The 113,244-nt window shown below is 58.5% G+C and carries 113 protein-coding genes, 2 rRNA genes and 1 pseudogene (1 of these 116 only partly in view); 47 read left to right on the top strand and 69 right to left on the bottom strand.

The annotated features are described in order from the left end of the window. The 15 genes from WG29040_RS12645 to WG29040_RS12575 form a co-directional block, all read right to left on the bottom strand. Window positions 1-1,016, bottom strand: the 5' portion of a protein-coding gene (locus WG29040_RS12645) for a sigma-54 dependent transcriptional regulator (protein WP_003441828.1). It extends 460 nt beyond the left edge of the window; 1,016 of the gene's 1,476 nt are visible here — the first part of the coding sequence; it begins with the start codon at window positions 1,014-1,016; its stop codon lies beyond the left edge, outside the window. A 177-nt stretch (window positions 1,017-1,193) separates the two neighbouring features. Beyond that, entirely contained in the window at window positions 1,194-1,487 is a 294-nt protein-coding gene (locus WG29040_RS12640; RefSeq protein WP_127196232.1) for a flagellar protein FliT, read from the bottom strand. Window positions 1,488-1,511: 24 nt separating this feature from the next. Next, entirely contained in the window at window positions 1,512-1,901 is a 390-nt protein-coding gene (gene fliS, locus WG29040_RS12635; RefSeq protein ID WP_010656441.1) for a flagellar export chaperone FliS, read from the bottom strand. Window positions 1,902-1,997: 96 nt separating this feature from the next. Next, on the bottom strand, window positions 1,998-3,359 hold the full coding sequence (gene fliD / locus WG29040_RS12630; protein ID WP_003441819.1) for a flagellar filament capping protein FliD: 1,362 nt from the start codon (window positions 3,357-3,359) through the stop codon (window positions 1,998-2,000). 95 nt (window positions 3,360-3,454) lie between these two features. After that, on the bottom strand, window positions 3,455-3,805 hold the full coding sequence (locus tag WG29040_RS12625) for a flagellar protein FlaG (RefSeq protein ID WP_003441816.1): 351 nt from the start codon (window positions 3,803-3,805) through the stop codon (window positions 3,455-3,457). Window positions 3,806-3,878: 73 nt separating this feature from the next. After that, entirely contained in the window at window positions 3,879-5,600 is a 1,722-nt protein-coding gene (locus WG29040_RS12620) for a flagellin (protein WP_127196231.1), read from the bottom strand. Window positions 5,601-5,887: 287 nt separating this feature from the next. Further along, entirely contained in the window at window positions 5,888-6,817 is a 930-nt protein-coding gene (locus WG29040_RS12615) for a ketoacyl-ACP synthase III (protein WP_003441810.1), read from the bottom strand. Window positions 6,818-7,171: 354 nt separating this feature from the next. Beyond that, the gene (locus WG29040_RS12610) at window positions 7,172-8,761 is read right to left on the bottom strand and encodes a flagellar hook-associated protein 3 (protein ID WP_003441807.1); all 1,590 of its coding nucleotides are present in this window, start codon (window positions 8,759-8,761) and stop codon (window positions 7,172-7,174) included. Window positions 8,762-8,775: 14 nt separating this feature from the next. Continuing rightward, window positions 8,776-10,824: a flagellar hook-associated protein FlgK gene (flgK, locus tag WG29040_RS12605; RefSeq protein ID WP_003441804.1), complete on the bottom strand. Its 2,049-nt coding sequence runs from the start codon at window positions 10,822-10,824 to the stop codon at window positions 8,776-8,778. 10 nt (window positions 10,825-10,834) lie between these two features. After that, window positions 10,835-12,088 (bottom strand): flagellar assembly peptidoglycan hydrolase FlgJ, encoded by a 1,254-nt coding sequence (gene flgJ, locus WG29040_RS12600; protein WP_127196230.1) that lies wholly within the window; start codon window positions 12,086-12,088, stop codon window positions 10,835-10,837. A 10-nt stretch (window positions 12,089-12,098) separates the two neighbouring features. After that, a complete protein-coding gene (locus WG29040_RS12595; protein WP_010656445.1) occupies window positions 12,099-13,211 on the bottom strand; it encodes a flagellar basal body P-ring protein FlgI in 1,113 nt (370 codons plus the stop codon). 18 nt (window positions 13,212-13,229) lie between these two features. Beyond that, the gene (flgH, locus tag WG29040_RS12590) at window positions 13,230-13,925 is read right to left on the bottom strand and encodes a flagellar basal body L-ring protein FlgH (RefSeq protein ID WP_003441795.1); all 696 of its coding nucleotides are present in this window, start codon (window positions 13,923-13,925) and stop codon (window positions 13,230-13,232) included. Window positions 13,926-13,941: 16 nt separating this feature from the next. Further along, a complete protein-coding gene (flgG, locus tag WG29040_RS12585) occupies window positions 13,942-14,727 on the bottom strand; it encodes a flagellar basal-body rod protein FlgG (protein WP_003441792.1) in 786 nt (261 codons plus the stop codon). A 52-nt stretch (window positions 14,728-14,779) separates the two neighbouring features. Continuing rightward, window positions 14,780-15,520 (bottom strand): flagellar basal body rod protein FlgF, encoded by a 741-nt coding sequence (locus tag WG29040_RS12580; protein ID WP_003441790.1) that lies wholly within the window; start codon window positions 15,518-15,520, stop codon window positions 14,780-14,782. A 287-nt stretch (window positions 15,521-15,807) separates the two neighbouring features. Continuing rightward, the gene (locus tag WG29040_RS12575) at window positions 15,808-17,364 is read right to left on the bottom strand and encodes a sigma-54-dependent phenylalanine hydroxylase transcriptional regulator PhhR (protein ID WP_003441784.1); all 1,557 of its coding nucleotides are present in this window, start codon (window positions 17,362-17,364) and stop codon (window positions 15,808-15,810) included. Between the two features lie 305 nt (window positions 17,365-17,669). Between WG29040_RS12575 and phhA the strand changes: the two genes are divergently transcribed. The 6 genes from phhA to WG29040_RS12555 all read left to right on the top strand — a co-directional run bounded on the left by phhA (window position 17,670) and on the right by WG29040_RS12555 (window position 21,863). Continuing rightward, window positions 17,670-18,461 (top strand): phenylalanine 4-monooxygenase, encoded by a 792-nt coding sequence (gene phhA, locus WG29040_RS12570; RefSeq protein ID WP_127196229.1) that lies wholly within the window; start codon window positions 17,670-17,672, stop codon window positions 18,459-18,461. 57 nt (window positions 18,462-18,518) lie between these two features. Beyond that, complete coding sequence (locus WG29040_RS12565; RefSeq protein WP_003441779.1) at window positions 18,519-18,875, top strand: 4a-hydroxytetrahydrobiopterin dehydratase; 357 nt, start codon at window positions 18,519-18,521, stop codon at window positions 18,873-18,875. Next, window positions 18,875-20,071, top strand: coding sequence for an amino acid aminotransferase (locus WG29040_RS12560; protein ID WP_003441778.1), 1,197 nt, complete (start codon window positions 18,875-18,877; stop codon window positions 20,069-20,071). The genes WG29040_RS12565 and WG29040_RS12560 overlap by 1 nt, the downstream gene beginning before the upstream one ends. Window positions 20,072-20,242: 171 nt before the next feature. Then, the gene (locus WG29040_RS24535) at window positions 20,243-20,374 is read left to right on the top strand and encodes a hypothetical protein (protein ID WP_255401987.1); all 132 of its coding nucleotides are present in this window, start codon (window positions 20,243-20,245) and stop codon (window positions 20,372-20,374) included. 84 nt (window positions 20,375-20,458) lie between these two features. Then, complete coding sequence (locus WG29040_RS24325) at window positions 20,459-20,635, top strand: hypothetical protein (protein WP_003441776.1); 177 nt, start codon at window positions 20,459-20,461, stop codon at window positions 20,633-20,635. Window positions 20,636-20,675: 40 nt separating this feature from the next. Further along, complete coding sequence (locus WG29040_RS12555) at window positions 20,676-21,863, top strand: MFS transporter (RefSeq protein WP_010656449.1); 1,188 nt, start codon at window positions 20,676-20,678, stop codon at window positions 21,861-21,863. Window positions 21,864-21,898: 35 nt separating this feature from the next. On the opposite strand, the gene arfB is transcribed toward WG29040_RS12555, so the two are convergent. From arfB to WG29040_RS12515, 8 genes are all read right to left on the bottom strand, one after another. Then, on the bottom strand, window positions 21,899-22,312 hold the full coding sequence (gene arfB / locus WG29040_RS12550; protein WP_003441766.1) for an alternative ribosome rescue aminoacyl-tRNA hydrolase ArfB: 414 nt from the start codon (window positions 22,310-22,312) through the stop codon (window positions 21,899-21,901). 87 nt (window positions 22,313-22,399) lie between these two features. Then, window positions 22,400-23,821 (bottom strand): amino acid permease, encoded by a 1,422-nt coding sequence (locus tag WG29040_RS12545; protein ID WP_127196228.1) that lies wholly within the window; start codon window positions 23,819-23,821, stop codon window positions 22,400-22,402. Window positions 23,822-24,481: 660 nt separating this feature from the next. Next, window positions 24,482-25,678: a 23S rRNA pseudouridine(2605) synthase RluB gene (gene rluB, locus WG29040_RS12540; protein ID WP_003441763.1), complete on the bottom strand. Its 1,197-nt coding sequence runs from the start codon at window positions 25,676-25,678 to the stop codon at window positions 24,482-24,484. Window positions 25,679-25,823: 145 nt separating this feature from the next. Then, the gene (locus WG29040_RS12535) at window positions 25,824-26,015 is read right to left on the bottom strand and encodes a DUF1289 domain-containing protein (protein WP_003441761.1); all 192 of its coding nucleotides are present in this window, start codon (window positions 26,013-26,015) and stop codon (window positions 25,824-25,826) included. Window positions 26,016-26,114: 99 nt separating this feature from the next. Continuing rightward, window positions 26,115-27,089: an SMC-Scp complex subunit ScpB gene (gene scpB, locus WG29040_RS12530; RefSeq protein WP_127196227.1), complete on the bottom strand. Its 975-nt coding sequence runs from the start codon at window positions 27,087-27,089 to the stop codon at window positions 26,115-26,117. A 12-nt stretch (window positions 27,090-27,101) separates the two neighbouring features. Beyond that, window positions 27,102-27,800, bottom strand: coding sequence for a ScpA family protein (locus tag WG29040_RS12525; protein ID WP_165878363.1), 699 nt, complete (start codon window positions 27,798-27,800; stop codon window positions 27,102-27,104). Window positions 27,801-27,928: 128 nt separating this feature from the next. After that, window positions 27,929-28,558, bottom strand: a complete 630-nt coding sequence (locus tag WG29040_RS12520; RefSeq protein WP_003441755.1) for an L-threonylcarbamoyladenylate synthase — start codon at window positions 28,556-28,558, stop codon at window positions 27,929-27,931. Between the two features lie 13 nt (window positions 28,559-28,571). Beyond that, a complete protein-coding gene (locus tag WG29040_RS12515) occupies window positions 28,572-29,435 on the bottom strand; it encodes a PHP domain-containing protein (protein ID WP_003441754.1) in 864 nt (287 codons plus the stop codon). An 84-nt stretch (window positions 29,436-29,519) separates the two neighbouring features. Between WG29040_RS12515 and WG29040_RS12510 the strand changes: the two genes are divergently transcribed. From WG29040_RS12510 to WG29040_RS12490, 5 genes are all read left to right on the top strand, one after another. Then, window positions 29,520-30,122 (top strand): septation protein A, encoded by a 603-nt coding sequence (locus WG29040_RS12510; RefSeq protein WP_003441752.1) that lies wholly within the window; start codon window positions 29,520-29,522, stop codon window positions 30,120-30,122. A gap of 1 nt (window position 30,123) precedes the next feature. Further along, on the top strand, window positions 30,124-30,423 hold the full coding sequence (locus tag WG29040_RS12505) for a YciI family protein (RefSeq protein ID WP_003441750.1): 300 nt from the start codon (window positions 30,124-30,126) through the stop codon (window positions 30,421-30,423). 81 nt (window positions 30,424-30,504) lie between these two features. Next, window positions 30,505-31,182 carry a response regulator transcription factor gene (locus WG29040_RS12500; RefSeq protein WP_003441747.1) on the top strand — a complete coding sequence of 226 codons (678 nt, stop codon included), beginning with the start codon at window positions 30,505-30,507 and terminating at the stop codon, window positions 31,180-31,182. 167 nt (window positions 31,183-31,349) lie between these two features. After that, the gene (locus tag WG29040_RS12495) at window positions 31,350-31,778 is read left to right on the top strand and encodes a Spy/CpxP family protein refolding chaperone (protein WP_003441736.1); all 429 of its coding nucleotides are present in this window, start codon (window positions 31,350-31,352) and stop codon (window positions 31,776-31,778) included. A gap of 78 nt (window positions 31,779-31,856) precedes the next feature. Next, window positions 31,857-33,191 (top strand): HAMP domain-containing sensor histidine kinase, encoded by a 1,335-nt coding sequence (locus WG29040_RS12490; protein ID WP_127196225.1) that lies wholly within the window; start codon window positions 31,857-31,859, stop codon window positions 33,189-33,191. A 112-nt stretch (window positions 33,192-33,303) separates the two neighbouring features. Here the strand turns inward: WG29040_RS12490 and WG29040_RS12485 are convergent, their stop codons facing one another. Next, complete coding sequence (locus tag WG29040_RS12485) at window positions 33,304-33,864, bottom strand: nitroreductase family protein (protein WP_010656453.1); 561 nt, start codon at window positions 33,862-33,864, stop codon at window positions 33,304-33,306. Between the two features lie 118 nt (window positions 33,865-33,982). Between WG29040_RS12485 and WG29040_RS12480 the strand changes: the two genes are divergently transcribed. The 3 genes from WG29040_RS12480 to WG29040_RS12470 all read left to right on the top strand — a co-directional run bounded on the left by WG29040_RS12480 (window position 33,983) and on the right by WG29040_RS12470 (window position 37,253). After that, window positions 33,983-35,437, top strand: a complete 1,455-nt coding sequence (locus tag WG29040_RS12480; protein ID WP_003441731.1) for a TrkH family potassium uptake protein — start codon at window positions 33,983-33,985, stop codon at window positions 35,435-35,437. Between the two features lie 83 nt (window positions 35,438-35,520). Beyond that, complete coding sequence (locus WG29040_RS12475) at window positions 35,521-36,282, top strand: AraC family transcriptional regulator (RefSeq protein WP_127196224.1); 762 nt, start codon at window positions 35,521-35,523, stop codon at window positions 36,280-36,282. A 77-nt stretch (window positions 36,283-36,359) separates the two neighbouring features. Further along, window positions 36,360-37,253: a DMT family transporter gene (locus tag WG29040_RS12470; protein ID WP_003441727.1), complete on the top strand. Its 894-nt coding sequence runs from the start codon at window positions 36,360-36,362 to the stop codon at window positions 37,251-37,253. Here WG29040_RS12470 and WG29040_RS12465 read toward each other — a convergent pair. Then, window positions 37,247-37,534 (bottom strand): SelT/SelW/SelH family protein, encoded by a 288-nt coding sequence (locus WG29040_RS12465; RefSeq protein WP_010656454.1) that lies wholly within the window; start codon window positions 37,532-37,534, stop codon window positions 37,247-37,249. The genes WG29040_RS12470 and WG29040_RS12465 overlap by 7 nt on opposite strands. A 70-nt stretch (window positions 37,535-37,604) precedes the next feature. Here WG29040_RS12465 and WG29040_RS12460 point away from each other — a divergent pair, with 70 nt between their 5' ends. Then, window positions 37,605-39,788 carry a patatin-like phospholipase family protein gene (locus WG29040_RS12460; protein ID WP_127196360.1) on the top strand — a complete coding sequence of 728 codons (2,184 nt, stop codon included), beginning with the start codon at window positions 37,605-37,607 and terminating at the stop codon, window positions 39,786-39,788. Between the two features lie 62 nt (window positions 39,789-39,850). Here the strand turns inward: WG29040_RS12460 and WG29040_RS12455 are convergent, their stop codons facing one another. Further along, complete coding sequence (locus WG29040_RS12455; protein WP_003441722.1) at window positions 39,851-40,285, bottom strand: MarR family transcriptional regulator; 435 nt, start codon at window positions 40,283-40,285, stop codon at window positions 39,851-39,853. A 119-nt stretch (window positions 40,286-40,404) separates the two neighbouring features. Then, the gene (gene recQ / locus WG29040_RS12450) at window positions 40,405-42,534 is read right to left on the bottom strand and encodes a DNA helicase RecQ (RefSeq protein ID WP_127196223.1); all 2,130 of its coding nucleotides are present in this window, start codon (window positions 42,532-42,534) and stop codon (window positions 40,405-40,407) included. 272 nt (window positions 42,535-42,806) lie between these two features. Here recQ and WG29040_RS12445 point away from each other — a divergent pair, with 272 nt between their 5' ends. Both WG29040_RS12445 and WG29040_RS12440 read left to right on the top strand, forming a co-directional pair. Then, a complete protein-coding gene (locus tag WG29040_RS12445; RefSeq protein ID WP_003441718.1) occupies window positions 42,807-43,397 on the top strand; it encodes a YecA family protein in 591 nt (196 codons plus the stop codon). Window positions 43,398-43,401: 4 nt separating this feature from the next. After that, window positions 43,402-43,800, top strand: coding sequence for a YbaN family protein (locus WG29040_RS12440; protein WP_177412973.1), 399 nt, complete (start codon window positions 43,402-43,404; stop codon window positions 43,798-43,800). A 66-nt stretch (window positions 43,801-43,866) separates the two neighbouring features. On the opposite strand, the gene WG29040_RS12435 is transcribed toward WG29040_RS12440, so the two are convergent. Then, window positions 43,867-44,475, bottom strand: coding sequence for a tRNA-uridine aminocarboxypropyltransferase (locus tag WG29040_RS12435; RefSeq protein ID WP_010656457.1), 609 nt, complete (start codon window positions 44,473-44,475; stop codon window positions 43,867-43,869). Between the two features lie 16 nt (window positions 44,476-44,491). Next, window positions 44,492-45,385 (bottom strand): LysR family transcriptional regulator, encoded by an 894-nt coding sequence (locus tag WG29040_RS12430; protein WP_003441713.1) that lies wholly within the window; start codon window positions 45,383-45,385, stop codon window positions 44,492-44,494. 282 nt (window positions 45,386-45,667) lie between these two features. Here WG29040_RS12430 and speB point away from each other — a divergent pair, with 282 nt between their 5' ends. The 4 genes from speB to WG29040_RS12410 are packed head-to-tail and all read left to right on the top strand — an operon-like array spanning window position 45,668 to window position 50,002. Next, the gene (speB, locus tag WG29040_RS12425) at window positions 45,668-46,618 is read left to right on the top strand and encodes an agmatinase (protein WP_003441711.1); all 951 of its coding nucleotides are present in this window, start codon (window positions 45,668-45,670) and stop codon (window positions 46,616-46,618) included. 9 nt (window positions 46,619-46,627) lie between these two features. After that, on the top strand, window positions 46,628-47,053 hold the full coding sequence (locus WG29040_RS12420; protein ID WP_003441709.1) for a nuclear transport factor 2 family protein: 426 nt from the start codon (window positions 46,628-46,630) through the stop codon (window positions 47,051-47,053). 21 nt (window positions 47,054-47,074) lie between these two features. After that, window positions 47,075-48,586 (top strand): cytosine permease, encoded by a 1,512-nt coding sequence (locus WG29040_RS12415; protein ID WP_003441707.1) that lies wholly within the window; start codon window positions 47,075-47,077, stop codon window positions 48,584-48,586. 36 nt (window positions 48,587-48,622) lie between these two features. Continuing rightward, window positions 48,623-50,002 carry a sodium:solute symporter gene (locus tag WG29040_RS12410; protein WP_003441705.1) on the top strand — a complete coding sequence of 460 codons (1,380 nt, stop codon included), beginning with the start codon at window positions 48,623-48,625 and terminating at the stop codon, window positions 50,000-50,002. A gap of 122 nt (window positions 50,003-50,124) precedes the next feature. On the opposite strand, the gene WG29040_RS24530 is transcribed toward WG29040_RS12410, so the two are convergent. Further along, a complete protein-coding gene (locus WG29040_RS24530) occupies window positions 50,125-50,250 on the bottom strand; it encodes a PA1414 family protein (RefSeq protein WP_003441703.1) in 126 nt (41 codons plus the stop codon). 127 nt (window positions 50,251-50,377) lie between these two features. Next, on the bottom strand, window positions 50,378-51,280 hold the full coding sequence (locus WG29040_RS12405) for a LysR family transcriptional regulator (protein WP_003441701.1): 903 nt from the start codon (window positions 51,278-51,280) through the stop codon (window positions 50,378-50,380). A 104-nt stretch (window positions 51,281-51,384) separates the two neighbouring features. Between WG29040_RS12405 and WG29040_RS12400 the strand changes: the two genes are divergently transcribed. Further along, the gene (locus WG29040_RS12400; RefSeq protein WP_003441699.1) at window positions 51,385-52,566 is read left to right on the top strand and encodes an MFS transporter; all 1,182 of its coding nucleotides are present in this window, start codon (window positions 51,385-51,387) and stop codon (window positions 52,564-52,566) included. On the opposite strand, the gene WG29040_RS12395 is transcribed toward WG29040_RS12400, so the two are convergent. From WG29040_RS12395 to WG29040_RS12385, 3 genes are all read right to left on the bottom strand, one after another. Further along, on the bottom strand, window positions 52,514-53,443 hold the full coding sequence (locus WG29040_RS12395) for a DMT family transporter (RefSeq protein WP_003441696.1): 930 nt from the start codon (window positions 53,441-53,443) through the stop codon (window positions 52,514-52,516). The two genes, WG29040_RS12400 and WG29040_RS12395, sit on opposite strands and share 53 nt — an antisense overlap. Window positions 53,444-53,512: 69 nt before the next feature. Further along, window positions 53,513-53,917 (bottom strand): DUF2177 family protein, encoded by a 405-nt coding sequence (locus tag WG29040_RS12390; RefSeq protein ID WP_003441694.1) that lies wholly within the window; start codon window positions 53,915-53,917, stop codon window positions 53,513-53,515. 21 nt (window positions 53,918-53,938) lie between these two features. Further along, window positions 53,939-54,775: a S1 RNA-binding domain-containing protein gene (locus tag WG29040_RS12385; RefSeq protein ID WP_003441692.1), complete on the bottom strand. Its 837-nt coding sequence runs from the start codon at window positions 54,773-54,775 to the stop codon at window positions 53,939-53,941. A 356-nt stretch (window positions 54,776-55,131) separates the two neighbouring features. Between WG29040_RS12385 and WG29040_RS12380 the strand changes: the two genes are divergently transcribed. Further along, complete coding sequence (locus WG29040_RS12380; RefSeq protein WP_003441690.1) at window positions 55,132-55,311, top strand: hypothetical protein; 180 nt, start codon at window positions 55,132-55,134, stop codon at window positions 55,309-55,311. Between the two features lie 189 nt (window positions 55,312-55,500). Further along, a complete protein-coding gene (locus WG29040_RS12375; RefSeq protein ID WP_003441688.1) occupies window positions 55,501-56,223 on the top strand; it encodes a TorF family putative porin in 723 nt (240 codons plus the stop codon). 22 nt (window positions 56,224-56,245) lie between these two features. Here WG29040_RS12375 and WG29040_RS12370 read toward each other — a convergent pair whose 3' ends face one another. Both WG29040_RS12370 and WG29040_RS12365 read right to left on the bottom strand, forming a co-directional pair. Next, window positions 56,246-56,638 (bottom strand): hypothetical protein, encoded by a 393-nt coding sequence (locus WG29040_RS12370; RefSeq protein WP_003441686.1) that lies wholly within the window; start codon window positions 56,636-56,638, stop codon window positions 56,246-56,248. Window positions 56,639-56,839: 201 nt separating this feature from the next. Next, window positions 56,840-58,186, bottom strand: coding sequence for a DEAD/DEAH box helicase (locus WG29040_RS12365; RefSeq protein WP_003441684.1), 1,347 nt, complete (start codon window positions 58,184-58,186; stop codon window positions 56,840-56,842). A 192-nt stretch (window positions 58,187-58,378) separates the two neighbouring features. Between WG29040_RS12365 and WG29040_RS12360 the strand changes: the two genes are divergently transcribed. From WG29040_RS12360 to WG29040_RS12345, 4 genes are all read left to right on the top strand, one after another. Further along, the gene (locus tag WG29040_RS12360; protein WP_010656461.1) at window positions 58,379-59,647 is read left to right on the top strand and encodes a mechanosensitive ion channel family protein; all 1,269 of its coding nucleotides are present in this window, start codon (window positions 58,379-58,381) and stop codon (window positions 59,645-59,647) included. Between the two features lie 150 nt (window positions 59,648-59,797). Beyond that, complete coding sequence (locus tag WG29040_RS12355; protein WP_127196222.1) at window positions 59,798-60,631, top strand: DNA-binding protein; 834 nt, start codon at window positions 59,798-59,800, stop codon at window positions 60,629-60,631. Further along, window positions 60,595-61,086 (top strand): hypothetical protein, encoded by a 492-nt coding sequence (locus tag WG29040_RS12350; protein WP_003441679.1) that lies wholly within the window; start codon window positions 60,595-60,597, stop codon window positions 61,084-61,086. The genes WG29040_RS12355 and WG29040_RS12350 overlap by 37 nt, the downstream gene beginning before the upstream one ends. Window positions 61,087-61,654: 568 nt before the next feature. Further along, on the top strand, window positions 61,655-61,951 hold the full coding sequence (locus tag WG29040_RS12345; protein ID WP_127196221.1) for a hypothetical protein: 297 nt from the start codon (window positions 61,655-61,657) through the stop codon (window positions 61,949-61,951). A 14-nt stretch (window positions 61,952-61,965) separates the two neighbouring features. Here the strand turns inward: WG29040_RS12345 and WG29040_RS12340 are convergent, their stop codons facing one another. The 3 genes from WG29040_RS12340 to WG29040_RS12330 all read right to left on the bottom strand — a co-directional run bounded on the left by WG29040_RS12340 (window position 61,966) and on the right by WG29040_RS12330 (window position 64,275). Then, window positions 61,966-62,526, bottom strand: coding sequence for an alpha/beta hydrolase (locus tag WG29040_RS12340; RefSeq protein ID WP_127196220.1), 561 nt, complete (start codon window positions 62,524-62,526; stop codon window positions 61,966-61,968). A gap of 37 nt (window positions 62,527-62,563) precedes the next feature. Next, window positions 62,564-63,424, bottom strand: coding sequence for a carboxylate/amino acid/amine transporter (locus tag WG29040_RS12335; protein WP_127196219.1), 861 nt, complete (start codon window positions 63,422-63,424; stop codon window positions 62,564-62,566). Window positions 63,425-63,675: 251 nt separating this feature from the next. Continuing rightward, complete coding sequence (locus tag WG29040_RS12330) at window positions 63,676-64,275, bottom strand: FMN-dependent NADH-azoreductase (RefSeq protein ID WP_003441673.1); 600 nt, start codon at window positions 64,273-64,275, stop codon at window positions 63,676-63,678. Window positions 64,276-64,453: 178 nt separating this feature from the next. Here WG29040_RS12330 and WG29040_RS12325 point away from each other — a divergent pair, with 178 nt between their 5' ends. The 3 genes from WG29040_RS12325 to WG29040_RS12315 all read left to right on the top strand — a co-directional run bounded on the left by WG29040_RS12325 (window position 64,454) and on the right by WG29040_RS12315 (window position 68,084). Next, the gene (locus tag WG29040_RS12325; RefSeq protein WP_003441671.1) at window positions 64,454-65,377 is read left to right on the top strand and encodes a LysR family transcriptional regulator; all 924 of its coding nucleotides are present in this window, start codon (window positions 64,454-64,456) and stop codon (window positions 65,375-65,377) included. 162 nt (window positions 65,378-65,539) lie between these two features. Then, window positions 65,540-66,109, top strand: coding sequence for a peptidylprolyl isomerase (locus WG29040_RS12320; protein ID WP_003441669.1), 570 nt, complete (start codon window positions 65,540-65,542; stop codon window positions 66,107-66,109). A 142-nt stretch (window positions 66,110-66,251) separates the two neighbouring features. Beyond that, the gene (locus WG29040_RS12315; protein WP_003441666.1) at window positions 66,252-68,084 is read left to right on the top strand and encodes an ABC transporter ATP-binding protein; all 1,833 of its coding nucleotides are present in this window, start codon (window positions 66,252-66,254) and stop codon (window positions 68,082-68,084) included. A 174-nt stretch (window positions 68,085-68,258) separates the two neighbouring features. Here the strand turns inward: WG29040_RS12315 and WG29040_RS12310 are convergent, their stop codons facing one another. Next, a complete protein-coding gene (locus WG29040_RS12310) occupies window positions 68,259-69,383 on the bottom strand; it encodes a GNAT family N-acetyltransferase (RefSeq protein WP_127196218.1) in 1,125 nt (374 codons plus the stop codon). 264 nt (window positions 69,384-69,647) lie between these two features. On the opposite strand from WG29040_RS12310, the gene WG29040_RS12305 reads away from it, so the two are divergent. Next, window positions 69,648-70,940, top strand: coding sequence for a putative porin (locus WG29040_RS12305; protein WP_029612602.1), 1,293 nt, complete (start codon window positions 69,648-69,650; stop codon window positions 70,938-70,940). 68 nt (window positions 70,941-71,008) lie between these two features. On the opposite strand, the gene WG29040_RS12300 is transcribed toward WG29040_RS12305, so the two are convergent. From WG29040_RS12300 to hrpA, 4 genes are all read right to left on the bottom strand, one after another. Next, window positions 71,009-71,242, bottom strand: a complete 234-nt coding sequence (locus WG29040_RS12300) for an anti-sigma factor (protein ID WP_010656465.1) — start codon at window positions 71,240-71,242, stop codon at window positions 71,009-71,011. Then, window positions 71,236-71,844: an RNA polymerase sigma factor gene (locus WG29040_RS12295; protein ID WP_003441656.1), complete on the bottom strand. Its 609-nt coding sequence runs from the start codon at window positions 71,842-71,844 to the stop codon at window positions 71,236-71,238. Before WG29040_RS12295 ends, WG29040_RS12300 begins: the two co-directional genes overlap by 7 nt. Window positions 71,845-71,936: 92 nt before the next feature. Then, window positions 71,937-73,058 carry a beta-ketoacyl-ACP synthase III gene (locus WG29040_RS12290; protein WP_127196217.1) on the bottom strand — a complete coding sequence of 374 codons (1,122 nt, stop codon included), beginning with the start codon at window positions 73,056-73,058 and terminating at the stop codon, window positions 71,937-71,939. Between the two features lie 176 nt (window positions 73,059-73,234). Continuing rightward, a complete protein-coding gene (hrpA, locus tag WG29040_RS12285; protein ID WP_127196216.1) occupies window positions 73,235-77,149 on the bottom strand; it encodes an ATP-dependent RNA helicase HrpA in 3,915 nt (1,304 codons plus the stop codon). 349 nt (window positions 77,150-77,498) lie between these two features. On the opposite strand from hrpA, the gene WG29040_RS12280 reads away from it, so the two are divergent. Further along, entirely contained in the window at window positions 77,499-78,401 is a 903-nt protein-coding gene (locus WG29040_RS12280) for a DMT family transporter (protein WP_003441650.1), read from the top strand. 67 nt (window positions 78,402-78,468) lie between these two features. Here WG29040_RS12280 and WG29040_RS12275 read toward each other — a convergent pair whose 3' ends face one another. The 3 genes from WG29040_RS12275 to cysK form a co-directional block, all read right to left on the bottom strand. After that, window positions 78,469-79,332, bottom strand: a complete 864-nt coding sequence (locus WG29040_RS12275; RefSeq protein ID WP_127196215.1) for a DMT family transporter — start codon at window positions 79,330-79,332, stop codon at window positions 78,469-78,471. 336 nt (window positions 79,333-79,668) lie between these two features. Further along, complete coding sequence (locus WG29040_RS12265; protein ID WP_003441646.1) at window positions 79,669-80,607, bottom strand: aspartyl/asparaginyl beta-hydroxylase domain-containing protein; 939 nt, start codon at window positions 80,605-80,607, stop codon at window positions 79,669-79,671. Between the two features lie 266 nt (window positions 80,608-80,873). Continuing rightward, entirely contained in the window at window positions 80,874-81,848 is a 975-nt protein-coding gene (gene cysK, locus WG29040_RS12260; protein WP_010656467.1) for a cysteine synthase A, read from the bottom strand. Window positions 81,849-82,054: 206 nt separating this feature from the next. On the opposite strand from cysK, the gene WG29040_RS12255 reads away from it, so the two are divergent. Together WG29040_RS12255 and WG29040_RS12250 are read left to right on the top strand one after the other, a co-directional pair. Further along, window positions 82,055-82,900, top strand: a complete 846-nt coding sequence (locus WG29040_RS12255; RefSeq protein ID WP_003441642.1) for a MoxR family ATPase — start codon at window positions 82,055-82,057, stop codon at window positions 82,898-82,900. A 21-nt stretch (window positions 82,901-82,921) separates the two neighbouring features. Continuing rightward, on the top strand, window positions 82,922-84,100 hold the full coding sequence (locus WG29040_RS12250; protein WP_003441640.1) for a VWA domain-containing protein: 1,179 nt from the start codon (window positions 82,922-82,924) through the stop codon (window positions 84,098-84,100). A 48-nt stretch (window positions 84,101-84,148) separates the two neighbouring features. Here the strand turns inward: WG29040_RS12250 and WG29040_RS12245 are convergent, their stop codons facing one another. The 6 genes from WG29040_RS12245 to WG29040_RS12220 all read right to left on the bottom strand — a co-directional run bounded on the left by WG29040_RS12245 (window position 84,149) and on the right by WG29040_RS12220 (window position 88,532). Beyond that, the gene (locus tag WG29040_RS12245) at window positions 84,149-85,069 is read right to left on the bottom strand and encodes a biotin-dependent carboxyltransferase family protein (protein WP_003441639.1); all 921 of its coding nucleotides are present in this window, start codon (window positions 85,067-85,069) and stop codon (window positions 84,149-84,151) included. Beyond that, window positions 85,066-85,770 carry an allophanate hydrolase subunit 1 gene (locus WG29040_RS12240; protein WP_127196213.1) on the bottom strand — a complete coding sequence of 235 codons (705 nt, stop codon included), beginning with the start codon at window positions 85,768-85,770 and terminating at the stop codon, window positions 85,066-85,068. Before WG29040_RS12240 ends, WG29040_RS12245 begins: the two co-directional genes overlap by 4 nt. Further along, on the bottom strand, window positions 85,767-86,519 hold the full coding sequence (locus tag WG29040_RS12235; RefSeq protein WP_003441635.1) for a 5-oxoprolinase subunit PxpA: 753 nt from the start codon (window positions 86,517-86,519) through the stop codon (window positions 85,767-85,769). Before WG29040_RS12235 ends, WG29040_RS12240 begins: the two co-directional genes overlap by 4 nt. A gap of 159 nt (window positions 86,520-86,678) precedes the next feature. Further along, window positions 86,679-87,212 (bottom strand): DUF2937 family protein, encoded by a 534-nt coding sequence (locus WG29040_RS12230; protein ID WP_003441633.1) that lies wholly within the window; start codon window positions 87,210-87,212, stop codon window positions 86,679-86,681. 12 nt (window positions 87,213-87,224) lie between these two features. Next, entirely contained in the window at window positions 87,225-88,001 is a 777-nt protein-coding gene (locus tag WG29040_RS12225) for a class II glutamine amidotransferase (RefSeq protein ID WP_003441631.1), read from the bottom strand. Window positions 88,002-88,037: 36 nt separating this feature from the next. Beyond that, window positions 88,038-88,532, bottom strand: a complete 495-nt coding sequence (locus WG29040_RS12220; protein WP_029612604.1) for a hypothetical protein — start codon at window positions 88,530-88,532, stop codon at window positions 88,038-88,040. 100 nt (window positions 88,533-88,632) lie between these two features. Between WG29040_RS12220 and WG29040_RS12215 the strand changes: the two genes are divergently transcribed. Continuing rightward, entirely contained in the window at window positions 88,633-90,678 is a 2,046-nt protein-coding gene (locus WG29040_RS12215; RefSeq protein ID WP_127196212.1) for a S9 family peptidase, read from the top strand. Window positions 90,679-90,725: 47 nt separating this feature from the next. Here the strand turns inward: WG29040_RS12215 and WG29040_RS12210 are convergent, their stop codons facing one another. Beyond that, a complete protein-coding gene (locus WG29040_RS12210; protein ID WP_003441625.1) occupies window positions 90,726-91,022 on the bottom strand; it encodes a hypothetical protein in 297 nt (98 codons plus the stop codon). Between the two features lie 82 nt (window positions 91,023-91,104). Here WG29040_RS12210 and WG29040_RS12205 point away from each other — a divergent pair, with 82 nt between their 5' ends. The 3 genes from WG29040_RS12205 (at window position 91,105) to WG29040_RS12190 (ending at window position 92,854) form a co-directional block, all read left to right on the top strand. Next, window positions 91,105-91,791, top strand: coding sequence for a spermidine synthase (locus tag WG29040_RS12205; protein WP_010656469.1), 687 nt, complete (start codon window positions 91,105-91,107; stop codon window positions 91,789-91,791). A gap of 52 nt (window positions 91,792-91,843) precedes the next feature. Continuing rightward, on the top strand, window positions 91,844-92,218 hold the full coding sequence (locus WG29040_RS12200) for a YajD family HNH nuclease (RefSeq protein ID WP_003441620.1): 375 nt from the start codon (window positions 91,844-91,846) through the stop codon (window positions 92,216-92,218). A gap of 165 nt (window positions 92,219-92,383) precedes the next feature. Continuing rightward, window positions 92,384-92,854 carry an RNA methyltransferase gene (locus tag WG29040_RS12190; RefSeq protein WP_003441617.1) on the top strand — a complete coding sequence of 157 codons (471 nt, stop codon included), beginning with the start codon at window positions 92,384-92,386 and terminating at the stop codon, window positions 92,852-92,854. Window position 92,855: 1 nt separating this feature from the next. On the opposite strand, the gene WG29040_RS12185 is transcribed toward WG29040_RS12190, so the two are convergent. The 8 genes from WG29040_RS12185 to WG29040_RS12150 form a co-directional block, all read right to left on the bottom strand. Further along, window positions 92,856-93,905 (bottom strand): AI-2E family transporter, encoded by a 1,050-nt coding sequence (locus WG29040_RS12185; RefSeq protein WP_003441615.1) that lies wholly within the window; start codon window positions 93,903-93,905, stop codon window positions 92,856-92,858. Between the two features lie 73 nt (window positions 93,906-93,978). Then, on the bottom strand, window positions 93,979-94,797 hold the full coding sequence (locus WG29040_RS12180) for a DUF4892 domain-containing protein (protein WP_003441613.1): 819 nt from the start codon (window positions 94,795-94,797) through the stop codon (window positions 93,979-93,981). A 144-nt stretch (window positions 94,798-94,941) separates the two neighbouring features. Then, window positions 94,942-95,796, bottom strand: coding sequence for an alpha/beta hydrolase (locus WG29040_RS12175; RefSeq protein WP_003441611.1), 855 nt, complete (start codon window positions 95,794-95,796; stop codon window positions 94,942-94,944). A gap of 66 nt (window positions 95,797-95,862) precedes the next feature. Next, complete coding sequence (locus WG29040_RS12170) at window positions 95,863-96,666, bottom strand: alpha/beta fold hydrolase (protein ID WP_127196210.1); 804 nt, start codon at window positions 96,664-96,666, stop codon at window positions 95,863-95,865. A gap of 112 nt (window positions 96,667-96,778) precedes the next feature. After that, the gene (locus WG29040_RS12165; RefSeq protein ID WP_003441605.1) at window positions 96,779-97,222 is read right to left on the bottom strand and encodes a hotdog fold thioesterase; all 444 of its coding nucleotides are present in this window, start codon (window positions 97,220-97,222) and stop codon (window positions 96,779-96,781) included. 77 nt (window positions 97,223-97,299) lie between these two features. Next, complete coding sequence (sixA, locus tag WG29040_RS12160; RefSeq protein ID WP_003441601.1) at window positions 97,300-97,749, bottom strand: phosphohistidine phosphatase SixA; 450 nt, start codon at window positions 97,747-97,749, stop codon at window positions 97,300-97,302. After that, window positions 97,746-98,078 carry a DUF4389 domain-containing protein gene (locus tag WG29040_RS12155; protein WP_003441597.1) on the bottom strand — a complete coding sequence of 111 codons (333 nt, stop codon included), beginning with the start codon at window positions 98,076-98,078 and terminating at the stop codon, window positions 97,746-97,748. Before WG29040_RS12155 ends, sixA begins: the two co-directional genes overlap by 4 nt. Before the next feature lie 18 nt (window positions 98,079-98,096). Then, window positions 98,097-99,122: an NAD(P)H-dependent glycerol-3-phosphate dehydrogenase gene (locus WG29040_RS12150; protein ID WP_003441594.1), complete on the bottom strand. Its 1,026-nt coding sequence runs from the start codon at window positions 99,120-99,122 to the stop codon at window positions 98,097-98,099. A 265-nt stretch (window positions 99,123-99,387) separates the two neighbouring features. Here WG29040_RS12150 and WG29040_RS12145 point away from each other — a divergent pair, with 265 nt between their 5' ends. From WG29040_RS12145 to fabB, 3 genes are all read left to right on the top strand, one after another. Beyond that, window positions 99,388-101,286 (top strand): response regulator, encoded by a 1,899-nt coding sequence (locus WG29040_RS12145; protein ID WP_127196209.1) that lies wholly within the window; start codon window positions 99,388-99,390, stop codon window positions 101,284-101,286. A 358-nt stretch (window positions 101,287-101,644) separates the two neighbouring features. After that, entirely contained in the window at window positions 101,645-102,160 is a 516-nt protein-coding gene (gene fabA / locus WG29040_RS12140; RefSeq protein ID WP_003441588.1) for a 3-hydroxyacyl-[acyl-carrier-protein] dehydratase FabA, read from the top strand. A gap of 11 nt (window positions 102,161-102,171) precedes the next feature. Further along, on the top strand, window positions 102,172-103,392 hold the full coding sequence (gene fabB, locus WG29040_RS12135) for a beta-ketoacyl-ACP synthase I (protein WP_127196208.1): 1,221 nt from the start codon (window positions 102,172-102,174) through the stop codon (window positions 103,390-103,392). A 116-nt stretch (window positions 103,393-103,508) separates the two neighbouring features. Here fabB and WG29040_RS12130 read toward each other — a convergent pair whose 3' ends face one another. Then, window positions 103,509-104,465 (bottom strand): amidohydrolase family protein, encoded by a 957-nt coding sequence (locus WG29040_RS12130; RefSeq protein WP_165439789.1) that lies wholly within the window; start codon window positions 104,463-104,465, stop codon window positions 103,509-103,511. Window positions 104,466-104,650: 185 nt separating this feature from the next. On the opposite strand from WG29040_RS12130, the gene WG29040_RS12125 reads away from it, so the two are divergent. Continuing rightward, window positions 104,651-105,067: an OsmC family protein gene (locus WG29040_RS12125; RefSeq protein WP_003441577.1), complete on the top strand. Its 417-nt coding sequence runs from the start codon at window positions 104,651-104,653 to the stop codon at window positions 105,065-105,067. Between the two features lie 72 nt (window positions 105,068-105,139). Beyond that, the gene (locus WG29040_RS12120; RefSeq protein ID WP_127196207.1) at window positions 105,140-106,000 is read left to right on the top strand and encodes a pirin family protein; all 861 of its coding nucleotides are present in this window, start codon (window positions 105,140-105,142) and stop codon (window positions 105,998-106,000) included. A gap of 15 nt (window positions 106,001-106,015) precedes the next feature. On the opposite strand, the gene WG29040_RS12115 is transcribed toward WG29040_RS12120, so the two are convergent. Beyond that, entirely contained in the window at window positions 106,016-107,335 is a 1,320-nt protein-coding gene (locus WG29040_RS12115) for a Na+/H+ antiporter family protein (protein WP_003441573.1), read from the bottom strand. A 313-nt stretch (window positions 107,336-107,648) separates the two neighbouring features. Between WG29040_RS12115 and WG29040_RS24725 the strand changes: the two are divergent. Both WG29040_RS24725 and WG29040_RS24720 read left to right on the top strand, forming a co-directional pair. Then, window positions 107,649-108,938: pseudogene (locus tag WG29040_RS24725) on the top strand (HAMP domain-containing protein); the annotation flags it as partial. A 102-nt stretch (window positions 108,939-109,040) separates the two neighbouring features. Beyond that, window positions 109,041-109,796 carry a methyl-accepting chemotaxis protein gene (locus WG29040_RS24720; RefSeq protein ID WP_369826391.1) on the top strand — a complete coding sequence of 252 codons (756 nt, stop codon included), beginning with the start codon at window positions 109,041-109,043 and terminating at the stop codon, window positions 109,794-109,796. A gap of 45 nt (window positions 109,797-109,841) precedes the next feature. Here the strand turns inward: WG29040_RS24720 and WG29040_RS12105 are convergent, their stop codons facing one another. From WG29040_RS12105 to WG29040_RS12095, 3 genes are read right to left on the bottom strand one after another with little or no spacing between them, the layout of a single operon-like run. Beyond that, entirely contained in the window at window positions 109,842-111,161 is a 1,320-nt protein-coding gene (locus WG29040_RS12105; RefSeq protein WP_003441570.1) for an ATP-binding protein, read from the bottom strand. Continuing rightward, complete coding sequence (locus WG29040_RS12100; RefSeq protein ID WP_003441568.1) at window positions 111,158-111,826, bottom strand: response regulator transcription factor; 669 nt, start codon at window positions 111,824-111,826, stop codon at window positions 111,158-111,160. Before WG29040_RS12100 ends, WG29040_RS12105 begins: the two co-directional genes overlap by 4 nt. Continuing rightward, a complete protein-coding gene (locus WG29040_RS12095; protein ID WP_003441566.1) occupies window positions 111,826-112,140 on the bottom strand; it encodes a PepSY domain-containing protein in 315 nt (104 codons plus the stop codon). The genes WG29040_RS12100 and WG29040_RS12095 overlap by 1 nt, the downstream gene beginning before the upstream one ends. Before the next feature lie 209 nt (window positions 112,141-112,349). Between WG29040_RS12095 and queD the strand changes: the two genes are divergently transcribed. Beyond that, entirely contained in the window at window positions 112,350-112,706 is a 357-nt protein-coding gene (queD, locus tag WG29040_RS12090) for a 6-carboxytetrahydropterin synthase QueD (RefSeq protein WP_003441563.1), read from the top strand. A gap of 166 nt (window positions 112,707-112,872) precedes the next feature. On the opposite strand, the gene rrf is transcribed toward queD, so the two are convergent. Both rrf and WG29040_RS12080 read right to left on the bottom strand, forming a co-directional pair. Further along, window positions 112,873-112,988 (bottom strand): 5S ribosomal RNA (rrf, locus tag WG29040_RS12085). A 156-nt stretch (window positions 112,989-113,144) separates the two neighbouring features. Continuing rightward, a 23S ribosomal RNA gene (locus WG29040_RS12080) occupies window positions 113,145-113,244 on the bottom strand; the annotation flags it as partial.

The following is a 113,244-nucleotide window of genomic DNA, read 5'->3' as shown; positions in this document are numbered from 1 at the left end:
TTTTCGTGCTCCATGCGCGAAATCAGCTCGTTCATCAGCAACGGGATATCTTCGACCCGCTCGCGCAGGGGCGCCATTTCGATCGGGAAGACGTTGAGGCGGTAGTACAGGTCTTCGCGAAAAGCGCCGACTTCAATCATGCTTTCGAGGTTTTTATGGGTGGCGGCGATGATCCGCACATCAGCGCTTTGGGTCTTGTTGCTGCCCACACGCTCAAAGGTTCTTTCCTGCAGGACGCGTAGCAGTTTGACCTGCATCGGCAACGGCATATCGCCGATTTCATCGAGGAACAGCGTGCCGCCATTGGCCAGTTCAAAACGCCCGGCGCGGCTGGTGATTGCGCCGGTGAAGGCGCCCTTCTCATGGCCGAACAACTCGCTTTCAAGCAACTCTGCGGGAATCGCCCCGCAGTTAACCGGCACAAATGGCGCATCGCGGCGTTTGGAGTGGTAATGCAGATTGCGTGCGACCACTTCCTTGCCGGTTCCGGACTCGCCGAGGATCAACACGCTGGCGTCGGTATCGGCCACTTGCTGCATCATTTGCCGCACATGCTGAATCGCCCGGCTGGTGCCCACCAGGCTGCGGAACAAGTTGGGTTCGCGATGACGGCCGCGCTCGCGGGCCTGGTCATACATCTCGCGATAGACCTGGGCACGGTGCAGGGAATCGAGGAGTTTGCTGTAGCTGGGGGGCATTTCGAGGCTGGATAAAACGCGGCGGCGCTGGTCTTCCGGCAGGTCGACCGCAGAAATTTCACCTAAAAGCATGATCGGCAGGAACTCATCCCACCCGGCCAGGGTCTTAAGCAGGCTGGAAACACCGCCAGCGATGCTGACAGTACCTACCAGCACGCAGAGCACTTCGCGACTGGACGACAAACAGCTGACAGCCTGCTCCCACTCAAGGCTGGAGCTGGCCAAATTTTCTTCACCCAGAAAATTCAGAATCACCGCTAAATCGCGGCGGCGGACGCTATCGTCATCGATCAGCAGAATTTTGGTTTCACGCCACATGCAATAGCAACTTCCCTAGTCAACTCAATGCCCCGAAACGCAGGGCATATTTAGTCGCCCCAACCTGTTGGATATCTAAGACGACTGAAAAAAGAATACAGCACTAGTTAAGTCAAAAGACATACATAGTCAAATTTATGGCGCGCATGTGTCAATTAACCACATATTCCTTATGCCTTAACGGAACAGATGGTAAACCTTTGATGCGCTTTTTGCTTGATTGATCTGTGACATTTGCTCGACCAGCAGTTGGCGCTCGTCGGTGGCCGCCTCCAGCAGCATGCGATAGACCACCAGCAACCCTTCCAGATTCTCGCGCAACACCGCCTCATCCACAGGCGCCTCATCCAGCACACTCTCGACACTCACCCGGCAGGCTGAATCCAGCTGGCCGATGGCATCCCAGTTGCGTTCAGCCAGGGCATCGATCAGTGCTTCACGGGTTTCTTGAATTCGTTGCAGTTGGCTCATGACGCACTCCTCGGGCCTTCAATTTTATTGTGGTGCAATCTCGTCCCAACCACTTTTGACCGTGATCAGCAGGCGGGCCACTTCGTCGATGATTTCGGGATCGTTCTGCGCATTGGCCTGGGTCAAACGGATGGTCATGTACTCGTACAGGCTGTCCTGGCGCTGGAAGGCGACCTTGTCTTCAGCCTTTGATTCATCCATGCCCTGGCGCAAGCCAGTGATGATGTCGATAGCCTTGGTGATCAACACCACCTTCTGCGGGATATCACCACGGCTCATCGCGCCCTTGGCCTGGGCCATGCGATCCAGACCGCCTTCCATCAGCATTTGAATCAGGCGGTGGGGGCTGGCCTCAGAGATCTGGGCGTGGGAATTGACCTTCTGATACTGACGAAGGGCGCGCATCGGGTTCATGTTGCTACCTCATTACGGTGACAGGCAAAAATGGCCAGGACTTGATCTTTATGTCGACTGTCACGGCTAAAACTTTAGTGATCCGGCTGCGGGAAATCAGCTGGATTTAGGGTTATTCAGCGAGTTCAGAGTGGTCATGATGCTGGAGCTGCTGGCGTTGATCTGGGCGATAAGGGTGTCCATTGCGGTGTACTTGGACGTCAGGGAAGTCTTCATGCTCTCCATCCGTCGATCCAGATCCGCCTGCTGCGTTGTCAGATCCGTCAGCTTGGTATTCAAGTCAGTGACTCGACTCGCCAGCAGCCCGGTGGTACCGACATAGCTGTCTGTGGCCTTTGTCATACGCGCAACCAGACCGGTGTCACCGGTAAACACCTTGCTGATTTCCAGCGCACCGTTGGGGGTTGCCACTGCGGCATCCCACTTCTTGTCATCCAGGGTCAGAAGCCCGGTTTTCTGATCGGTACTGATACCCATCTGGGACAGACTGCCCATGCTCGACGAACTGCTGTTCTGCAGCAGCTCGTTACGAATACCGTTAACCAGTTGCCGCATCGAGGCATCACCGGTAAGGGCGCCCGAGGTGGTGGTTGCGGCATCACCGGTGGCGGTGACTTTGGTTTGCGTGTTGATACTGGTCAGCAGCGCGTTGTAAGCACTGACAAAGGACTGGACCGAGGTTTTCAGGGTTGCCGTATTGGAGGCCACGGTAATGGTCGACGCCTTGGTATCAATCAACTCCAGCGTCACGCCGCTGATGGCCGAAGTGATCTTGTTGCTCGAGGACTCCATGGCGATGCCATCAATGGTGTAAATGGCATTCTCTGGAGCTTTACCGGCGTCATAGCCGGTCGACAACTCTGAGTCACCACTGATGGTGATGTCAGTACCCTTGCCCGTGGTTTGCGAACCGATGACCAGGCGCGACCCGTTGGCATCGGTCAAAACGTTGGCACTGATGCCCTTGGATTGCAGCTGGGTGTTAATCGCTTCACGGGTTTGCTGCAGGGTAGCGCCAGCCGGGACCGATACATTGTAATCATTGCCGGACTGCGAAATGGTAAGGGTCGTGGGCTCGGTACCCGAGTTGACCACTGACGAGGTCCCCCCCTCAAATACCTTGCTGGTAACTTTCGAGGCGGTCGCCAGCTTGGTCACATCCAGCGCGTAGGTACCGCTGGAGGCCTTGTCATCAATGGTGACCTTGGAAATTTTTTCGTCTGACGAGGTAGCCGCCAGGCCGTTGAAGCTGGAGACACTATTGAGTTTGGCAATGGCTGCGCGATAGGTTTCAAGCGCGCCTTTTACCGTGCCCACAGCGGACAACTGAATCGTGGTGTCTTTTTGTTGCGCAGTAATCTGGGTTTGCTTGGGCGCTTTTTCAGCATCCACCAACGCTTTAACAATACCGATGGTATCGAAACCCGAACCAACACCCGTAATCGTAGAACTTGCCATCTGTATTCTCCTTATCCGGGCTGCCGCTTTATGGGCTTACGCTTTTTTGACGAGCAAGGCCGAGGAAGCAGACAGCATCACAATTCATGCCACCTTCAGGCTTTGCCCTGAAAAAGCAGGCTGTGGGGATCAGCCAGGTTTTGCGCCAGCTTGAGGGCCATCTCTGAAGGTAACTGGCGAATCACCTCTCCGCTGTCGGAGGCAATCACCTTGACCACCATCACGCCGGTGGTGTCATCAATCGAAAAGTCCAGCTTGCGCTGGTTCGACTGTGCGAATGCTTGTATGTCACTAACAGCCTTTTCCAGCTCCGCACGCTCAGGCGGCTTGCCTGTCACCGGGGTAGAAACCGCTCCTGCCTGAGTGGTTGCGACCGGTGCCGGCGCGGGGTTCGGCACCGCTGCAGGGCTCGGGTAAGCGGTGTTCAGCTTGATGCTCATGTCCATGCCATCACCTCAAAACTGAAAAAAACGAAAGGGCACGTAAACGCGCCCTTCCGTTGTCAACCGAGGGCTGAAATTACTGAAGCAGTTTCATCACAGCGGACGGCAGCTGGTTCGCCTGGGACAGGATCGCGGTAGCGGCCTGTTGCAGGGTTTGTTGCTTGGTCAGCTCTGCGGCTTCGGATGCGAAGTCGGTGTCCTGAACGCGACCACGGGCAGCAGTCGAGTTCTCGGAGATGCTTTGCAGGTTGGACACAGTGCTGTCGAAACGGTTTTGCACGGCACCCAGCTCGGAACGCTGAGTATCGATCTGCTGGATTGCGCCAGTCAGGGCCTGGATCGATTGTTGAGCGCCTTCGGCGGACAAAATGCTCAGGCTGGCTACGCTGGTTTCAACAGTGTTGGAACTTGTGGTTTTCGCAGTCAGACCCAGGGAGTCCAAGCCAGTACCGGCGCTACCGTCACCAACAGTGATGTCCTTGGTGGAGAACAGCTTCAGCGTGTTATCAGCATTTTTGCTGGCGGTTACGCCGGTGCTTGCACTGTTGATCGAAGAAACGATGGAGTCCATCGAGTCGCCCTTTTTGAACTTCACTTCAACGCCGTTCATGGTGACTGAAGTATCAGCTGTCAGCTTAGCCTCGGTCTTGCCTGCGGCCAGACCCAACTGCGCCAAAGCACCTTTACCTTCAGGCGTATCTGCCTGGTCGGTCAGGCTCACAGCCTTGCCGTCCTGGGAGGTCAACACCAAACGACCATCCTGAGCGCTTGCCGTGACACCCGTTTTACCGGCGGCAGTCGTCTGAGCATTGATTGTCTCAATGACTCCGCCAGTGCCTTCTAGCTTCATGCCGGCAGTCAGCGAAATTTTCGTACCGTTAACATTGATATCAGCGTCTTTGGCCAACCCGGTAACAGGTGTACCAGCAGCTGAAGCAGTAGCTGCAGTTGCGAAGTTGCCGGCAATACTGCTGGACACAGTAAATGCTGCAGTGGAGCTCAGCTCCAGCTTGCCCGCATTTTCTTTTGCAGTAATGCCCGTGGTACCTGACGACAGGTTGATTTTATCGGCAGCTTTCGCAGCGGTATCTTCTGCAGAAGTCAGCGTTACGCTACCTGTGCTCGCACCACCAAATGTGAGGACCTGATCAGCGGTTGGCGTAGCATAGGCCGCAGCAGTGGCAAGTGTGTTCGGGGTTGTTGTACCGCTCAGATCGATCGCGCCACCAGTAACCTTGGCAGCCAGTTGCGTGATCCCGCCAGTAGCATTCGCCTCACCGAAAGAACCTTTCAAACCGGTAGCACTGATATCGGTCATGCCGAACGAGATGGTCTGGTTGGCATCGGCACCGACCTGGAAGGACTGGTTCTGGAACGAGCCGTCCAGCAGGTTACGGCCACCGAAGGTGGTGGTCGACGAAATACGGGTCAGCTCACCGACTTTGGCGGTGAATTCTTGCTGCAGGGATGCACGGTCATCAGCGCTTTTATCACCGTTCGCGGACTGCAGGGCCAGTTCACGCAGACGTTGCAGAATGTTGGTCGATTCTTGCATCGCGCCTTCAGCTGTCTGGGCAATCGACGAGCCGTTGTTGGCGTTGGCGATGGCGACAGTCATGCCTTTAACCTGGGAGGTCAGACGGTTGGCGATCTGCATGCCGGCAGCGTCATCTTTGGCGCTGTTGATTTTCAGGCCGGAAGACAGACGGGTCATCGAGGTGCTCAACGAGTCGCCGGCTTTGTTCAGGTTCTTCTGAACGGTCTGGGACGTGACGTTAGTGTTTACTGATAAAGCCATGACGAAATCCTCATTGGATGAATACTGCGGCTTCCGGCCCTGGCAACCGCCGGGTGTGGCCTAGAGAACCTTCGTAATAGTTATCGTCGTGAATGCAGGTTGCTTGAGGGGTTTTTTAATTTTTTTTACTGGCAGGGGGCCAGCCCTTGTGTTTCAAGGGGTTACACAGCCCCGGAGCTGATCTGTTTGCCTGTAGGAGCTGGCTTGCCAGCTCCTACAGTGGGGACGCCACAACGCAAAACGCCCATGGCTTCTGGCCATGGGCGTTTTGTGGTTCAAGCCTCAGCTCAAGGGCGATAGATGATCGCCGAGCCCCATGACAGGCCTACGCCGAAGCCGCTCAGGGCCACGCGCTTCCAGTCAGGGGTGTCCATCACGTGCTTTTCCAGCAGCAACGGAATGCTCGAGGACACGGTGTTGCCGGTCTCGACCATGTCCTTGATGAACTTCTCCGGCTCGCCTTCGAAGCGCCGAGCAACCGCATCAACGATCGCCGCGCTGCCCTGGTGGATGCAGAAGGCGTCGATGTCCTGGGAGGTCAGTTGCGACTCGTCCATCAACTCGTGCAAGTGTGCAGGCACTTTAAGCAACGCGAAGTTGAATACCTGGCGGCCATTCATAAAGAACACGCCGTCGCTGACTTTCAAATGCGGGGCACCCGAACCGTCGGTGCCGAACTTGGCCTTGCCCAGCTGCCAGGGTGCGTCTTCGCCCATCCAGGTGGCGGTAGCGGCGTCGCCGAAGAGCATGGTGGTGTTGCGGTCTTCGGGGTCGACGATTTTCGAATACGGGTCGGCGGTGATCAGCAGGCCGTTTTTCAGGCCCGTGGCTTCCATGAAGCCTTTCATCGCGTAGATGCCGTAGACATAGCCCGAGCACCCCAGGGAAATATCAAAGGCGGCCACGTGGGTCGGCAGGCCCAGCTTGTCCTGGACGATGGCAGCGGTGTGGGGCAAACCTTCTGCGTCACCGTTTTGGGTCACGACGATCAGCGCGTCGATGGATTCGCGCTTGAGCTGCGGATTGTTGGCAAACAGTGCGTTGACGGCCTCGACACACAGGTCCGAGGTTTCCTGGTCAGCATCTTTGCGCGGCAGAAACGCCGAGCCAATCTTGCCCAGAATGAAGTCTTCGTCCTTGGAGAACTTCGCGCCCTGGGCATAGTTGTCTACACCGTTTGCAGGCACGTAACTGGCGATGCTTTTAATGCCAATCATTGTGGCTTCCCAATACTAATAGCTGGAGATCACCCGCTCGAACAATCAAGGGGCGCTGACAATAAAAGGGCTTAGTCGCGCAAAAAGCGGCGAATATGGGTGCATGAAAATAGACAAAACAGCCTGGAAAAGGCCCGGCACCCGCCCGTACGTTTCACACGATACAGTGAAGATGCGCGTTATGACTCATAGGTCACTCGATTTGGTGCGGTTTTTTACAAAACGTTTCGGGTAAACCGAGGATCAAGTGGGAGTCGTCTTGCCGGCGATAGCATCACCCTGCCCCTTCAGACAGGCCGGTTTTGCCGGTATCGCTGGCAAGCCAGCTCCCACAGGTATGCTGCAAATTCTGCATTACAGCTGATTGAACAGGCTCAGCTGGGAGATCTTGACGAAGGCCAGTTGCGAGGCTTCAAGCATGGCTTTCTGGAATGCCAGGTCGATCGAAGCACCGGCCATGTCTGTGTTGCCAATGGCGGCAGTGGTGGAATCGTTGGCCAGGCCCATGCTGATGTTTTCGTCGGTCTGGATATCCACCGCCTTCAAGCGCGCACCAATCGAACCCCGGGCACTGTCGACCCCGGCACTGGCGTTTTTCAGATTGCCTATGGCCGAGTTGATGGCGTCTTTCTGGATCTGCTGGGCCGCCGGATCTTTGTCGCTGGGGATCACCAGCGCTTTACGCAGCTGGCTGATGGTGTCCAGCGCACTTTGACTCTGGTGGTTGTTGCTGTTGACCACAAACTGGTCGCCAGCCGCGCGCGCGCCGGTGAAATCGAAGGTAACCCCCATGGCGCTGAGCGTGTCGCCGGTCATGCTGCCGGTGGCAATCGACTTGCTGCTGGCAGTCACTGGCTGGGCGTAGATTTCGTATTCGGTGTCACTGGTGAATTTGATCACCGCACCATTGCCCGGAAAGCTGTCGCTGTAGGCCTTGGCATCCGCCACGCCAGTCCCGGTGATCTGTGCCGTCGAGGTATTGCTCGGGGTACGGGAGGTGTTGAAGGTGTCGGGTTTGGCCTCGAGGGTGAAAGAGTGCCCCGCCACCGCCGCATCCTGATCGGCTGCCGGGATGTCCTTGAGATTCAGGTTGATGTCGAACGATGCGCCGCGCAGGCTGATGCTGTGAGCACCCTCCTTGGTGGAATCGAAGACACCATTGCCTGGCACTTCAGAGGTCACGTCCTTGCCCTGGGCGTCAGTCAGCTTGTACTGGGTGCTGCTGGTGAATTCCAGGGTGTAGGGCTGACCCTCGGCAAAGCCTTTATTGAACACCGGGCTTGAGGTGATCAAACCGGCGGACAGCGAAACCTTGCCATTGTCCGGGATAACCGCACCGGTTGCGTCTACCACCGGCAGTGCAGTGACCTGTGTACGCCCGGTATTGACCGAGTTTTCCATAAAGCTTTTGGCCGTGTCGCTGCCGGCCAGGCTCAGGGTGTCCGAGACCTTGAGATTGAGCTGGGTATCGTCGCCCTGATAGCTGTAAGTGCCATCGTTGTTGCGGGTATAGGGCGGCGTATCGGTCTTGGAGCCCGAGAACATATAGTTGCCCGCGGCATCCTTGCTGTTGAGCAGGCTGAACACCTGGTCTTCGATACTCCCCAGTTCGCTGGCAATCGTCGCGCGATCGGCATCGCTTTTCCCGCTGCCAGCCCCCAGAGCCAGCTCACTGGCCTTTTGCAGGGCGGTGTTGATGCTGTCGAGGATGGTTTCCTGACTGCCCAGCGACGCCTTGATACCGTTCATGTTGGTGGTGTACTGACCCAACATGTCTTTTTGCTGCTGCAATTGCAGCAGGCGCGCGGCACCCACCGGATCATCGCCAGCGGTCTGAATGCGCACGCCGGAGTCGATCTGGCTCTGGGTCTTGATCACCGACGAGAAGTTGTTCTGGTAGGTGGCACTGGTCGACTCAAAAAACTGGGAAGTAGAGATACGCATCGTCGAGGACTCCCTTAAAGACTGTTGATCAGCGTGCTGAAGGTTTCTTGCGCCGCTTTGATGATCTGCGACGATGCGGTGTAGTACTGCTGAAACTTGACCAGGTTGGAGGCCTCTTCATCCAGGTTGACCTGGGACACCGAGCTGCGGGTCTGCGTGGCATACGCCAGCGCTGCGGTGTTGGCCGTGCCGTCGACGGCGGCCTGACTGGCCTGGCCACCGACTTTCGCCACCAGCTGGCTGTAGGAAGAACCCATGCTGACGCCGCCGGTGCCGTCCTTGCCGACGCCGACCGTGGCTTTGGTTTGCAGGCCCAGCAACAGGTTGGCGTTGGTGTTGTCCGCCTTGCCGTCTTTGTTGAACTTGATGTCGAAGCTGTCGCCCTTGGCCGGCGACCCGCTGATGGTGGTGTCAAAGCCAATGGTTTTCGGCGTGCCGTCGGCGTTTGTGACCGGCAAGCCCGCAGCGTCCAGCACCGGCAGGTTGATCGTGACCTTGTTGTCCTGGCCCGGCACTAGGGTGCCTTTACCGATTTCCTCGCCTTTTTCGTTCAGCACGCGGTAGCCCTGGGCGCCGTTTGCAGCTTCGTCAAAAGCAATCCGTACCGGCATTGCGCCTTCAATCTGCGACTGCGCCAGGCCGAGGTCGGCACCCGCGTAAATATCCAGCGCCGAGGACAAGCTCGGCGTGCTCAAGGCCCCTGTACCGCTGTTGGAGCCGCCCTTGCCTGCCACCAAAGGGCCGGCGAACGCCAATTTACTGGCATCGCTCATCTGTACGCCGATGTTGCTGGCGCCGTTGCGGGTCGGGCTGACCTTGAATTGATCACCTTTGCTCAACGCACCACCGTTAAGGTCCATGGTGAAGCCGTCGATGACCGCAGCAGGCTTTTGATCCAGATTGAAGGCCCCCATGCTGGTGCCGTCCGAGCGTCTGACCGTGTAGTCCTTGTCGCTGGTGAACGTCACCTGATAGTCGTAGGCAGTCAATGCGCCACTGTCGGTGATGCTGACGTTCAGGTTGCCCGAACCCGGGCTGTTACCGGTCGCGGCAAGGCTGCGCTGGCTGATGGCCTGCGCGCTGTTGATGCTGTTGAACATCGACGAGCCAAACTCGCCATTGGCATCCAGGCCCTGCCCCAACTGCTTGTTGATCGCGTCGGCGACCACAATCGCAGTGCGCCCCAGATCGTTCATGGCCGGTGCCAGCACGTCATCGCGATAGCGCAACAGGCCGCCGATCTTGCCGCCGGAGATGACCGAGGTCACGTCGGAGCTGGACTGCGCGTAGTTGATCTGAATGCTGAACTGGCTTTTATCGACCTTGCCCGGCACCGCCGACAGGGTATTGGAGGTATTGCCCTGCACCAGCGCCTGCCCCGTCCCCAGGGTCACGTCATAGACGTTGTCGTGTTCCTGGACCGTTACACCGACCAGTTCATTCAGGGTACGCACGGCCTCGTTGCGGGCATCCAGCAAGTTGTTCGGCGTATTGCCGGCGGTGGTGGCCTGGGCGATCTGCTTGTTCAGCGAGGCAATGGTGGCCGTGTGCTGGTTGACCATCGAGGTCAGGGTGTCCAGCTGGCTGTTGATGCCTTCGTTTTGCTGGTTGAGCTGGGTCGAGATCGAGTTGAAGCGGTTGCTCAAGGCTTGTGCATTGGTCAGCAGCAACTGGCGGGCGGACGCGTCGCCGGGGGCGCCGGCCGCCGTTTGCAAGGACGAGAAGAAGCTGTTGAGTACGGCCGAGACACCGGTACTTTTATCTGACAGCAGCTTGTCCACCGAACCTATCTGGTCGAGGTAAGCCTGGGCATCGCCGTTCAACGAAGTGGTGGTTTGCAACTGCGCATCGAGGTAGGAGTTGTACACCCGGCGTACGTCAGCCAGGGTGGTGCCGGTGCCGATAAACACCCCGCCCACTTGCTGCGAGCCGGCACTGCCCTGCACGATCTGCTGGCGCGAGTAGCCCGAGGTGTTGGCGTTGGCAATGTTATTGCCGACCGTGGCCAAAGCCCCCTGGCTGGCGTTCAGCCCCGACATCCCGATGTTGATCAAACTCGCCATGGTTCAAACCTTATAAATGCGTGAAAGAACCCGTCGAGACGTAGCTCTGGTAGGTCTTCATTTGCTTGGCAATCTGCGAAATCTTGCTCGCGTACTCAGGGTCGGTTGCATAACCGGCCTTCTGCAACTCGCGAACAAACTGCTCTGGTTTATCGGCTGCGTTCAGCACTTCTTTATAACGATTGTTGCTTTGCAACAGCGTGACCAAATCGTGGAAGCTGTCCTGATAGGAGTCGTAGGAACGGAAGTCCGCCGTCTCCTTGACCATCTGCCCGCCCTTGAACTCGCTGGTAATTGCCCGAGCCTGCGGCCCCTGCCAACTGCCAGTGGCCTTGATGCCGAACAGGTTGTGACTGCTGCTGCCGTCCTGCTGGCGCATCACCGACTTGCCCCAGCCGGTTTCCAGTGCCGCTTGCGCCACCAGATACAGCGGATCGACACCGATACGGTCGGCGGCCTGCTGCGCCATCGGCAACATAGTGGCCACAAAGGCGTCCGGCGACTCGAATGCCTGTTTGGCCGGAGCCAATGGCGGTTGCGCCACGGCACGCCCGTAAATCTGCATCCGCCCTTGCACACCGCCGGCGCTGAGCATGGGGTGACGGCTGCCTTTGATCACCGCATCCAGCGACGGGCTGGTGCGCCCGGGCACCGTACCGGTATTGAGGGTTGAGTGGGCCGCATCGGCCGAAGGCACGATCCCGGCCAGCAAGCGATCGGTCAGCTTGCTCGGCAAGGCCAGACGACGCTGATTGAGCATCGCCACATCGTTTGTATGGCCGCTTTCCACGGCGCTGGTGGCCACCCGCGAAGCCCACAGCGGACGCTGGCCGCTGGAGCGCACAAACGGGCTGTCGATCGCAGGGGCGACCGGGGCAGGTGTTTTCACCTCAGGGTTCAAGGCAACCGTGGCGGCCTCCCCCGGCACTGCGGACTTGTTCTTCGACATCTGGCGCATCAGCACATCGGCCAGACCGATACCGCCACCCTGACGGGACAAGGTCACCGACAGTTGCTGGTCGTACATCTCCTGATACTGCTTGGCCGCCGGGGTGTTGAGCGGGTTGTCCTTGCCCAGCACTTCGTTCGCCGAGCGCATGGACTTGAGCATCTCGTTGAGGAACAGCGACTCGAATTCCTGCGCCACCTTGCGCATGTTGCTGTCGCTTTCGCGGTCGCCGACCTTCAGCTTGTTCAGACGATTGAGGTCGGTAAAGGCGCCCGAATCGCTGCCACTGACCGCACCGCTCTTACGCATATCCATGATGACGGCCTCAGATCACTATCAGGTCGGCTTGCAGGGCGCCGGCCTGTTTCAACGCTTCGAGAATCGCCATCAAGTCCCCAGGCGCCGCGCCAACCTGATTCACCGCCCGGACAATTTCGTCCAGCGTGGTGCCCGGGCCAAATTTGAACATCGGCTTGGCTTCCTGCTGTGCATTGAGCCGCGAACGCGGCACGACAGCGGTCTGGCCGTTGGACAACGGGCCCGGCTGGCTGACGATCGGGTCTTCGGTGATGGTGACGGTCAGGCTGCCGTGGGTCACGGCCGCAGGCGAAACCTTGACGTTCTGGCCGATCACTATGGTGCCGGTGCGCGAGTTGATGATGACTTTGGCCACTGCCTGCCCCGGATCGACTTCGAGGTTTTCCAGGATCGACAGGTAGTCGACCCGCTGGCTCGGGTCCAGTGGCGCAGTGACACGCACCGAGCCGCCATCAATCGCCTGGGCGACACCGGGGCCGAGCAAGTCGTTGATCTTGTCGACCACGCGCTTGGCCGTGGTGAAGTCCGAACGGTTGAGGTTCAGGGTCAGGCTGTTGCCCTGGTTGAAACCGCTCGGCACCGCACGCTCTACCGAAGCTCCGCCGGGAATGCGCCCGGCCGAAGGCACGTTGACGGTGATTTTCGAACCGTCGCGACCTTCGGCATCAAAACCGCCCACCACCAGATTGCCCTGGGCGACCGCATAGACATTGCCATCGATACCCTTGAGCGGTGTGAGCAACAGCGTGCCGCCGCGCAGGCTTTTGGAGTTGCCGATGGAGGAAACGGTGATATCGATCACCTGCCCCGGCTTGGCGAACGCCGGTAAATCGGCACTGATGGACACCGCGGCGACGTTTTTCAGCTGCACGTTACCCGAGCCAGGCGGCACCTTGATCCCGAACTGCGAGAGCATATTGTTGAACGTCTGCAGGGTGAACGGGGTTTGTGTGGTCTGGTCGCCCGTACCGTTAAGTCCGACCACCAGGCCATAACCAATCAATTGGTTGGAGCGCACGCCAGAAATGCTGGCGATGTCCTTCAACCGCTCGGCGTGAACGCCCAGGGCGGTCGACATCAGCAGTACGGCTGCCAGCAAGTGCTTGAGATGGGCGGTCATCACTAAATGGACTCTTTATTAGAAAGGAAACAGCGGGCTAAGGAAGAAGCGGTCAAACCAGCCCGGCTGACTGGCATCGGCAAACGAGCCGGTGCCCGAGTAGGTAATGCGCGCATCAGCCACCCGGGTCGAGGACACGGTGTTATCGGTGCTGATGTCATCGGCGCGGACCAGGCCGGCAATCCGTACCAGTTCGTCACCGGTGTTCAGCGTCATCCATTTCTCGCCACGTACCGCGATGATGCCGTTGGGCAATACATCGGCCACGGTCACGGTGATCGAGCCGGTGAGGCTGTTGCCCTGCCCGGCCTTGCTGTCACCCTTGGTCGCGCGGCTGCCGCTGTAGCCGGCATCGAGGCTCAGATCGCCACCGCCCAGCGGGTTGTTGGTGGTCAGGCCGCCGCCAAACAACGAGGTCAGGCCGATGCTGGTATTGCTGTTTTTACCGATCGCCGAGTTGGCGTTTTTGCTCGCCTGAGTTTTTTCGTTCAGGGTGATGGTGATGATGTCACCAATGCGAAACGCCTTGCGGTCGCTGTACAGGTTCTGTTCAAAGCCAGCCTGGTAAATCGAGCCGTTATTGGCCGCTGCCGGCAGCGGTGTACGCGGCAGGACAGGTGCGTAATAGGGGTCGTTGGGCCGTGGTGGCGGGCTGACGCACCCCGCCAGAAAGGTGACGCCGGCCAAGGCCAGAACAGAACAAAAAGGTTTCATGACGGCTCCTGCGTACTTACAGATTTTGCGTGACAAACGACAGCATCTGGTCGGCGGTGGAAATCACTTTGGAGTTCATCTCGTAAGCGCGCTGGGTGGTGATCATGTTGACCATTTCTTCCACGGTGCTGACGTTCGAGGTTTCCAGGGTGCTTTGCATCGTGGTGCCAAAACCGTTGAGGCCCGGGGTACCGATCTGCGGTGCGCCGCTGGACGCGGTTTCCAGGAACAGGTTGCCGCCCTGGGACTGCAAACCGGCCGGGTTGATGAAGTCGGCGGTCTGCACGTTACCTATCACTTGTGCGGCCGGGTTGCCGGCAATCGTTACTGACACGGTGCCATCCTGCCCGACCGTAAAAGTCTGGGCATCGGCCGGCACCACAATTGCCGGTTCCAGGGCAAAACCGCTGGCGGTGACGATCTGGCCGTTGGAATCCAGGTGAAAGGTACCGTCGCGGCTGTAGGCCGTGGTGCCGTCCGGCTGCATGATCTGGAAAAAGCCGCGGCCATTGATCGCCATGTCCAGCGGCTGGTCGGTGGTTTGCAAGCTGCCGGCCGAGAAGTTCTTTTGCGTGCCGACAATGCGCACCCCGGTGCCGACCTGCAGGCCCGACGGCAGTTCGCTGTCCTGGGTCGACTGGGCGCCGGGCTGGCGTTTGATCTGGTACAGCAAGTCCTGAAACTCGGCACGATCACGCTTGAAACCGGTGGTCGAGACGTTGGCCAGGTTGTTGGAAATGGTGGTCAGGTTGGTGTCTTGTGCAGCCAAACCTGTTTTTGCAACCCACAGTGCCGGAAGCATGGTGCTCTCCTCGCGCGCCGGTCAGGGCGACACGTTTAAGTAATAGGCCGAGTTAGCTCATCGCCAGGACGCGAGTCATGGCCTGGTCGTCTTCTTTGGCGGTGTTCATCATTTTGATATGCAGTTCGAACTGCTTGGACAGCGCCAGCACCGAGGTCATCTCGTCGACGGCATTGACGTTGCTCGCCTCCAGAAACCCCGAGACCACGCGCACGTTGGCGTCGGCCTGGGCCGGCTGGCCGTCGTTGGTGTGGATCATGCCGTCCAGCCCCTTGCTCATGGTTTTCAGGTCCGGCTGAACCAGCTTGATGCGGTCCACTTGCGCCATCACCCGCGGGCCTTCGCCCATGGCGCGGATGGAGATGGTGCCGTCTTCACCGACTTCGATTTTTTGCTCGGGCGGCACGGCAATCGGCCCGCCGTTGCCCATCACCGGCATACCATTGCCAGCACGCAGAATGCCCAGGGCATCCACATTCATGCTCGCGGTACGCACATAGGCTTCACTGCCGTCGGGAGACTGCACGGCCATCCAGCCATCACCGGCCACGGCCACATCCAGATCGCGCCCGGTTTCAATCATGGCCCCGGGGGTGAAGTCAGTGGCCGGGCGCTCGGTCAAGGCAAAGGCACGTGCTGGAAAGCTGTCACCGAACACCGGCATCGAGCGGGCCTGTTCCAGGTCTCGCTGAAAGCCGTTGGTCGAGATGTTCGCCAGATTGTTGGCATGAGCCTTTTGCGCCAGTGCGTTCTGGCTGGCGCCGGTCATTGCCACATAAAGGTACTTGTCCACAGTCTTTCCTCTGTCTGACGGACGCTTGCCGCCCACCGCTGTACTGCAGAGCATCTAGCAATTTGCGCACCAACTTTTTTTTGACGGTGCCAATGGCCGCGCTGCGGGGCCTGAAGACGGGTCGGGGGGAGATGCAAGCACAGGTTGAAGACGTAAAAACGGCGCTATTGTGCCGGTAGCGGCAAGGCATGGCCTGTGCCATCGGACGCGGCAATCAAGAGCTCGCGCCTGCAGGGCGAGTGAAATACACACTCACCCTGCGGCAGCCGGCTTGCCGGCGATTGGGCCTAGGCCGGCTTGATAATGTCGTGCTCACGCAGCTTGTTGGCGATGGTGGTGTGGGAAACCCCCAGGCGCTTGCCCAGCAACCTGCTGCTTGGATATTCGGAATACAGCTGCTCCAGCACTGACTTCTCGAAACGTCCGACAATCTGTTCCAACCCGCCTTCCAGGGAAAACTCCCCCAACGGCTGGCGCACGCCGTAGTCCGGCAGGCGGATATGCTCGGCCTTGACCATGCCGCCATCGCACAACGAAACCGCCTGAAACAGCACGTTTTCCAGCTGCCGGACGTTACCCGGCCAGTGGTAGTGGCTCAACCGCGCCATGGCCGCAGGTGCCAGGCGCGGCAACGGGCAACCGATTTGCCGGCTGGCCTGATCCAGGAAATGCTCGACCAAAGGCTCCAGACCGTCCAGGCAATCACGCAACGGGGGGATATGCAGCGACAACACATTGAGCCGGTGATAAAGGTCCTGGCGGAACTCGCCCCGGGCACACAGCTCGGACAAGTCGACCTGGGTGGCGCACATCACCCGCACATCGAGGTACACCTCTTCATCACTGCCGACACGCCGAAAGCAGCCATCCTGCAAGAAACGCAGTAATTTGACCTGCAGGCGCGGGCTCATTTCCCCTACGCCATCGAGAAACAACGTACCGCCCGAGGTCAGTTCCAGCAGACCGAGCTTGCCTTCCGCCCGCGCGCCCTCAAAGGCCCCGGGGCCGTAACCGAACAATTCGGTTTCGGCCATCGATTCGGGCAGACCGGCACAGTTGAGTGCCATCAGCGGCGACTGTCCCCGCGGGCTGGCCAGGTGACAGGCACGGGCCAGCAGCTCCTTGCCGGTGCCGGTTTCACCTTCTATTAATAGAGGAGCGTCGAGGGGTGCCATGCGCCGGGCCTCGCGGACTACCGCAGCCATGACTTTCGAGCTTTGGAAGATGCTGTCGAAGCCACGCAGCTCCTGTTTGCGCACGTTGTAGATCTGCTCGCCCACCCGGTCCGCGCGATGCAGGGTCAGAACCGCCCCGGCCATGGCCTCGCTTTCATCGTGCTCCAGTTGCAACGGGGCGATGTCGGCCAGAAACACGTCGCCCTTGATCTTGACCCGCAGGCCGTTGATCCGCGACTTGTTGGCGCGTACCAGCTCGGGCAAGTCAAAGTCTTCGGCATAGCGCGACAGGGCAATCCCCGGAACTTCATCCACCCGGACCCCGAGCAACTGCGCGGCGGCACGGTTGGCCGCCACAATGCAGCCCCCCATGTCGATGGACAGCACCGGAAACTCCAGGGCCCCGAGCAAGGCGTTGAGTTCCATATGCCGACGCTCGCTGGGCATCAAACCCACCCGCTTGACCCCGAAGACCCCGGCAATGGTTTCAAACTTAGGACGCAGGGCCTGGAACTGCAGATTGATCAAGTTCGGACAGTACAAATAGATCGCGTTGCCCTGATCGCCACCGACCTCCCCGCGCTTGACGTTAATGCCGTAGGCAACCAGCAGGTTAAGAATGTCGCGAAGGATGCCAATCCGGTTTTGGCAGTGGACTTTGATACGCATGGGGCAGGCTCGGGAAAAATAGCGTGGCTGGGACAATAAACAAGGGTGGGAGCCGATAACCCGGCTGCCACAGGTGCAGAAATTTGAAAATCGGGCATTTCAGCGTCACGATTATTTGACAGTTTAGCCGTCACACACTCAAGAGTGACGGCCCAACCATACAAGCGTAACGAAAACTTTACGAATAAGCCGCATCATCCCAGTAATACTGGCTCAAGGCTAGGGGCATGACGCACTCAATTGGGGTATCACTAAGGCATCGCAACAACCCGAATAATAAAAACGATTTCATTGCGGAGAGCCCCATGAAGCAAACGAAATACGTCGCCCGCGAGCCGGATGCCAACGGCTTTATCGACTACACACCCGAAGAACACGGGGTGTGGAATACCTTGATTACCCGCCAGCTGAAACTGCTGGAAGGCCGCGCCTGCCCCGAATACATGGAAGGCATCGAAAAACTCGGCCTGCCCCACGATCGCATCCCGCAATTAAGCGAAATCAATCAGGTATTGGGCGCCACCACTGGCTGGCAAGTTGCCCGCGTTCCCGCGCTGATTCCGTTCCAGACCTTCTTTGAATTGCTCGCCAACAAGCAATTCCCGGTAGCGACCTTTATTCGCACCCCGGAAGAGCTGGATTACCTGCAAGAACCCGATATTTTCCACGAGATTTTTGGTCACTGCCCGCTGCTGACCAACCCCTGGTTCGCCGAATTCACCCACACCTACGGCAAACTCGGCCTGCAGGCATCCAAGGAGCAGCGCGTGTATCTGGCCCGCCTGTACTGGATGACCATCGAGTTCGGGCTGGTCGACACCCCGCAAGGCAAGCGCATTTACGGCGGCGGGATTCTCTCGTCACCCAAAGAAACGGTTTACAGCCTGTCGGCAGAGCCTGAACATCAGGCCTTCGACCCGCTGGAAGCCATGCGCACGCCGTATCGCATCGACATTCTGCAGCCGCTGTATTTTGTCCTGCCGGACTTGAAGCGGCTGTTTGATCTGGCCCACGAGGACATCATGGGCATGGTCGAAAAAGGCATGACCATGGGCCTGCACGCGCCCAAGTTCGCGCCCAAGCCGAAAGCGGCTTGACCGGTCTTTTTGAACATTTTTTTCCACAAGAAGAACAACTGACTTCAGGAATACACCATGAACACACTGAACCAAGCCCACTGCGAAGCCTGCCGCGCCGATGCTCCACAGGTCAGCGATGAAGAGTTGCCGATCCTGATCAAACAGATCCCGGACTGGAACATCGAAGTTCGCGACGGCGTCATGCAACTGGAAAAGGTTTTCCTGTTCAAAAACTTCAAGTTCGCCCTGGCCTTTACCAATGCCGTCGGTGAAATCTCCGAAGCTGAAGGCCATCACCCGGGCCTGCTCACCGAGTGGGGCAAAGTGACCGTGACCTGGTGGAGCCACTCGATCAAAGGCCTGCACCGCAACGACTTCATCATGGCCGCACGCACCGACGAAGTGGCGAAAACCGCTGAGGGTCGCAAGTAATGCACTTCGCAGCCATTGGACGGGTCCCTGGCGACCCGATTCTCGGGTTGATGGACGCTTACAACCAGGACCCCAACCCGAACAAGTTCGACCTGGGCGTGGGGGTCTATAAAGACGCCAATGGCCTGACGCCGATCTTGCAGTCGGTGAAGAAGGCGGAACAGCGCCTGGTGGATCAGCAGCAGACCAAAACCTATATCGGCGGCCACGGTGACAGCCGTTTTGGCCAATTGATCAGTGAGCTGGTGCTGGGTGCCGACTCCTCCTTGCTGGCAGCCAGCCGTGCCGGTGCAACCCAGACCCCAGGTGGCACCGGTGCCCTGCGCCTGAGCGCAGACTTTATCGCGCAGTGCCTGCCGGGCCGCGGAATCTGGCTGAGCGATCCGACCTGGCCGATTCACGAAACCATCTTCGCCGCCGCGGGCCTGAAAATCAGCCACTACCCCTATGTGGGCAGTGACAACACACTCGATGTTGGCGCCATGCTTGCCGCTCTTGAGCAGGCGCCCAAGGGCGACGTGGTGCTGCTGCACGCCTGCTGCCACAACCCGACCGGTTTTGACCTGTCCCGGGCTGACTGGCTGCAAGTGCTGGAGGTCGTGCGCCGCCGCGAACTGCTGCCACTGATCGACTTTGCCTATCAGGGCTTCGGCGACGGACTGGAAGAGGATGCATGGTCCACCCGCCTGTTCGCCCGGGAGCTGCCGGAAGTGCTGATCACCAGCTCCTGCTCGAAGAACTTCGGCCTGTATCGCGAACGGGTAGGTGCCTTGATCGTATGCGCCAACGACGCCGAAAAGCTGACTGACATCCGCAGCCAGCTGGCTTACCTGGCGCGTAATCTTTGGTCCAACCCGCCGGATCATGGCGCGGCCGTAGTCGCGACCATTCTCGGTGATTCCCAGCTCAAACAAGAGTGGGCCGGGGAAGTTGAGGCCATGCGCAGCCGTATCGCGCAGTTGCGCAGCGGGCTGGTTGAGGCGTTGACACCGTTCGGGCTGGCCGAGCACTTTGCCCATATCAACCAGCAACGCGGGATGTTCTCTTACACCGGCCTGACTGCCGGGCAAGTGCAGTTGCTGCGTGAAAAGCACAGCGTGTACATGGTCGGCTCCGGGCGGGCCAATATGGCCGGGGTCGATGGCACACGCCTGAGCCTGCTGGCCAAGGCCATCGCGCAGGTGTGTACCCGCTAGTCCCGCCACAACCTGCAGGAGCAAGCTCGCTCCTGCAGGCTCTGGTTGCGACAACGAAAACATGAAAAGTTCGACATAATCCCCGCCAGACCCAAGAAAAAGACAAATTGTCACACTCCCTCCTGTATCCTTAGCAAGCTACTTAAAACACACCTTGCGAGGAGCGCGACGATGCACGAAATCCCAAACCTCCCCTTCCCAAGCCTGCAAGAAGCTCAGCAGCCAATCCCGGAACACACCAGTGGCGAAAACCCCGCACTGGAAGAGGCCCCTGAAAGCCTCATGGCCGACAGCGAAGACTGACGGCTTCATCAGGCGGTGTGAAAAAGCATTGGTTTTTTCACAGCGCCTGACACAATCGCTTCACCCCCCTCCCAGGATTACAGCGTGACCGATACCTTCAGCGAAACCCAAGCCAGCGTTTTGATCGGCACCGCCGAGAAAATGATCGTCCTTTGGGAGCGCCTCACACCAGAGAAGCAAGCCACCTTGCTCAAACGTTTTGGCACCAAGGAAAACGCCCTGGCCGCCCTGATCGCGACACAACTGGTTGCGCCGCTATAATCAATCTGCACCCAACCGCACCCCGCAGGACCCCTACCCCATGCCTGAAACACAGCGTCCAATGGCGATCACGCTACAAGTGGTTTCCATCGTTCTGTTTACCTTTATCGGCTATATGAATATCGGCATTCCGCTGGCTGTATTGCCCGGATACGTACACAACCACCTGGGCTACGGCACAGTCATCGCCGGACTGGTGATCAGCGTGCAATATCTGGCCACGCTGCTGAGCCGTCCTTATGCCAGCCGCATCATCGATAATCGCGGCAGTAAACGCGCCGTCATGTATGGCCTGGCCGGCTGCGGCCTGAGCGGTGTATTGATGCTGGCATCCACGTGGACGGCGGCCATGCCGGCCCTGAGCCTGACCTGCCTGCTGATCGGCCGGCTGGTGCTGGGCAGTGCTGAAAGCCTGGTCGGCTCAGGGGCCATCGGCTGGGGCATTGGCCGGGTCGGCGCACAAAACACGGCCAAGGTGATTTCCTGGAATGGCATCGCCAGTTATGGCGCCATTGCCATAGGTGCACCGCTGGGCGTGCTGATGGTCAGCCATTGGGGTATGTGGAGCATGGGCGCGAGCATTATTGCCCTGGCCATAGTTGGCCTGCTGCTGGCCTGGCCGAAACGCGCCGCGCCCATTGTCAGCGGCGTGCGCCTGCCGTTCCTGCATGTCCTGGGCCGGGTACTGCCCCACGGCGCAGGCCTGGCGCTGGGTTCGATAGGATTCGGCACCATCGCCACCTTTATCACCCTGTACTACGCCACCAACCAGTGGGAAAACGCCGTACTGTGCCTGAGTCTGTTCGGGGCCAGCTTTATCGGCGCCCGACTGCTGTTCGGCAACCTGATCAACCGTATCGGCGGCTTTCGGGTGGCAATTGCCTGCTTGAGCGTCGAAACCCTGGGCCTATTGCTGCTGTGGCTGGCACCCAGCCCCGAGCTGGCACTGGCCGGCGCGGCACTCAGCGGTTTCGGCTTCTCGCTGGTATTCCCGGCACTGGGGGTTGAAGCCGTGAATCTGGTGCCAGCCTCCAGCCGCGGGGCGGCGGTGGGTGCTTACTCACTGTTTATTGACCTGTCACTGGGCATTACCGGGCCACTGGTCGGCGCTGTAGCCGCAGGCTTTGGCTTTGCCTCGATCTTTCTGTTCGCGGCAATGGCGGCGTTTGGCGGGCTGTTACTGAGTGTTTACTTGTACCGTCAGGCCAAGCGCTTAAGGCCTGCGTAAAGGTTGCAGCAGCTCAAGCGATAGAAGTGACGGGTTCAGAAATCCACCTTGCCCCGCCCGGCCTTGATGCTGCCACGCTTGGTCTTGGACTCCAGCCGCCGCTTTTTCGAGCCTAAGGTCGGCTTGGTCGGGCGGCGTTTTTTCTCGACCTTGGTGGCGCTGATGATCAATTCTGCCAAGCGCTCCAGGGCATCCGCCCGGTTCTGCTCCTGAGTGCGATATTGCTGTGCCTTGAGGATCAGCACGCCATCGCTGGTAATGCGGCTGTCACGCAGCGCCAGCAGCCGTTCTTTATAAAACGGCGGCAAGGACGAGTTGGCTATGTCGAAGCGCAAGTGCATCGCGCTTGAGACTTTATTGACGTTCTGCCCGCCTGCGCCTTGAGCACGAATGGCTGTCAGCTCGATCTCGTTATCGGGAATATGAACGTTGTTGGAAATCACCAGCATCAAAAATGGGTCCGTCTTCAGGGCTTGCAGGATACCCCACAAACCAAAAACCCGGCGCAATGGCCGGGTTTGGGTTTATCACTCAGCTTACTTGGCAGCCGGGCTGCAAGCTGCTGCCGATGCCTGCAGCGCGCGCTTGTTCTTGATCAGGTAACACAGCCACATGAAGGCTACCCACACCGGAATCGCATACACCGACACGCGAATGCCGGGGATCAGCAACATGATCACCAGAATGAACGCCACGAATGCCAGGCAGAGGTAGTTGCCGTATGGATACCACAGCGCCTTGAACAGCGGCGTTTGCGCGGTATTGTCCATGTGCTGGCGGAACTTGAAGTGCGAGAAGCTGATCATCGCCCAGTTGATCACCAGCGTGGCCACTACCAGCGACATCAGCAGTTCCAGCGCATCGTGGGGCATCAGGTAGTTGAGCAGAACCGCAATTACCGTCACCGCAGCCGAAGCCAGAATCGAGTTGACCGGCACGCCGCGCTTGTCGATTTTTGACAGCACTTTAGGTGCATCACCCTGCTGCGCCATACCCAGCAACATCCGGCTGTTGCAGTAGGTGCCGCTGTTGTACACCGACAATGCAGCGGTCAGGACCACGAAGTTGAGGATGTGTGCAGCGGTGTTGCTGCCCAGCATCGAGAACACCTGCACGAACGGGCTGCTGCTGTAGCTGTCGCCACCGGCATTCAGGGTTTCCAGCAACGAATCCCACGGGGTCAGGGACAACAGAACCACCAGAGCACCGATGTAGAAAATCAGGATGCGGTAGATCACCTGATTGATCGCCTTGGGGATTACGGTACGCGGTTTGTCGGCTTCTGCTGCGGTAAAGCCGAGCATTTCCAGGCCGCCGAAGGAGAACATGATAAAGGCCATGGCCATTACCAGACCGGTGATGCCATGGGGGAAGAACCCGCCGTGCTCCCACAGGTTGTTCACCGATGCCTGGGGGCCACCGCTGCCGCTGACCAGCAAATAGCTGCCCAGGGCGATCATGCCGACAATGGCCACCACCTTGATGATTGCGAACCAGAACTCGGCCTCGCCAAATACTTTGACGTTGGTCAGGTTGATCGCGTTGATCAGGACAAAGAAGGCTGCTGCCGAAGCCCAGGTCGGGATCTCGGGCCACCAGTAGTGCACGTATTTACCGACAGCTGTCAGCTCCGACATGCCCACCAGGATATACAGCACCCAGCAGTTCCAGCCCGACATGAAGCCGGCAAAGCCGCCCCAGTATTTATGGGCAAAGTGGCTGAAAGAGCCGGCTACCGGTTCTTCGACGATCATTTCGCCCAGCTGGCGCATGATCATAAAGGCAATAAAGCCGCAGATCGCATAACCCAGAATCATTGACGGGCCGGCCGATTTCAGTACCCCGGCAGAACCGAGAAACAGGCCGGTACCAATCGCGCCACCAAGGGCAATCAGCTGGATATGACGATTTTTCAGGCCGCGTTTAAGCTCGCCCGAATGCGAGGTTTGTCCACTCATTGAAAGGGTCCCACACAAGGTTTGATGTGATTCAGTGCGTTGTAACTTGAGCACCAGAGGCAGTGATCGAAAGGTCTACAACACAAATCAAACCCCAGCGCAGACGCCAGGAATCCAAGGTTGTTTCACGAGTCATGCGTCACCTGTTTGTTTTTATCTGTGACGGAATCGAACCCGCAACGCTTGTGGCATTGCGGAGTTAACAAGGCGGGTTAGCCTCGAAGTTTTGGCCCATCGGCATATCGTCGATGTGGCGCAAAATGCGCGGGTACGCAATTGGGTCACAGTTAAAACGCGGCGCATTGTACACCCGCACGTAGGCAAGATCCCATCACACCGCTGTTGGCAACACTAAACAAGCTGGTTTTTTGCCGGAAATGCGGCGAACGGTGCTTTTTACGGAAAATTTTCGTTACACCAAGCCATTTTCAGAAGTAATTCGCCCATAAGCCATTGATTTCGTAGCATTCACTTTACGACCCGTAACGAAATCTTTCCATTTTAAAACCATTATCTGCAGGAGCATCCTGCCTCGCGATTGCAAAAATCAAAAGATTGCTCGACAAGCTCGCTGCTGCAGCATCCGCGGTTAATTGCAGGCATAAAAAAACGCCACCCCCGAAGGGTTGGCGTTTTTTGTACCGCGTTACAGGTTAACGCTTATTGCGGCTTGCGACGACCGAAGCCCGGGCGCTGACCCGAACCTGCCGGTGCGCCACGGCGCTTGCCCGACGGTGCATCGTCGACCAGCTTGGGGCCCGAACGGGTTGGCTTGGGCGAACGCTTGTTCACTTCGCTCGGACGCTCTGCAACCGGCGCGCCGCGACCCGCAGGTACACGATCGGTACGACCGGCCGGCTTGCGGGCCGGACGGGCTGCTTCATCACGGGCCGGACGCGCCGGGCGCTCGCCTTCGATGTGCGGCTGGCGTGCTGGACGCGGAGCCAGTGGCGCACCTTCGGCCGGACGCAGGGTACGGGCAACGCGATCGGTACGGGCCACAGGGCGCGACGATTTACGCTGCATACGCTCAAGTTTGTCTTTGCTCTTGGCGTTCATCTGCGGCATGGCAACCGGCGTGAGGCCGACTTCAGCACTGAGGATATCAACCTCGAACTGGCTCATTTCGCGCCAGCGACCCATCGGCAGGTCGGAGTTGAGAAACACCGGACCGAAACGCACGCGCTTCAGGCGGCTGACCACCAGACCCTGGGATTCCCACAGACGACGCACTTCACGGTTACGACCTTCCATCACTACGCAGTGGTACCAATGGTTGAAGCCTTCGCCGCCCGGAGCCTGCTTGATGTCGGTGAAACGCGCCGGGCCGTCTTCCAGCACAACGCCGGCCTTGAGGCGCTCGATCATCTCGTCATCCACTTCGCCACGTACACGTACCGCGTATTCACGGTCCATCTCGTAGGAAGGGTGCATCAGGCGGTTAGCCAGCTCACCGTCGGTGGTGAACATCAGCAAGCCGGTGGTGTTGATGTCCAGTCGACCGATGTTGATCCAGCGGCCTTCTTTTGGACGCGGCAGTTTGTCAAACACGGTCGGACGGCCTTCAGGGTCGTCACGGGTGCAGATTTCGCCGTCGGGTTTGTTGTACATGATCACGCGGCGAACCGATTCGGCTGCCTCTTCACGCTTGATCACTTTGCCATCAATGGAAATGGCGTCATGCAGGTCTACGCGCAGACCCAGGGTTGCATCCTTGCCATTGACCTTGATCCGGCCCTGGCTGATCCAACTCTCTACGTCGCGACGCGAACCCACGCCAATACGGGCGAGAACTTTTTGCAGTTTTTCGCCTGCTGGGCCAATTTCCTGGCTGTCTTTAGGGTCTAGATCACTCATCTGGGCACCTCCCGGTGTGTCAACTCAGGCATATAGCTGAGGTGTTGAAAATGGGGTCTCTCAGCTCGAGCGAGCGTTTGAGGGTCGCGAATCATACGCTGATGTGGCGCATAACGCATCAAAGCCTAGTCATGAACTGCAAGACTTACTTCTTTTTCCGCCGACCGGTGGCGTCCAGGGCCAGCAATCGCAAGGCCGACTCGGCCAGCACGATGCGCTTGTCTTCCTTGTCGAGCTTCTTCCAGGCCCTGATTTCACGCTTGGTGCGACCGCAGCCGATACAGATATCGTCGTTGAACTTACAAATATCGATGCAGGGGTCTTTGGTTGAACTCATGCAAAGTCCTCGTGATTGGCCCTGCAAGAGCGAGCTTGCCTCGCGATCTTTTAAAAGCTCGAAAGATCGCGAGGCAAGCTCGCTCCTGCAGAGGGGGCGTCAGTCTTCCTGTTCGCGGCGTTCTTGTTCGATGGCTTCGGCCAAGGCCCGGGCCTCGAGCTCTTCCTCGCTCAGGGTTGACCGCGCTTCCAGTGCCGCCACGGCTGCGCGCAACCGTTCACGCGCCAACTCGGCAGCGCTAAGTCTTGGCTCTGGCTCTAGCTCTGGCTCTGGCTCCGGCTCCGGCTCCGGCTCCGGCTCCGGCTCCGGACTTGATTCAAACACTTCAACTGCAACCAGGGCTTCTTCGACAGGAGCGCCATCGCGAAGCAGGTCATCAAAGTCGGTTTTAAGACCCTCCTCCATGGTGTCCAGTTCCACCAGCAAGGTACGGAAGCTGGTCTCATCCTTGGGCTCTTCGGGCTCGGCACTTTCATCGGCCAGGGCCTGCAGGTGGGCCGGCACCGGGGCGTCATCGAAGTCGAGGATCGGGTCCGGTTCCAGCTCGCGCAACTCGGCCAGGGGCGGCAAGTCGTCGAGGTTGCGCAGGTTAAAGTGATCGAGAAAGCCTTTGGTGGTGGCGAACATGGCAGGTTTACCCGGCACGTCCCGGTAGCCCACTACACGGATCCATTCACGCTCAAGCAAGGTTTTGACGATATGGCTGTTAACCGCCACGCCACGCACATCTTCGATTTCGCCGCGGGTGATCGGCTGACGATAGGCAATCAGCGCCATGGTTTCGAGCATGGCCCGCGAATAGCGCTGCGGACGCTCTTCCCACAGGCGCCCGACCCAGGGTGAAAACTTCTCGCGTATCTGCAGGCGGTAGCCCGACGCTACTTCCTTGAGTTCAAAAGCCCGTCCGTCGCAGGACTTGCGCAACAATTCCAGGGCTTTTTTGAACACGGGCGGCTCGGGACGCTCACCCTCTTCAAACAGTTCAAACAACCGCTCAAGGCTTTGCGGTTTTCCCGAGGCCAACAAAAAGGCCTCGAGCAAGGGCGCCAGCTCGCGGGGTTCAGTCAAATTCATGGTTTCAGCTCTTTATTCGGCTCTCGCCCGCACATGGATTGCCGCAAAGGGTTCATTCTGTACCAACTCGACCAGCGACTCTTTGACCAGTTCAAGAATGGCCATAAAGGTTACAACCACACCCAGACGGCCCTCTTCGGCGGTGAAGAGTTCGACAAAGGGTACAAAGCCGCCGCCTTTGAGGCGTTCCAGCACATCGCTCATCCGCTCCCGGGTCGACAGGGCTTCGCGGCTGACCTGGTGATTTTCAAACATGTCAGTACGGCGCAAAACTTCGGCCATCGACATCAGCAACTCTTCCAGCGCTACATCGGGCACCAGCTTGCGCGCCCGGGCTTCGGGCGCATCGAGCCTGGGCACAATCACATCGCGCCCTACCCGGCTCAACCCATCCAGCCCCTCAGCCGCCGCCTTGAACCGCTCGTACTGCTGCAAACGACGGATCAATTCGGCCCGGGGATCGCCCTCGTCCTCCTCGATCTCGGCCGAGCGCGGCAGGAGCATGCGCGACTTGATCTCGGCCAGCATGGCAGCCATGACCAGGTATTCGGCAGCCAGCTCCAGGCGCACGGTTTTCATCAGCTCGACATAGCCCATGTACTGGCGGGTAATTTCCGCCACCGGGATATCGAGAATGTTGATGTTCTGCTTGCGGATCAGGTACAGCAGCAAGTCGAGAGGGCCTTCAAAGGCGTCGAGAAACACCTCCAGGGCATCCGGCGGAATGTACAGGTCCAGCGGCATTTCGATGACGGCCTGGCCATATACCATGGCAAACGGCAATTCCTGCTGGGCACCGGCCTGGGCATCAACGCCTTCTATGGTTTCGACGTCAGACATCAGGCCTCGACCATAAACGGCGTCGGATCGCCGCAACCCACGCGTACCACTTCAGGTTCGAGGTCGATCAGGCTGATCACGGTCGAGGCTTTATTGCCGCCGAATCCGCCATCGATGATCAGGTCGACCTGCTTCTCCAGGGCATCGCGAATTTCGTACGGATCTTCCATTGGCTCTTTTTCACCCGGCAGGATCAGGGTCACGCTCATTAGCGGCTCCCGCAGCTCCTCAAGCAGCGCCAGGGCAATCGGATGACTGGGCACCCGCACGCCAATAGTCCGGCGCTTGGGGTGCAGCAGCAGCCGCGGAACGTCACGGGTGGCGTTCAGAATAAAGGTGTAGGGCCCCGGTGTATGGGCCTTGAGCAGCCGAAACACACCGGTTTCAACCTTGGCAAACAAACCCAGTTGCGACAGATCGCAGCACATCAGGGTGAAGTTGTGTTTGTCGTCCAGATTACGCAGGCGCTTGATGCGCTCGATGGCGTGCTTGTCGCCCATCTGACAGCCCAGGGCATAGGATGAATCGGTGGGATAAATCACCACCCCGCCCTTTTTGATAATCTCAACGGCCTGTTTGATCAGCCGCGGTTGCGGGTTTTCCGGATGAATCTGGAAAAATTGGCTCACAGAGTTTCCCTGTTCAGACGTTGGCAGCGGGCTGGTCATATTTGAATCGACGCCAAAGTGGCGGCAAATCTTCGGGGATCGGGCGATATTCGCCGATCTCGGACCAACCTCCAGGGCCATGAAAATCACTGCCGGCACTGACCAGCAGACCGAACTCACGCGCCAGGATCGCCAGGCTGCCGACCTGCTCGGCCGGCTGATGCCCGTTGACCACTTCAATCGCGTGACCCCCGGCTTGAATATAGTCGCCAATCAGCCGGCGGCGCTTGCTGCGGGTGAAATCGTAATGCGAAGGATGCGCCAGGCTGACCCAGGCCCCGGCGGCGCGCAAGGTGGCGACCGTGTCTTCAAGGGTCGGCCAGTGCAGTTTGACGTCACCCAGCTTGCCGGCCCCCAGCCATTTGCGAAACGCCTCGGCGCGATCCTTGACGAAGCCGGCCTGAACCAGGAAATCGGCAAAGTGCGGGCGGGCCGGAGCATTGCCGCTGTCGCCCAGGGTCTGCTGTATGGCTCGCGCACCTTCAAGCGCTCCGGGCATGCCTTTGAGCTCAAGCTTGCGGCTGATCTCCTGCGCCCGAAGCCAGCGCCCATCGTGGAGCCTGGCTATGGCCTCAACCAGCGCCGGAGCATTGACATCGAAGCCGTAGCCCAGCACATGAATCGTCGCTCCACCCCAGGTGCACGACAATTCAACGCCATTGATCAACGTCATGTTCAACGCCAGCGCCGCTTCGCGGGCTTCGTCGAGACCTTCAAGTGTATCGTGATCGGTCAGGGCCAGGACTCGCACACCTTTCTCGAACGCACGCGCAACCAGTACCGCCGGCGCCAGGGCGCCATCAGAAGCTGTGCTATGGCAATGCAAGTCAATTTCCACGGGAATTTAATAACCTCTAGCTGACGCTTTCGCTGTCATTGATGTTTGTTATTATGCCGCCACATCCTGCTTCTGGCTGCCACTGTGAAACAATTCATCGACTTCATCCCGCTGTTACTGTTTTTCATCGTCTATAAAATCGAACCTCGCATCGTCGAAATCGCCGGACACAGCTTGTCTGTGGGCGGTATCTACAGCGCTACGGCGATGCTGATCATCAGTTCACTGGTGGTTTACGGCATTTTGTTCATCAAGCAGCGCAAGCTCGAAAAGAGCCAATGGCTGACCCTGATTGCCTGCCTGGTGTTCGGTAGCCTGACCCTGGCTTTCCACAGCGAAACCTTCCTCAAGTGGAAAGCGCCAGTCGTAAACTGGCTGTTTGCACTGGCATTTGCCGGTAGCCACTTTATCGGCGACAAACTGTTGATCAAACGCATCATGGGCCATGCACTGACCCTCCCCGATGCGGTGTGGACCCGCCTGAACCTGGCCTGGATCGTATTCTTCCTGTTCTGTGGCGCTGCCAACCTGTTCGTTGCCTTCACCTATCAAAGCATCTGGGTCGACTTCAAGGTGTTCGGCAGCCTGGGCATGACCGTGCTGTTCCTGATAGCCCAGGGTGTTTATCTGTCGCGTCACCTGCATGACACCGAACCTGCACCGACCAACTCAAAAACCGAGGACTGACATGCTCTACGCAATTATTGCTACCGACGTCGCCAACTCGCTCGATGCCCGCCTGGCTGCACGTCCGGCCCACCTTGAACGCCTGAATCAACTCAAGGATGCAGGCCGCATCGTGCTGGCAGGTCCGCACCCGGCCATCGACAACAATGACCCTGGCGCAGCCGGCTTCAGCGGCAGCCTGGTCGTGGCCCAGTTCGACTCCCTGAGCGCTGCCCAGGCCTGGGCCGACGCGGATCCTTACGTCGCAGCCGGCGTATATGCCAATGTGATCGTCAAGCCGTTCAAGCAAGTACTGCCGTAACCCCTACGGCACAGTGTGATTGCAGTATCTTTGCCAGTGACCGACCTGTACCCCGTCGGCACTGGCTAAATCGAGTAAGCCATGAGCGACCTGTTACTGATAGATGATGACCAGGAGCTGTGCGAGCTTCTGAGCAGCTGGTTGAGCCAGGAAGGCTTTCAGGTCCGCGCTTGCCACGACGGTCAGAGTGCCCGCAAGGCGTTGAGCGAATCCAGCCCCGATGCCGTGGTGCTGGATGTGATGCTGCCTGACGGCAGCGGTCTGGAACTGCTCAAGCAACTACGCCAGGATCACCCCGAATTGCCGGTGCTGATGCTGTCAGCCCGCGGCGAACCCCTGGACCGTATTCTCGGGCTCGAACTGGGCGCCGATGACTATCTGGCCAAACCCTGCGACCCCCGCGAACTGACCGCCCGTCTGCGGGCTGTATTGCGCCGCAGCCACCCGACCGCGGTATCCAGCCAGATAGAACTGGGAGACCTGTGCTTTAGCCCGATGCGCGGCGTGGCCACTATCGACCAGCACGACATCACCCTGACCGTTTCCGAAAGCCGTTTGCTCGAGGCCTTGCTGCGCCAGCCGGGAGAGCCGCTGGACAAGCAGGAGCTGGCACAGATCGCCCTGGGCCGCAAATTGACCCTGTACGACCGCAGCCTGGACATGCATGTCAGTAACCTGCGCAGAAAGATTGGCCCCCACCCCGATGGCCGCCCGCGCATCGTCGCATTGCGCAGCCGGGGTTACTTCTATAGCGCCTGAAGCACCACGTTTCTCTGTGGGAGCCGGCTCCCACATAAGCCTGTTATGTAAATCCGCAGCAATACCCTCTTTACCCAAGCTTTACCCTCGGCTGACAGCGGTTGACCTTGATCTCCCTACACTGAGCACATCCGGATTCACCGGAACTGTCATGAAGGAGACACACCATGCGTAAGACTCTAATTGCTTTGATGTTTGCTGCTGCCCTGCCAACCGTCGCAATGGCCATGCCTGGTGGCGACGGCCCGATGGGTCCACGACACGGCGGTGAGCACGGTCGCGGCGACGCCCCTTACAGCCAACTGGACCTGAGCCGCGAACAGCGCCAGCAAATCGGCAAATTGATGGGCCAGCAAATGCATGATCGCAAGCAACTGGTCGAAAAATATCTGGAAAAACTGCCGGCTGCCGACCAGCAAGCCTTGAAAGACGAGATCAAGGCCAAGCAGGACAAAACCCAAAGCGAGATCCGGGCCGTGCTCAAGCCTGATCAGCAGAAGACCTTCGACGAGATGCAAAAGAAACGTGCCGAGCGTCAGGCAGAGTGGAAACAGTTCAAAGAGTGGAAAGCACAACAGGCTCCAAAAGCGCAATAATTCGCGCAACCCTCAAGCCCAACGACCCCTGGCCGTTGGGCTTTACGCGTTCTGATCAATTAACTGCGAGGAATTACCGTGCGATCACTGTTTTGGCGCATTCTCGCCAGCTTCTGGCTGGCGATTGCCCTGGTCGCAGGGCTGTCGCTCCTGCTGGGGCACATGCTCAATCAGGACGCCTGGATCCTCAGCCGGCATCCCGGTATCGCCAATCTGGCGCAGCAGTGGACTGAACGCTACGAAACCCAGGGCGCCGATGCCGCACAAGAATTCCTCGAGAAGCGTAAACGCCGCTATCACATTGACGTACAGGTCCTTAACGAAAGTGGCGACCCTGTGGTACGCGGTACGTTTCCACGTCGGGCTGCCGCATGGGAGGCACGCCAGCATCCCGGTGAAGAACAACTGCCGTGGCGCCGCCTGACCGTCGAGTACACCAGCCCGAAAACCGCTGAAACCTATTTGCTGATTTATCGCATCCCGCACCCGGAACTGGATGCCTGGCATCGCCAAAGCCTGATCTGGCCGCTCAGCGCGCTGGGAATTGCACTGGTGGTGCTGACCCTGTTCAGCTTGCTGGTCACCCTGTCGATCACCCGCCCGCTGAGTCGCCTGCGCGTAGCTGTACATGACCTGGGCCAAACCACCTACCAGCAAAACAGCCTGGCGCGACTGGCTTCACGGCGCGATGAGTTCGGGGTGCTGGCCACCGACTTCAACCGCATGGGCGCACGCCTGCAAAGCCTGATTGGCAGCCAGCGCCAATTGCTGCGTGATGTGTCCCATGAACTGCGCTCGCCACTGGCCCGGCTGCGTATCGCCCTGGCACTGGCAGAACGCGCCGGGCCCGAAGAGCGCGAGAAACTCTGGCCGCGCCTGACCCGCGAGTGCGACCGCCTGGAGTCATTGATCAGCGAAATTCTGGCCCTGGCACGGGTTGATGCCGACCAGGCCAGTGCCGAGCCCATCGAGCTCAACGGGCTGCTCCAGGCGGTACAAAAAGATGCCTCGCTGGCGGCTCCCGAGCAATCGGTACACCTCACGGCAGAACCTGGCTTGAGCCTTAGCGGGTGGCCGACAATGATCGAGCGCGCGGTGGATAATCTGCTGCGCAATGCGCAACGTTTCAGCCCGCCCGGACGCCCGATTGAATTAAAGGCCTGCCGTGAAGGCGAGCGCATCAGCATCAGCGTGCGGGATTACGGGCCCGGAGTGCCCGGGGAATATCTGGCGCAATTGGGCGAGCCGTTCTTCCGTGCGCCCGGCCAGACGGCGGCCGGACATGGCCTGGGACTGGCCATAGCCCGTCGCGCTGCAGAACGCCATGGCGGCAGACTGGTGCTGAACAATCATCCGGACGGAGGATTTGTTGCCACGCTGGAGTTGCCACTGGAGCCGAACGGCACTCTTTAGACCCGCGAATCAATAAACCCTTGAAGCGTGCTTGCTCGCGATTGCATCACCTTGGTGTCTCAGAAAAACCGAAGTGTCTGCAGCGCGAGACAAGCTCACTCCTGCAAGGAATTCACGCCGACCACTGCTGCACAAACTCAGCCGTATCCACCTTCGGCGCGGCACGCAGTTCATTCTGCGCAGTTCCCAGGTACAGAAACGCAACCACCTGCTCGCCCTCTGTCAGCCCAAGCCCTTTGGCCACTTGCGGTGCATATGACAGCTCGCCCGTGCGCCATACCGCACCAATGCCCTGGGCGTAGGCCGCCAGTTCAATGGCGTGAGCCGCGCAACCTGCGGTGATCAACTGCTCGGCCCTGGGCACTTTGAAGTGGTCCTGCAGGCGGGCCACCACCACAACCACCAATGGCGCGCGCAACGGCATGGCCCGGGCTTTGTCCAATGCTGCCGGGGTCACCTCTCCACCCTGGGCCTGTACGGCTCCGGCGAGGATTTCACCCAGCTGATGCCGCGCATCGCCTTCCACCGTCAAAAACCGGTAAGGGCGCAACTGGCCGTGGTCCGGCGCACGCAAAGCAGCCGCAAACAGTACTTCACGTTGCTCAGCCGTTGGCGCCGGATCGAGCAGGCGCGGGGCAGAAACACGGTTGAGCAAAGCGTCGAGAGCCTCCATTGGCCACCTCCTGAAGAAAATGTGCGGCTATTCTAACGGTATCTAGCCAAGGGCTGGCGGTTTACATACCCCGCCCCACAGGTAGAATGGCGCCCCTCTTTCATCCCGAGCTGACTTCATGGCGTTGCCGACCTTACGCATCATCGGTTTCATTATCGGCATCTTCCTGATTACGCTCGCGATCAGCATGGCCGTACCTATGCTGACACTGGTGATTTTTGACCACATGGGCGATCTGCCGTCCTTTCTGTGGGCCAGCCTGATCACCTTTCTGGCCGGATTGGCACTGGTCATTCCCGGACGCCCCGAGCAAGTACACCTGCGCCCCCGGGACATGTATCTGCTGACCGTCTCCAGCTGGGTAGTGGTGTGTGTATTTGCCGCCCTGCCGTTTTTGCTGACACAGCACATCAGCTACACCGACTCGTTTTTCGAAAGCATGTCCGGCATCACCGCTACCGGCTCAACGGTACTCAGCGGTCTGGACACCATGTCGCCCGGCATATTGATGTGGCGCTCGATGCTGCACTGGCTCGGCGGTATCGGCTTTATCGGCATGGCGGTAGCGATTTTGCCGCTGTTGCGAATCGGCGGCATGCGCCTGTTCCAGACCGAGTCGTCAGACCGTTCCGAAAAAGTCATGCCGCGCTCGCATATGGTGGCCCGCCTGATTGTGGCCACTTATGTCGGCATCACCATTCTTGGCAGCCTGGCCTTCTGGTGGGCCGGAATGAGCGTGTTTGATGCGATCAACCATGCCATGTCGGCAATTTCCACCGGCGGCTTTTCAACCTCGGACAAGTCCCTGGCCAAGTGGTCACAGCCTGCGGTGCACTGGGTCGCTATCGTAGTCATGATCATGGGCAGCCTGCCCTTTACCCTGTACGTCGCCACCCTGCGCGGCCATCGCAAGGCGCTGATCAAGGATCAGCAGGTACAAGGCTTGCTCGGCCTGTTGCTGGTCACCTGGCTGGTGCTCAGCGCCTGGCTCTGGTGGACCACCAACATGCCGTGGGGGGACGCCTTTCGTCATGTGGCGCTGAACGTAACTTCGGTGGTGACGACGACAGGCTTTGCACTGGGCGACTACAGCTTGTGGGGCAATTTCTCGCTGATGCTGTTTTTCTACCTCGGTTTTATTGGTGGCTGCTCGGGCTCCACCGCAGGCGGGATCAAGATTTTCCGCTTTCAGGTTGCCTACATTCTGCTCAAGGCCAACCTCAACCAACTGATTCACCCGCGGGCAGTGATCAAGCAGAAGTACAATGGCCACCGCCTCGACGAAGAAATCGTGCGCTCGATCCTGACCTTTTCGTTCTTCTTTGCCATCACCATTTGCGTGATTGCCCTGGCCCTGTCGTTGTTGGGGCTGGACTGGATGACCGCCCTCACTGGCGCTGCCAGCACGGTGTCCGGTGTAGGCCCCGGGCTGGGCGAAACCATCGGGCCTTCCGGCAACTTCGCCAGCCTGCCGGACGCGGCCAAGTGGATCCTGTCACTGGGCATGTTGCTCGGGCGCCTGGAGATCATTACCGTGTTTGTACTGTGCATCCCGGCGTTCTGGCGGCACTAAAAGATGAATCGGCATACCCTGCAGGAGCGAGCTGTTCTGATAAAAGCTCGCTCCTGCAGACCACTTACAGAGACCAGATCACCATGGGCCAGATCCTGTCACTGCGTAATTACCGCCAAGAGGTGATCGCCCATAGCCATGAGCACCCGCAGGTGGTGATCAGCCTCTCAGGCAAGCTCGATTTCGAGGTGGATGGCCGCGCCAGCAGACTGCATCGGCAACATCTGATGGTGGTTCCGGCAGGCGCCCATCACACCTGTGAAAGCGAACAAGGCAGCCAATGCCTGGTACTCGATGTACCCGGCGAAGAAGACTGGCTAGGCCAATCGCTGGGCCAGCACGCCGACGCCAGCCGCCGGTTGCTCGACAGCGCCGCACAGCTGTCTCTGGACCCCATGCAGCATCAATTGGTCAACTGGCTGGCCAGCAGTGCGGTCAGCGACCCGCTGATCTCCCGTCAGGGGGCAATCCTGTTGCTGGCCAGTTTAAACACGCTCGCCCCTGACTCGCCGCCCCCCAAACGCCTGCCCCTGGCAGCTCTGGATGCCTATATCGACCAAAACGCCGCCTACCCGCTGCAGGTGGCTGATCTGGCACGTATCGCAGGGTTATCCAGCACGCGCCTGCACAGCCGCTTTATCAGTGAATGCGGGCAAACGCCGATGGATTACATTCGCCAACGCCGCCTGCACAGTGCCCTAAGCCTGCTGCGCCGTAGCATGCTGCCCATAGGGGAAGTCGCCTGCCGCGTCGGCTATACCTCGCAAAGCGCCTTTGCTGCCGCCATGCTCCGCGAGTTCGGGGCCTCGCCTTCGGCACTGCGGCGCGAGTCTGGCGACAACTGACGCGAGTCTGGCGACAGACGGGCCTGCCCCCCGCACCTTAGACTGCAGGCCTTGCCCGTATTGATTCAAGGACTGCAATGACTCCGCGTACTGCCCTGGGCGCCCTGCATATTGGCGCATTGATGTTCGGCCTGACCGGCGTGTTCGGCAAACTGGCCGCCGCATCGGCCTCGATTATCGTGTTCGGCCGGGCAGGTTTTGCAGTGCTTGCCCTCGCCTGCTTTGCCGGGCTGGCCAGACACACGGTGTGGTGCAAGCCGACATTGCGCGACGTGCGCGGTCTGCTGCTCAGCGGCTTGCTGCTGGCCGGGCACTGGGTGAGTTTTTTCATCTCGGTAAAGATTGCCGGGGTGGCCATTGCAACCCTGGGCTTTGCCAGCTTTCCGGCGTTTACCGTGATCCTTGAAGGGCTGATTTTTCGCGAACGGATCCGGCTCAACGAAATCATCCTGGTGATACTGGTCAGCGTCGGGCTGATCCTGGTCACCCCGACCTTTGATCTGGCCAGCCAGGCCACCGAAGGCTTGCTCTGGGCGATTGCCTCGGGCCTGCTGTTTTCGTTGCTGTCCCTCAATAACCGGGCCTGCTCGGGACGGCTGCCTGCGGTGCAGGCGGCGATGTGGCAGAACGCCGTGGTTGCCCTGTGCCTGCTACCCTTCGCCGCGCCTGGCCTGGGTCAAGTGCGGCCATTGGACTGGCTGTGGATCGGCCTGTTGGGGGTGTTCTGCACGGGCGTGGCCCATAGTTTGTTTGTCGCCAGCCTGGCGGTGATCAAAGCCCGCACCGCCGCCGTAGTCTTCGCCCTGGAGCCGGTGTACGGCATCACCCTGGCCTGGCTGTTGTTTCACGAGACGCCGACCTTGCCCATGCTGCTGGGCGGGGTGCTGATCATCGTCGCGATTGTCGTGTCGAGCCGCATGGCCAGCGGACCTGCACCGGGCAAGCCCGTATTGGCGACCAACCCTCACTGAACCCGGTCGTTGTGCCCCAGATCACGTTGCGGATCAATTTGGTCGCGCACCCGTTGCTTGAGCACTTTAGCTTCGGGAAAGCCGCCATCCGCCTTGCGCTCCCAGATCTGCACGCCATCGCAGGTAATACGAAACACCCCGCCGGTGCCCGGCTGCAACGCCACCTGCGCCAGGTCATCGGAAAATGTGCTGAGCAACTCCTGGGCCAGCCATGCCGCACGGAGTAACCACTGACACTGCGTGCAATAGGTGATAACAATTTCCGGTTTGCTGACTGCCATGTTTCTCGGGCTCCTGAAGTGAAAGGCGCCGCTATAATAGCCACCTTTATCGCTTGCCCAGAGATTCATGATGCGCCGCCTGCTGATTTGCCTGCTTTTGTGTTTATCCCCGCTGGTACTGTTTGCCGCCGAAAATCCACATCCCAGGATCGGCCTGGTGCTTTCCGGTGGCGCGGCCCGTGGCCTGGCCCACGTCGGCGTGCTCAAGGCACTTGAAGAACAGGGCATTCACGTCGATGCCATCGCCGGCACCAGCATGGGCGCAGTGATCGGCGGCCTGTATGCCTCGGGCTACAAGATCGACGAACTGGAAAAGCTCGCACTGGGGATCGACTGGCAAGAAGCCCTGTCCGATGCTCCGGCCCGGGCAGACATCCCGTTCAGGCGCAAGCAGGATGACCGCGACTTCCTGGTCAAACAGAAACTCAGCTTTCGCGACGATGGCAGCCTTGGGCTGCCATTGGGAGTGATTCAGGGGCAAAACCTGTCGCTGCTACTCGAAAGCCTGCTGGCCCACAGCAGCGACATCCGTGATTTCGACAAACTGCCGATCCCCTTCCGGGCTGTGGCTACCGACATCGTCAATGGCGAGAAAGTGGTATTTCGTAAAGGCCACTTGCCTCAGGTGATCCGCGCCAGCATGTCGATTCCGGCGGTGTTTGCCCCCGTAGAAATCAACGGTCAACTGCTGGTCGACGGCGGCATGGTCGACAACATCCCGGTGGACGTAGCCCGCGAAATGGGGGTGGACCTGGTCATTGTGGTGGATATCGGCACGCCGTTGCGCGGGCGCAAACAGCTCAACACCGTGTTCGACATCCTCAACCAGTCCATCACATTGATGACCCGCAGCAACTCCGAGGTGCAGCTTGCGTCCCTGAAGCCGGAAGACATACTGATCCAGCCTGCGCTGGCCAGTTTTGGGGTCACCGATTTTGGTCGTTCGCAAGACATTATCAACGCTGGCTATCGCGCCACCCAGGCCCTTGAAAAACGCCTGGTCAGCCTGCGCCAGCCCGGGGACAAGCAACTCGATGCCGCCCGCTCACCTGAGGAGCGCACCCCGGTAATCACCGCGGTCAAGATCGAGAATGATTCGAAAATAGACGACTCGGTGATCCGCTATTACATTCGCCAACCGGTGGGTGAACCGCTGGACCTGGGCCGTCTGCATCGGGATATGGGCACGCTGTACGGGCTGGACTATTTCGAACAGGTGCAATACCGCGTGGTGCACAAAGGTCAGGACCGCACTCTGGTGATCAGCGCCCGGGGCAAGCGCAGCGGCACTGACTACCTGCGGCTGGGGCTCAACCTTTCAGACGATATGCGCGGCGACAGTGCGTTCAACATCGGTGCCAGCTATCGGGTCAACGGCATCAACCGGCTGGGTGCCGAGTGGCTGACGCGGGTACAAATCGGCGATCAGCAAGAGTTGTACAGCGAGTTCTATCAGCCACTGGATGCCGGCTCGCGGTATTTTGTTGCGCCCTATATCAACGCCCATTCGCAGAACGTGGAGTCAATCCTCGATAACGATCCAATCGCCGAATACCGCCTGGAACGCTATGGTTTTGGCTTGAATTTTGGTCGTCAGATCGGCAACAGCGGTGAAATCCGCCTTGGCGTTGGCGAGGCCTGGGGCGAAGCCAATGTGCGAATTGGCGAACGCGACTTGCCGAGCACCAGCTTCAATGAAGGCTTTTATGACCTGAAATACTCGTTCGATTCGCTGGATAACGTGTACTTCCCCCATGAGGGTGAGGACATCAGCCTGAGCGTGCGCCAATTTGAGCCGGGGATTGGCTCTGATGAGCGTTATCGCCAGTGGGAGTTTCATCTGGACAAGGCGTTGAGTTACGGGCCGAACACCTGGATTCTGGGCGGGCGCTACGGGCGCACGCTGGACAAGGCCAACGTGGTGACATCGAGCTTCTTGCTGGGTGGTGCACGACAGTTGTCGGGCTTCAGGGAAGATGCGATTTCCGGGCAAAACGTCAGTTTGATGCGCGCGGTTTACTACCGCCGCCTCACTCCACGTTCGTACTTGCCGTTTGATTTCCCGCTGTATGCCGGCGCGTCACTGGAGCGCGGGCGGGCCTGGAACAACGACAATGAATTCGACAGCGGCTACATCAATGCCGCGAGCATTTTCATCGGCTTCGACACACCGCTGGGCCCGCTCAACTTCAGCTATGGCTTTAACGATGATGATCAAACAGCGCTGTACCTGAATCTGGGCCAGACGTTCTAAGGAGTTCTAACCCTGCAGGAGCGAGCTTGCTCGCGAGCAAGCTCGCTCCTGCAGGGTTGTGATCAGTGTTTTTCGAGGTTATCCAGGATGCGCTGGTGAACGCGCATGCAGATGCGCTGCTCTTCTTCGTCTACGCCCACAAACAGTTCCTGGCGCAACGCAGTGGCAATGGCTTCGATCTGGGCGATCAATGGCCGGGCGGTATCGCTCAATACAATTTTCTTGGCGCGCCGGTCTTCGGCCACAGCATGACGCTGCACCAGCCCCTGAGCTTCAAGACTGTCAAGCAAGCGGGCCAGGGTCGGCCCTTCAACCCCGACACTCTGGGCCAGTTCGCGCTGGGTAGGCACATTTTCAAAACGCGCCAGGTGCAACAGCACCAGCCAACGTGCTTGCGACAAACCAAGACCAGCAAGACGACGATCCAGCTCGGCACGCCAGCCACGGGACATTTGGGCCAACTGCATGCCAAAGCGGTGTTGATCGGTTAAAGGCATAAAAAACTCAATGGTTAGACTGAAAAAGAGTGAACCTAATTGTTAGCCAGCTAAGCATGGAGCTTGCACATAGGCAAGACCTATAAGTCAATCAATTCGTTACATATCAATAACCAGCACTACATTTCGAACTCGGCCTGCAGTGCCGCACGCACGCAATACAGCACGCCTTCAGGTACCCGGCCTTTGAACTGCTCGGCAATGCTGGCCACACTTGGCAGCTCGCCCTCACCATCCAGGAACGCGTCCTGCACTTCGCCCATCAGCTCCTCGGGCAAGTCCAAAGCCTGCTCAAGGGACAATTCCTGACGGCCGATTGCTTCAGCCAGCATCGTATAAACGTTCTTTTCAGAACATTGCAGCTGCCCGGAAATCTGCAATGGCGTCATGCCGGCGCGGGCCAGGCTGATCAGCTCGTGACGGATGTCGGCCACCACTTTCGGGGTTTCGGCCTGCCCGCCCAGAACCTCGAGGAAGGCCTCGCCGTAGCGCTCCAGCTTGCGTGCACCTACGCCGCTGACTGCAGCCATCTCGGACAACGAGGTGGGCTGGCTGCGCAACATTTCCAGCAGGGTCGAGTCGGGGAAGATGACGTAAGGCGGCACCCCGTGCTCTTCGGCCAGTTTGCGCCGCAAGGCCCGCAGGGCCTCCCACTGCTCGCGCTCTTCGCCACGCACCAGTTGGCTGGCCGGGCTGGCGGAACTACTCTTGACCGTGGTTTGCGGCTTGAGCTCGCGGCGCAGTTCCAAAGTCACTTCGCCACGCAACAACGGCCGGCAGCTGTCGCTTAATCGCAAACCGCCGTAGCCTTCGATATCAATATCGGCCAGACCACGGGCCACCAATTGCCGGAACAGTGTGCGCCACTCGCCTTCAGCACGGGCTTTGCCGACACCGAACACCGACAAATGCTGATGACCCATGCTGCGGATTTTTTCGTTTTCGCGGCCCAGCAACACATCGATCAAATGACCTGTGCCATAGCGCTGACCCGTGCGATAAATCGCCGACAGCGCCTGGCGCGCAGGCTCGGTGGCATCCCAGGTTTGCACGCCATCCACACAGTTGTCGCAGTGCCCGCAGGGTTGCGGCATGTCTTCGTCGAAATAGGCGAGCAAGGTCTGCCGGCGGCAGCGAGTTTCTTCACACAAAGACAGCATGGCATCGAGCTTGTGATGCTCCAGACGCTTGTGCCGCTCATCTCCCTCGGAGTTTTGCAGCATTTGCTTGAGCATCACCACGTCTTGCAGGCCGTAGGCCATCCAGGCGTCGGCGGGCAAGCCATCGCGCCCGGCCCGGCCGGTTTCCTGGTAATACGCCTCAAGGGACTTGGGCAAATCCAGATGCGCGACAAAGCGCACGTTGGATTTGTCGATCCCCATACCGAACGCAATGGTGGCCACCATGATCAGCCCCTCCTCATTGAGAAAGCGCTTCTGGTTGGCTGCACGCGTCTCGCTGGGCAGGCCGGCGTGATACGGCAGTGCCGGGAAACCCTGATCACACAGGAACTGCGCCACTTCATCGACTTTTTTGCGCGACAGGCAATAGACGATGCCCGCATCGCTGCGGCGTTCGGAAAGGAAAGCCAGCAACTGCTTGCGCGGCTGCTCTTTAGGCACGATGCGGTAAAAAATGTTGGGGCGGTCGAAACTCGACAAAAACCGCTCGGCGTTCTGCAAGTGCAGACGGGTAACGATTTCTTTGCGGGTGCGCTTGTCCGCCGTGGCAGTCAGGGCAATCCGCGGCACATTGGGAAACACTTCGGCCAGTTGGCCCAGCTGCAGGTATTCGGGACGGAAGTCGTGGCCCCACTGGGACACGCAATGCGCTTCGTCGATGGCAAACAGGGCGATGTCCAGGCTCTGCAAAAACGCCATCATGCGCGGCTGTACCAGGCGTTCAGGTGCCAGGTAGAGCATTTTTATTTCACCGCGCTTGATCCGGTTCGCCAGGTCACGCTGTTGCTCGGCATTCAGCGTCGAGTTCAAGGCCGCTGCCGCCACCCCGAGCTCTTCAAGGGTTGCCACCTGATCGTCCATCAATGCGATCAATGGCGACACCACCACCGCCAGGCCATCGCGCAGGAGCGCCGGAACCTGGAAACACAAGGATTTGCCGCCGCCGGTAGGCATCAGCACCAAAGCGTCGCCACCACTGGCCACGCGCTCAATAATGTCACCCTGACGGCCACGGAAACTGTCGTAGCCGAAGATGTCCTTGAGTACGCGTTGAGCCTGTTCGAGCATAAAAACTCCAGAAATCGCCGAAACACCCCTGCACAAGCGGCATCCGGCGCGGCCTCAAGCTGATTCGAAAGCTCGGGCGCAGGGCGCGGGATCCGCTGCATTCACTGCAGGGCATCACAAAACGCGGCAGTATACCCGAGCACTCCCCCCCGCAGGGCGCTGTGATTGCACTACCGATCACCGGGAAGTGAGGCCAAATGTGCCCTGCGACTGGCCTGTACGCTCAAGAAAGCCTAGAATTCGTTATTGTTTATTTTCTAGGTAGTCCTTCAATGTCCTTCGCTGAGCAACTAACCCGCCTGCAAGTCTTCCTCGACGCCGACGAGCTGCATGACGAGGCGCTGGACTACGTGGCCACCCACGGTTTTCTGACAGCCCTTTCCATCTGCTCCGAAGCAGTACCTGAGCGCGAATGGATTGACGCCATCTTCTCTGAAGAAGCGCCGCACTACAAAGACGACGCCCAGCGTGCCGAGATCGAAGCCACCCTGATTCAACTCAAGGCCCACATCGCGCGCCAGCTGGCTTCCGACGAAGAATTCGAACTGCCTTGCGATCTGGATCTGGGCGACGAGCCTGATGATTCCGACCTGCGCGGCTGGTGCATCGGTTTTATGGAAGGCGTGTTTACCCGTGAAGCGGCCTGGTTCGAAACCGCCGAAGAAGAAGTCAGCGAAATGCTGCTGCCAATCATGGTGGGTTCCGGCCTGTTCGATGATCAGCCGGAGTTTGCAGACATCGCCCAGGATGCCAACCTGATGGACGACATGATCGTGCAGATTCCCGAAGCGCTGACTGCTTTGTACCTGCTGTGCAATGCACCAGACGAAAAACCGGCGATCCTCAAGCCTCGCCACCACTGATTCAGTGATTCAGCCCCCTGTCGGCAACCGTTCGCGGTTGCTGCGCTACGCACTGTTTGCCATCGGCTGGCTGAGCGTAGCGCTGGGGGTTATCGGTATCTTCCTGCCGGTATTACCCACCACCCCCTTCCTGCTGTTGGCTGCTGCCTGTTTCGCCCGCAGTTCGCCGCGCTTTTATCAATGGCTGGTCGAGCACCCACGGCTCGGGCCATGGATCCGCGACTATCTTGATGGCAACGGCATCCCCCTCAAGGGCAAGGTCTACGCCATTGGCCTGATGTGGCTGAGTATTGGCTTGTCCTGCTATCTGGTGCCTTTACCCTGGGCCCGGGGCTTTATGCTGACCAGTGCCGTGCTGGTGAGCATTTACATCCTGCGCCAGAAAACCCTCGAAAAACCCTGAGACACATCCAACACCTGTAGGAGCGAGCTATTGCCGTTTTGACAGAACAGATCGCGCCTACGGTTTTTATACGGTTTTATCGCCGTGGTTACGCTGATAGGTGTCCGCGCCCATCGCCTCGATCTGGCCCTCAATCAGCGCTTCAAACGGGCGCAATAAAGGCGCAAACGAGGTTGGCGCCTCCAGGATCTCCAGGGCCTGCACTATCGCTTCCAGGGTCGACAACGCCCCCGGCCCGGGAGCCTTGCGCAATCGGTAGCGCGATACCGCGCCTTCAGGCAGCGTGACCCTGGGCAGTTGCGCCAGCAACGGGTTCAGATGCAGTAGTTTGCGCGCCTTGCGCCACGTACCGTCCGGAACCACCAGCAGCCATGGCAGGCTTGCATCAGACGGCCTGGCAGTGCCGATCAGTTGCGCATCCTCTCCCGGGAACAACAACCGCGCCTGATATCCCGGAGGATTGAGCAAAGTGGCCAGATCCTCAAAGACCTCCCCTACCCGCAGCTCAGCGTTAAGCAGACCAAGATCCGCCAAGCGCGCCGTATTGAGCGCATGGCCGACCTCGCTCGGATGCTGTAACAGCAACACCCGGGTACGGCTGTCCAGCTGCGGGATCAAGGCGCACAGGCAATGGGTTTGCGGGCGCAAGCAGCGAGGGCATTGGGCTCGGGACATGACAATAAAATCTCGTTCAGGGTTGATTAAGCTGCGCTTTGAGCAGGTCGCGGAATGTTTGAATCAACGGCTCGCGGCTGCGACCACGGCGCACGATCATCGAAAACGGAGCCTGATAACCAAAGGTCGCCGGCAACAACACACGCAAATCCCCCTTCTCCACCCAGGGCTCGGCGTAGTGTTCCGGCAAATAGCCGATATAGGCGCCCGACAACACCAGAATCAGCTGCGCTTCCATGCTGTCGACTGTCGCCGCGCTGTGCTTGAAGCCGTGGCGCGCCAACTCGGCCTGACTCCAGTAACCGCGACCGACCATGCGTTGCTGAGTAATGACCGGCTCAGGAATACGTCGCTCAGCGAACAAAGGATGCCGCGTGCTGCAATACAGCCAGTGCTGCTCGCGATACAACGGCTGATAGACCAGACCGCTCATGCGCGTCGAGAACGCCCCGATGGCCAGATCCAGGCGGTTGTCCTGTACCCCGAGCTGTAATTCATACGGGCTCATCACTGACAGGTGCAGGTGCACCGCCGGGTGCTCCTGGCTGTAGTCGCCAATGGCCTGGGCAAAAGGCAGCGCTTTATCGCTGACCGTGGAGTCGATCACCCCCAGATTCAGGGTGCCGCGCAACTCACCCTTGAGCGCTGCGGCATATTGCTCAAACCCCTCCAGCTCGCCCAGCAGGCGCAATGTTTCCTGATGGAACAACTCGCCCTTGCTGGTGAGGCTGAACCCGCCGCGGCCGCGATGACACAGCACCAACCCCAGATTGGATTCGAGCTGGCTCATGTAGGTACTGATGGCCGAGGTAGACAGGTTGAGTGCCTGCTGGGCATTGGCAAACCCCTGGTGTCTGACCACGCTGGTAAAGATTCGCAATAGTTTTAGATCAGGTAAAGCGTTGGCCATGAAAAACTCACATGATTAGGCGGAACAAAAATCGCACTCAACCTGCAACAACCGGCTTGCCGGCGACAGCATTACCTCACACCTCTAAAAACCGGTTGTCTGCATCGCCGGCAAGCCGGCTCCCACATCAGTCCCCCATGTTTGACGAAGCAAATTCTACCCCGAGCCCCGGCATTAGTTTAGAAAAACATGAACTAAGTATTTGCCCATAGGGATTCTTCCCGCCTGCCTCCTTTCGCAGAATCCCTCGCCATACCCATAACAAACAACGAGGCCTCTGCCGTGGACAAAATTCTTCATCAACCATTGGGCGGCAACGACATGCCGCGCTTTGGCGGCATAGCCACCATGTTGCGCCTGCCCCACCTGCAATCGGCCAAAGGCCTGGACGTCGCATTTATCGGCGTCCCCCTGGACATCGGTACCTCGCTGCGCCCCGGCACCCGTTTCGGACCTCGCGAAATCCGTGCCGAATCGGTGATGATCCGCCCTTACAACATGGCCACCGGCGCCGCACCGTTCGACTCGCTATCGGTGGCCGATATCGGTGACGTGGCAATCAACACCTTCAATCTGCTGGATTCGGTGCGCATCATCGAAGAAGCCTACGACGAGATTCTTGAACACGACGTCATCCCGCTGACCATGGGCGGAGATCACACCATCACCCTGCCCATTCTGCGGGCGATTCATAAAAAGCACGGCAAGGTCGGACTGGTCCACATCGATGCCCACGCCGATGTTAACGACCACATGTTCGGCGAGAAAATCGCCCACGGCACCACCTTCCGCCGCGCCGTGGAAGAAGGCCTGCTGGACTGTGACCGCGTGGTGCAGATCGGTCTGCGCGCCCAGGGTTACACCGCAGAAGACTTCAACTGGTGCCGCACCCAGGGCTTTCGTGTAGTACAGGCCGAAGAGTGCTGGCACAAATCCCTGGCACCACTGATGGCCGAAGTCCGCGAAAAAGTCGGCAACGGTCCGGTGTACCTGAGCTTTGACATCGACGGTATCGATCCTGCCTGGGCACCCGGCACCGGCACCCCGGAAATCGGCGGCCTGACCACCATTCAGGCGATGGAGATCATTCGTGGTTGCCAGGGTCTCGACCTGGTGGGCGGAGATCTGGTAGAAGTCTCGCCGCCTTACGATACAACCGGTAATACCTCATTGCTGGGGGCTAACCTGCTCTACGAAATGCTCTGCGTAATGCCCGGCGTCGTGCACCGCTGAGGGTTGACCATGAGCCAACGCGATGAGGTTTTGCGTGCCGCAGCCGACCTGGTTTCGGCTTTTGCGCGCAATGATCGCGAAGCCTATTTCGGGGCGTTCAGCGCCGATGCCAGCTTCGTTTTTTATACCCTGGCCCAACCACTTCTGAGTCGCGATGCCTATCAGGCGTTGTGGGACAGCTGGCGCCTGGAGGAAGGATTCGAGGTGCTTTCATGCATCTCGAGCAATGCCTTTGTCAGCCTGCAAGGTGACGTGGCGGTCTTTGTGCATGACGTGGCCACCGAGCTGCGCATGCAAGGGGAGCAATTTTTTAGCCAGGAACGCGAGACCATTGTCTTCAAGAGGCAAGGATCCCGCACACAAGAACAACAAGGCCTGTGGCTGGCCTGTCACGAACATTTATCCGCTATGCCGGAAGGGCTGCCGCCCCCTTAGCCAATGTGACCGGAGCTGATCATGAATAATAAAAACAAGCAAAATAATGTGCGTCAAATAGAAACCCACGGCGTCGAGCAGATTCCGGACCATGAACGCAGCGCCAGACCCGGCGATTTGTTTCGCCTGATCTTCGGCGGCGCCAACACCTTTGCCACCGCCGTACTGGGCAGTTTTCCCGTACTGTTCGGCTTGTCGTTTCAGGCCGGGGCCTGGGCGATTGTGCTCGGCGTGTTGCTGGGCTCGCTGATTCTGGCGCCCATGGGCTTGTTCGGCCCGCTCAATGGCACCAGCAACGCCGTGTCTTCCGGTGCGCATTTCGGTGTGCACGGGCGGATTGTCGGCTCGTTCCTGTCGCTGCTGACCGCCATCGCCTTCTTCTCATTGTCAGTCTGGAGCTCCGGCGATGCGTTGATCGGCGGCGCCAAGCGCATGATCGGGGTTCCGGAAACCGACCTCAGCCTGGGCCTGGCCTACGGCGTGTTCGCGATTCTGGTGCTGACGGTTTGCATCTACGGCTTCCGCTTCATGTTGTGGGTCAACCGCATTGCAGTGTGGGCCGCCAGCCTGTTGTTCCTGCTGGGGGTCTTCGCTTTTGCCCCGGCATTCGACAGCCAGTTCGCCGGCAGCGTCGCACTCGGTCAGACCGGGTTCTGGGCGGCCTTTATCGGCGCTGCGCTGGTGGCAATGAGCAATCCGATTTCCTTTGGCGCATTCCTCGGCGACTGGTCGCGCTACATCCCCCGCGCCACCCCCAAACGCCGGATCATGCTGGCGGTGATTGCCGCTCAGATTGCAACCCTGATCCCGTTTCTGTTCGGCCTGGCCACTGCAACCATAGTGGCGAGCAAAGCACCGGACTATATCGCGGCCAACAACTATGTCGGCGGCCTGCTGGCCGTTTCCCCGAGCTGGTTTTTCCTGCCGGTGTGCCTGATTGCGCTGATCGGCGGCATGTCCACCGGGACTACTTCGCTGTATGGCACCGGCCTGGACCTGTCCAGCGTGTTCCCACGCGTGTTGTCACGGGTAAAGGCGACATTGCTGATAGGGGTCATGTCGATCGCCTTCATCTTTATCGGACGTTTCGCGGCAAATCTGGTGCAAAGCGTCTCGACCTTCGCCGTCCTCATCATCACCTGTACCACCCCGTGGATGGTGATCATGATCATTGGCCTGATCAAACGTCGCGGTTTCTATTGCCCGGATGACTTGCAAGTGTTCACCCGTGGCGAAAGCGGCGGCCGCTACTGGTTCACCCGCGGCTGGAACTGGCGCGGTCTGGGTGCCTGGATTCCCAGTGCGCTGGTGGGCTTGTGCTTCGTCAACCTGCCGGGCCAGTTCGTGGGGCCGCTGGGCAATCTGGCCGAAGGCATTGATATCAGCCTGCCGGTCACCCTGGGACTTGCGTCGCTGGTGTATCTGGCCCTGCTCAGCCTGTTCCCGGAGCCGGCTTCAGTGTTCGGCCCCCTCGACCCACGCAGCAAGCCCAAGACCGCAGCCGTTAACACCGCATTACCTCAAACCGCCTGACCGCCCCATAAAAAAAATAATTGGAGACTCGCCATCATGGCTTTAGATCTACTGGTCGTCCTGATCTACGCAGCAGCAATGCTGGTGCTGGGTTACTACGGCATGCGCAAGGCAAAAACCCACGAAGATTACCTGGTGGCCGGCCGTAACCTGGGCCCGACCCTGTATATGGGCACCATGGCTGCAACCGTACTCGGCGGTGCCTCCACCGTCGGCACCGTGCGCCTGGGCTATGTACACGGCATTTCCGGTTTCTGGCTGTGCGCCGCACTGGGCTGCGGGATCATCGCGCTCAACCTGTTCCTGGCCAAGCCGCTGCTCAAGCTGAAAATCTTCACCGTGACCCAGGTGCTGGAAAAGCGTTACAACCCCATGGCCCGCCAGGCCAGCGCAGTGATCATGCTGGCCTACGCGCTCATGATTGGTGTGACCTCGATTCTGGCCATAGGTACCGTTCTTGAAGTGCTGTTCGACTTGCCGTTCTGGATTTCAGTGCTGCTGGGCGGTGGCGTGGTGGTGGTGTACTCCACCATTGGCGGCATGTGGTCGTTGACCCTGACCGATATCGTGCAATTTGTGATCAAGACCGTCGGCCTGATGTTCGTCCTGCTACCGATCTGCCTGTACCGTGTCGGCGGCTGGGATGAACTGGTGAGCAAATTGCCCGCCTCGAACTTCAGCTTTACCAGCATCGGCTGGGACACAATCATCACTTACTTCATGATTTACTTTTTCGGCATCCTGATCGGCCAGGACATCTGGCAACGGGTTTTTACCGCCAAAACCGCCAAGGTGGCCAAGTATGCCGGTACGTTCGCGGGCTTCTATTGCATCCTTTACGGCCTGACTTGCGCCCTGATCGGCATGGCCGCCCATGTACTGATCCCGGACCTGGACAACGTCAACAACGCTTTCGCGGCCATCGTTAAGGTTTCGCTGCCGGACGGCATTCGCGGACTGGTGATTGCAGCGGCACTGGCGGCCATGATGTCGACCGCCAGCGCGGGCCTGCTGGCCGCCTCGACCGTACTGACCGAGGACCTGCTGCCCAAGCTGCGCGGTGGCAAGCAATCGAGCCTCAACATCAATCGTCTGTTCACTCTGTTGACCGGGTTTGCGGTGCTGGCCATCGCCCTGGTGGTAAACGATGTGATCAGCGCCCTGACCCTTGCCTACAACCTGCTGGTTGGCGGCATGCTGGTGCCATTGATCGGGGCAATTTTCTGGAAACGCGCCACCACTGCCGGGGCAATCTCCAGCATGAGCCTGGGTTTTGTCACTGCACTGGTGTTTATGTTCAAGGATGGTCTGGAAGCCAACACGCCGATTTACTACAGTCTGGCTGTAGCCTTGGTCAGCTTTGTGCTGGTAAGCCTGCTGGATAGACGCCCTGCCACATTGGCCAGCGCTATCTGATTGAGGTTTTATTGAAGGGGGTACGCGGGTCGTACCCCTTTTTTCGCAACAGCACCCTGGCCGCCTTGCAGCCAAGGATCAGTACAACGCATGAACGCCTGCGCAAACGCGTAATCGCAGCCTTAGCGACGACGCTGTGGCCGGCGACGCGGATCCTCGACAGGGATCGGTACGGGTTGCAGTGGCGGCTCGATCAGACCCAGCGCAACACCGACGTCATGAAGCCATGTTTGCAGTTTGTCTTTCATATATCCCCCTTGGGGTCACTCTGGCGACTGGAATTCTGTTGTCGCTTCATACAGATAATAGTCCTAACTCCTACAAGATGCTTGCTTAAGACCCATGAACTTTAGGCTAATCGAGCACATTTCTGATTTAAGCCGACGCCTTTAACTTCGTCGAAATAACATCGTTCGGCGGTCTCTGTGCCTGTTGCAGCGCTATCCACGCATTCAGGTTGGCGCCGGTCATGCCTTTTCGCCACATCAACCATGTTGTGGTACTGGCAAAAGGTTGTTTCAAGGGGTGTACGCCGACATTTTCATGCCCCGGCAAGCTGGCCAGCATCGATGCCGGCATCAAGGCCACACCCGAGCCCGCCACTACGCACGCCAACATCCCCTGATAGGATTCGATTTCCATCACTCGCCCCATGGCCGCACGGTCGCTTGCGTACCAGGCCTCAAGCCGGGCCCGATAAGAACAACCCTGGCGAAAGGTAAAGACTTCGCGCCCCTGTACATCCCGGGCCCGGGTAACAGGCGGATGATCCAGATCGCTGATCAACACCAGACTCTCATCGCAAAATTCGATACCGTCCAGCCCGGCCAGCTCCAGCGGGCCGTCCACCAGCGCTGCATCCAGACGCCCGGTCAATAACCCTTCCAGCAATTCGCCACTGGGAGCCGACTGCACGTGCAGGTTCACTGCCGGGTAGGTACGGTGATAATGCGCCAGCATGCGCGGCAAATGAGTTGCCGCCGTGCTGTACATCGTCCCCAGGGTAAATTTGCCGCAGGGCACCCCGCCCTGTACCGCACTCAAGGCTTCATCGTGCAGGGCAAACAGGCGCGCAGCGTAATCGAGCAGCACCTTGCCCGCCGGGGACAACTGCAGGCGCTGGCGCTCGCGCATAAACAATTCGACCCCCATCTGCTCTTCCAGTTGCTTGAGTCGCGTCGACAGATTGGAGGGCACACGGTGCAGACGCTCAGCCGCACGGGTGATGGAACCTTCTTCGGCCACGGCCTGAAAAATCCGTAATTGACTGAACTCCACGCCATTCTCCAAAACAGAACAAGTAGGTCACTATTATTCATTTTTAAGGAAAGTCAATCTCCTCTAGCCTGACGGTCAATGCCTTCTCTTGAGGAAACAGCTGCATGTCGCCCTTCATTCGCCTGCTCGCCAGCTTTATCGCGCTCATCATGGCCATGGGTATTGGCCGCTTTTCCCTGACCCCACAACTGCCGCACCTGATCAGCGAGGGCCAGATTGACCTGACCGGCGCCGGCCTGATCGCGGCCGCCAACTATCTGGGGTATTTGCTCGGGGCACTGGACGCCATCCGCGCCAAACGTCCGGACCAGGTGCAGGGCCGCCTGCATGCCGGGCTATGGCTGTGCGTAGTGCTGACCCTGATTTCAGTCCTGGCCCAGGGCTTCTGGCCGCATCTGCTGTTGCGCTTCGGCACAGGGATTGCCAGCGCCTGGGTCATGGTGATGATCACATCCCTCAGCCAGCACCTGGCCGTGACCGCCAATCGCCCACGCCTGGGGGCGCTGGTCTTTGCTGGCCCCGGGGTGGGTGTCCTGCTCACAGGCTTGCTGGCTCTGGTTGCAAATCTTTGGGGACAAAATTCGGCCACGCTCTGGCTGATTTACGCCGCTGCGGCACTGATCATGGTGCTGGCGATCCTGCCGATACTGCCGCAACCGGCCACCCTGCCGGCTGCAACGCACATCTCGCAGCCAGACACCCGCCAGCCCGGGATTGGCCGCCTGGGAGCGATTTATGGGCTGTATGGCCTGGGCTATATCATCCCGGCGACATTCCTGTCACAGATGGCCAGTGCCCAATTTCACGGGCAATGGCAAGCAGACTTGTTCTGGCCCGCCTTTGGATTGTGCGCAGCCATTGGTGTCGTGCTGATCAGTTTGCGCCGCCCCACACCCGGTACCACGGGCTACTGGTTGATGGGCGGGCTATGGATACAAGCACTGGGGGTGCTGGCGTGCCTGCTGCCGAGCAGTACCGGCCTGGCGCTGGGGGTAATCCTGTGCGGGACGCCGTTTTTAGCCTGCATGCCGCTGGTCATGCAGCGCTCCAGGGAGCTCGCCCCTCACGCAACGCAGCGTAATGCAGCCTTGCTGACGGCCTGCTTTGCCGTGGGACAACTAGCCGGGCCATTGCTGGCCGCGCTCAGCAGCCATTTCAGTGGAACCCTGCACCCCGCGCTACTCATCGCTGCCAGCGGACTGATGCTGGCCGCAATGCTGGCCTGGCGCTCGGTCAGTGTCCCAGCAGTGCCCGCAGCCTGCGACGCATCCACTGCTCCGCGCTGACAAAGGTGATGCCGAGCAGCACCAGCACTGCGCCCACCACGAAATTGAAGCTCAAGGGCTCGCCCAGAATCAGCACCCCGAACGTGACTCCGAACAAGGGCGTCATAAACGAGAACACAGCCAGATTGGAGGCCATGTAGCGCTTGAGCAGCCAGAACCACACCAGGTAGCTGAAGAACGACACCACCAGCCCCTGGAACAGAACGCTGGCCACCGCCACGCCGGTAAGGCTGACATGGCTGATCTGTCCGCTGGCGGCGGCAATCACCAGCAGCCCCACAAAGCCGACAATCAGCTGGTAGAACAGGGTCAGCGTGACCGGCGCCTCGGATAACCGGGAGCCACGCACCACTACCGTGGTCGCGCCCCAGGCCATGCCCGCCAAAATACCGTAGGCGTCGCCCAGCAACATGTTGCGATCCATGTCGGCAAATGAAATCCCGCCGGCAAAGGAAAAAGCGATGCCCAGAAACGCGAGGAAAATACCCAGCCACTGCAGCGGCCGCAAACGCTCGCTTGGCAATAACCAGTTAATTCCCAGCGCAGTGAAGATGGGCGCGGTATAGAGAAACACCGACATATGTGCGGCGCTGGTCAGTTGCAGGCCTTCGGCAATAAAGAAGAACTCGAGCCCGAACAGGCTGCCCGCCAATAATCCGCCGCGCCAGGTGGATGGAACCTGGTCCCACCCGCCCTTCCAGCAGATCAGCAGACCCACCAGCAGCGCCGCAATGCCGGAACGTGCCGCGGCCTGCATCACGGGCGCGATGTCAGGTGCTGCCGTTTTGATCACGACCTGTTGTACACCCCAGATTAGGCACAGGCCCAACATGACTTGCAGTGCGAAAGCATCCGTTGCTCGCCGCGTAACACTCATAGCACCACCTGAAAAAACCACGCCCGGGAAAGATCAAAAAACTCATTGCTCAGGTTTTACCGACCAGGCTCAGGTCGCCAGCTTGCGGGCCACCCAATAACCCGACAGCGAAGCAAGACAGGTCAGTAACCCGCCCCATGCCATGTCCATCAAGGCCAGTTGCGCAGACCAGCCCTGCAGGGTCGCCCAGTTGCTCATGTCATAGGTGCCATAAGCCACCAGGCCGAAGAAGGCACCGCTCAGCGCGGCCCTGAGCGCACTGCCCCGGCCCAGGGCCGGCAGCACGACAAAGAACACCAGGCCCGCCACGTACAGCAGGTAGAACGCAACAGCAGGCCCCCACTTCGGCTGCGCCAGCATCAGCGGGCCCAAAAGCTCCTTATAGGTAGAGCTCATGAGCACGCCCAGCCAAAGGCCGTCGAGCACCAGAAAAGCCAATAACGCACCGGCATACGCCCATACAACTCTCCTCATGTCGCGGCCCCTTGTGCTGGATCAGATCAGTTCGATGCGGTCCGGGTGAATCGCAATTTTGCCTTCCTTGTACAACGCGCCAATGGCTTTTTTGAAGTTGCCCTTGCTGACGCCAAACAGGTTGCTGATCGCTTCCGGTGCACTCTTGTCGCTGACCGGCAACACACCGTTGTTATCGCGCAACTTGCTGAGGATCTTCGAGTTAAGGCTGCTGGCAGCTTCTTGCCCGACCGGCTGCAGGCTCAGGCTGATCTTGCCGTCAGCCCGAATTTCCTTGATGTAGCCTTTTTCTTGCTTGCCGGCCCGCATGAACTTGAAGATTTCGTTCTTGTGGATCAAGCCCCAGTGCTTGTTGTTGATCACGGCTTTGAAGCCCATGTCCGTGGCTTCGGCCACCAACAGATCAACTTCCTGCCCCACCTGATAGTTCGGCGGGGTTTTGTCCAGGTAGCGGTCCAGACGCGCAGTGGCAGTGATACGGCGCGTGTGCTTGTCGAGGTAGACGTGTACCACGACGTATTCGCCAGCGGTCATCTGGCGTTTTTCTTCGGAATACGGCAACAGCAAATCTTTCGGCAGACCCCAATCGAGGAAAACACCGATGCTGTTAACTTCAACCACTTTAAGACTGGCAAACTCGCCAACCTGAACTTTTGGTTTTTCCGTGGTGGCAATTAACTTGTCAGCACTGTCCAAATAAACAAAGACGTTGAGCCAGTCTTCGTCTTCACTTGGAATATCTTTGGGAATATAACGGTTGGGCAACAGGATTTCGCCGTCCGCCCCGCCGTCCAGATACAAACCAAAGTTGGTGTGTTTAACCACTTGCAAACTGTTGTAGCGACCGATTAAAGCCATGTTCAATACCCTCATTACGTGGGCGGCATTCTACCCGAGTTTAGGTGTGCGAATTGGAGCGCCGCGGCCCGGCAGGCAAAAAATCTGTGACAGGCATGATTTATCAGGGTTTTTTTCCTCTGCGGGGGTGCCACTCGTCAGCCTGTAGGCGGCTGCCCCGCGCGCGCCCTGCGCCCCGCTCAGTTTCTAAAACCCTGATGTAGTGAATTAAAACAGCGAGTTAGGGAACTATTAGAGCTTCAATCAGATTGATCAATACCACCGCTTATTATTTTAGGAAGATATTTAACAAGCAATTGTCAAGCATTTCAGGTACTATCGCTGGCCAAGTTATTTTCTACAGGTCAATAGCCGCCATGCGTGTAAAAGCATCCGCCAGCAAAGCAAAGCCAGCTCCCGCTGTTGAAACCAGTGATTCAATCAATGCGCAAATTGAAGCATTCTTGAAATCCGGCGGCGAGATTCAGCAAATCAACAAAGGCGTCAGCGGCCAGACTTTTGGCCCGTCCAAGCAAATCACGCTCGGCAAAAAGTAATACCCCTCGCGTCATCTGGTCCTCAGGCGCTTTGCCTTCCAAAGCGCTAGGACTATCGAAGCAACCCCCGCTGCAGCCGCCTTATCCAGCCCCCCCAGCAAAAATAGACGAACGGCAATCAATCGCCGGCATTCATCCGTATCCTCTAAAGCCTCTAGATCAAGCCTTCCAGCCATCAGGGAGTGAACCATGCTGACACAGGCGTTACTGCTGGCCGGCACATTACTGGTCAGCACCATGGCCAATGCACAGGTATTTTCCCGGGAGCTGGGCGACTTTGACCTCAAGCTGGCCACCCAGCCAAGTCGCACCATGGCCCAGGGCCTGGTCAAGCCCACCAGCTCCGGCTCGACCTTCCATGGCGGCCTGGACCTGAGCCATGACAGCGGCTGGTATGCAGGGCAATGGGCACCGACCATGGGCATAAAGCCTGGCAGCAACCTCGAAGTTGATTCCTACCTGGGCTACAAACATCCTTTCGACCAGACCCTGAGCTACGAGCTGGGGATGATTCACTACAGCTACCCCAAACTCAACGAGCTCGACAGCCAGCAGATTTTTGCCGGCCTCACGATTCTGGGCACCCGTTTTGGCGCAGCGTTCAGTAACGATCCGGACCGCAAGGACAGCACCCTGTTTGCCGACCTCGGCGTCAACCAGCCTTTTGGCATCGGCATCAGCTTGAAATACACCACCCACCAACTGGGCACACCGGTATCCATTGCCGATGGCAGCAGTATCCACGCCTTCAATGACTGGTCAGTGAAGTTCTCGCGCCCCTGGATGGGCATCGACCTGAACCTGATCTATAGCGACTCTAGTCTCGATGGCGGCGAATGCTCGGCATACTCCGGGCAAAACAGCCAGTGCGACGGGTTGCTGACGTTCAAGGCCGAACGGACATTTTACTGATACTGGCTGGCACAACGCCGAATCAAGCAATTTGAACCTTGGCTGCCACGCCATCAAAGGTGTCCGGATCCAGCGCATCTTCTTGCTCGTCCAGTACCTGCAGCGGATGGCTGTTGCCCGGGATACTGCTGTCGATCAGGCTTAGCAGGCTGGCGCCTCGCGGGGTCAGGATGAAGTTCTCGCCATTGCCACCCTCATCTTCCGGACGCGTTTCGATAAAGCCGCGCTTTAGCAGCAAGGCTTCATAATCGGCAGCTTGCATCTTCAGATCATCCAGATTGCCAATCGGTTGCCCGGCGGCAGCTTGAGCAGCCGCGAGCTGTTCGGCATAGGCACGCGGCGCAAAATTTTCACCGGCGCTATTTTGCACTTCATGCAGCAGACGTTCGATCAGTGGCCAGTTGTAGGTAGTCATCAGCTTTTCGCTCCGTACGGTTCGATGAAATGAGCCCTCATCTGTAGTGACCGGCGCAGCGGGTGGACGTTCAGCTTTATGGCCGACCGGTGACCGGGCACTGACGAAACAGCATAAAGATGCCATCGCGAGCAAACCTTGCACCTGCCAGCACAAAAAAACCCGGCCTGGGCCGGGTTTTTTTGAGGTTACGCCTGGGCTTTATTCAGCGGCCGGGGCTTCTGGCTTGCGACGCTTGAGCGGTGCCATACCGTCCTTGCTGACCAGCGACAGGGCGTCGGTCTTGGGGCGGTTAGCGATTTTACGCTTGGTCGGGGCCTTGGCTCCGGTCTTCTTCTTGACGCCCTTGGCGTCGGTCTTTTTCTTCTTCACGCCAACGGCTTTGCCCGAGGCCTTGACGTTTTTCGGTCCGCCGTAGGTGCCTTTGACTTCCTTGATGGTGCGGCGTTCGAAGCTTTGCTTCAGGTAACGCTCAACGCTGGACATCAGGTTCCAGTCGCCGTGGCAGATCAGCGAGATCGCCAGACCATCATTGCCCGCACGGCCGGTACGGCCAATACGGTGGACGTATTCGTCGCCGCTGCGTGGCATGTCGAAGTTGATCACCATGTCCAGGCCGTCAACGTCCAGACCACGGGCCGCCACATCGGTGGCCACCAGAATCTTGACTCCGCCCTGCTTCAGGCGATCGATCGCCAGCTTGCGATCCTTCTGGTCTTTCTCACCGTGCAAGACGAACGCCTTGTAATCCTGAGCCACCAGGCGACCGTAGATACGGTCAGCCATGGCACGGGTATTGGTGAAGATAATGGCTTTTTGGTAAGTCTCGTTGGCCAGCAGCCAGTTAACGATTTGTTCTTTGTGCTGGTTGTGATCAGCGGTAATGACTTGCTGACGCGTAGTGGCGTTCAGCTGGCTGACCTGGTTGAGCTGCAAATGCTCGGCATTGTTCAGAACCTTGCCAATCATCTCGCGCAGACCGGAACCACCGGTGGTGGCCGAGAACAGCATGGTTTGCTGACGGTTCGGGCACTCATCCACCAGACGCTGAACGTCTTCGGAGAAGCCCATGTCGAGCATGCGGTCGGCTTCGTCGAGTACCAGCACTTCAACTTCTTTCAAGTCGAGGTTGCCGGCATTCAATTGCTCGAGCAGGCGACCCGGAGTACCGATCAGGATGTCCGGCACCTTGCGCAGCATGGCAGCCTGCACCTTGAAGTCTTCACCACCGGTTATCAGACCGGACTTGATGAACGTGAACTGGGAAAAGCGCTCAACTTCTTTCAGCGTTTGCTGTGCCAGCTCGCGGGTCGGCAGCAAAATCAGCGCTTTGATGCTCACGCGGATTTTCGCTGGACCAATCAGGCGATTAAGGATCGGCAGAACGAAAGCAGCGGTTTTGCCACTCCCGGTTTGAGCTGTAACCCGCAGGTCACGCCCTTCGAGCGCGAGCGGGATAGCCGCTGCTTGCACAGGCGTAGGCTCGACAAATTTAAGCTCGGCCACAGCTTTAAGCAGGCGTTCGTGCAGGGCGAAATCGGAAAACACGGGTGCTACCTCGAAGAAATACAAAAAATCAGCGGCATAGATTAACCGTTTCGAGCGCCAAGGCCGAGTTTCTTTGTACAAACGGCATGAAACAAATGATTTTTTAGGGTCTTTAGTCCAACGAGAGCCCTTAAATCGCTCTGAAGTGCTCTAATCCCAGGGATATTTCTTCTTGGGGTAACGCTTTAACTTATGGAAACTCAAACACTCTGGACCCAAATTCAGGATCTTTACGCCAACCTGGACCAACATCCCTGGGTATCGACCATCCTCGGCCTGATCGTGCTGGTAAGTATCGCCCTGCTGGCCGGGCACGTTGCACGCATCATTATTCTGCGCATCACCAAGATCCTTGGCCGCCAGCCTGCCCTGCACTGGATCAGCGACCTGCGCCAGCACAAGGTGTTCCACCGCGTGGCGCAACTGACGCCCTCGCTGATGGTGCAGTTCGGCCGCAACCTGATACCGGAGATGAGCGAAACCGGTCGCCACTTCCTCGGCAACCTGGCGCTGGCCATCACCATCTTTGTGCTGACCCGTGTCATCAGCGCGCTGCTGGATGCCCTGCTCGATATCTATTCGCGTACCAACTACGCCAAGACCCGCCCGATCAAGGGCTACATCCAGCTGACTAAAATGCTGCTGTATGTGTTTTCCGCCATCATCATTGTCGCAACCCTGATCGACCGTTCGCCGATGCTGCTGCTTTCGGGCCTGGGCGCGATGTCTGCGGTCATCTTGCTGGTCTACAAGGACACCCTGTTGTCTTTCGTGGCCAGTGTGCAATTGACCAGCAACGACTTGCTGCGGGTCGGTGACTGGATCGAAATGCCCCAGGTCGGCGCCGATGGCGACGTGATCGACATCACCCTGCACACCGTCAAAGTGCAGAACTTCGACAAGACCATCGTCTCGATTCCAACCTGGCGCCTGATGTCCGAGTCGTTCAAGAACTGGCGCGGCATGCAGCAGTCCGGCGGACGCCGAATCAAGCGAAGTCTGTTTATCGATGCCGGCAATATCGGTTTTCTGACTGATGAACAGGAACAACGTCTGGAGCAGGTACGCCTGCTGAGCGACTACCTGCATCGCAAGCAGGCCGAACTCAAAAGCTGGAACGAAGCACAGGGCAATGTGGCCGCTCTGTCAGCCAACCGTCGACGCATGACCAATATCGGGACCTTCCGCGCCTATGCGCTGGCTTATCTCAAAAGCCATCCCGAAATCCAGCCAAACATGACCTGCATGGTGCGTCAGTTGCAGCCCACGGCCCAGGGCGTACCGCTGGAGGTGTACTGCTTTACCCGCACGACGGTGTGGAGCGACTATGAACAAATCCAGGGCGATATCTTTGACTATCTGTTGTCAGTCATGCCCGAATTCGGCCTGAGCATCTATCAGCAACCGAGCGGCAATGATCTGCGCAACGGGCTGATGCCCGCCCTGACCAAAGACGCCTGATCAACCGGCGCGGCTCCAGGAGTCGCGCTTCCCTGAAAAAGAATGAATAGTGTCTCGGTCATTAACACTGACGTCTTCAAGTGCACAACGCTAAACCGGCATAATCCAGGTGCACGCGGCCAGGCTTAAGTGACACAAGGAACAAAACAGGTGAAACAAACAGACGCTGAATCAGCGCAACGCGGGATGGAGCCTGCTTGCTTGTATGATCCAGAGTTGATGCAACTCACTAGGGACGAAAAAACCGTACAGTTAGGCAGTAACGAAAGCGACTTTTTGCTCGCACTGATAGATGGCATATCAGACAAGGAATTACTTATCAGCCGGGTGTGGGGCGAGCGCGGTCTCGTGGTCTCGGATGGCAGTTATTACAAGACCCTGCATACATTACGGACGCACTTCTCGGCCATCGGATTGCCCCGCCACGCCATAAAAACCCTGCCCAGAAGAGGGGTGCTTCTGCTGTGCTCTGTCACCCTGAGCAGTCAACGCGAACCCCATGACGACAGTGTGCAGATCGAACCCGTTACTGAAAACACCCCCGTTCAACACCCCGCGCAATCAAGCGCACCGACTTTACTGAAGGCGCCCGAGCCCTCAAACGCTCAGACTCTTGTGATCCCGGCACCCGTTCCACAACCCCGTAACTTCTTCAGAATCATTGCGGGCTATGCCGTCGTGCTTGGCGGGCTGTTAATGCCAGTGGTTTATGCCTGGCTAGTGCTCAGCGGCCCTCCGGAACTTGAAGGCTGGAAAGCCATCTGGAGCGAGAACGGCCATACGCTGTATGTCGAGTCCAGCGAGACAATATCCAGAGATGACATTGCAGAACACATGAAACCTTTTGACCCCGGCCTGCTGTTTTCAGGCACCAGTTATTACATCAGAAAGCCATTGTCACAGTTGGTGATCAGTTGCGAAAAGCCTGAAAGTAAAGGAGAGGCCATATGCACCAATTACCAGAACGTTGGCAAAAAACCCTAGTCGGTGCAGGCCTGTTATCCCTGCTGGTTTTTGGCTGCCTGAGTGCGCGCCATGCCTGGATTATTTACAAGGACATTCCCAGAGCGCCGTGTTACGCCTCTGTTTATTTCAACAATGTGGAATACAGCACTGGCAGATGGTCCGGCGCAGGCGATATCACCATTTCGCCCAAGGAAGATGCCATCTATGTGTACTACAAAATCAAAAGCCCGGATGACATCACCTACATTTACAACCGGAAATTTGAAGTTTCGACTAAAAAACTCGACACCTCGAGATTCCTCTTTGAAACCACCAATGTGGTGACTTTCGATAACGACACGGCTGGCAAGAACACACCCTTCATGTCTAGGGGAATGCATGGCGGCCTGATGACGTTCAATTATTTTTCCGATAACGAGTACTACTACAACATTAACAATTTTCTGACCGGCGTATGCCATGTACCCCGGTAGGTGCCATGCAAGTGTCTGCCGCAAAACACCCGGGCCAGGTCTGCGGGTGTTTTGCCAGTCCTTTGAGGTAGAGCGTTTACCCGCCAAGGCGGGAGGAACAAGATAGAGACAAACGCACAACCGGGTACACACCGACGACCACACTATTATTAATTGCAAAAAACCCGGCATTTCCCGCGCTCAAAGCGGCCGGCACCAAACCCGTCAAACTTCAGTCGCCCTCGATTGAACCATTGTGTTTTTGACTGGAAATCGACCCGCATTATGGTTGCGTAAGGTTAATTAAGACTGCGCACAAGCCCCCCTTCCCCCCCTGCGCTACCGTGCCTCCCTTAAGTCAGCCCCATGAGCTTATCGAATGACACGCCCGCACTTACACCGGTTGCTCCGGCACTGCCAGAGCCTGTGCCTGTTTTGCACAGCCACGTGCCAGAGACATTTTCAGTCCGCCGCTACTCGCCCAGCCACAGACCCGGACGCTGATAAATGAACGCCCCCGGCAACACCTCCTACTCATTGCCACAGCCGTCCAATACAGCACCCGCCCCATAACATGGAGATATATTCCGTGGCCCGCCCTATACGCTGGATAAAACCCACCTGCAAAAGAACACGTCACTTACCCGTCTGGAAGCGTTCATTAGCACTGACAGCGGACGGCACTCTATTTATGGCTGCGGCCATGGGAGGTTCGGAAAAAGAAGTCAGCTTCGCATCATTACACGAGAAAGTACCGAGCCTTATTTGTTTTGATCATGTGTATGTGCCTGCTGACTGGCTGCAACAGAGCTTTGGCGCGGCTAACCCCTGGTGCGATTCATTGATTAAAGCCGCACACCCTCATGTCTTGGATCAGGAGGGTTAATGCGGCTTGTAACATCATTGGGATTTGAATTGCGGATCGCCGGTGAGTTTGAATAAGAGCCCGATACCTTGCGGCCATATACCGTAACCGGTATCACCATTGATATGCCCCGCCTTTTGCAACCACACCAGTTCGCTGCCCCAGGCATCGCTGAAGGCACTTGCCCGGGCGCTGGAGACATAGGGGTCGTCCGTGCTGGCAACGGTAATCGAGGGGAAAGGCAGGCGATTGAGCGGCATGGGGGTAAAACCCGAGGTGCCCGGCGGGTAAGTGTCGGCTTCGGTATCGCTGGGCGCTACCAGTAACGCGCCGCGCACACGTTCCGCCGCTTGCGGGTGCTGCTGTGCCCAGCGCGCAATCAGCGTACAGGCCAGGCTATGGCCCACCAGGACTACAGGGCGCTGGCTGCCTGCGACTTTCTCTTGCAGGCGCTGCACCCAATCCGTGCAGGTCGGGGTTTCCCAGTCCTGCTGTTTAACCCGGTGCAGCCCGCTGTAACGCTGCTCCCACTGCGATTGCCAATGCTCTGCCCCTGAATTGAACAGGCCCGGCAAGATCAACACCCTGACTGTCATCTCTGGTCTCCATTAGGTGGATGGGTTGCCGAAAACCTTAGACCGTCGCAGCCCTGCGGTCTAGCCGGCTAAGCCAGACGGCAAACAGAATCACCCCCCCCCCCAGCAACAGCCGGCCCAGAGGCTCGTGCTGGTTCCAGATCAGCAGGTTGAGCAATAAACCCACCGGCACATGCAAGTTGTTCATCACCGCCAGGGTGCCACCGGTGACCAGACAGGCCCCCTTGTTCCACCAGTACATGCCCAGGGCCGTGGAGACCAGCCCCAGGAACACCAGCACGGCCCATTGCAAAGGCGCGTCGGGTAAAAAGTCGGCTTTGCCGAATGCCAGGAAGGCCGGCAATACCACCGCCAAAGCGCCGAGGTAAAAGAAACCGAAACGCCGGTAATGCGGCAGCTCGCTCGGATAACGCGCCACCAGACGCCTGTACAGCACCTGACCGGCGGCATAGGTGAAGTTGGCCAGTTGTAACAACAGGAAGCCTTTAAAGAAGTCCCCGCTGATGCTGTCAAAGCGAATCACGGCCGCCCCCGATACAGCCACCAGTGCCGCCACCAGTGCCCATGGGTTGAAGCGCCGGTTAAGGGCATCTTCGATCAGGGTCACGTGCAACGGCGTGAGGATGGTGAACAACAGGACTTCGGGCACCGTGAGCACGCGAAAGCTCAGGTACAGACAGACGTAGGTAATGCCGAACTGCAAGGCGCCGATCAGCAGCATGCCGCGCATGAAACCGGGTTCCACCTGGCGCCAGCGGGTCAGCGGAATAAACACCAGCCCGGCCAGTACCACGCGCACCAGTACTGCAAAGTAGCTGTCGACGTGTCCAGCCAGATACTCACCGATCAAGCTGAAGGAAAACGCCTGAATCAGCGTCACAATTAACAGATAACCCATGAATGTCTCGCCCGGAATGTCGTGATTGCCTGACAGCAGATACGGCCGCCGGCTTGTTTCGCAGGGCGCGACATTAGCGGTTTTGCGCCGCTGGCGAAATGCCTGTCAAAAAAAACCCGGTCCAGCGTTAAAGCTGACCGGGTGTGAGCACTCAGGAGAGAAGTGCAAAGGGAGGTTCGATGCGCGAACCGCATGCTTGAAGGAGCAATGAAACGATTTAGCCAGCCGCCGATTATCTGTCGATTAACAGCCTATGCGACTTCAGAAACCCGGGCCTTGGCCTGGTTCAAACCTTTTTCCTGAAAATCACCGCCCAGGTTCATCCCTTCGGCATGGATAAAGGTCAGGTCATGAATGCCGATAAATGCCATCACCTGACGCAGGTAGGGTTCCTGATGGTCCGCCGGGCTGCCGGCATAGATCCCGCCACGCGCCGTCAGCACGTAGGCTTTCTTGCCGGTCAGCAGCCCCTGGGGCCCGGTGTCTGTGTATTTGAAGGTGGTGCCGGCCCGCAGAACATGGTCAAGCCAGGCTTTGAGGGTGCTGGGAATCGCAAAGTTGTACATCGGCGCCGCCATCAACAGCACATCAGCCGCCAGCAGCTCATCGGTGAGCTCGTTGGAGCGCTGCAGAGAGGCTTTCTCGGCTACAGAACGTTGTTCTTCGGGCTTCATCCAGCCACCCAGCAGGTCAGCGTCCAAGTGCGGTACCGGGTTCAACGCCAGGTCGCGAACGGTGATCTGATCATCAGGGTGGAGCGATTGCCATTGACTGATGAACTGCCGGGTCAGCTGGCGGGAAAATGAATCCTGCTGACGGGCACTGCTTTCAATGATCAGAACTCGTGACATGCTGACTAGACTCCATCGGTAAATGCTGTAAGGCGATGGAGGGAAGATTAGAGTGCATAGGTTCGATGAAAAAGCGCAAAAAATTGCTACAACCTATCTATAATCCTGTTTATATAGCGAAAACCTGTAGCCATTGCTGCAGGTCGCAATAACACAGACTCCGGCAAAGGAATTCATCGTGAAGGCGCCCCGTGTAACCCTTGATCAATGGCGCACCCTGCAAGCGGTGGTCGACCACGGCGGCTTCGCTCAAGCCGCCGAAGTTCTGCATCGCTCGCAATCATCGGTCAGCTACACCGTAGCCCGCATGCAGGATCAACTCGGCGTGCCGTTGTTACGGATCGACGGGCGCAAGGCAGTACTCACCGAAGCCGGTGGCGTATTGCTGCGCCGTTCCCGGCAACTGGTCAAACAGGCCAGCCAGCTCGAAGACCTGGCCCACCACATGGAGCAAGGCTGGGAAGCCGAAGTGCGGCTAGTGGTCGATGCGGCCTACCCCAATGCACGGCTGGTACGCGCCCTGACCGCGTTCATGCCGCAAAGCCGCGGTTGCCGTGTGCGCTTGCGCGAAGAAGTGCTGTCGGGCGTTGAAGAAGTGCTGCTGGAAGGCGTGGCTGACCTGGCCATCAGCAGCTTCAACATCCCCGGCTATCTGGGCGCCGAGCTCAGTGCCGTGGAGTTTGTTGCCGTAGCTCACCCTGATCACCCGCTGCATCGCCTGCAGCGCGAGCTGCATTTCCAGGATCTCGAAAGCCAGCTGCAGGTGGTGATCCGCGACTCGGGACGCCAGCAACCGCGCGACATGGGCTGGCTGGGAGCGGAACAGCGCTGGACCGTCGGCAGCCTGGCCACGGCTGCAGCCTTTGTGGGCAGCGGCCTGGGATTTGCCTGGTTGCCGCGACACATGATTGAACGCGAGCTCAAGGAAGGCGTGCTCAAACAGTTGCCTCTGGATCAGGGCGGCAGCCGTCACCCGCTGTTCTTCCTGTACTCCAACAAAGACAAACCCCTGGGCCCGGCCACACAAATACTTGTCGAACTATTGCGCACCTTCGATACCGCGCCCCTGGACGCGCCTTTTGCTGCCCCTCTGCAAGGCTGATCAAGCTTGCTCGGGCATGACAACGGTGGGCAGGAACAATGATCGCGAATATCCTGTCCAAGGTCGGCGGCCAGTCTGAACTCACTGGCGCCGTCATCACCCTATTCCATCGCGCGTGAGTTACCTCGCGCAGTTGCTCTCACTGTCCAGGATCCTGAACCCATGCTGAAAAAAATCGCCCTCGCCGCCGGTGCCCTGCTGTTCGCTGCCAACCTGATGGCGGCCACCACCGCACCGACCAAAGCGCCCCATGTTGTGCTGGACACCAGTTTCGGCCAGATCGAAATTGAACTGGACCCGGTCAAGGCTCCGATCAGCAGCAAAAACTTTCTGGAGTACGTCGACAGCGGCTTCTACAACAACACCATTTTCCACCGTGTGATTCCTGGCTTTATGGTGCAAGGCGGCGGCTTTACCGAACAAATGACCCAAAAGCCGACCCGCGACCCGATCAGGAACGAAGCCAGCAACGGCCTGCACAACGTGCGCGGCACCCTGTCGATGGCCCGTACGTCCAACCCGAACTCCGCCACCAGCCAGTTCTTTATCAACGTGGCTGACAACGCGTTTCTGGATCCGGGCCGTGACGCCGGTTATGCGGTATTCGCCAAGGTGGTGAATGGCATGGACGTGGTTGACCAGATCGTCAACTCGCAGACCACCACCAAGCAAGGCATGCAGAATGTCCCGATCGATCCCGTATTGATCAAGTCCGCCAAGCGCGTTGACTGAGGCAATGGTTCACACAAGGACTTTGACCGAACACTGAACCAGCAAGAGCGAGCTTTCGGGTCAATTTCTGGAAGCTCGCTCCTGCAGGAGGGTGCGGGGTCATACCACTAAAGGAGAGCCCGCACTGCGGGCGTCAGTGCCAATGCTTTATCGCTATTTTGAAAAGCTGATCGATATTTTCCGCGAAGCACCCACGCCTGCTCCACCCAGTACCGTCTGGGCGTTTTATTACTACTACCTGCGTCAGGTGTGGCCGATCTTTGCCGCCCTGCTGGTGGTCGGGCTGATTGCCGCCTTGATCGAGGTCTCACTGTTCAGCTACCTGAGCACACTGATTGACCTGACCCAGGGCACACCCAACACCGACTTCTTCAAGATCCACAGCAACGAACTGATCTGGATGGCAGTCGTCGCACTGATCATCCGCCCGATTTTCTTCGGCCTGCATGACCTGCTGGTGCACCAGACCCTGAGCCCGAGCATGACCAGCATGATCCGCTGGCAAAACCACAGCTACGTGCTCAAGCAAAGCCTCAACTTCTTTCAAAACGACTTCGCCGGCCGGATCGCCCAGCGCATCATGCAAACCGGCAACTCGCTGCGTGACTCGGCGGTGCAGGCGGTCGATGCCCTGTGGCATGTATTGATCTATGCCATCAGCTCGCTGGTGCTGTTTGCCGAGGCTGACTGGCGTCTGATGATCCCGCTGCTGACCTGGATCGCCTGCTATATCGGCGCCCTGTACTACTTCGTGCCCCGGGTCAAAGAACGCTCGGTGGTGTCCTCCGATGCCCGCTCCAAACTGATGGGCCGGATCGTTGACGGCTATACCAATATCACCACCCTCAAACTCTTTGCCCATACCAACTTCGAGCAGCAATACGCCCGCGAAGCAATCATCGAGCAGACCGAAAAAACCCAGCTGGCGAGCCGCGTAGTGACCAGCATGGATGTCACCATCACCACCCTCAACGGCCTGTTGATCGTCACCACCAGCGGTCTGGCATTGTGGCTGTGGAGCCAGTCGCTGATCAGCGTGGGGGCCATTGCCCTGGCCACAGGCCTGGTGATTCGCATCGTCAACATGTCCGGCTGGATCATGTGGGTAGTCAACGGCATCTTTGAAAACATCGGTATGGTCCAGGACGGCTTGCAGACCATTGCCCAGCCTGTGGCCGTGACTGATCGCGAACAGGCTCCGCGCCTGAATGTAGAGCGCGGCGAAGTGCGCTTTGAGCACGTGGACTTCCACTACGGCAAACGAAGCGGCATCATCAGCGACCTCAATTTGGTGATCAAACCCGGCGAGAAAATCGGCTTGATCGGTCCTTCCGGCGCGGGCAAGTCAACGCTGGTCAATCTGCTGTTGCGCCTGTACGACTTGCAAGGCGGAAAAATCCTGATCGACGGTCAGAATATCGCCCAAGTGACCCAGGAAAGCCTGCGCGAACAAATCGGCATGATTACCCAGGACACCTCACTGCTGCATCGCTCGATCCGCGACAATCTGCTGTACGGCAAACCGGATGCCACCGATGAAGAGCTCTGGGAGGCCGTACGCAAGGCCCGCGCCGACGAGTTCATCCCGAACCTGTCGGATGCCCAGGGCCGTAGCGGCTTCGACGCCCACGTGGGCGAGCGCGGGGTCAAGCTCTCGGGGGGCCAGCGCCAGCGCATCGCCATTGCCCGGGTACTGCTCAAGAACGCGCCAATCCTGATCATGGACGAAGCCACCTCGGCGCTGGACTCCGAAGTTGAAGCCGCCATTCAGGAAAGCCTCGAAACCCTGATGCAAGGCAAAACCGTGATTGCCATCGCTCACCGGCTGTCCACCATCGCCCGCATGGACCGCCTGGTGGTCCTGGAAAAAGGCCATATTGCAGAGTCCGGAACCCATGCCGAACTGCTCGCCCATGGCGGTTTGTACGCGCGCCTGTGGCAGCACCAGACAGGCGGTTTTGTCGGTCTGGACTGAGTTTAAAAAAGCAGCTCTGCAACGCCACTGATACACAGCGCCAGCGCCCGGTTTTTCAGGGCTCTGGGGTTTTTCAGGGCGTTTGCCAATCCTTGGCGCCCTGGTGTATTTCAATAATCCCGGGGCGGGTGTGCGGAATGCTGAAGACGGCGATGTTGATCATCCCGGCGAGGATCAGGCCTGCCGGTAAGGCAGAGCCGACCTCGCCTCTTCGGCATACGCCAGCACCCCCACTCGCTCACGCGCCAGAAAATCACTCACTGCCGCTTTCAATCCCTGATGGCGCAAGTAATGCCAGGAGTGAGTGATGACCGGCTCAAAGCCGCGTATCAGCTTGTGCTCACCCTGGGCACCGGCGTCAAAGCGCTGAATACCGCCTGCGATGGCGTAGTCCATGCCCTGATAGAAACAGGTCTCGAAGTGCAATCGGTCGAACTCGCCCAGGCACCCCCAGTAGCGACCATACAGGCTGTCGCCGCCCACCAGGCTGAAGGCCATTGCCACCGGGCTTGAGCCCTGTCTGGCCAGCACCACACGAATGGACTCGGGCATGCGCTCGGCCAACAGGCTGAAAAATTCACGGGTCAGATACGGGGTTTGTCGACGCACGGCGTAGGTGTTGGCGTAGCAGGCATACACGAAATCCCATTGCGCCTCGCTCACCTGCTGACCTTCGAGCCATTCAAACTCGAATCCCTGCCCCGCCACTTGCTCGCGCTCTTTGCGCATTTGCTTGCGTTTGCGCGAGCTCAAACCATCGAGAAAGTCCTGAAAGTCACGGTACCCGCGATTTTGCCAATGAAACTGGCAGCCCAGCCGCTGCAACCAGCCGGGCTGATGTGACAAGGCCGTATCGGCCAGCGCATCGGTGAAATTGATATGGGCGCTGGAGAGCCCTTCTATCTCCAGGTAACCGGGCAATGCAGCCAGCAGTTCAAGCCCGTCGGCGCTACTGGCCGCCAGCAATCGCGGGCCGCTGACCGGGCTGAACGGCACCGCCGTCAGCAGCTTGGGGTAGTACTCGATACCCGCCCGCTCGCAGGCATTGGCCCATTCATGATCGAACACGTATTCGCCGTAGGAGTGCCATTTGCGATAACTGGGAAGCGCTGCCAGCAACTGACCATTTTCATAATGCAGCAGGTGCTCGGGCTGCCAGCCGGAATGGGGGCCCAGGCTGGCACTGTCTTCCAGTGCACTCAGAAAAGCATGGCGCAGGAACGGTTGCGCCACTGGCACCAATGCATCCCATTCGTGGGCCGAGATGGCGGACAGGCTGTCCAGGCGGTGTAACGGCATTGGTTGTCCCCGGAGTGCGACGTAGAGCGGCGATGGTAGCACCTGATGCCCGGTGGGAGCTGTTGGCTGGCGAAACCGCTGTCACAGATTCGATATCACTTTGCCACTTTTCTGTCATGTCCAACCGCGATACTGGCGCCGCTTCTTAGAACGCAGGGTTATGAGCGGTTTGTTTGCAACAGGCTCAAGCCTCATTAACGCGAGCCCATCAAGGGCCGATTTTTCCTGAGATGGCCAGGGCCATCTCAACACTGGGAGTTTCATATGCGTCTTGTATCTACACGGGTTGCGGCGGGACTGTGTGGCGGACTGGTACTGGCCATGAGCGTCCCGGCCAGTGCCGGAGTCGATGCCAAACTGCTCGAAATGCTTAAAGCCAACGGCTCCATTTCACCGGCCCAATATGCCGAGCTGCAAACCGAACTCACCAGCGAAAAACAGGCCCAACAAGAAGCAGCCGCCAATCAGGTGAAAAAATCGGACCTCAGCGCCTTCGAACAAAAAGTGGCCTGGGCGGCCAAGACCGAATTCAAGGGCGACGTCAGGGTTCGCCAGGAAACGGTCAAGATCGATGGTGAGTCCGATGGTAAAAACAAGGATCGCCAACGAATTCGTGCTCGTCTGGGCGCCTACACCGAAATCAACCCGCAAGTGAATACCGGTATCCGTATCGCCACCGGCGGAGGCGACGATGCCCGCTCCACCAACCAGGATCTGGACAACTACTTCGACAAGAAACAACTGTGGCTCGATCAGGCCTACATCGATTATCACCCGACAGCCGTCAAGGACCTGCACCTGATTGGCGGCAAAATGCCCCAGCCGTGGGTCAGCATGGGCGACGTGATCTGGGATAGCGATATCAACCCGGAAGGTCTGGCCGCCACTTACAAGCACAACCTGGGTAACAGCGGCGTCGAGATGTTCGGTAGCGCCGGCTACTACACCCTCAAAGACAACGTCGACGGCGAAGGCGTGCAGTTTCGCAACGACTTGAGCCTGTATGCCGGTCAGCTGGGCGCCCGTTTCGCACCCACTGACAGCCTGAAAGTGACCCTGGGCGGCAGTGTTTACAGTTACAACAATGACAAGGACAGCGCCTGCCCTACTACCGGCACCAAGACCACGCCATGTGCGCTGGCAGTCAACGGCAACAGCACTGACGAGTTCCGCCTGTACGAAGGCTTCGGCCAGGTCGATATCGCCAACCTGCCAGTGCCGCTGTCGCTGTACGGTCAATACGTACATAACGCAGCCACCGACAGCGATCAGGACAATGCCTGGCTGGTGGGTTTCAAAAGCAAGCTGAACGCCTTCAGCCTGGACTACAACTACCGCGATATTCAGCGTAACGCGGTGGTGGGGGCATTCACTGACTCTGACTTTGCCAACGGCACTACCGGTTCACGGGGGCACAAGATCAAACTGGGCTACGAGATCGACAAGAACTTTGGTCTGGGCGTGACGTACTTCCTGACCAAGGCTGACTACGCAACCTCCACGCAGAAGGATGCCAATGCCAACACGCTGCAACTGGACGTAGAAGCCAAGTTCTAAGAGCAATCTGTTGAGCGCAGGTCGCGTCGATCCCCTCTTATCCGTCGACGATGCCTGCGCCCAACGCTTTATTGCCCGCCTGACTGCTCGCGCATCATCCGCTTGACCGTCATCTCAAGATCGACCGGTGGTGGTTCCGGCAATGTTTTAAGCGCGGCTCCCATCAACCGCATTTGCCGGGTAAAACGCCTGCAATTGGGGCAAAACAGCACATGATGGCGCATCTGCAGGCGCTGACGAAATGTCAGCTGACCATCCAGGTAGTCGCTCGATCGGGCAACATATTGTTTGCAGGTCAACATTCCCCGGTTTCCTCGAAATGCTCCACGGTGGCGAAGACTTTAAGTCGGGCACGATGCACCAGCACCCTGGCATTGGAGAGCGATATCTGCAAAAGATTACAAATCTCCTCCAGCTCAAGCCCCTGACGATCGCGCAGTACCAGCACACTGCTTTGCAACTGCGGCAGACTGAGCAGCGTTTGCTCCAGGCATTCGCGCAACTCATGCTCTGTGAGCAGGGCTTCGGGGGTGTCCTGATGCCAGGCCAGGGGCGCCAGCAGCCAGTGCCCGTCAGAAGAGAACCGATCATCGTCGATCGTACCGTGGGGCGAAGGTAAATCGTCGAGCAGCACTTCCCGACGATTTTGCTTGTAGCGGTTTTTGGCTGCGTTGGCGGTGATGGTCAGCAGCCAGGTTTTAAGGCTTGAACGGGATTCAAAGCTGACAAGATTGCGTACCACCGCCAGCCAGGCATCCTGAACCGCTTCGTCGGCATGACGATTGCCCACAATGGCATAAGCCACGGCACGCATGGCCCCCTGATAGGTGCTGACCAGCTCCCGAAAGGCCTGCTGTTCACCGGCCAGCAGACGTTTGAGCAACTCAGTGTCGTCAGCAGCCATTGATACCTCGTCTGTTGTGAATCTGCAGGAGCCAGCTTGCTCGCGAGCGCTTTAAAAGCTCGCGAGCAACCTCGCTCCTGCAGGATCCGGGATCAGCGTTTACGCAGAATTATGCTGCCAATCGAATAGCCCGCACCGAACGAACTGAGCACCGCCAGCGAACCGCCTGGCAGATCGTCCTGATACTTGTGAAAGGCGATTACCGAGCCTGCCGAACTGGTATTGGCGTAGGTGTCGAGAATCACCGGTGCTTCTTCGACCGCGGCTTCGCGACCCAGCAGACGTTTGACGATCAGGTGGTTCATGCTCAGGTTGGCCTGGTGCAGCCAGAAGCGCTTCACATCGGCCACGTCGAGCTGGTTCTCTTGCAGATGCTGGGCAATCAGCTCGGCCACCATCGGGCACACATCGCGGAATACCTTGCGGCCTTCCTGGACGAACAGCTTGTCGGGGCTGTCTGGCGATTCGTCAGAAGCACGATTGAGGAAACCGAAGTTGTTGCGGATGTTGTTGGAGAAGGTGGTCAGAAGTTTGCTGCCGACGATATCGAACTGGTGCCGGGAAGTGGCCAGATCGGCACGCTCGACCAACACCGCAGTCGCCGCATCACCAAAGATGAAGTGACTGTCGCGGTCGCGGAAGTTCAGATGGCCGGTGCACACTTCGGGGCTGATCAACAGCACCGCGCGGGCCTGCCCCAGCTGGACGCTGTTGCTGGCGGTCTGAATGCCGAAGGTCGCCGAAGAACAGGCCACGTTCATGTCAAAGCCAAAACCTTGAATGCCCAGCGCCTGTTGCACTTCAATGGCAATGGCCGGGTACGGGCGCTGCAGGTTGGAGCAGGCAACGATGACCCCGTCGATGTCGGCAGCGGTTTTGCCCGCTCGCTCAAGCGCCTGCTTCGCGGCGCCAACGGCCATTTCACAGAGCACCGACATTTCATCGTTGGAGCGTACAGGCAACCGTGGACGCATGCGCTGCGGGTCAAGGATGCCGTCCTTGTCCATCACAAAACGGCTTTTGATGCCTGAGGCCTTTTCGATAAAGGCGGCACTGGACTCGGCCAGAGGCTCGATTTCTCCGGCCTCGATGGCGGCGCTGTTATCCGCATTGAACTGCTGCACATAGGCATTGAAAGACTGCACCAGCTCTTCGTTGGAGATGCTGTTGGCCGGGGTGTACAGGCCGGTGCCGCTAATGACGACGTTATGCACGGTCGTTCCTCTTATTCTGTTCAAACAGAAGATATTGAATTCATTTCAGGCAGTGATAGCAGCGAAGTTTGCCATAAACGCCAACATTTGGCGTTACTTCACGATCGTCCATCTGTGCAGGAGCGCGCTTTCAAGCCGCCAGACAGCTCGCGAGCACGCTCGCTCCTGCAGGGTATTCAGGCGTCCACCTGGCTCCATTGTTTGCTCAGGCGTTTGTCCGAAATCGGCACTTTGGTCCCCAACTGCTGGCCGAACAGCGACACGCGATATTCCTCCAGCCACCAGCGATACAGCTCCAGCTGCGGGTCGCGCTTGCCTTCCTGGGCATGCTTGGTGGCCCGGGCCTGGTACTGCGCCCACAAACCGCTCAGCTCGCCACTCCAGACCCGGTCTTTCTGGACCTGGCCGGGGAGTTTCTCCAGGCGCATTTCAATGGCCTTGAGGTAGCGCGGCAGTTCCTTGAGCCAGACTGCCGGGGTTTCCCGGACAAAACCCGGATACACCAGATTGCCGAGCTGCTGCTTGATGTCATTCAGGGCAACCGCTTGAGCCAGATCGATCTTGCCCTTGAAGCGCTTTTGCAGCCCGTGCCACAGCTTGAGAATATCCAGCGTCAGCCTGGCCAGCTTTTCGGTGTGCTCGGTCCAGGCCCCGCGCTTGCGCTCGGCAAGTGCAGCCAGGCCCGCACCATCGCGCGGCAGCACGGCTTCGCCTTCAAGGATGCAGCTGTCGAGGCTGGCCAGCAGAATGTCTTCCACCAGACTCTCGACCCTGCCCAGCTCGCGGTACAACAGGCCCAGTTCGGTCAGCCCCGGCAGCTTGGCGCGCAAGAATTTGGCCGGCTCGGCCAGTTGCTGCATCAACAACCGCTGGAGCGCCCGACGATGCTGATACTCAGCCTCGGCCGGGGTCGAGAAACGTCCTTCCTTGACGCTGTTGCCCTCTTCTACCAATGCCGGATAAACCGTCATCGACAACCCGGCAATCTTCTGCTGGGTTTTTTCAGCCACCGGGGCAAACACCTTGGCCTCTACCGGCTGCTGGTTTTTCGCTGTTTGCGGCACCGCCAACGCGGCCTGACTGGCCTGGGCAAAGCGTGCTGTCAGCTCGGCCAGATCGCGGCCTTCGCCGAGAAACTTGCCCTCGCCATCAACAATTTCGAGATTCATTTTCAGGTGGTTTTCCACCTGCTGCGCAGCTTCGGCCCAGGCTTCGTCACTCACCCGCGCCCCGGTCATGCGCAACAGCTCGCGACCCAGTGCCTGGGGCAACGACCCTTCGCCGTAGGCCATACGCTGCAAGGCGGCCTTGACGAAGTCCGGCACCGGCACAAAGTTTTTCCGTAGTGCCTTGGGCAGGCAGCGCACCAGAGCAATGCACTTGGCCTCGATCATGCCCGGCACCAGCCATTCCAGACGCTCGGGCGGCAACACCGAAAGCAACGGCGCAGGTACTTTGAGCGTCACCCCGTCCCGGGGATGGTTGGGCTCGAAGTGATAACTCAGCTCCAGGGTCAAATCCCCCAGATGCAGGGTGTCCGGGAAATGCTGGGCGGTGATTTCAGTGGCTTCACGGGCCAGCACGTCTTCTTCACGCATGATCAACAGCTGCGGATCTTTCTGGCTGTTGATGCGATACCAGCTGTCGAAGGTGGCAGTCTGATGAATTTCAGCAGGCAGTCGCGCGTCGTAGAACCCGTACAGGGTTTCTTCGTCGGCCAGAATATCGCGGCGCCGGGCCTTGGCCTCCAGCTCGTCAAGTTGCTCCAGCAGTTGGGCATTGGCCGTCAGGCATTTGGCCCGCGACTGGATTTCGCCCCGCACCAGACCTTCGCGGATAAACAGCTCGCGGGACATCACAGGGTCAATCGGCCCGTAATGTACGGCACGCCGACCGACCACGATCAGGCCGAACAAGGTGATCTGCTCAAAGGCCACCACTTGTCCGCGCTTCTTCTCCCAGTGCGGCTCAAAGTAGTTCTTTTTGATCAGGTGCCCGGCCAGCGGCTCGATCCAGTCCGGCTCGATCTTGGCCACCATTCGCGCATAGAGCTTGGTGGTCTCCACCAGTTCGGCGGTCATCAGCCATTGCGGGCGTTTTTTACCCAGGCCGGAAGAAGGATGAATCCAGAACCGGCGCTGACGTGCGCCGAGGTAATCCCCCTCTTCAGTCTTTTGCCCGATCTGGCTGAGCAAGCCGGACAACACCGCCTTGTGCAGCTTGGGGTAGTCGGCCGGTTCTTTATTGACCGTCAACTGCATGTCGCGGCAGATCAGACTCAATTGGCGGTGTGAATCGCGCCATTCGCGCAGCCGCAGGTAATTGAGGAAGTTCTTGCGACACCAGCTGCGCAACGGACTGGCGGTCAAGGCCTGGCGCTGCTCTTCAAAGCCGCGCCAGACATTGATCAGCCCGGCGAAATCGGAGTCAACGTCTTTCCATTGGGCGTGGGCCTGATCCGCCGCTTGCTGGCGCTCGGGCGGACGCTCACGGGGGTCCTGTACCGACATCGCACTGGCCACAATCAACACTTCCTGCAAACTGCCGAGCCTGGCTGCTTCCAGCAGCATGCGACCCATGCGCGGGTCCACCGGCAAGCGCGCCAGTTGACGCCCCAGCGGTGTGAGCTGGTTCTCGCGGTTCACTGCCGACAGTTCTTGCAACAGGTTGAAACCGTCAGTGATGGCCTTGCCATCCGGCGGTTCGATAAACGGGAACGCAGTAATCTCGCCCAGACGCAGATGCAACATCTGCAAGATGACGGCGGCAAGGTTGGTGCGCAGAATTTCCGGATCAGTAAATTCCGGGCGCCCGTTGAAGTCTTCTTCGGCGTACAAACGCACACAGATACCCGGTTCAACCCGACCGCAACGGCCTTTACGCTGATTGGCGCTGGCCTGGGAAATCGCTTCGATGGGCAGGCGCTGAACCTTGGCCCGATAGCTATAGCGGCTGATACGGGCGGTGCCGCTGTCGATCACATAGCGAATGCCCGGCACCGTCAGCGAGGTTTCAGCCACGTTGGTTGCCAGCACCACGCGGCGCCCCGGGTGCGACTGGAAAATGCGCTGCTGCTCGGCAGGTGACAGCCGCGCATACAGAGGCAGAATTTCGGTGTGCTTGAGTTGCGCCTTGCGCAGCATCTCGGCGGCGTCGCGAATTTCCCGCTCACCGGGCAAGAACACCAGCACGTCGCCGGGGCTTTTGCGTTCACTGCGCTCAAAGGCGGCAATTTCATCAAGGGTGGCAATGATCGCCTGGTCGACGCTCAAATCTTCCTCGACACTGTTGCCCTCTTCATCCTGCTCCGAGGTCAGCGGTCGATACCAAGTCTCGACCGGGAAGGTACGGCCCGATACCTCGACAATCGGCGCATCGTTGAAGTGCTTGGAGAAGCGCTCCAGATCGATGGTGGCCGAAGTGATGATAACTTTCAGGTCTGGACGACGCGGCAGCAGGATTTTCAGGTAGCCCAGCAAAAAATCGATGTTCAGGCTGCGTTCGTGGGCTTCGTCGACGATGATCGTGTCGTAGCGTTCCAGATAACGGTCGTGCTGGGTTTCGGCCAGCAGGATACCGTCAGTCATCAGTTTGACCAGGGTGTTGGAATCGCTTTGATCCTCAAACCGCACCTGGTACCCCACCAGCGCGCCCAACGGCGTGGCCAGTTCTTCGGCCACCCGGCTGGCTACGCTGCGCGCCGCAATTCGACGGGGCTGGGTATGGCCGATCAAACCGTGTTGACCGCGACCGATTTCCAGACAGATTTTCGGCAACTGGGTGGTTTTACCCGAGCCGGTTTCACCGGCCAGAATCAGCACCTGATGCTTGAGCAACGCGGCCTTGATCTCATCGCGCTTGGCGGCGATCGGCAGGTTTTCGTCATAACGAATCAGCGGCACACTGGCCGCCCGCGCTTTCACCTGCGCGCACGACGCCTGCACCCGCTCAGCCCACGCGGCCAATTTGGCCACGTCGTCAGGCTTTTTGCGCAGCTCATGCAATTGCCGACGCAGTTTATGGCGGTCGGCAATCATGGCTTGATCAAGGTTTTTCAACAGTTGGTCGATAGCAGGCGATTCGTCAGTCATCAGGCGCGCAAAAGTCTTCGTAAATGCAGGGGGCGGATTGTCGCAGATTTGGCCCCACCCCGTGAACGGGATCTACAGCTGGATATGGCATCCATGCCAAAGGCGCCGTTACTCGGAGGCGGGCAGCTGCCGGCCGGTGGCCTGAGGTTTTCCCGCCACCGCCACCGCCAGTTCCAGAACAGCCAGGGCCACCAGCCCCCAGATAAACCAGGTCTTGCCGGCAGTCACCAGTAGCCAGCCCCCCCGGCCTCGAGCGTTGTCCGTGCACAGGGATATTGCGCCCGGGCAGCCATTGCCTTGCGCGCTGTATCCCCTAAACTGCCCGGCTCAAACCTTGTAAGGAATCACCGTGAGACTTGTCGATATTGCACGGATGCTGTCACTGGCAGGCATTTGGGGCGCCAGCTTTCTGTTTATGCGGATTATTGCGCCGGTGATCGGGACCATTCCTACCGCGTTTTTTCGAGTATCCATAGCCGCTACCGGCCTGGTGGTGATTCTGGCGCTGATGCGCGTGAGCTGGAATTTCGGCGGTAAGCTCAAGGTGATTTTGATACTGGGGGTAATCAACTCGGGCATTCCGGCCACGTTGTATTCGGTGGCGGCCCAGGTATTGCCTGCTGGTTATTCATCAATATTCAACGCGACCACACCGCTGATGGGCGTGCTGATTGGCGGGTTGTTCTTTAGCGAAAAACTCACTGCGACCAAAATGGCCGGTGTGTTTTTAGGCTTGTTCGGTGTCGGCATCCTGACGCGTGCCGGGCCAGTGGCATTTGATATGGATCTGCTGATGGGCGCCCTCGCCTGTCTGCTGGCCACCACCTGTTATGGCTTTGCCGGTTTCCTGGCGCGCCGCTGGCTGGATCAGCAAGGCGGGCTTGACCCCCGACTTTCGGCACTGGGCAGCATGCTCGGGGCCACGCTGTTTCTGTTGCCACTGTTTGCCCTGAGCGCCATCAACCAGCCGCCGGCCAGTTGGGGCGGAGCAAGCGTGTGGCTTTCCCTTTTGGGCCTTGGACTGGTCTGTACGGCGTTTGCCTACATTCTGTACTTCCGCTTACTGACCAGCATTGGTCCGGTCAAATCCATGACCGTGACCTTTATGATTCCGCCATTTGGCGTGCTGTGGGGCGCGTTGTTTCTGGATGAGCCGCTGTCAATGGCACATATCTACGGCGGGTTGCTGATCGCTGTAGCGGTATGGCTGGTACTCAAGCCTGCTGCAGTGGCAAAAGCTGTAAACCCGTGAGTCCACGGATCTGCAGGAGCGAGCTGTATCGCGGGACAAGTACAGCTCGCTCCTGCAGGTCAGGGTGTCAGCCCGTTTTACGGAACACGAACACCAGCCCGATGATGATCAGCGCCATGCCCAGCAAGCTCAAAGCCGCCAGTTTGTTGCCGAAAATCAGATAGTCCATCACCGCGGTCACCGCCGGCACCAGATAAAACAGGCTGGTGACGTTGACCAGATTGCCTTTGGCGATCATCCGGTACAGCAGCAAGGTAGCCAGTACTGAAACCACCAGCCCCATCCACAACACCGGTACCACAAACCCGGCACTGTGTTCGAAGTGAAATGGCTGAAACGGTACAAACACCGCACATACCAGCAACCCTGCAAGGTATTGCAGCGGCAGCGTACCCAGCGGGTTTTGGGTGATGCGCTTTTGCATCAAGGTGCCCGCCGTCATGCTGGTCAGTGCCAGCAAGGCATACAGCATGCCAGTCCAGGACAAACCTGCCAGACCGATGCCCTGGTAGACCACCAGGATCAAACCGCCCAGCCCCAGCAGCAACCCCAGAGACCGACTGAAGGAATGCCGCCGCTCCATGATCACGGCGGTCAAGATCGGTTGCACCCCCATCACGGTGGCCATCACCCCCGGGGTTACTTTCAGATCCAGCGCCAGCAGGTAAAAAATCTGATAGGCGCCCAACAGCACTACACCGGTGGCCAGCGCATAGCTGATCCCCTTGACGCCACGGGGCAGTTGAAACTTCATCAACGGGATTATCAGCACCAGCGCCAACAAGGCGATGGCAAAACGGATCAACAAAAAGGCAAAGGGCGATGCATGGGCCAGCCCCCACTTGGAGAAGATGGCGCCACTGCTCCACAGCAGAACGAACAGGCTCGTGGAAACAGCCGCCAGCGCGGACTCTTTAGAAATCGAAAACATGGGTAACACCTGTCATCAGGCAAAAAAGCCAACTCAGCCAAAGCTGAAGTTCAGAGGTTTTTCAGGCGGGTACGGGCAGCTGAAAGATCAGTTCAGCCCGCGACAACAACAACACCTGGTGGCGACGCCACAGTGCGGCTGACAGGAGGGGGATAGTGACTGATCTGCGCAGGCTGCTGGTTTGCGCACGGCACCACGCCAGCAGAGACTGCTGAAACGACAACGCTGTGGGAGAGGCAAACCGGCATGGGCTGATCTTTTTTGGAGAGAAGATGCGGAGCGCTTGGGCTCATCGAGCGCTGACTATAACCAGCGCCCGATACAAATTGCAATGCTTTAACCGAACAACCAGCGCCATAACAACAGCAGCACGATCACGGCCAATATTGGACGGGCCACGCGGTAAAGTTTGGGGTTACGGCGCTTCCATTGTTTGACCACACCACTGAAACGGTCGCTGAACGTCTTGCTCCAGGCATAGGCCTTGTTGATGCCGCCTACGCGCTCGTCATCGGTGTTCTGTGGAGCGGTGGCTTTGCCCAGCTGAGCGCTGACCCAGCGGTTGATGCGCGTCATCAGGGGGCTGGTGAGCGGCCGTTCGATGTCACAAAAGAGGATGACGCGGGTGATGTCGGTTTCATTCTTGACCCAGTGCACGTAGGTCTCGTCGAACATCACGTCCTCGCCGTCGCGCCAGGAATACTCTTCGCCATCAACGAAAATCCGGCAAGCATCCGAGTTGGGTGTCGACAGGCCCAGGTGATAACGCAACGAACCTGCGAACGGGTCACGGTGCGGGTTGAGGTGGCTGCCCCCCGGCAACAGCGCAAACATCGCGCCTTTAACGTTGGGGATGCTGTTGACCAGCTCGACGGTCTTGGGGCACAGCAGTTCGGCTGATGGCAGCGCTTTGTCGTACCACTTGAGGTAAAAACGCTTCCAGCCTTTTTTGAAGAACGATCCAAAACCGGCATCGTTGTTCTTTTCGGCGGCGCGGATATAGCCCTCATCGAACAGGTGCATGGCTTCTTCGCGAATCACTTGCCAGTTGTCTTTAAGAACATCCAGCTCGGGAAACTTGCTGCGGTCCAGGTAGGGCCGGGACGGGACGCCGGAGAACAGATACATCAAGGCGTTATAGGGCGCAAAGAACGCGGAGTGGTTGACGAACTGGCGCAACACCGGCAGGCGCGCCTTGCCGCGCAAATGCACGTAAAGGATGCTGCCGACAAACAGCAGTATCAACCCTGCCTTGATGGCGAAGGATAAGGTCATGCAACAACTCCTCGAAAATAGGCAACCTGCCCCGGTCTGTCATGCAACGTGGCAGCCGGCCATGATAAACACTCCCGGCCCCGGGCAAAACCCGCCTGATCCAACATTCAGCGTTAAGGAAGACGTAATAACGAGTCAATAGTGCATAAGTCGCAGCTCTGAGCGCTTGATTTGGGTCAGTTGCATCCGCCTGGCGGGGGCCGGCTTGCCTGCGACAGCACCACGATGCCTGAATCGCTGGCAAGCCTGCACCCTGGGAAACGGGCTTACTGCTGTAATTCCTGCTCGCTGAACATATCGCTGAACAGGTAGCTCGACAGGTAGCGCTCACCCGAGTCGGGGAGGATCACAACGATAGTCTTGCCCTGCATTTCCGGGGTTTCAGCCAAACGTACTGCCACAGCCATTGCCGCGCCGCATGAGATCCCGCACAAGATGCCTTCTTCGTGCATCAGACGCAGGGCCATGGCCTTGGATTCGTCATCACTGACCAGTTCGACTTTGTCGAGAATCGACAAATCGAGGTTTTTCGGTACAAAACCGGCACCGATGCCCTGGATCTTGTGGGGCGACGGTTTGATCTCTTCACCGGCCAGCGCCTGGGTGATGACCGGCGAGGTGATGGGTTCTACCGCAACCGACAGAATCGGCTTGCCCTGGGTGTGTTTGATATAGCGGGAAATGCCGGTGATGGTGCCACCGGTTCCCACTCCAGCCACCAGCACGTCAATGCCGCCGTCAGTATCGTTCCAGATTTCCGGCCCGGTGGTTTTCTCATGGATTGCCGGGTTGGCCGGGTTTTCGAACTGCTGGGGCATGAAGTACTGCTCAGGATCGCTGTTGCAGATCTGCGCAGCCTTGTCGATGGCCCCTTTCATGCCCTTGGTCGGCTCGGTCAGTACCAGTTCGGCGCCCAGCGCCTTGAGCACCTTGCGCCGCTCGATACTCATGGAGGACGGCATGGTCAGCATCAATTTGTAACCGCGGGCAGCCGCGACAAAGGCCAGACCGATACCGGTATTGCCCGACGTCGGTTCAATGATGGTCATGCCGGGTTTGAGCACACCACGGCTTTCGGCGTCCCAGATCATATTGGCGCCGATCCGGCACTTCACCGAATAGCCCGGGTTACGGCCCTCGATCTTGGCCAGAATAGTCACGCCACGGGGCGCAATACTGTTGATTTGTACCAGAGGCGTGTTACCGATGGAGTGCGCGTTATCTACAAAAATGCGGCTCATGGCGGGGTCCTTATTCACCTTTTGGGAAGGCCTCAAGGGTAGGCCTCGTGTTCCCGGGCGTCCAGTCATGGCGTGACGCGCCATTCAGAGACTGAATGGCGCGTCTGCGTTCACCTCGGACGGGCGTCGCGTTATAGTCGGACATACTTTTTTGTTCTCCCGCCCTGCCCCTTGCAGGGCCCGGGTCTTGGTTTGAGGAATTGCAGATGAAGTTTGAAGGCACCCGCGCCTACGTGGCCACCGATGACCTGAAACTGGCGGTCAACGCGGCCATCACCCTGGAGCGCCCGCTGCTGGTCAAAGGTGAACCCGGCACCGGCAAGACCATGCTCGCCGAGCAACTGGCCGAATCTTTCGGTTGCAAGCTGATCACCTGGCACATCAAGTCCACCACCAAGGCCCATCAGGGCCTGTACGAGTACGACGCGGTCAGCCGTCTGCGTGATTCGCAGCTGGGGGTGGATAAAGTCCACGATGTGCGCAATTACCTGAAAAAGGGCAAGTTGTGGGAAGCCTTCGAAGCTGAAGAGCGGGTCATTTTGCTGATCGACGAAATCGACAAGGCCGACATCGAGTTCCCGAACGACCTGCTGCAAGAACTCGACAAGATGGAGTTCTACGTTTACGAGACCGACGAAACCATCAAGGCCAAAGTGCGCCCGATCATCATCATTACCTCCAACAACGAAAAAGAACTGCCGGATGCCTTCCTGCGCCGTTGCTTCTTCCACTACATCAGCTTCCCGGACCGCAGCACCCTGCAAAAGATCGTCGACGTACACTTCCCCGACATCAAGAAAGAACTGGTCAGTGAAGCGCTGGACGTGTTTTTCGACGTACGCAAAGTGCCCGGCCTGAAGAAAAAGCCTTCGACCTCCGAGCTGGTGGACTGGCTGAAACTGCTGATGGCCGACAATATTGGCGAGGCCGTGCTGCGCGAGCGCGATCCGACCAAAGCCATCCCGCCACTGGCCGGCGCTCTGGTGAAGAACGAACAGGACGTGCAATTGCTGGAGCGTCTGGCGTTCATGAGCCGTCGCGCTAATCGCTGATTTTTCCAGAAGGCGATAAGCATGCTGCTTAATCTGTTCAATGAAATGCGGGCGGCCAAGGTGCCGGTTTCTGTGCGCGAGTTGCTGGACTTGATCAACGCGCTGAAGCACCACGTGACCTTCGCCGACATGGACGAATTTTATTATTTGGCGCGCACCATCCTGGTCAAGGACGAGCGTCATTTCGACAAGTTCGATCGCGCATTCGGCGCCTACTTCAATGGCCTGCAGAACCTCAACGAGCACCTTGAGGCCCTGATTCCCGAAGACTGGTTGCGCAAGGAATTCGAGCGCTCGCTGAGCGACGAAGACCGGGCGCAGTTGCAATCGCTGGGGGGCCTGGACAAGCTGATTGAAGCGTTCAAACAGCGTCTTGAAGAGCAAAAGGAACGCCATGCCGGTGGCAACAAATGGATCGGCACCGGCGGCACCAGCCCGTTCGGCTCTGGGGGCTATCACCCTGAAGGCATCCGGGTGGGCGACGCCGGCGCGCGCCAGGGCAAGGCCGCCAAGGTCTGGGAGCAGCGCGAGTACAAGAACCTCGACGATCAGGTCGAACTGGGCACGCGCAATATCAAGGTGGCTCTGCGGCGCCTGCGCAAGTTTGCCCGCCAGGGTGCGGCAGAAGAGCTGGATATCGATGGCACCATCGACCACACCGCCCGCGATGCCGGCCTGCTGAACATTCAGATGCGCCCTGAACGGCGCAACAACATCAAACTGCTGTTGCTGTTTGATATTGGCGGCTCGATGGATTCACACGTGAAGATCTGCGAGGAGTTGTTCTCGGCTTGTAAAACCGAGTTCAAGCATCTGGAGTACTTCTACTTCCATAACTTCATTTATGAGTCGGTATGGAAGAACAACCAGCGTCGTCAGGTCGAACGTATTTCCACCCAGGATCTGCTGAACAAATACGGCGCCGACTACAAGGTGATCTTTATTGGCGACGCGGCCATGGGCCCCTATGAAATCACCCACGCGGGGGGCAGTGTCGAACACTGGAATGAAGAGCCGGGTTACAAGTGGATGCAACGCTTCATGGAGAAATACAAAAAGCTGATCTGGATTAATCCTTACCCGAAAGACACGTGGAACTACACCGCTTCGACCGGGATCGTACGCGACCTTATCGAAGACCGGATGTACCCCTTGACGCCGGACGGTCTGGAACAAGGGATGCGGTTTCTGGCCAAGTAATGATGCCCCCTGCAGGAGCGAACACCCTCGCTCCTGCAGGCTGGGTTGTTATTCGGCAAACCGCTGCATGAACGCCACCTGCTGGCGCTGCGCCGCATCCTGGGTGGTCGGACGCATGTACACCACTTCCCCCGGCAAACACTGGGCCAGACGTGCCAGCGCCAGCGGGGTCAAGGCGCCGAGACGCGGGTAGCCGCCAATGGTCTGACGGTCATTGAGCAATACAATCGGCTGGCCATCCGGCGGGACCTGAATCGCCCCCTGCGGGATACCTTCGGAAATCATCGGCGCGCCCTGATAGACCAGTGCCGGCCCCAGCAGGCGGATGCCCATGCGGTCGGCGCGACTGTCGAGGGTCCATGGATTATTGAAGGCGTCAAAGGTGCTTTGACCACTGAAAGCACCCATTTGGGCACCCAGCACCACATCCAGCAACGGCTTGGGACTGAACTCGGGCAAGTACCGGGACGGCAGTTCACGCAACGGCTGCGCAGCCCCGCCATAACTCAGCTCATCGCCTGCCGCCAGCGCCCGGCCAAAGCCATCAGGGCCGCCGAGCTGCTCACGAACCACTGTGGAGCAACTGCCCAGCACTTGAGGGGCGCTAAAGCCTGCCGGTGCGGCCAGATAGGTGCGGGCACCGCTCATCGGCTGAGTGAAGGTCAGGGTCTGGCCTTTTCTCAGAGAGAAACTGCGCCAGGGCTTCAAGGCTTGTCCGTCTACCGCTGCTGCCAGATCTGCGCCGGCCAGAGCCAGCGTGCAATCGTCCCGGGCGATAACAGATAAGCCGCCGAGGGTGATTTCGATGACCGCCGCGTCTGGCGAGTTGCCCAGCAGCCAGTTGGCCCAGGCCATGGACATCCAGTCCGCAGCCCCGCCCTGGGTCACGCCCAGGTGCCGTACGCCGAAACGACCGGCGTCCTGCAGCAGGCAAAACGGATTACTGGCCTGAATCAGTAAACGGCTCATGCCAAGGCCTCCTGGGGCGTGTCATCACCGCCTAGACGGATAAACTCAGCACGGCTGACAGGGGCGAATTGCACCCTGTCGCCTGGCTGCATGAGGCTGTAACCCTCGCGCTCGCGATCAAACAATGCGCTCGGGGTACGGCCGATAAGATTCCAGCCGCCGGGCGACTGCGCGGGATAGGCCGCGGTCTGGCGCTCGGCAATCCCCACGCTGCCGGTGGCGACACGTTTGCGCGGGGTGGCCAGACGCGGTGCGGCCAGGGCTTCTTCGACCAGCCCCATAAAGGCAAAACCCGGGGCAAAGCCCAGGGCGAAGACCTGATATTGATGCTCACTGTGACGACGGATGACTTCGCTCACCGACCAGCCGGTGCGCTTGGCCAGCAAGGCGAGTTCCGGCCCCACACTCAGGTCGTACCACACTGGCAGTACGTGACATTGGCCAAGGTTTTGGGTTTCCGGGCGCAGGTCAGTCAAGGCCTGGGCGATTCGCTCCCGGGCCTGGGCCGGCGTCAGTGCCAGGCCGTCGTAGTGCACCATCAAGGTGGTGTAGGACGGCACCAGATCGGTCAGATACTCGGCGAAGCAAATGCGCAGGCGCTCGCTGGCAGCCAGCATCCACGGCATGTTGGTTTCTGCAATTTCATCGAACAGACGCAGCATCAGGCAGTCGATGGCCACCACTTCAATGCGCGGCTTCATCCCTGCGCCTGCTGGCTCAGGGCCTGGCGAATCCGTTGCACGGCGGCGACCGAGCCGGCGTTGTCGCCATGCACGCACAGCGTGTTGGCGTGCAGGTGCAAGGCACTGCCGTCATTGGCCACCAGAGGCTGGCCAGCCGCAATGGTCAGGGCCTGTTGCACGATAATCTCGGCGTCGTGATGCACCGCCCCCGGCAGTTGCCGTGAAACCAGGCGCCCGGCACTGTCGTAAGCGCGGTCGGCAAAGGCCTCGAACCACAGAGTCACGCCGAACTCATCACCGATGGCTTGCGCCGCGCTGTTGTCGCGGGTGGCCATCAGCATCAGCGGCAAGCCCGGGTCGTAAGCGGCCACGGCCTGCACCACCGCCCGCAACTGTGCGGGGCTGGCCATCATGTCGTTGTACATGGCGCCGTGGGGTTTGACGTAGCTGACTCGCGTGCCCTGGGCGCGGCAGATGCCGTCCAGAGCGCCGATCTGATAGTGCAGCAGGTCTTGCAGCTCTTGCGCCGAGTAGGCCATGGAGCGTCGACCAAAGCCGGCGAGGTCTTGATACGCGGGGTGGGCGCCGATTTTCACATCATGGGCCAACGCCAGACCTACGGTTTTGCGCATGATGCCCGGGTCGCCTGCGTGAAAACCGCAGGCAATGTTGGCGCAATCAATAAACGGCATGACCTCGGCATCCAGGCCCATGGTCCAGCTGCCAAAACTCTCACCAATATCGCAATTCAATAACAGGCGGCTCACGGCGATGCTCCTGTGGTCTTTTTATAGTTTAGGTGCAGGCATTTTTGGACAGCAGCACGCCGTTCGTCCAACTAATAAAAGCCGGACTCAGGGATAAGAAAAAGTTGATTGCTTAAATTTCTGCCGGGCCAACCGCTGTTCTGCAGGCCCAGGTCAGGATTAGCTGTCGCGTGCTCGGCGGGCAATTCGCTCGCGCTGGCGTTTACCGCCCAGGACGACCCAGTCCACCAGGCGCAGGAAGCCTTCGATGATGAAGGAAAACAACAGGGCCCCGGCCATCGCCCAGCCGATAGCGGTCGGTGACAGCAGCACCTGATAGCTGTAGGTGTCGATGGTTTCCTGACGAATTGCCGGATCGGCCGCGTAGGCCACTTGCAGTGCACGCATGTACCACGGCCCCTGCATGGCCTGGAACTGATCGTCGAGCAGACGCTGGCGGCTGAGCAATGTGCCCAGGCTGTTGGCATCGCTGCGAAATACCGGGTCGTCACTGGCCCGGTAATGCGCAACCAGCGCTTGCAGATCGCCTTTGAAAAACTGGTTGGCGGTGTTCTGGAAACCCGCCAGCCCGGTTTGCGCTTCGATCAGGTGAGCTTCGACGCGGTTGGCGTAATCATTGATAAACCCCGGCACTTGCACGCCGATCAACAGGCCCAACGTAAACAACACCAACCGCAGATAGCTCAGAAACATGCAGGCGCATCCTTATTCGGTTGTGCCCTGGCTGACGCATTCACCGCGTCGCCACAAGCTCCATTGACCCGGTTCGTAACGCGTCCAGGTTTCGTTTTCTGTCAGCGGTTCGGTGGCAATCACGGTGACTACATCGTTCGGGGTTGTTTCTGACTGAAAATCCACAATCACGTCGACATCTTTCAAACGTGCCGGGCCAAAGGGCGCACGACGCGTGATCTGTGCCAGCTTGGTCGAGCAGTAGCAGAACAGCCAGTCACCGTCGCTGAGCAGGCAGTTGAACACCCCTTTGCTGCGAAATTCGGCGCAAGCGGCGACCAGCACCGGCAGGATAGTTTCGACGTCGACCGGTTCGGGGAAGGCCTGGCGAACCCGGTTCAGCACATCGCAGAACGCGGCTTCACTGTCGGTATCACCGATCGGACGGTAAAAGCTGGTACTCGGGGAGAAGTCGGCCAGCTGGCCGTTGTGCGCGAAGCACCAGTTACGGCCCCAGAGTTCACGGACAAACGGGTGGGTATTGGACAGGCAGACTTTGCCGACGTTGGCCTGACGGATATGGCCAATGACCACTTCGCTTTTGATCGGGTAGCGCTGCACCAGCAACGCGACCTCGGAGTCGCAGCTGGCAGCCGGGTCCTGAAACAGACGCAGGCCACGGCCTTCATAGAAGGCAATGCCCCAGCCATCGCGATGCGGGCCGGTACGCCCGCCACGCTGCATCAGGCCGGTAAAGCTGAACACAATATCGGTCGGGACGTTGGCGCTCATGCCCAATAATTCACACACGCTCGCACTCTCGCATTCAAGCTCAACGGAAAAGGATTACAACCGCGGCTCAACCCGCGACGGGCCCGCAGCACGGGGTGCTGCCGGGCGGACAAAACGGTCATCGCCAGCAGGGCCGAAAGGCTGGTCGTCTTCAGGGTCGCTGTGGTGCGCCTGCTGGTTGGCGGCGGCTTGCGCCTGACGCGCCTTGCGGGCACGCTCAATGGGCCAGCGAATCAGCACAAAAACCGCATACAGGCACAGTGCAAAGATGGCGTACATCAACAGGTCCGACACCGCGCGCCAGGCGTTATTGCCCACCTTGAACGCAAGGTCCAGGGCAGTGATGGCCACTGCAGGAGCAAATTTTTCTTTTACCGGGTCGATAATGGTCGGGCTCAACAGCAACACCGCCATTAACACGCGTAAAGGCTCACGCAACCAGCGCCACATAAAGCGGGTCAGGCGCCACCATACGAGCAGGCAGCCCAAAGCGGCAAAGGCATAAAGGCCCCAGGCGATCAGATAGTCGTTCTCGGTCATGGTATCCATGGTCGGCAGGCAATGAGGCGCTATGATAACGGCTTTTAGGCAATGCGGCTGCACCGCCGTCAGCGTCACTTCTTTTCATGCAGGTTTCAGAGAACGCTCAATGACCGAATCAGCCTACGCAAACAGCGCCCCTGTCGCACATAAGGTCCAGGGCTCAGACCCCTATTCGTGGTTACAAAATCGCGACAGCGAAGAAGTTTTAGACTACCTGAAAGCCGAAAACGCCTATCAGGAAGCGCAGCTGGCCGACCAGGCGCAACTGCGTGAGACACTGTTTCAAGAGATCAAGGGCCGGATTCGCGAGACTGATCTGTCACTCCCCTCCCCCTGGGGTCCGTATCTGTATTACACGCGCACCATCGCCGGCGACGAGTACGCCCGTCACTACCGCTGCCCGCGCCCGGCTGACGGCAGCCAGCAGGTAGACGAAAACGCCGAACAGTTACTGCTGGACCCGAACGCCCTCGCCGATGGCGGCTTTATTTCCCTGGGCGCCTTCAGCATCAGCCCAGATCAACAGCGTCTGGCCTACAGCCTGGATACCAGCGGCGAAGAAACCTACCGCCTGTTCGTCAAGGAGCTGAGCAGCGGCGCAGTCAGCGAGCTGCCGTTCACCGACTGCGATGGCAGCATGACCTGGGCCAACGACAGCCAGACCCTGTTTTTCGCAGAACTGGACGAGACCCATCGTCCGCACAAACTGTGGCGCCATACCTTGGGCGAAACCGCTGCGCATGAAGTGTTTCATGAGCCGGACGGGCGTTTTTTCCTGCATTGCTATCGTTCGAGCTCCGAGCGCCAGCTGATCCTGCTGCTTAACAGCAAAACCACCAGCGAAAGCTGGGTGCTGGATGCCGATCATCCGCAACGGGCTTTCAACTGCCTGGCACCCCGGGTCGAAGGCCACGACTACAGCGTTGACCATGGGCTGTACCAAGGGCAATGGGCCTGGTTTGTGCGTACCAACCAGGACGGGATCAACTTTGCCCTGTATTACGCGTTTGGCGATGTACCAACGCGCAACGAATGGCAATTGCTGATCGCCCATGACGACAGTGTGATGCTGGAAGGCTTGAGCCTGAACGCCCATGCCTTGTGCCTGAGCCTGCGCGAAGGCGGTCTGCCGATCATCGAAGTCCGTCCCGATGGCTTGCCGGCCTATCGCGTGCAATTACCGGACGCGGCCTACAGCCTGTATGTGCAAGACAGCCTGGAATTTGACAGTCAGCATATGCGCCTGCGCTATGAGTCACTGAATCGCCCGGCACAAGTGCGCCAGCTCACCCTGGCCACCGGCGAGCAAAGCGTTCTCAAGGAAACCCCGGTTCTGGGACCGTTCAATGCCGATGACTATGTAAGCCAGCGCTTGTGGGCCACGGCACCGGACGGTACGCAAGTGCCGATCAGCCTGGTGGTCAAACGTAATGCGCTGGGCAAACCTGTGCCGCTTTATCTATATGGCTATGGCGCCTATGGCGAAAGTCTCGACCCATGGTTTTCCCATGCCCGCCTGAGTTTGCTCGAGCGCGGGGTCGCTTTTGCCATTGCCCACGTGCGCGGCGGCGGGGAACTGGGCGAAGCCTGGTATCGCGCCGGCAAACAGGAATACAAGCACAACACCTTCAGCGACTTTATCGCCTGTGCCGAACACCTGATCGACAAAGGCCTGACCCGCTCGGACCAGTTGGTGATCAGCGGCGGCAGCGCTGGCGGCCTGCTGATTGGCGCAGTGCTCAACCAGCGACCGGAACTGTTCAAGGCAGCCATTGCCGAAGTCCCGTTTGTCGATGTTCTCAACACCATGCTCGACCCTGAACTGCCGTTGACTGTCACTGAGTACGACGAATGGGGAAACCCGCAGGACCCCGAGGTGTATGCCCGTATCAAGGCCTATGCGCCCTATGAAAACGTCGCACCGCAGGCCTACCCGGCGATGCTGGTGATTGCCGGCTACAACGACAGCCGTGTGCAGTACTGGGAAGCGGCCAAATGGGTGGCCAAGCTGCGCGCCACCAGGACCGACGACAATCTGCTGCTGCTCAAGACCGAGCTGGATGCCGGCCATGGCGGCATGAGCGGGCGTTATCAAGGCCTGCGCGACGTGGCACTGGAGTACGCGTTTGTGTTCAAGGTGCTGGGGATTTAACAGACACAGTGAGCGCTGGTTTGCCAGTGCTCACAGGCAATCTGTGATCAGTCGGCCGGGGCTTTGGATTTCGGGTCTTTAGGCTCCAGCCCCGGCAGCGGCTGGTCTTTGGGCGGCGGCTGCGGCAGCTCGATCGGAGGCAGTGCAATCAGGCTGCCACTCCCGCTGACAGGCTTGGGCACGGCACGTGGCGTGATTTGCGGATAGGGCGTTGGCGTAGCGGTACCCGGTGAACCCGGTGCAGGCGTCACTGGCGCACTCGGAACGATGGTCGGTTCAACTGCATGGGCCGCACTTATCGAGAGCGCGCTCCACACAATGACCGTTAGAATAGTGCGTTTCATCAATCACTCCGTTGCCAGACCGGCTTGTCTGCCTTCAGGCTACTCGTAACCAGTTGTTTTTGTCCCCTTCTATGAGACTTCCATGAAACGTTTTGTTCTGCTCGACACCACCCCGATCCCTGAAAACGGCGGTGCCTTGTGCCTGTTCGAGTACGGCGAAGACTTCGTGATCAAAATTCAGGGCGGTGACGGCGGCCAGTTGATGAACACCCGCATGCACGGCTCCGAAGATGCACTGGCCGAAATCCCTTGCCGTAAAGTCGCCGGGCGCCCGCAATCGCGGGTGTTGATCGGTGGCCTGGGCATGGGTTTCACCCTGGCCTCGGCCCTCAAGCATTTGGGCAAGACCGCCGAAGTGGTGGTGGCCGAGCTGGTGCCTGGCGTCGTGGAATGGAACCGCGGCCCCCTGGGCGAGAAATCGGGCAACCCGCTGCAGGACCCGCGCACCGTTATCCGCATGGAAGACGTGGCCAAGGTGCTGCAAGCCGAGCCCAACGGCTTTGATGCGATCATGCTCGACGTCGACAACGGCCCCGAAGGCCTGACCCAAAAAGCCAACAGCTGGCTGTACTCGGCGGGTGGCTTGAGTGCCTGCGCCAAGGCCCTGCGGCCAAAAGGCGTGCTGGCGGTATGGTCAGCCAGTGCTGACAAACAGTTCTCGGACAAGCTGCGCAAAGCCGGCTTCAAAGCCGAAGAAGTCCAGGTATTCGCCCATGGCAACAAGGGCACCCGGCACACGATCTGGATTGCTGAAAAAATCAAAGGCTGATCAACAGCTAAACTTCACGACATAACCGTCATTCGTCCTAAAAGGTGAACCCATGAGTTCGGCCAACCCACCGTCCCACACTGCCAAGCTGGATCGCATCCTGGCCGATGCCCAGCGTGACCGCGAAATGGGCTATCGCGACAAAGCCCTGAAAATGTATCCCCACGTATGTGGCCGCTGCGCCCGTGAGTTTGCCGGCAAGCGCCTGAGCGAACTGACTGTCCACCACCGCGATCACAACCACGACAACAACCCGCAAGACGGTTCCAACTGGGAGCTGTTGTGCCTGTACTGCCACGACAACGAACACTCGCGTTACACCGATCAACAGTACTTTTCGGAAAGCTCCACCAGCAGCCCGAAAATCGCCAAGGCGACCCACAACCCGTTTGCCGCGCTGGCCGGGCTGATGAAAAAAGACGAGTAGTGCCTGTGCGGGAGCTGGCTTGCCAGCGATGGCTGCGCCCCGGGATGACAGTCAAAACCGAGGGCTTGCAGCACTGGCAAGCCGGCTCCCGCAACAGACCACGTGCCCCCCGATCCACAGACAATGCCGGTATACTCGCGTCTTTTTTCTGAAGGGCAACGGCACGTGGCAAACAAACGGTACAGCTGCATTGGTTTGTATAACCCCAAATCACCGGAAAACGTCGGCTCGGTGATGCGTGCGGCTGGTTGCTACAACGTGGCGTCGGTGTTCTACACCGGAAAACGCTATGAACGCGCCCGCGACTTCGTCACCGACACCAAGAAAATCCATCAGGACATCCCCCTGATCGGTATCGACGACCTGAAAAAGATCATCCCGCTGGGCTGCATTCCCGTCGCTGTCGAAATGGTAGAGGGCGCCCGCTCCTTGCCGGAGTACACCCACCCGGACCGGGCGATCTATATTTTCGGCCCGGAAGACGGGTCGCTGGGTAAAGACGTGCTGGAGTGGTGCGAAGACGTTATTTACATCCCGACCACTGGCTGCATGAACCTTGCAGCCACGGTCAATGTGGTGCTTTACGACCGTTTGGCCAAGGGCAATAACACCCGCTCCGGGCCAAAGTTCGGCTAAGTCAGACCTTGCCCTTGTTCTGCTGGCTGGCACTCCAGTCCAGCAGCAGGCTGTAGGCGATAGCCAGCAAGGTAGGACCGATAAACAGACCGATAAAGCCGAATGCTATCAACCCGCCAAACACCCCGAGCAGGACGATCACCAGCGGCAGGTTGCCGCCCCGGCTGATCAGGTACGGCTTGAGTACGTTATCGACACCACTGATAACCAGCGTGCCCCAGATCCCGAGGAAAATCGCCATCCCGTAGTCACCCTTCCAGGCCAGCCAGGCGGTGGCCGGGATCCAGATCAGCGGTGGCCCCATGGGAATCAGACTGAGCAGAAAGGTTGCCAGGCCCAGCACCAGCGCACCCGGAACCCCGGCGATCAAAAAGCCTATGAGCGCCAGCAGCGCCTGAGCGGCCGCGGTGCCAATCACACCGTTGACTACACGCTGGACCGTGCCCGCCACCAATTCCTGGTAGTAGTCGGCACGGTCGCCGATCAGTCGTTCCAGCAGACGATGCACGAAGCTCGCCAGGCGCGGGCCGTCACGATAGAAAAAGAACACGAACACAATGCTCAATGTCAGTTCCAGGATGCCGCCGCCAATCTGCGCGCTGCGGGCCAATAGCCAGTTACCCACCTGCCCCAGATACGGTTTTACCGCCATGAGCATGGCTGCGCCCTGCTCATCGATGGTGTTCCAGAGCCCCACCAGGCGTTCGCCGACCAGCGGAATGCCGGCGAGCCAGGTCGGGGCCTCCGGCAAGCCTTCGAGCTGAACATCCTTGATCAAGGTGGTAGCGTCGCGCACATGGTCTGCCAGGTTGAACCCCAGCCATACCAGCGGCACTGCCACCAGCAGCATCCAGCCCAAGGTCAGGATGCCCGCAGCCAGCGACTCACGGCCCTTGAGCGCCCGTGTCAGCAGGCGCATCAGGGGCCAGCTGGCAAACGCCAGCACCGCGCCCCAGAACAAGGCCGACCAGAAAGGAGCCATCACCCACAGACTGGCACCGAACAACACCAGAAGCAGAATCTGCACCAGCAGGCGATCGTTATTGAGCATGTGTGTTCCGCAGAGAATTGAGATGAAAAGAGGGACGGCGATTACCTGAAGTGTAACCGCCGCTTACAAATTGTTAACGCAGTAATTCCACATGCAGCCCCTGGGTCTGGCTGTCGCCAAGCTCAATGCGCGCCGCCCGCACCCCGCTCTTGATCAGGGCATCACGCCAGGCTGCGGCCTGGTTTCCGGTCAAACTGACCCGGGAGGTAGTATCGAGATTCAATGCCCGGGATATCAACGTAAGCCACGGTGCATCGGGCTCACCGGTGAGGGTGGGCAAATCCAGCCTGCCGGTGCTTTTGAGCTGGCGCTGCAAGGTGGCCGAAGTGGGCAACAACTCGCCCAGATCGGCACTCGATTCAAGCTGCTCGACATGCAGGTAGGCTTTGCGCGACCCGCGATTGATGCTGTACAGCGCCACAAGCTGGTTCTGATCCGGAGCCGCACGGCGCAGCAACAGATAGGACTGTTGCTCGTCGGAGCCTACCAGCTTGGAGTTGCCAAATACTTCATTGGCCCAAAGGCTGCTTTCACCGCAATCGCGCGCCTGACACCAGAACAGCAACTCGGCGCCCTTGGCCTGCAAGGCTTCACGGGCAGCAGTGAAGGCTTCATTGGCCGAGTGTTCAGCGGGCAGCTCATAGGTGATGGCGGTCGTCTGCCCACGGGCATTGACCTGGCCTTCAAATCGGAGACGGCCACTGATTTTGCGGATCGAACCCAGCGGATAGATGCGCTCGATATCAGGTTGCACGGTGTAATCGACAATTTGCGCATCTGCCAGCCTTGGCACATCTTGCAAATCATGACTGCCGGGCACATCGGCAGCCCACAGTAGCGGGCTCAGGCAGCTCAGGCCCACGGCCAGGAACAAACGATTGGGTAGCTTCATCGGCGTACTTCGCACAGACGCAGGGTGTGGTTCAGCATCCTCACGATAGAGACCGGATGGCCTTTCGGGGTCGCAGCGGTGTAGAGATCTATCATGGTTGTCTCCCTTTCATCCCGCCAAGCCTCGGCAGTTGACCGCCGCAAGTCAAGGAACGGAGAAGAACCGATTGAAACAGTCTGCAACAAGGACTGCCCCCGACTCGTCATTCAGGTGCAAATGATGGCCACCGGGTAACCGTTCCAGGTTGAAAGGTAGTTGATCCAGCAGCCCGGAATGACTGGCCAGCATGCCCTGTTCTGCCACCACCAGGGTCCCAGGACAATTCACCCGCCGGATGAAGGACATGGCCTGTTCATCGGTCAGACGCAATGGCGACGGCAAGGTCAGGCGACTGTCGCTACGCCAGCTATAACCACCGGGGACGGGCATCAGACCGCGCTGAGCGAGTAGTTCTGCCGCCTCGCGGCTAACCGCCACCATGCCCTTCATCCGCGCCTCAATGGCTCGTTCGAGCGTCGGATGCACCGACTTGCGCTTGTGCTGCAGATCAAGCTGCGCTTGCAGGGCCTGGCCCATGCGCTCAGCCGTACCCTCTACCGGGCCGTTGCGCAACATGATCCCGTCAATCAAGGCCAGGTGCGTGACGCGCTCGGGAAACGAACCCGCAATCACCACCGAAACTATCGCCCCCAACGAGTGCCCCAACAGGGCGAACCGTTCCCAACCCAGCTGCTCGGCCACGCACAGCACATCAAAGGCGTAATCGGCCAAGCTATAGCCCGCCCCGCGCGGGCGGTGATCTGAATGACCATGGCCGGCAAAGTCCAGTGCCGCGATGCGCAAGCCCGGCAGTTTTGGCGCCAGCCGGGCGAAGCTGTTGGCGTTGTCCAGCCAGCCGTGCAGGGCAATTACCGGCAGACCGTCCGGCGGGCCAGACATGTGCGCAGCCAGTTCAATATGCGGCAGGCTCAGACGTACTTCTTCAACCACAGGACTCATGGGACATGCTCTTCAAAGACTTGAGGTTAAGGGCGATGAGACGCCGTTGCGGCCATGACCCGAACACTACGAAACTGCAACAGCCCCGGGCTCCCAGCGGGCAAAAATCTGTTTGAGCAATACAGCGGTGTCTTGCGGCTGCTCCAGCGGGAACATGTGCCCGCCCGGTACGCTCAGTGACTCACCGTTGGGCATGCGCGCCACGGCCTTGGCATGATGGCTCATGACTACCCGGCTGTCGCGTCCACGCACGACCGTCAGCGGCACTTGCAACTGGAAGGCGCGCCCGGGGCTGGTGTGGGGGACGCCCCGGTAAATATTAATCTCGGTCGCCGGGTCGAAGCTCAGGCGCAAGCGATCGTCGACGGCCTGCAAACCGTGCTCCAGGTACGCTTCGAAGCAGTCAGGATCAAAACTGCGAAACAGCGACTTGCCCGCAAAGTAGGCACGGGCGGTCTCGCGATCGGCGAACTCTTCACGCCGCCCCAAAGTACGTCCCGCCGGAGTCAGGCGATCAATCAAGCCAAAACGCTTGGCGGCGCGAATCACCCACCGGTCGGTAAGCGTCAGCACCGGCGAATCAAGCATGACCACGCCTTTGTATAAATGCGGACAACGGATTGCCGCATGCAGGTGCAACATCCCGCCCAAAGAGTGGCCAACGCCCAGTACCGGTCCGGCTTGCTGCTGCAGGTGGAAGATCAGCTCATCGACCAGGTTGTGCCAGTTGTCATCCACCGGAAAACGCGGGTCATGCCCGTGCTGTGGCAGGCATGCCACGTTGAAGTCCGGGGTCAGAGCATCGAACAACTTGCCATAGGTAGCAGAAGGGAAGCCGTTGGCATGGGCGAAAAAAATCTGCCTAGACATACAAGGCGTCCATAAGTAGAGAGTCCAGCTTATTGTCTGCAGGAAAAATACTCATATCAATGACCGTATGCGCCATGAGTGACGCCACTACGGCCATTATCTGAGCATTTGATCAGCGCACGGGCGGCGCTTCACCCAAGGGCACTACCGCGATGGTCAGGCGGGAGATGCAGCTGAACTTGCCGCTGTCGTCCGTCAGGCGGATATCCCACACATGGGTGGTACGGCCCATATGAACCGGGCGAGCCACCGCAGTCACACGCCCGCTGCGTACACCACGCAAGTGGTTGGCGTTGACCTCAAGACCGACGCAATAAAACTTTGAGGTGTCGACACACAAGAAACTGGCCATTGACCCCACCGTCTCGGCCAGCACTACTGAGGCGCCACCATGCAACAAGCCGAAAGGTTGATGGGTACGGTGATCCACCGCCATGCTGGCCGTGATCGACTCATCGTCGAAGGCGTCGAACGTAATGTCCAGCACGTCGCAAATAGTGTTTTTGCGCAGAGAGTTGAGCTTTGCAAGGTCCGGCGTGGTGGTCCACGAGATCATGGTTCATTCCTTGGGTCAGAGAGCATGGCTGGCCGGCTTGCCATAGCGCAGCCCCATGCAGGTTTTTTGTTTTGTACTCAGGGATGCCACAGGTTGCACAACGTCATGCTGCCCGCCAGCGGCCACTCACCCTCAAGTTCCGCCAGGCTGGCCGTATGCATTGGCTGCGGCTGGCGCATATGGCCATGCATTAACAGGCTGATCAGGTCACCCACAAAAGGCTGATGGGTAACCAGCAGCACATTGCCGCTATCGGGAAGCTGGCTCAGGGCCTGCCGTGGATCGCTATCGGGAGTCAGCCACGGCACGCTGATGAGTTCCGGGGCGAAACCCAGCGCATTGCGTACCAGCTCAGCGGTTTGCTGAGCCCGAACGTACGGGCTTGCCAAAATGCTGTCCAGTGGCTGATCAAGCAACCGGGCAGCACTGTGCAAAACCTGTTCACGCCCTTTTACGGTCAGCTCGCGCTCGGCATCACGTCTTGCGTGGGGCTGGGCCTCACCATGGCGCAAGATCCAGATTTTCATGGCTTGGTCTCTGCGCCGCCAGTGGGCGCCACGTACGGAGCCTCGCCTTCTGGCGCACGCGGGGCGGGCCAATCGGCAAACGGCCAGGGCTTTTGCTCGGTGTGAAAGCTGCCGAAGCGCCCGATTTGTGCGAGGTAAAGGCTCAGGCTATCGCCAAAGTTCATCAGCCCGGCGTTAGGTGCACCGTAAACCAGACGGTAAATCAGTTGCACCAGCACCAGCCCGCCAAGCACCAGTTGCGCGACCTGCCAGACCAGAAGAAAGACCAGCATCCAGAACACGCGCAACACAATGGACTCGTACTTGGGTGCATTTTTTGTATCGTTCATATGCTGCTCCTGTCGGGCTCAGTTGAAACCACTGGTGGAGATAAAGTCGACATCGGTTTTGGGCTCGGCGCGCATCAGCAGCTCAATTACCTGATTGAGGGTGCGGCCCTCAAACAGGATTGCATGCAAGCCTGCGACCAATGGCATATAAACATTCAACTCCTGGGCCTTGACCTTGAGCACCTTGAGCGTATTCACGCCTTCTGCCACTTCGCCCAGGCGGGTAACGGCCTCTTCCAGACTCAAACCCTGGCCCAGGGCAAACCCGACCTGATAGTTGCGGCTTTTGGGCGATGAGCAAGTGACGATCAAATCACCTACCCCGGCCAGTCCGAGAAAAGTCATGGGGTTGGCGCCCTGACTGACTGCAAAACGGGTCATTTCTGCCAGGGCACGGGTAATCAGCATGCTCTTGGTGTTTTCACCCATTTCCAGTGCCACGGCCATGCCGGCAATAATTGCGTACACGTTTTTCAACGCCCCGCCCAACTCCACGCCGAACCGGTCAGCACTGGCATAGACCCGAAATGTGCGGCCGTGCAAAGCCGCTTGTACCCGAGCGCAGAGCTCTTCGTCGGCACTGGCGACCACTGTGGCCGTCAATGCATGTTCGGCAACTTCACGGGCCAGATTGGGGCCGGACAGCACGCCGATTCTGGCTTGAGGAGCGATTTCCTCAAGAATCTCGCTCATCAGCTTGAAACTGTGAGCTTCAATGCCTTTGGTCAGGCTGACCAGCATTTTGCCGCTCAGGCGTTCGGCATGCTCTGCCAACACATTGCGCAAGGCGCTGGAGGGCAATGCCACAAAGCACAGTTCACAGGCTTCAAGCGTTGCCTGCAGGTCGGTGACCGGCTCAACCAGGGGGTGAATCTTGATGCCTTTAAGGTAGCGAGGGTTCTCGCGATTCAGGCGAATCGCCTCGGCTTGCTCCGGATCCCGCATCCACTGGCGCACTGGATGACCGTTTTCTGCCAGCAAGTTGGCCACGGCGGTGCCAAAACTCCCGCCTCCCAAGACCGCAATAGCGTGCTGTTCAGTCATATGCAATCCCGTCATCTATATAGCAGTGGCAATACCGGCATTATACGGAGCACATCCCTCAAGGCGAGACCTTGAACGATTGATTGCATGGAAAAGAGTCGGCGGCGACTGGAAAAGCGAAACAGCTCAGTTACCATGCCGCCTTGCGGTTCACACTCCAAGGCAACATTGCTGCGCACAAGAATGGCGACCTCAAGTCAGGGATGGCAGTACACATGGGCTATACCTCCAGTACCAAGGGCAAGACTGATGGAGCACCGCCCCCATGAGCGTTCGCAGTCGCTGGAACATACATACCCGCACGCAAATGATGAGCCTGGGCCCAGCGTTGCTCCTGACGTTGCTGTTAATCAGTCTTTTTACCTTTATTCGCATCCAGGACTTGCGCCAGGAGCTGAATCACACCGGCCAGTTGATTGCCAACCAGCTGGCGCCCGCCTCGGAGTACGGGATTTTATCCGGCAATACCGAGATGCTGAACAGCCAGGCAAAGGCCTCGCTGAACACGCCACATGTGCAATTTGTACAAGTGCAGGACCCTGCCAACAACATGCTGTTTCATGCCGAGCAACCGGCTTCCGGTGCGGACCGGGAATCACATGCCGAGATATTCCAGGCACCGGTTCGCATGCAGGGAAACGGCTCCGGTGATTACCTGGTCACCCGCGACCTCCAGGCAACGCTGCCGAGGGAAGGCTATCCGGGCCGGGTACTGGTCGGCATTTCCAATGAGGCATTCGACAAGCGCCAGCAAGAAATCCTGCTCAAGGCATTGATCCTGGCGCTGTTTGCACTGGGTTTTACCTACCTGCTTGCCCGTCGCCTTGCAACCAACCTGTCCAGACCCATCATCGATATGAGCAATGCCGTCAAAGCCATTCAGCAAGGCGATTACAAAATGCATTTGCCTGTGGTCGACGACAGCGAACTGGGCAGTCTGGCCCGGCATATCAATAACCTTGCCGACGGCCTTGAAAAAGCCAGTCGCGAGCAGGAAGCAACCATCGCGCAACTGATTCAGACACGTGAAGAGGCTGAACGGGCCAACCGCGCAAAAACAGATTTCCTGGCGATGATGAGCCACGAGCTACGCACCCCGATGAATGGCGTACTGGGGATGCTGCAATTACTGGAAACCACTGAGATGACGCCCGAGCAGATCGAGTATGCGGCTCTGGCCTCGGAGTCTACCGAGCACTTGCTCAAGGTGATCAACGACATCCTCGACTTCTCGAGAATTGAGCGCTCGATTCTTGACCTCGAACGCATCCCCTTCAATCTGGCCGAACTGGTCAGCAACTGCGCCCAGGCTTTTCAGCACAATGCCGGACAGCGCGGGTTGCTGTTGCAGCTGTCGATCCCTGATGGCTTGCAGGACTTGCACGTACTCGGCGATCCGACCCGCATCCGGCAGATTCTGGTCAACTTGATTGGCAACGCCTTGAAGTTTACCGAGTATGGGCAAGTCAGCATCGAGCCGCTCTGGCAGCCTCTGGACCATGAACTTATCTGGTTCACCTGCACCGTACGCGACAGCGGTATCGGGATCAGCAGCGACAAGCTGGACTCGATGTTTAATGCCTTCCAGCAAGCCGACAGCTCGATTTCACGTCGTTATGGCGGCACCGGACTGGGATTGCCCATTGCCCGCACGCTGGCTGAACGCATGGGCGGCACGCTGCATGCCAAGAGCGAAGAATCCCTCGGCTCGGTATTTACCCTGGAGATCCCGCTGGAACTGCACCATCCCGTTCCCCAGCAGCACCAACCGGAGTTGGCGACTGAACCGATGCGTACCAAGGGCCGTAAAATCCTGCTGGTGGAAGATAACCGGGTCAATCAGACAGTCATTGAGGCCGTGTTGAGGAACCTGGGGTATGAGGTGAGCATAGTCAGTGACGGTGCACAGGCGATTCACCATGCCAACACCGAGAACTACGCGGCCATTTTGATGGACTGCCGGCTACCGATCATTGACGGCTATGAAGCTACCCGGCAAATCCGCCAGTTATCAGGCTGCACCACGGTGCCCATCATTGCCCTGACAGCCAACGCCCTGCAGGGGGACAGGGAAAATTGTCTGCAAGCGGGAATGAACGATTACCTCGCCAAACCATTCAAACGCACTGACCTGGAGCAAATTCTGCAGCGCTGGGTGCAGTAACCTGTAATCAGGGGCTGTTCCGGTTTCCCGGGGACGGCGCTGTCCGCAGCCCCTGCGCAGTGACCAAAGCACTCTGGCCGCGGCAACATCCCGGCCCGACGAAACCTGAACAGGGCTTGTAGAACCACCTGCGACTGGCGTTAAAGGCAAAAGTGCGGCAGTCTTAGACACCCGAATGGGCCCCTGAACCGGCCTGATTTAAATTTTCAGTGCACAAGTGTACATTCTTGCCCTTTGCGCTGTGACTTTCACTACAACGCAATAGTCTATGTGTAGGCTGGCGAACTGGAACGCGAACGTTCCGGTTGGTCGGGAAGATTTGCCCCACCCTGCCGCATGGGATTATTGAGGAGCTCGCATGACCAAACAAAACGCCTTTACTCGGGAAGATTTGCTGCGCTGTAGCCGCGGCGAGCTATTCGGCCCAGGTAACGCGCAACTGCCCGCCCCGAACATGCTGATGGTGGATCGCATCACCCATATCAGCGAAGAGGGTGGCAAGTACGGCAAAGGTGAATTGGTCGCCGAGCTGGATATCACCCCTGACCTGTGGTTCTTTGCCTGTCACTTCGAAGGTGATCCGGTGATGCCGGGCTGCCTGGGCCTCGACGCCATGTGGCAGCTGGTTGGCTTTTTCCTGGGCTGGCAAGGCTTGCCGGGCCGCGGCCGTGCCCTGGGTTCGGGCGAAGTGAAGTTCTTCGGTCAGGTCTTGCCGACCGCCAAGAAGATCACTTACAACATTCAGATCAAACGTGTCCTTCGCGGCAAGCTGAACCTGGCAATTGCCGATGGTTCCGTCAGCGTCGACGGTCGCGAGATTTACACCGCCGAAGGCCTTCGGGTCGGCGTTTTTACTTCCACTGAAAACTTCTAAGGGTTATCCGCATGCGCCGCGTCGTTATCACTGGTCTGGGCATCGTTTCGTGCTTGGGCAATGACAAAGAGACCGTCTCCGCTAACCTGCGTGCAAGTCGCCCTGGCATCCGATTCAACCCGGAATATGCCGAAATGGGTCTGCGTAGCCAGGTTTCCGGCTCCATCGACCTGCCTCTTGAAGAGCTGATCGATCGCAAGATCTATCGCTTCGTCGGCCACGCGGCGGCTTACGCCTACCTGGCCATGAAAGACGCCATCACCGATTCCGGCCTGACCGAGGAGCAAGTCTCCAACCCGCGTACCGGCCTGATCGCCGGCTCCGGCGGCGCGTCGACCTTGAACCAGATGGAAGCGCTGGACATCCTGCGCGAAAAAGGCGTCAAGCGTGTAGGTCCTTACCGCGTTACGCGGACCATGGGCAGCACCGTTTCCGCCTGCCTGGCCACCCCGTTCAAGATCAAGGGCGTGAACTACTCGATCTCCTCTGCCTGCGCCACCAGTGCCCACTGCATCGGTACCGCAGTAGAGCAGATCCAGCTGGGCAAGCAGGACATCGTATTTGCTGGCGGCGGTGAAGAAGAACATTGGAGCCAGTCGTTCCTGTTCGACGCCATGGGCGCCTTGTCCACTCAATACAACGACACGCCAGAGAAAGCATCTCGCGCCTACGACAAGAACCGTGACGGTTTTGTCATTGCAGGCGGCGGCGGCATGGTTGTGGTTGAAGAGCTGGAACACGCCCTGGCCCGTGGCGCCAAGATCTACGCCGAAATCGTCGGCTACGGCGCGACGTCCGACGGCTATGACATGGTTGCCCCAAGCGGCGAAGGCGCCATCCGCTGCATGCAGATGGCAATGGCTACCGTTGACGGCCCAATCGACTACCTCAACACCCATGGCACCTCTACTCCGGTAGGCGACGCCAAGGAAATGGAAGGTGTTCGTGCGGTGTTCGGCGACAAGGCTCCAGCCATCAGCTCCACCAAAAGCCTGTCGGGTCACTCCCTGGGCGCCGCAGGCGTTCACGAAGCGATCTACTGCCTGCTGATGATGGAAGGCAACTTCATTGCCGGCTCTGCCAACATCGAAGAGCTGGACCCGGTTGTCGCCGACATGCCGATCCTGACCAAGAGCCGCGAAGACGTCACGCTGAACAACGTGATGAGCAACAGCTTCGGCTTCGGTGGCACTAACGCCACTCTGGTTCTGAAGCGCTGGACTGGCAAATAAGCCTTCCGCTCGCGAAATGAAAAATGCCCCGACCGGTTCGGGGCATTTTTTTGTCCGGAAGAATCTGGCGAAAGTTGCTCCGGCGACACTGACTTACAAGCAAACGCCAGCAGTCCCTAGCGCTTTTTCGGCAACACCGACAGGAAATTATCCCTGGCCACCTTGCGCGCAACGCTTTCAGGCAAGGCATCCAGAAACGGATCAAAACTGCGTAACTCTTGCCCCACTTTGTCGAAACGCCCCACCACATCGGATCCCAGCATAAAACGCTCCGGGAAGCGCTCTACAAGCGCGACCCACTCAGGCCTGGCCTTGCCCTGCTCATCCAGCAGATACGGCGTGAGCATGCTCCAGGACAGGTCCACGTAGAGATTGCGATGCTGGGCCAGAAGTCGTGTCAGTTCGGGTAACAGAAAGGGCATCCGGGTCTGGTGCCTATGGATTTCGACGCTGCTGCCTGCATGGGCCCAAATAAACCGGGTATCCGGGAACTGCGCCAGCGGCTCTTCAATTTCGGCCAGATACAGCGGGTTCCTTTCCCGTTTCGAAGTGATGTTGGAGTGCAACAGAACTGGCAGATCCTGCTCCCCTGCCAATTTGTAGACCTTGGACATGGCCTCGTTATTGGCCCGCGGTGTGTCCCCGGAGATGAGCGCCGTCAGGTCGTCATGGCGGGTGAAAACCTCGCCAATGCCTTGCCACAAACCGGGGTTGAGGTCGAGCATGCGCTGAATGTGCTCGGCAGAATTTTTGTCATTGGGATTAAAACCGGACAGGAACGGATGAAAGTGCTCACGCTGTGCTGCTGTCAGCTTGTTGACGGCTGCAGCCACCCACACATCGGTCGCGCTATACCAATAGGCATCAGCGTCATCGCCAGCGTAGTAACGCGGGCGCTTGGGTTCGTCTTCATGCCATTTTTTGGCCACGGGGATTCCGGAAATCATCACGTGGTCGATTCGATTGCTGGCCATTTCCTGAAGCAATGCGTCCATTCCGGCGGTTTCCTGGAAGAAATCGACGTAATGTAAATGTGCATCGCTGTAGGCATAGTCGCGGGCCTGCACCCACATGCTGGTCGTCGCAAGGGCCCAGGCCACAACGTAGTGTCTTATTCGCAACCTGAATCTCCTGTCTGTTGACTCCAATAGACCCGCCCGCCTGTTCAAGGGTTCAGCCTGTGATCAAAGTGAACGCATAACGCCCGGCATGTTCTATAAAGATCAGGACCTTTATCACTGCCAATCTGAGGTTTGCCATGACTGTTACCGTTAATACCGAGTCCCACGAAGGCTTTCGTCACAGCATTAAAATCGACGATCACGAAGTGTTCACCGATTTGCCCAAAGCAATGGGCGGCGAAAGTTCAGCGCCCTCGCCCCATGATTATTTCGATGCCGCCCTCGGTGCCTGCAAGGCGCTGACGCTCAAGCTCTATGCGCAAAAGAAAGATATTCCGCTGACTGGCGTCACGGTCGAGATCAAACACGACGCCAGTGAAGAGCAGCTCGGCAAATACGCACTGCACGTCAAACTGACGCTCAAGGGCGTACTCACCGACGCCCAGCGCCAGGAGCTGCACCGGGTGGCCGACAAGTGCCCGATCCACAAGCTGATGACCACTGCAGACGTCACCATCGAGACTCACTTGTCTGAAGGTGCTTTCAGCCAGTAATGTCTCGGGAGTACGGGGGCACATGACAGCGTTGGGTTATGCTCAACGCTTCTCCATTGCCGGGACCGCACCATGCATGAACTGACCGTGATTCGCCCCCGCGCCGAGGATGTCGAAGGGCAACCCATCCTGCGCCCCCTGCCGTCAGCGAAATGTCGCAGTGTCGGCCCTTTCGTGTTCTTCGATCACATGCTGCGTACCGACTATCCGCCCGGCCACGGGATGGATATCAGGCAGCATCCGCACATTGGTCTGTCTACCCTGACCTATCTGTTCGAAGGACAGTTGCAGCACAAGGACAGCCTGGGCTCTGACCAGCAGGTAGGCCCCGGTGAAGTCAGCTGGATGACCGCCGGCGCAGCCATTGCCCACATCGAACGCACGCCTGTCCCGCTGCTCGCCCGGGGATCAACCCTGCATGGCCTGCAAGTGTGGCTGGCATCCCCCAAAACCCGGGAGCAAGGTCCGGGGCACTACAGCCATCACCTGGCGGACAGCTTGCCAGTCAGCGATAGCCTCGGGGTAAGGATTCGCATGCTGGCAGGTACCGGGTTCTGTCTGGCCTCACCGGTGCCCGTGCTGTCACCGACCCTGTATGCCGAAATACATATGCAAACAGCCACCACGCTGCTTATCCCGGCAGAACACCAGGAGCGCGCGCTGTATGTGCTGGAAGGGCAAGCGCAGCTACAAGGCCAGGCCATTGAGCCACGCAGCCTGGTGCTGTTGCCCGCCGCAGAGGAACTGACCTTGTGCGCCGACAGCGACTGCCACGCGGTGTTGATAGGTGGCGCGCCGCTGGATGGCCCCCGGCGCATGAACTGGAATTTTGTTGCCAGTGATCCAGTGCTTATCGAGCAGGCCCGAGCGCGCTGGGCTGCCGGAGACTGGCCGACCGTTGCCGGAGAAAGCGGTCGTATCGAACTGCCCTGAACAGCCGCCGTGCCCTTACAACACCATTGCTGCAACCCAGCCAAACGCCAGCAATGGCAGGTTGTAATGCAGGAAGGTGGGCACCACGGTGTCCCAGATATGGTGATGCTGGCCGTCCACGTTCAAACCGGAAGTCGGACCCAGGGTTGAGTCCGAAGCCGGCGAACCGGCATCACCCAGGGCTCCGGCGGTACCGACGATGCAAACGATGGCCATCGGACTGAAACCCAGCTGCACACACAACGGCACAAAAATCGCCGCCAGAATCGGTACTGTCGAAAACGACGAGCCAATGCCCATGGTCACCAGCAACCCGACCAGTAACATCAGCAATGCCCCGACACCCTTACTGTGGTTGATCATGCCTGCAGACGCCTCAACCAGGGATTTCACTTCGCCGGTGGCTTTCATCACCTCGGCAAAACCCGATGCGGCAATCAGGATGAAGCCAATCATGGCCATCATTTTCATGCCTTCGGTGAACAGGTCATCGGTCTCACGCCAGCGCACAATCCCCGACGCCGAGAAAATCAGAAAGCCTGCCAGTGCTCCGATGATCATGGAGCCCAGCCACAGCTGAATGATAAACGCGGCAGCGATAGCAACTCCGGCCACCAGCAGGGTTCGCGGGTTGTAGCTGATAGCCACTTGCTCGACCTGCTCAATCTTGGCCAAATCATATTCACGCTTTTTGCGGTAACTGATGAATACAGCCACCAATAACCCGAACAACATGCCTAGCGCCGGGATCGCCATTGCGTGGGTGACATTGACCTGGCTGACATCCACCCCGCTCTTGCTGACGTTGGCGAGCAAAATCTGGTTGAGAAAGATGTTGCCGAAGCCCACCGGTAAAAATATGTATGGCGTAATCAAGCCAAAGGTCATGACACAGGCGATCAGGCGCCGGTCAATTTTCAACTTGGTGAGCACGTACAACAGGGGCGGAACCAGCAAGGGAATGAAGGCGATATGAATCGGCAGGATGTTCTGCGAAGAGATTGCGACCACCAGCAACAAACCGATCAGTAGCCACTTGAGGCGATTGCCGCCGACAGCCTGTTGTCTATTGACCATGATCAGGGCCTTGTCGGCCAGTGCATGGGCCAGGCCGGACTTGGCGATCGCCACCGCGAAGGCACCCAGCATTGCATAGGACAAGGCGACCTGCGCGCCGCCACCCAAGCCGCTGTTGAACGCATCGAGCGTTGCTTCGATGCCCAGCCCGCCCACAAGGCCGCCGACGACGGCACCCGTGATCAGGGCGATCACCACATGCACACGGGACAGACTGAGCACCAACATGATGCCGACCGCGGCAATTACTGCATTCATCATTACAACCTCTTAGCGCGCACTACGATAAAACACCGTAAAGCGGAAAATTTCGGGCAAAAGGCTGCTGTTCCAGTCGCCGGTCTGAAAGGGAGTGCTTATTTGGGGGCGCACACTTTGCAGCAGCATTGACGCCTTGTCAAAGCACACGCCAAAGGCCTGCGGGGATCATCGCCTGAACGGGGATACCCTTAATTCTGACAGGGTTTAATCTTTTTAAAATTTGAAAACGTAACCTCTAAATACAGATTTCCCCATAAAGAAAACTATCGGCTGGCCGCTAACAGACAAAGCCTCTATTCAGGATGTCTCCATGTCGCTCAGACAGCTTTCCATCCAATGGAAAATCACCCTCCTCGCCGGACTCTGCCTGCTGGGTATCGTCGCTCTTCTGGTGGGACTTTCCCTCTACCGCATGGATTACACGGCCGATCTGGTGGAGGCCTCAAGCACGCAGATGCTCAATGAGTCCGCACAGGCCCGTATTGAGGCCCAGGGCGAAGCTCAGGCGTTGGCCATCAGTCGCCAATTTATGGACGCCTATCAATACGGCAACGGGTTTGCACGACAAGTCCTGTTTTTACGTGAGCAATCGGAAAAGCGCTTTCTGGATGCTTTCGATCTGCGTGAAGATCTGACCCGACAGGTGAAAGCGGCCCTGCAGGCCAATCCCGACTTGCTTGGTTTGTCCCTGGTGTTTGAAGCCAATGCGCTGGACGGCAAGGACCAGCTGTTCGACCATCAATCAGAGCTGGGCAGCAACGACAAGGGCCGTTTTGCCCTTTACTGGTCGCAACCGACGCCGGGCAAGCTGACGTCGATGGCACTGCCTGAAACCGACATGACCGATACCAGTACCGGGCCCAGCGGCCAGGCGAATAATTCATGGTTTACCTGCCCGCGTACGACGCTCCAGCCGTGCATTATCGAACCTTACTTTTACGCGATCGATGGGCAAAACGTTTTATTGACCAGCATCGTTTTTCCGCTGATGGTCAAGGGCAAGGTCATCGCCTCGCTCTCGGTTGATATCAACCTCAACAGCCTGCAAACCATGAGCCAGCTTGCCAGCCAGAAGCTTTACGACGGGCAGACCAGCGTCAGCATTGTCAGCTCGGCAGGCATATTGGCCGGTTTTAGCAGCGACGCGAGCAAGCTTGGCCAACGTCTGGATCAGATTGACGCTGACGATGGTGCCCGGTTGAGTCAACTGATGGCCAGCGGCGGTCAGCCCCAGAGCATTCATGGTCACCAGCGGTTGAAAATCCTGACCCCGTTCCTGCCGATCCCGGGCAGCAAGCCGTGGGGGGTGTTACTCGATGTGCCGGAAAAGGTACTGGTCGGGCCGGCCCAGGCGCTGCAAGCAGAACTGGACGAGCGCAATAAGGCAGGCACCCTGATTGAGCTGTGCCTGGGCTCTCTGGCAGCAATCATCGGCCTGCTGCTGGTATGGCTGATGGCCCGCAGTGTGACGCGACCGATTCTGGGGGTAGCGCGCATGCTTGAGGACATTGCCAGCGGCGAAGGCGATCTGACCCGACGCCTGGCCTACGACAAGCAGGATGAACTGGGCCAGCTGGCAGGCTGGTTCAACCGCTTCCTCGACAAGCTGCAGCCGATCATCGCCGAGGTGAAACACTCGGTTCAGGATGCCCGCAATACGGCCGATCAATCGGCGGCCATTGCCACCCAGACCAGTGCCGGCATGGAACAGCAGTACCGCCAGGTCGATCAGGCTGCCACTGCCTCCCATGAAATGAGCGCTACGGCGCAAGATGTCGCACGCAGTGCCGCGCAGGCTGCTCAGGCAGCGCGCGATGCCGACCAGGCGACACGCCAGGGGCTGACCATCATTGACCGTACAACGTCCAGCATCGACCACCTGGCTGCCGACATGAGCGTAGCCATGACCCAGGTCGAAGGGTTGGCGGCCAATAGCGAAAAAATCGGTTCTGTACTGGAAGTGATTCGCGCGATTGCCGAGCAGACTAATTTACTCGCCCTCAATGCTGCGATCGAGGCGGCCCGAGCAGGCGAAGCCGGGCGCGGTTTTGCCGTGGTGGCTGACGAAGTGCGCAATTTGGCGCGACGAACCCAGGAGTCGGTGGAAGAAACCCGACAGGTGATTGAACAACTGCAAATCGGCACCAAGGATGTAGTGACGTCCATGGGCAACAGCCATCGCCAGGCCCAGGGCAGTGTCGAGCAGGTCGGTCAGGCAGTAACGGCATTGCAGCAAATCGGTGATGCCGTGAGCGTGATTACCGACATGAACTTGCAGATTGCCAGTGCCGCCGAAGAGCAGAGTGCAGTGGCTGAAGAGATCAACAGCAATGTGGCCACTATCCGCGATGTCACGGAATCATTGTCCGGACAGGCCAATGAGTCGGCACGGGTCAGCCAGTCGCTGAACTCACTGGCCAACCAGCAGCAAAAGTTGATGGATCAGTTCCGCGTCTGACCTGAAGTGGCATGATTGACGGCGACCCCGGGGCCGCCGTCATTTTCAGCTCCTGCGGGCGGGTAGCCTGATCATCACCGACAAGCCGCCCAGCGCCCCCGTTTCAAGCTGCATTTCCCCACCCCAGACATCCACGATATCTCGCACAATGCCCAGGCCCAATCCATGGCCACTGGTTTGCTCGTCCAGCCGTGTTCCACGGCTGATGACTTGGTCGCGCTCTGTCTCGGGTATGCCCGGCCCATCGTCCTGGACTTCAATCTCATACCCGCCCGCGGTCTGGCGGATGTTCAGTTCTACTTGCGAATCCGCCCATTTGCAGGCGTTGTCCAATAGATTGCCGAGCAATTCGAGCATGTCTTCACGGTCCCAAGGCATGTGCAGTCCTGGACTGGTGTTTAGCCTTAACGCCAAATGCCCGCCGTGAATCATGCCAAGGGTCGCCATCAACCCCGGCATTTCGGCGTCGACATCGAATTGAGCGCCCGGCAAGGCATCGCCTGCCAGACGGGCACGATTAAGCTCCCGACTCATACGTTGCTGCATCTGTTCTAACTGATCGCGCAGGGTTTTCTGTATCTGGGGATAAGCATCCAGCCGGCTGTCCTTGGCCAGGCTGATTAATACTGCCAACGGAGTTTTTAACGCGTGCCCCAGGTTGCCCAAGGCATTACGTGAACGCTTCAGATTGTCTTCAGTGTGGGCCAACAGGTGGTTTATCTGAGTGACTAAAGGCTCAAGCTCAAGGGGCACCTGGGCGTCGAGTTTCGAACGTTGTCCGGCCTGTAACTGTGCGATCTGCTTGCGGGCCGTTTCAAGGGGACGCAAAGCCCGATTAACCGTGAGCCGTTGCAACAGCAAAATAACGATCAGGGCGAACACGCCAATGGCCAACCCTATGCGCTGAACCTGCATGAAGCTTTCGCGTATGGGTGTGTAGTCCTGGGCCACACTGATGGAAACCGCGTGGCCAAAACGCTGATAGTCACTGCGCAAGACCAGCAACATCTGCCCTTCGGGCCCCTCTTGCAACTTGCTGTCCAGGCCCGGATGACTGGGTCGCGGCAATTGAGCATCCCAGAGTGAGCGCGAGCGCCAATGGATGTCACCAAACTGGATGCTGAAGTAATGCCCGGAGAAAGGTCGATGGTAAGCCGGGGATAATCTGCGCTCATCCAGCTGCAAACCCTGGGGGCCCCGGCTCAAGGCAAGCAACAGGTTCTCGCTCTCGTTCTGTAGCCCCGACTCCAGATAGCGCTGAAGACCATTTTCAAATAGCCAGAGACTGACCTGACCGACCACCAGACCGGCAATCAACAGGACACTGATCAGACCCAGGCTCAAACGCCGCTGAATGGACTTCACTGGATGCCGGTACCAAAGATGTAGCCCTGCCCGCGACGAGTTTCGATGACTGTACGGCCCAGTTTTCGGCGCAGATGGTTCACATGAACCTCCAGCACATTGGAGTCGCGCTCGGTCTCGCCATCATAGAGGTGCTCAGCCAGGTGGCTTTTGGACAGAATCTGTTGAGGATGCAGCATGAAGTATCGCAAAAGACGAAACTCGGCGGCGGTGAGCTGTATTTCAGCCCCCTCATTGATGACACATTGGCGCGACTCATCGAGTTGCAGTCCCGCGGATTTCAATAGCGGTTGATTCGACTGGCCATGGGATCGCCGTAATAACGCCTGCACCCGCAGTTGCAGCTCTTCTGGATGAAAAGGCTTGGTTACATAATCATCGGCACCGGCCTTCAGGCCATCAATGCGCTCCGACCAGGAACTGCGGGCGGTCAAAATCAGTACCGGTGTTGTCAGCCCTGTGGCACGCCATTGTTTAAGCACATCCAGACCTGGTAGCCCAGGTAGACCCAGATCGAGAATGATCAGGTCATATGGCTCGCTCTGCCCCTGATGCAAGGCATCACGACCGTCGGCCAGCCAGTCGACCGCATAACCCTGGCGAGTCAAGGAGGCCATCAGTTCATCGGCCAAAGGAACGTGATCTTCAACCAGCAACAAACGCATTAATCATCGACCTTATCTTTGAGCAATTGGCCATTACTGGCATTGAGCTTGATCTCTCGCACGACGCCACTCGGCGTTAACAATTCGACCTCATAAATATAAATGCCGTCATCCTCTTCCAGCTCTACCTCCAGCAGCTTTGCCCCTGGATGGCGCTGGAGAGCGCTTTGCAGGAGCTGCTCCAGAGGCAGTATTTCACCTTGCTCACGTAAACGTAATGCTTCGTCCTGCCCCAAGTCCCGCGCCAGGGTCAAAGAACAAAACGCACCAAGCATCAACGCTACAACCGTGCCCACTCGCACATGTACTCTCATCGCTAGCCTCAACGGCCTCTCCGGTGTATGTGTGTTTTCCCGCTACAAATGCGTAAACCATAGCGTTGCAGGCTTAACTGAAGCTGAATTGCTCACTCCGCTGGATAGGTGGCAGAGCGCTATACTCGCTCATGTCGAGTTAACTGTTAAACTGGCGACCTGCATTCATCGCCCAGGCGATAGCCACCTTTTCAAGAGCTATAAACACTGTGGAAATTTTCAAAGAGTTTACCTTCGAATCTGCGCACCGCCTGCCTTTCGTTCCGCAAGGGCATAAATGCGGTCGTTTACATGGCCACTCGTTCAAGGTTGCAATTCACTTGAGCGGTGACATTGACCCCGCAACAGGCTGGATTCGCGATTTCTCGGAAATCAAGGCTATTTTCAAGCCGCTTTATGAGCAACTTGATCATAACTATTTGAATGATATTCCCGGTCTGGAAAACCCGACCAGTGAAGTATTAGCCAAATGGATCTGGCAACAGCTGAAACCTTTGCTTCCTGAACTGTCAGCGATTCGAATCCATGAAACCTGCACCAGTGGCTGTATTTATTACGGTGACTAAAAAGTTCGCATAAAAAAACCACCTTTATTGGTGGTTTTTTTATATTTGAAATTTGGCGGACTGCACTGACCCGGGCAAAATCCCTGTAGCACTGTCGAAACAGGCTTTTCTCGGCACAAAAACAAACCCCCTGTCTGCGTGAGCAGACAGGGGGTTTGGAATTTAATCTTGACGATGACCTACTCTCACATGGGGAAACCCCACACTACCATCGGCGATGCATCGTTTCACTTCTGAGTTCGGGATGGGATCAGGTGGTTCCAATGCTCTATGGTCGTCAAGAAATTCGGTAGCCAGCGCGTTTACCTTACGGTCAACGTTCCAGCGAATGGGTATGTAATAAATTTGTGTGTTATGCAAACTTTCGGTTTGTATCGTCTTCACACACCGCAACTTGTCTGTTCTTGTCACCAAGAACGCAAATTGCTTGGGTGTTATATGGTCAAGCCTCACGGGCAATTAGTATTGGTTAGCTCAACGCCTCACAGCGCTTACACACCCAACCTATCAACGTCGTAGTCTTCGACGGCCCTTTAGG

The sequence above is a fragment of the Pseudomonas sp. PAMC 29040 genome, assembly GCF_003994535.1.
GTDB classification, from domain to species: Bacteria; Pseudomonadota; Gammaproteobacteria; order Pseudomonadales; family Pseudomonadaceae; genus Aquipseudomonas; species Aquipseudomonas paraversuta.
The sequence above is the reverse complement of the archived record's forward strand: the minus strand, read 5'-3'. Positions and strand labels throughout refer to the sequence as shown.

Bases quoted from the DNA above. Each gene is read 5' to 3' on its own strand.
- WG29040_RS12640 (WP_127196232.1), bottom strand. From the start codon at position 1,487: ATGAGCCAACTGCAACGAATTCAAGAAACCCGTGAAGCACTGATCGAT.
- fliS (WP_010656441.1), bottom strand. From the start codon at position 1,901: ATGAACCCGATGCGCGCCCTTCGTCAGTATCAGAAGGTCAATTCCCAC.
- fliD (WP_003441819.1), bottom strand. From the start codon at position 3,359: ATGGCAAGTTCTACGATTACGGGTGTTGGTTCGGGTTTCGATACCATC.
- WG29040_RS12625 (WP_003441816.1), bottom strand. From the start codon at position 3,805: ATGGACATGAGCATCAAGCTGAACACCGCTTACCCGAGCCCTGCAGCG.
- WG29040_RS12620 (WP_127196231.1), bottom strand. From the start codon at position 5,600: ATGGCTTTATCAGTAAACACTAACGTCACGTCCCAGACCGTTCAGAAG.
- WG29040_RS12615 (WP_003441810.1), bottom strand. From the start codon at position 6,817: ATGATTGGCATTAAAAGCATCGCCAGTTACGTGCCTGCAAACGGTGTA.
- WG29040_RS12610 (WP_003441807.1), bottom strand. From the start codon at position 8,761: ATGCGTATCTCTACTTCCCAGTTTTTTGAGTCGACCAGTGCCACCTAC.
- flgK (WP_003441804.1), bottom strand. From the start codon at position 10,824: ATGGCGAGTTTGATCAACATCGGGATGTCGGGGCTGAACGCCAGCCAG.
- flgJ (WP_127196230.1), bottom strand. From the start codon at position 12,088: ATGGATATGCGTAAGAGCGGTGCGGTCAGTGGCAGCGATTCGGGCGCC.
- WG29040_RS12595 (WP_010656445.1), bottom strand. From the start codon at position 13,211: ATGACCGCCCATCTCAAGCACTTGCTGGCAGCCGTACTGCTGATGTCG.
- flgH (WP_003441795.1), bottom strand. From the start codon at position 13,925: ATGAAACCTTTTTGTTCTGTTCTGGCCTTGGCCGGCGTCACCTTTCTG.
- flgG (WP_003441792.1), bottom strand. From the start codon at position 14,727: ATGCTTCCGGCACTGTGGGTTGCAAAAACAGGTTTGGCTGCACAAGAC.
- WG29040_RS12575 (WP_003441784.1), bottom strand. From the start codon at position 17,364: ATGCGTATCAAAGTCCACTGCCAAAACCGGATTGGCATCCTTCGCGAC.
- phhA (WP_127196229.1), top strand. From the start codon at position 17,670: ATGAAGCAAACGAAATACGTCGCCCGCGAGCCGGATGCCAACGGCTTT.
- WG29040_RS12565 (WP_003441779.1), top strand. From the start codon at position 18,519: ATGAACACACTGAACCAAGCCCACTGCGAAGCCTGCCGCGCCGATGCT.
- WG29040_RS12560 (WP_003441778.1), top strand. From the start codon at position 18,875: ATGCACTTCGCAGCCATTGGACGGGTCCCTGGCGACCCGATTCTCGGG.
- WG29040_RS24535 (WP_255401987.1), top strand. From the start codon at position 20,243: ATGCACGAAATCCCAAACCTCCCCTTCCCAAGCCTGCAAGAAGCTCAG.
- WG29040_RS12555 (WP_010656449.1), top strand. From the start codon at position 20,676: ATGCCTGAAACACAGCGTCCAATGGCGATCACGCTACAAGTGGTTTCC.
- arfB (WP_003441766.1), bottom strand. From the start codon at position 22,312: ATGCTGGTGATTTCCAACAACGTTCATATTCCCGATAACGAGATCGAG.
- WG29040_RS12545 (WP_127196228.1), bottom strand. From the start codon at position 23,821: ATGAGTGGACAAACCTCGCATTCGGGCGAGCTTAAACGCGGCCTGAAA.
- rluB (WP_003441763.1), bottom strand. From the start codon at position 25,678: ATGAGTGATCTAGACCCTAAAGACAGCCAGGAAATTGGCCCAGCAGGC.
- WG29040_RS12535 (WP_003441761.1), bottom strand. From the start codon at position 26,015: ATGAGTTCAACCAAAGACCCCTGCATCGATATTTGTAAGTTCAACGAC.
- scpB (WP_127196227.1), bottom strand. From the start codon at position 27,089: ATGAATTTGACTGAACCCCGCGAGCTGGCGCCCTTGCTCGAGGCCTTT.
- WG29040_RS12505 (WP_003441750.1), top strand. From the start codon at position 30,124: ATGCTCTACGCAATTATTGCTACCGACGTCGCCAACTCGCTCGATGCC.
- WG29040_RS12500 (WP_003441747.1), top strand. From the start codon at position 30,505: ATGAGCGACCTGTTACTGATAGATGATGACCAGGAGCTGTGCGAGCTT.
- WG29040_RS12495 (WP_003441736.1), top strand. From the start codon at position 31,350: ATGCGTAAGACTCTAATTGCTTTGATGTTTGCTGCTGCCCTGCCAACC.
- WG29040_RS12485 (WP_010656453.1), bottom strand. From the start codon at position 33,864: ATGGAGGCTCTCGACGCTTTGCTCAACCGTGTTTCTGCCCCGCGCCTG.
- WG29040_RS12480 (WP_003441731.1), top strand. From the start codon at position 33,983: ATGGCGTTGCCGACCTTACGCATCATCGGTTTCATTATCGGCATCTTC.
- WG29040_RS12475 (WP_127196224.1), top strand. From the start codon at position 35,521: ATGGGCCAGATCCTGTCACTGCGTAATTACCGCCAAGAGGTGATCGCC.
- WG29040_RS12470 (WP_003441727.1), top strand. From the start codon at position 36,360: ATGACTCCGCGTACTGCCCTGGGCGCCCTGCATATTGGCGCATTGATG.
- WG29040_RS12465 (WP_010656454.1), bottom strand. From the start codon at position 37,534: ATGGCAGTCAGCAAACCGGAAATTGTTATCACCTATTGCACGCAGTGT.
- WG29040_RS12460 (WP_127196360.1), top strand. From the start codon at position 37,605: ATGCGCCGCCTGCTGATTTGCCTGCTTTTGTGTTTATCCCCGCTGGTA.
- WG29040_RS12455 (WP_003441722.1), bottom strand. From the start codon at position 40,285: ATGCCTTTAACCGATCAACACCGCTTTGGCATGCAGTTGGCCCAAATG.
- recQ (WP_127196223.1), bottom strand. From the start codon at position 42,534: ATGCTCGAACAGGCTCAACGCGTACTCAAGGACATCTTCGGCTACGAC.
- WG29040_RS12445 (WP_003441718.1), top strand. From the start codon at position 42,807: ATGTCCTTCGCTGAGCAACTAACCCGCCTGCAAGTCTTCCTCGACGCC.
- WG29040_RS12435 (WP_010656457.1), bottom strand. From the start codon at position 44,475: ATGTCCCGAGCCCAATGCCCTCGCTGCTTGCGCCCGCAAACCCATTGC.
- WG29040_RS12430 (WP_003441713.1), bottom strand. From the start codon at position 45,385: ATGGCCAACGCTTTACCTGATCTAAAACTATTGCGAATCTTTACCAGC.
- WG29040_RS12420 (WP_003441709.1), top strand. From the start codon at position 46,628: ATGAGCCAACGCGATGAGGTTTTGCGTGCCGCAGCCGACCTGGTTTCG.
- WG29040_RS12415 (WP_003441707.1), top strand. From the start codon at position 47,075: ATGAATAATAAAAACAAGCAAAATAATGTGCGTCAAATAGAAACCCAC.
- WG29040_RS12410 (WP_003441705.1), top strand. From the start codon at position 48,623: ATGGCTTTAGATCTACTGGTCGTCCTGATCTACGCAGCAGCAATGCTG.
- WG29040_RS24530 (WP_003441703.1), bottom strand. From the start codon at position 50,250: ATGAAAGACAAACTGCAAACATGGCTTCATGACGTCGGTGTTGCGCTG.
- WG29040_RS12400 (WP_003441699.1), top strand. From the start codon at position 51,385: ATGTCGCCCTTCATTCGCCTGCTCGCCAGCTTTATCGCGCTCATCATG.
- WG29040_RS12395 (WP_003441696.1), bottom strand. From the start codon at position 53,443: ATGAGTGTTACGCGGCGAGCAACGGATGCTTTCGCACTGCAAGTCATG.
- WG29040_RS12390 (WP_003441694.1), bottom strand. From the start codon at position 53,917: ATGAGGAGAGTTGTATGGGCGTATGCCGGTGCGTTATTGGCTTTTCTG.
- WG29040_RS12385 (WP_003441692.1), bottom strand. From the start codon at position 54,775: ATGGCTTTAATCGGTCGCTACAACAGTTTGCAAGTGGTTAAACACACC.
- WG29040_RS12380 (WP_003441690.1), top strand. From the start codon at position 55,132: ATGCGTGTAAAAGCATCCGCCAGCAAAGCAAAGCCAGCTCCCGCTGTT.
- WG29040_RS12375 (WP_003441688.1), top strand. From the start codon at position 55,501: ATGCTGACACAGGCGTTACTGCTGGCCGGCACATTACTGGTCAGCACC.
- WG29040_RS12370 (WP_003441686.1), bottom strand. From the start codon at position 56,638: ATGACTACCTACAACTGGCCACTGATCGAACGTCTGCTGCATGAAGTG.
- WG29040_RS12360 (WP_010656461.1), top strand. From the start codon at position 58,379: ATGGAAACTCAAACACTCTGGACCCAAATTCAGGATCTTTACGCCAAC.
- WG29040_RS12350 (WP_003441679.1), top strand. From the start codon at position 60,595: ATGCACCAATTACCAGAACGTTGGCAAAAAACCCTAGTCGGTGCAGGC.
- WG29040_RS12340 (WP_127196220.1), bottom strand. From the start codon at position 62,526: ATGACAGTCAGGGTGTTGATCTTGCCGGGCCTGTTCAATTCAGGGGCA.
- WG29040_RS12335 (WP_127196219.1), bottom strand. From the start codon at position 63,424: ATGGGTTATCTGTTAATTGTGACGCTGATTCAGGCGTTTTCCTTCAGC.
- WG29040_RS12330 (WP_003441673.1), bottom strand. From the start codon at position 64,275: ATGTCACGAGTTCTGATCATTGAAAGCAGTGCCCGTCAGCAGGATTCA.
- WG29040_RS12320 (WP_003441669.1), top strand. From the start codon at position 65,540: ATGCTGAAAAAAATCGCCCTCGCCGCCGGTGCCCTGCTGTTCGCTGCC.
- WG29040_RS12315 (WP_003441666.1), top strand. From the start codon at position 66,252: ATGCTTTATCGCTATTTTGAAAAGCTGATCGATATTTTCCGCGAAGCA.
- WG29040_RS12310 (WP_127196218.1), bottom strand. From the start codon at position 69,383: ATGCCGTTACACCGCCTGGACAGCCTGTCCGCCATCTCGGCCCACGAA.
- WG29040_RS12305 (WP_029612602.1), top strand. From the start codon at position 69,648: ATGCGTCTTGTATCTACACGGGTTGCGGCGGGACTGTGTGGCGGACTG.
- WG29040_RS12300 (WP_010656465.1), bottom strand. From the start codon at position 71,242: ATGTTGACCTGCAAACAATATGTTGCCCGATCGAGCGACTACCTGGAT.
- WG29040_RS12295 (WP_003441656.1), bottom strand. From the start codon at position 71,844: ATGGCTGCTGACGACACTGAGTTGCTCAAACGTCTGCTGGCCGGTGAA.
- hrpA (WP_127196216.1), bottom strand. From the start codon at position 77,149: ATGACTGACGAATCGCCTGCTATCGACCAACTGTTGAAAAACCTTGAT.
- WG29040_RS12275 (WP_127196215.1), bottom strand. From the start codon at position 79,332: ATGTTTTCGATTTCTAAAGAGTCCGCGCTGGCGGCTGTTTCCACGAGC.
- WG29040_RS12265 (WP_003441646.1), bottom strand. From the start codon at position 80,607: ATGACCTTATCCTTCGCCATCAAGGCAGGGTTGATACTGCTGTTTGTC.
- cysK (WP_010656467.1), bottom strand. From the start codon at position 81,848: ATGAGCCGCATTTTTGTAGATAACGCGCACTCCATCGGTAACACGCCT.
- WG29040_RS12255 (WP_003441642.1), top strand. From the start codon at position 82,055: ATGAAGTTTGAAGGCACCCGCGCCTACGTGGCCACCGATGACCTGAAA.
- WG29040_RS12250 (WP_003441640.1), top strand. From the start codon at position 82,922: ATGCTGCTTAATCTGTTCAATGAAATGCGGGCGGCCAAGGTGCCGGTT.
- WG29040_RS12245 (WP_003441639.1), bottom strand. From the start codon at position 85,069: ATGAGCCGTTTACTGATTCAGGCCAGTAATCCGTTTTGCCTGCTGCAG.
- WG29040_RS12240 (WP_127196213.1), bottom strand. From the start codon at position 85,770: ATGAAGCCGCGCATTGAAGTGGTGGCCATCGACTGCCTGATGCTGCGT.
- WG29040_RS12230 (WP_003441633.1), bottom strand. From the start codon at position 87,212: ATGTTTCTGAGCTATCTGCGGTTGGTGTTGTTTACGTTGGGCCTGTTG.
- WG29040_RS12220 (WP_029612604.1), bottom strand. From the start codon at position 88,532: ATGGATACCATGACCGAGAACGACTATCTGATCGCCTGGGGCCTTTAT.
- WG29040_RS12215 (WP_127196212.1), top strand. From the start codon at position 88,633: ATGACCGAATCAGCCTACGCAAACAGCGCCCCTGTCGCACATAAGGTC.
- WG29040_RS12210 (WP_003441625.1), bottom strand. From the start codon at position 91,022: ATGAAACGCACTATTCTAACGGTCATTGTGTGGAGCGCGCTCTCGATA.
- WG29040_RS12205 (WP_010656469.1), top strand. From the start codon at position 91,105: ATGAAACGTTTTGTTCTGCTCGACACCACCCCGATCCCTGAAAACGGC.
- WG29040_RS12200 (WP_003441620.1), top strand. From the start codon at position 91,844: ATGAGTTCGGCCAACCCACCGTCCCACACTGCCAAGCTGGATCGCATC.
- WG29040_RS12185 (WP_003441615.1), bottom strand. From the start codon at position 93,905: ATGCTCAATAACGATCGCCTGCTGGTGCAGATTCTGCTTCTGGTGTTG.
- WG29040_RS12180 (WP_003441613.1), bottom strand. From the start codon at position 94,797: ATGAAGCTACCCAATCGTTTGTTCCTGGCCGTGGGCCTGAGCTGCCTG.
- WG29040_RS12175 (WP_003441611.1), bottom strand. From the start codon at position 95,796: ATGAGTCCTGTGGTTGAAGAAGTACGTCTGAGCCTGCCGCATATTGAA.
- WG29040_RS12170 (WP_127196210.1), bottom strand. From the start codon at position 96,666: ATGTCTAGGCAGATTTTTTTCGCCCATGCCAACGGCTTCCCTTCTGCT.
- WG29040_RS12165 (WP_003441605.1), bottom strand. From the start codon at position 97,222: ATGATCTCGTGGACCACCACGCCGGACCTTGCAAAGCTCAACTCTCTG.
- sixA (WP_003441601.1), bottom strand. From the start codon at position 97,749: ATGAAAATCTGGATCTTGCGCCATGGTGAGGCCCAGCCCCACGCAAGA.
- WG29040_RS12155 (WP_003441597.1), bottom strand. From the start codon at position 98,078: ATGAACGATACAAAAAATGCACCCAAGTACGAGTCCATTGTGTTGCGC.
- WG29040_RS12150 (WP_003441594.1), bottom strand. From the start codon at position 99,122: ATGACTGAACAGCACGCTATTGCGGTCTTGGGAGGCGGGAGTTTTGGC.
- WG29040_RS12145 (WP_127196209.1), top strand. From the start codon at position 99,388: ATGAGCGTTCGCAGTCGCTGGAACATACATACCCGCACGCAAATGATG.
- fabA (WP_003441588.1), top strand. From the start codon at position 101,645: ATGACCAAACAAAACGCCTTTACTCGGGAAGATTTGCTGCGCTGTAGC.
- fabB (WP_127196208.1), top strand. From the start codon at position 102,172: ATGCGCCGCGTCGTTATCACTGGTCTGGGCATCGTTTCGTGCTTGGGC.
- WG29040_RS12130 (WP_165439789.1), bottom strand. From the start codon at position 104,465: ATGTGGGTGCAGGCCCGCGACTATGCCTACAGCGATGCACATTTACAT.
- WG29040_RS12125 (WP_003441577.1), top strand. From the start codon at position 104,651: ATGACTGTTACCGTTAATACCGAGTCCCACGAAGGCTTTCGTCACAGC.
- WG29040_RS12120 (WP_127196207.1), top strand. From the start codon at position 105,140: ATGCATGAACTGACCGTGATTCGCCCCCGCGCCGAGGATGTCGAAGGG.
- WG29040_RS12115 (WP_003441573.1), bottom strand. From the start codon at position 107,335: ATGAATGCAGTAATTGCCGCGGTCGGCATCATGTTGGTGCTCAGTCTG.
- WG29040_RS24720 (WP_369826391.1), top strand. From the start codon at position 109,041: ATGGAACAGCAGTACCGCCAGGTCGATCAGGCTGCCACTGCCTCCCAT.
- WG29040_RS12100 (WP_003441568.1), bottom strand. From the start codon at position 111,826: ATGCGTTTGTTGCTGGTTGAAGATCACGTTCCTTTGGCCGATGAACTG.
- WG29040_RS12095 (WP_003441566.1), bottom strand. From the start codon at position 112,140: ATGAGAGTACATGTGCGAGTGGGCACGGTTGTAGCGTTGATGCTTGGT.